Source organism: Erythrobacter aurantius (assembly GCF_023823125.1).
In the GTDB taxonomy this organism is placed as follows: domain Bacteria; phylum Pseudomonadota; class Alphaproteobacteria; order Sphingomonadales; family Sphingomonadaceae; genus Erythrobacter; species Erythrobacter aurantius.
The window spans coordinates 3120692-3236034 of record NZ_CP090949.1 but is presented as its reverse complement, the minus strand read 5'-3'; the positions used below and the strand labels follow the sequence as shown (position 1 = coordinate 3236034).

108 protein-coding genes, 4 tRNA genes and 1 pseudogene (2 of these 113 running past the window's edge) are annotated in these 115343 nt (G+C 60.7%); 68 read left to right on the top strand and 45 right to left on the bottom strand.

Annotated features, from left to right (window positions below; all coding sequences use genetic code 11):
- On the bottom strand, positions 1–304 hold the 5' end (the start) of the coding sequence (locus tag L1K66_RS15440) for a cystathionine gamma-synthase family protein (protein WP_252260530.1). 1016 nt of this gene lie to the left of the window's left edge; 304 of the gene's 1320 nt are visible here — the first part of the coding sequence; its start codon is at positions 302–304; the stop codon falls past the left edge of the window.
- A gap of 112 nt (positions 305–416) precedes the next feature.
- On the opposite strand from L1K66_RS15440, the gene L1K66_RS15435 reads away from it, so the two are divergent.
- The 4 genes from L1K66_RS15435 (at position 417) to arsB (ending at position 5186) form a co-directional block, all read left to right on the top strand.
- Entirely contained in the window at positions 417–3212 is a 2796-nt protein-coding gene (locus L1K66_RS15435) for a DEAD/DEAH box helicase family protein (RefSeq protein WP_252258670.1), read from the top strand.
- An 86-nt stretch (positions 3213–3298) separates the two neighbouring features.
- Complete coding sequence (locus L1K66_RS15430; protein ID WP_051700200.1) at positions 3299–3634, top strand: ArsR/SmtB family transcription factor; 336 nt, start codon at positions 3299–3301, stop codon at positions 3632–3634.
- Positions 3628–4116 carry an arsenate reductase ArsC gene (locus tag L1K66_RS15425; RefSeq protein WP_252258669.1) on the top strand — a complete coding sequence of 163 codons (489 nt, stop codon included), beginning with the start codon at positions 3628–3630 and terminating at the stop codon, positions 4114–4116. Before L1K66_RS15430 ends, L1K66_RS15425 begins: the two co-directional genes overlap by 7 nt.
- Positions 4113–5186: an ACR3 family arsenite efflux transporter gene (gene arsB / locus L1K66_RS15420; protein WP_252258668.1), complete on the top strand. Its 1074-nt coding sequence runs from the start codon at positions 4113–4115 to the stop codon at positions 5184–5186. Before L1K66_RS15425 ends, arsB begins: the two co-directional genes overlap by 4 nt.
- A 6-nt stretch (positions 5187–5192) precedes the next feature.
- Here the strand turns inward: arsB and L1K66_RS15415 are convergent, their stop codons facing one another.
- The 6 genes from L1K66_RS15415 to pdeM form a co-directional block, all read right to left on the bottom strand.
- Positions 5193–6650, bottom strand: a complete 1458-nt coding sequence (locus L1K66_RS15415) for an SLC13 family permease (protein WP_252260529.1) — start codon at positions 6648–6650, stop codon at positions 5193–5195.
- 70 nt (positions 6651–6720) lie between these two features.
- Positions 6721–7914 (bottom strand): DUF547 domain-containing protein, encoded by a 1194-nt coding sequence (locus L1K66_RS15410; protein WP_252258667.1) that lies wholly within the window; start codon positions 7912–7914, stop codon positions 6721–6723.
- Between the two features lie 111 nt (positions 7915–8025).
- Complete coding sequence (locus L1K66_RS15405; protein WP_252258666.1) at positions 8026–9156, bottom strand: DUF547 domain-containing protein; 1131 nt, start codon at positions 9154–9156, stop codon at positions 8026–8028.
- Between the two features lie 147 nt (positions 9157–9303).
- Complete coding sequence (locus L1K66_RS15400; RefSeq protein WP_252258665.1) at positions 9304–10440, bottom strand: DUF547 domain-containing protein; 1137 nt, start codon at positions 10438–10440, stop codon at positions 9304–9306.
- A 343-nt stretch (positions 10441–10783) separates the two neighbouring features.
- Positions 10784–11302, bottom strand: a complete 519-nt coding sequence (gene infC / locus L1K66_RS15395; RefSeq protein WP_034955316.1) for a translation initiation factor IF-3 — start codon at positions 11300–11302, stop codon at positions 10784–10786.
- A 104-nt stretch (positions 11303–11406) separates the two neighbouring features.
- Entirely contained in the window at positions 11407–12132 is a 726-nt protein-coding gene (pdeM, locus tag L1K66_RS15390) for a ligase-associated DNA damage response endonuclease PdeM (protein ID WP_252260528.1), read from the bottom strand.
- Positions 12133–12236: 104 nt separating this feature from the next.
- Between pdeM and hemF the strand changes: the two genes are divergently transcribed.
- On the top strand, positions 12237–13094 hold the full coding sequence (gene hemF / locus L1K66_RS15385; protein WP_252258664.1) for an oxygen-dependent coproporphyrinogen oxidase: 858 nt from the start codon (positions 12237–12239) through the stop codon (positions 13092–13094).
- A gap of 6 nt (positions 13095–13100) precedes the next feature.
- Here the strand turns inward: hemF and L1K66_RS15380 are convergent, their stop codons facing one another.
- Together L1K66_RS15380 and L1K66_RS15375 are read right to left on the bottom strand one after the other, a co-directional pair.
- Entirely contained in the window at positions 13101–14015 is a 915-nt protein-coding gene (locus L1K66_RS15380; RefSeq protein WP_252258663.1) for a glycoside hydrolase family 16 protein, read from the bottom strand.
- 122 nt (positions 14016–14137) lie between these two features.
- Entirely contained in the window at positions 14138–15034 is an 897-nt protein-coding gene (locus L1K66_RS15375; protein WP_252258662.1) for a glycoside hydrolase family 16 protein, read from the bottom strand.
- A 124-nt stretch (positions 15035–15158) separates the two neighbouring features.
- On the opposite strand from L1K66_RS15375, the gene L1K66_RS15370 reads away from it, so the two are divergent.
- From L1K66_RS15370 to L1K66_RS15360, 3 genes are all read left to right on the top strand, one after another.
- Positions 15159–17249: a RelA/SpoT family protein gene (locus tag L1K66_RS15370; protein ID WP_252258661.1), complete on the top strand. Its 2091-nt coding sequence runs from the start codon at positions 15159–15161 to the stop codon at positions 17247–17249.
- Positions 17250–17258: 9 nt separating this feature from the next.
- Entirely contained in the window at positions 17259–17630 is a 372-nt protein-coding gene (locus L1K66_RS15365) for a VOC family protein (RefSeq protein WP_252258660.1), read from the top strand.
- Positions 17631–17723: 93 nt separating this feature from the next.
- Positions 17724–19544: a methyl-accepting chemotaxis protein gene (locus L1K66_RS15360; protein WP_252258659.1), complete on the top strand. Its 1821-nt coding sequence runs from the start codon at positions 17724–17726 to the stop codon at positions 19542–19544.
- 2 nt (positions 19545–19546) lie between these two features.
- On the opposite strand, the gene L1K66_RS15355 is transcribed toward L1K66_RS15360, so the two are convergent.
- Together L1K66_RS15355 and L1K66_RS15350 are read right to left on the bottom strand one after the other, a co-directional pair.
- Positions 19547–19882, bottom strand: coding sequence for a DUF1905 domain-containing protein (locus tag L1K66_RS15355; protein WP_252258658.1), 336 nt, complete (start codon positions 19880–19882; stop codon positions 19547–19549).
- Positions 19879–20937: a peptidylprolyl isomerase gene (locus L1K66_RS15350; RefSeq protein WP_252258657.1), complete on the bottom strand. Its 1059-nt coding sequence runs from the start codon at positions 20935–20937 to the stop codon at positions 19879–19881. The genes L1K66_RS15355 and L1K66_RS15350 overlap by 4 nt, the downstream gene beginning before the upstream one ends.
- An 84-nt stretch (positions 20938–21021) precedes the next feature.
- Here L1K66_RS15350 and L1K66_RS15345 point away from each other — a divergent pair.
- Positions 21022–21112 (top strand) — tRNA-Ser (locus L1K66_RS15345).
- A gap of 266 nt (positions 21113–21378) precedes the next feature.
- Here the strand turns inward: L1K66_RS15345 and L1K66_RS15340 are convergent.
- The 7 genes from L1K66_RS15340 to L1K66_RS15310 all read right to left on the bottom strand — a co-directional run bounded on the left by L1K66_RS15340 (position 21379) and on the right by L1K66_RS15310 (position 26413).
- Positions 21379–21747 carry a hypothetical protein gene (locus L1K66_RS15340; protein WP_252258656.1) on the bottom strand — a complete coding sequence of 123 codons (369 nt, stop codon included), beginning with the start codon at positions 21745–21747 and terminating at the stop codon, positions 21379–21381.
- A gap of 9 nt (positions 21748–21756) precedes the next feature.
- Positions 21757–23025, bottom strand: a complete 1269-nt coding sequence (locus L1K66_RS15335) for a Y-family DNA polymerase (protein WP_252258655.1) — start codon at positions 23023–23025, stop codon at positions 21757–21759.
- A complete protein-coding gene (locus L1K66_RS15330; protein WP_252258654.1) occupies positions 23025–23444 on the bottom strand; it encodes a LexA family protein in 420 nt (139 codons plus the stop codon). The genes L1K66_RS15335 and L1K66_RS15330 overlap by 1 nt, the downstream gene beginning before the upstream one ends.
- Positions 23445–23566: 122 nt before the next feature.
- Positions 23567–24190 (bottom strand): plasmid pRiA4b ORF-3 family protein, encoded by a 624-nt coding sequence (locus L1K66_RS15325; RefSeq protein WP_252258653.1) that lies wholly within the window; start codon positions 24188–24190, stop codon positions 23567–23569.
- Between the two features lie 74 nt (positions 24191–24264).
- Positions 24265–24660, bottom strand: a complete 396-nt coding sequence (locus L1K66_RS15320; protein WP_252258652.1) for a hypothetical protein — start codon at positions 24658–24660, stop codon at positions 24265–24267.
- A complete protein-coding gene (locus tag L1K66_RS15315; protein WP_252258651.1) occupies positions 24657–25967 on the bottom strand; it encodes a recombinase family protein in 1311 nt (436 codons plus the stop codon). Before L1K66_RS15315 ends, L1K66_RS15320 begins: the two co-directional genes overlap by 4 nt.
- Positions 25964–26413 carry a DUF2924 domain-containing protein gene (locus L1K66_RS15310; protein WP_094472994.1) on the bottom strand — a complete coding sequence of 150 codons (450 nt, stop codon included), beginning with the start codon at positions 26411–26413 and terminating at the stop codon, positions 25964–25966. Before L1K66_RS15310 ends, L1K66_RS15315 begins: the two co-directional genes overlap by 4 nt.
- A 409-nt stretch (positions 26414–26822) precedes the next feature.
- Here L1K66_RS15310 and L1K66_RS15305 point away from each other — a divergent pair, with 409 nt between their 5' ends.
- The 18 genes from L1K66_RS15305 (at position 26823) to L1K66_RS15220 (ending at position 40657) form a co-directional block, all read left to right on the top strand.
- Positions 26823–29033: a hypothetical protein gene (locus L1K66_RS15305; RefSeq protein WP_252258650.1), complete on the top strand. Its 2211-nt coding sequence runs from the start codon at positions 26823–26825 to the stop codon at positions 29031–29033.
- A 90-nt stretch (positions 29034–29123) separates the two neighbouring features.
- The gene (locus tag L1K66_RS15300; RefSeq protein ID WP_252258649.1) at positions 29124–29366 is read left to right on the top strand and encodes a hypothetical protein; all 243 of its coding nucleotides are present in this window, start codon (positions 29124–29126) and stop codon (positions 29364–29366) included.
- Positions 29367–29466: 100 nt separating this feature from the next.
- The gene (locus L1K66_RS15295) at positions 29467–30189 is read left to right on the top strand and encodes an RNA polymerase sigma factor (protein ID WP_252258648.1); all 723 of its coding nucleotides are present in this window, start codon (positions 29467–29469) and stop codon (positions 30187–30189) included.
- Between the two features lie 86 nt (positions 30190–30275).
- On the top strand, positions 30276–30479 hold the full coding sequence (locus L1K66_RS15290; protein WP_252258647.1) for a hypothetical protein: 204 nt from the start codon (positions 30276–30278) through the stop codon (positions 30477–30479).
- Positions 30476–30784 carry a hypothetical protein gene (locus L1K66_RS15285; RefSeq protein WP_252258646.1) on the top strand — a complete coding sequence of 103 codons (309 nt, stop codon included), beginning with the start codon at positions 30476–30478 and terminating at the stop codon, positions 30782–30784. The genes L1K66_RS15290 and L1K66_RS15285 overlap by 4 nt, the downstream gene beginning before the upstream one ends.
- Complete coding sequence (locus tag L1K66_RS15280; protein WP_252258645.1) at positions 30784–31536, top strand: ATP-binding protein; 753 nt, start codon at positions 30784–30786, stop codon at positions 31534–31536. Before L1K66_RS15285 ends, L1K66_RS15280 begins: the two co-directional genes overlap by 1 nt.
- Before the next feature lie 19 nt (positions 31537–31555).
- The gene (locus L1K66_RS15275) at positions 31556–32047 is read left to right on the top strand and encodes a DUF669 domain-containing protein (protein WP_252258644.1); all 492 of its coding nucleotides are present in this window, start codon (positions 31556–31558) and stop codon (positions 32045–32047) included.
- 57 nt (positions 32048–32104) lie between these two features.
- Positions 32105–32467, top strand: coding sequence for a hypothetical protein (locus L1K66_RS15270; protein WP_252258643.1), 363 nt, complete (start codon positions 32105–32107; stop codon positions 32465–32467).
- A complete protein-coding gene (locus L1K66_RS15265; RefSeq protein WP_252258642.1) occupies positions 32467–33411 on the top strand; it encodes a PDDEXK family nuclease in 945 nt (314 codons plus the stop codon). Before L1K66_RS15270 ends, L1K66_RS15265 begins: the two co-directional genes overlap by 1 nt.
- Positions 33404–35149 carry a DEAD/DEAH box helicase gene (locus L1K66_RS15260; protein WP_252258641.1) on the top strand — a complete coding sequence of 582 codons (1746 nt, stop codon included), beginning with the start codon at positions 33404–33406 and terminating at the stop codon, positions 35147–35149. The genes L1K66_RS15265 and L1K66_RS15260 overlap by 8 nt, the downstream gene beginning before the upstream one ends.
- Positions 35146–35346, top strand: a complete 201-nt coding sequence (locus L1K66_RS15255; RefSeq protein WP_094472986.1) for a DUF6511 domain-containing protein — start codon at positions 35146–35148, stop codon at positions 35344–35346. The genes L1K66_RS15260 and L1K66_RS15255 overlap by 4 nt, the downstream gene beginning before the upstream one ends.
- Positions 35346–37673: a PriCT-2 domain-containing protein gene (locus L1K66_RS15250; RefSeq protein ID WP_252258640.1), complete on the top strand. Its 2328-nt coding sequence runs from the start codon at positions 35346–35348 to the stop codon at positions 37671–37673. Before L1K66_RS15255 ends, L1K66_RS15250 begins: the two co-directional genes overlap by 1 nt.
- A gap of 275 nt (positions 37674–37948) precedes the next feature.
- Entirely contained in the window at positions 37949–38617 is a 669-nt protein-coding gene (locus L1K66_RS15245) for a crossover junction endodeoxyribonuclease RuvC (RefSeq protein WP_252258639.1), read from the top strand.
- Positions 38614–38883, top strand: coding sequence for a DUF6378 domain-containing protein (locus L1K66_RS15240; protein WP_094472984.1), 270 nt, complete (start codon positions 38614–38616; stop codon positions 38881–38883). The genes L1K66_RS15245 and L1K66_RS15240 overlap by 4 nt, the downstream gene beginning before the upstream one ends.
- A complete protein-coding gene (locus tag L1K66_RS15235) occupies positions 38867–39466 on the top strand; it encodes a hypothetical protein (RefSeq protein WP_133064318.1) in 600 nt (199 codons plus the stop codon). Before L1K66_RS15240 ends, L1K66_RS15235 begins: the two co-directional genes overlap by 17 nt.
- A gap of 153 nt (positions 39467–39619) precedes the next feature.
- Complete coding sequence (locus L1K66_RS15230) at positions 39620–39886, top strand: HNH endonuclease (RefSeq protein ID WP_252258638.1); 267 nt, start codon at positions 39620–39622, stop codon at positions 39884–39886.
- A 187-nt stretch (positions 39887–40073) separates the two neighbouring features.
- Positions 40074–40436, top strand: coding sequence for a hypothetical protein (locus L1K66_RS15225; protein ID WP_252258637.1), 363 nt, complete (start codon positions 40074–40076; stop codon positions 40434–40436).
- Positions 40433–40657, top strand: a complete 225-nt coding sequence (locus L1K66_RS15220; RefSeq protein WP_252258636.1) for a hypothetical protein — start codon at positions 40433–40435, stop codon at positions 40655–40657. Before L1K66_RS15225 ends, L1K66_RS15220 begins: the two co-directional genes overlap by 4 nt.
- A 1-nt stretch (position 40658) precedes the next feature.
- On the opposite strand, the gene L1K66_RS15215 is transcribed toward L1K66_RS15220, so the two are convergent.
- Positions 40659–40735: transfer RNA gene (locus L1K66_RS15215), tRNA-Ile, on the bottom strand.
- A 93-nt stretch (positions 40736–40828) separates the two neighbouring features.
- Here L1K66_RS15215 and L1K66_RS15210 point away from each other — a divergent pair.
- Genes L1K66_RS15210 through L1K66_RS15155 form a run of 12 tightly spaced genes read left to right on the top strand, consistent with a single transcriptional unit; the run spans position 40829 to position 50099 of the window.
- A complete protein-coding gene (locus L1K66_RS15210; RefSeq protein ID WP_252258635.1) occupies positions 40829–42082 on the top strand; it encodes a site-specific DNA-methyltransferase in 1254 nt (417 codons plus the stop codon).
- Positions 42079–42561, top strand: a complete 483-nt coding sequence (locus L1K66_RS15205) for a phage terminase small subunit P27 family (protein ID WP_252258634.1) — start codon at positions 42079–42081, stop codon at positions 42559–42561. The genes L1K66_RS15210 and L1K66_RS15205 overlap by 4 nt, the downstream gene beginning before the upstream one ends.
- A gap of 25 nt (positions 42562–42586) precedes the next feature.
- Positions 42587–44311, top strand: a complete 1725-nt coding sequence (locus L1K66_RS15200) for a terminase large subunit (protein ID WP_252258633.1) — start codon at positions 42587–42589, stop codon at positions 44309–44311.
- The gene (locus tag L1K66_RS15195; RefSeq protein ID WP_252258632.1) at positions 44308–45567 is read left to right on the top strand and encodes a phage portal protein; all 1260 of its coding nucleotides are present in this window, start codon (positions 44308–44310) and stop codon (positions 45565–45567) included. Before L1K66_RS15200 ends, L1K66_RS15195 begins: the two co-directional genes overlap by 4 nt.
- On the top strand, positions 45564–46223 hold the full coding sequence (locus L1K66_RS15190) for an HK97 family phage prohead protease (RefSeq protein ID WP_252258631.1): 660 nt from the start codon (positions 45564–45566) through the stop codon (positions 46221–46223). The genes L1K66_RS15195 and L1K66_RS15190 overlap by 4 nt, the downstream gene beginning before the upstream one ends.
- 24 nt (positions 46224–46247) lie before the next feature.
- Positions 46248–47513, top strand: a complete 1266-nt coding sequence (locus L1K66_RS15185) for a phage major capsid protein (protein ID WP_252258630.1) — start codon at positions 46248–46250, stop codon at positions 47511–47513.
- 54 nt (positions 47514–47567) lie between these two features.
- Positions 47568–47768, top strand: coding sequence for a hypothetical protein (locus tag L1K66_RS15180; protein ID WP_252258629.1), 201 nt, complete (start codon positions 47568–47570; stop codon positions 47766–47768).
- Positions 47768–48310, top strand: a complete 543-nt coding sequence (locus tag L1K66_RS15175; protein WP_252258628.1) for a head-tail connector protein — start codon at positions 47768–47770, stop codon at positions 48308–48310. Before L1K66_RS15180 ends, L1K66_RS15175 begins: the two co-directional genes overlap by 1 nt.
- On the top strand, positions 48295–48648 hold the full coding sequence (locus L1K66_RS15170; RefSeq protein ID WP_252258627.1) for a head-tail adaptor protein: 354 nt from the start codon (positions 48295–48297) through the stop codon (positions 48646–48648). The genes L1K66_RS15175 and L1K66_RS15170 overlap by 16 nt, the downstream gene beginning before the upstream one ends.
- Positions 48645–49208 (top strand): HK97-gp10 family putative phage morphogenesis protein, encoded by a 564-nt coding sequence (locus tag L1K66_RS15165; protein ID WP_252258626.1) that lies wholly within the window; start codon positions 48645–48647, stop codon positions 49206–49208. Before L1K66_RS15170 ends, L1K66_RS15165 begins: the two co-directional genes overlap by 4 nt.
- Positions 49205–49609: a tail completion protein gp17 gene (gene gp17, locus L1K66_RS15160; RefSeq protein WP_252258625.1), complete on the top strand. Its 405-nt coding sequence runs from the start codon at positions 49205–49207 to the stop codon at positions 49607–49609. The genes L1K66_RS15165 and gp17 overlap by 4 nt, the downstream gene beginning before the upstream one ends.
- Positions 49610–49637: 28 nt before the next feature.
- Entirely contained in the window at positions 49638–50099 is a 462-nt protein-coding gene (locus L1K66_RS15155) for a hypothetical protein (protein ID WP_069309497.1), read from the top strand.
- Between the two features lie 8 nt (positions 50100–50107).
- On the opposite strand, the gene L1K66_RS15150 is transcribed toward L1K66_RS15155, so the two are convergent.
- Together L1K66_RS15150 and L1K66_RS15145 are read right to left on the bottom strand one after the other, a co-directional pair.
- Positions 50108–50193 (bottom strand) — tRNA-Leu (locus L1K66_RS15150).
- A gap of 15 nt (positions 50194–50208) precedes the next feature.
- Positions 50209–50293, bottom strand: a tRNA-Leu gene (locus L1K66_RS15145).
- A gap of 51 nt (positions 50294–50344) precedes the next feature.
- Here L1K66_RS15145 and L1K66_RS15140 point away from each other — a divergent pair.
- The 20 genes from L1K66_RS15140 (at position 50345) to L1K66_RS15045 (ending at position 70765) form a co-directional block, all read left to right on the top strand.
- Positions 50345–50761 carry a hypothetical protein gene (locus L1K66_RS15140; RefSeq protein ID WP_094472971.1) on the top strand — a complete coding sequence of 139 codons (417 nt, stop codon included), beginning with the start codon at positions 50345–50347 and terminating at the stop codon, positions 50759–50761.
- A gap of 107 nt (positions 50762–50868) precedes the next feature.
- Positions 50869–51216 carry a hypothetical protein gene (locus L1K66_RS15135; protein WP_252258624.1) on the top strand — a complete coding sequence of 116 codons (348 nt, stop codon included), beginning with the start codon at positions 50869–50871 and terminating at the stop codon, positions 51214–51216.
- The gene (locus tag L1K66_RS15130; protein WP_252258623.1) at positions 51213–55343 is read left to right on the top strand and encodes a phage tail length tape measure family protein; all 4131 of its coding nucleotides are present in this window, start codon (positions 51213–51215) and stop codon (positions 55341–55343) included. The genes L1K66_RS15135 and L1K66_RS15130 overlap by 4 nt, the downstream gene beginning before the upstream one ends.
- Entirely contained in the window at positions 55340–56233 is an 894-nt protein-coding gene (locus L1K66_RS15125) for a hypothetical protein (protein ID WP_252258622.1), read from the top strand. Before L1K66_RS15130 ends, L1K66_RS15125 begins: the two co-directional genes overlap by 4 nt.
- Positions 56234–56258: 25 nt before the next feature.
- The gene (locus L1K66_RS15120; RefSeq protein WP_252258621.1) at positions 56259–57395 is read left to right on the top strand and encodes a tail fiber domain-containing protein; all 1137 of its coding nucleotides are present in this window, start codon (positions 56259–56261) and stop codon (positions 57393–57395) included.
- A gap of 2 nt (positions 57396–57397) precedes the next feature.
- Entirely contained in the window at positions 57398–57613 is a 216-nt protein-coding gene (locus L1K66_RS15115; RefSeq protein WP_252258620.1) for a hypothetical protein, read from the top strand.
- 21 nt (positions 57614–57634) lie between these two features.
- Entirely contained in the window at positions 57635–58171 is a 537-nt protein-coding gene (locus L1K66_RS15110; RefSeq protein WP_252258619.1) for a TIGR02594 family protein, read from the top strand.
- Positions 58172–58254: 83 nt separating this feature from the next.
- Positions 58255–58449: a hypothetical protein gene (locus tag L1K66_RS15105; protein ID WP_109799524.1), complete on the top strand. Its 195-nt coding sequence runs from the start codon at positions 58255–58257 to the stop codon at positions 58447–58449.
- A gap of 68 nt (positions 58450–58517) precedes the next feature.
- Entirely contained in the window at positions 58518–58829 is a 312-nt protein-coding gene (locus tag L1K66_RS15100) for a hypothetical protein (RefSeq protein WP_252258618.1), read from the top strand.
- Entirely contained in the window at positions 58826–59086 is a 261-nt protein-coding gene (locus L1K66_RS15095; RefSeq protein ID WP_252258617.1) for a collagen-like protein, read from the top strand. Before L1K66_RS15100 ends, L1K66_RS15095 begins: the two co-directional genes overlap by 4 nt.
- A complete protein-coding gene (locus L1K66_RS15090; RefSeq protein WP_252258616.1) occupies positions 59086–60627 on the top strand; it encodes a hypothetical protein in 1542 nt (513 codons plus the stop codon). The genes L1K66_RS15095 and L1K66_RS15090 overlap by 1 nt, the downstream gene beginning before the upstream one ends.
- Positions 60627–61508: a tail fiber domain-containing protein gene (locus L1K66_RS15085; protein WP_252258615.1), complete on the top strand. Its 882-nt coding sequence runs from the start codon at positions 60627–60629 to the stop codon at positions 61506–61508. Before L1K66_RS15090 ends, L1K66_RS15085 begins: the two co-directional genes overlap by 1 nt.
- Positions 61505–61972 carry a hypothetical protein gene (locus tag L1K66_RS15080; protein WP_252258614.1) on the top strand — a complete coding sequence of 156 codons (468 nt, stop codon included), beginning with the start codon at positions 61505–61507 and terminating at the stop codon, positions 61970–61972. Before L1K66_RS15085 ends, L1K66_RS15080 begins: the two co-directional genes overlap by 4 nt.
- A gap of 142 nt (positions 61973–62114) precedes the next feature.
- The gene (locus L1K66_RS15075) at positions 62115–62486 is read left to right on the top strand and encodes a DUF1854 domain-containing protein (RefSeq protein ID WP_252258613.1); all 372 of its coding nucleotides are present in this window, start codon (positions 62115–62117) and stop codon (positions 62484–62486) included.
- 2 nt (positions 62487–62488) lie between these two features.
- Positions 62489–62980 carry a hypothetical protein gene (locus tag L1K66_RS15070; protein WP_252258612.1) on the top strand — a complete coding sequence of 164 codons (492 nt, stop codon included), beginning with the start codon at positions 62489–62491 and terminating at the stop codon, positions 62978–62980.
- Positions 62981–63064: 84 nt separating this feature from the next.
- Positions 63065–66943 (top strand): ankyrin repeat domain-containing protein, encoded by a 3879-nt coding sequence (locus L1K66_RS15065; RefSeq protein WP_252258611.1) that lies wholly within the window; start codon positions 63065–63067, stop codon positions 66941–66943.
- Entirely contained in the window at positions 66943–67476 is a 534-nt protein-coding gene (locus L1K66_RS15060) for a hypothetical protein (RefSeq protein WP_252258610.1), read from the top strand. The genes L1K66_RS15065 and L1K66_RS15060 overlap by 1 nt, the downstream gene beginning before the upstream one ends.
- Entirely contained in the window at positions 67473–68519 is a 1047-nt protein-coding gene (locus L1K66_RS15055) for an ATP-binding protein (RefSeq protein WP_252258609.1), read from the top strand. Before L1K66_RS15060 ends, L1K66_RS15055 begins: the two co-directional genes overlap by 4 nt.
- On the top strand, positions 68516–69646 hold the full coding sequence (locus tag L1K66_RS15050; protein ID WP_256471466.1) for a vWA domain-containing protein: 1131 nt from the start codon (positions 68516–68518) through the stop codon (positions 69644–69646). Before L1K66_RS15055 ends, L1K66_RS15050 begins: the two co-directional genes overlap by 4 nt.
- 39 nt (positions 69647–69685) lie before the next feature.
- Complete coding sequence (locus tag L1K66_RS15045) at positions 69686–70765, top strand: ATP-dependent DNA ligase (protein ID WP_252258607.1); 1080 nt, start codon at positions 69686–69688, stop codon at positions 70763–70765.
- Between the two features lie 113 nt (positions 70766–70878).
- On the opposite strand, the gene L1K66_RS15040 is transcribed toward L1K66_RS15045, so the two are convergent.
- The 9 genes from L1K66_RS15040 to L1K66_RS15000 form a co-directional block, all read right to left on the bottom strand.
- Positions 70879–71939 (bottom strand): IS630 family transposase gene (locus L1K66_RS15040; protein ID WP_252258606.1). Its coding sequence is split into 2 segments (ribosomal slippage): positions 70879–71432 and positions 71432–71939, totalling 1062 coding nucleotides; the frame shifts between segments, so codons are not numbered across the junction.
- Positions 71940–72126: 187 nt separating this feature from the next.
- Positions 72127–72852, bottom strand: coding sequence for a hypothetical protein (locus L1K66_RS15035; RefSeq protein ID WP_252258605.1), 726 nt, complete (start codon positions 72850–72852; stop codon positions 72127–72129).
- A gap of 181 nt (positions 72853–73033) precedes the next feature.
- Positions 73034–73822 carry an HNH endonuclease gene (locus L1K66_RS15030; RefSeq protein WP_252258604.1) on the bottom strand — a complete coding sequence of 263 codons (789 nt, stop codon included), beginning with the start codon at positions 73820–73822 and terminating at the stop codon, positions 73034–73036.
- Positions 73819–75762: a GmrSD restriction endonuclease domain-containing protein gene (locus L1K66_RS15025; RefSeq protein ID WP_252258603.1), complete on the bottom strand. Its 1944-nt coding sequence runs from the start codon at positions 75760–75762 to the stop codon at positions 73819–73821. The genes L1K66_RS15030 and L1K66_RS15025 overlap by 4 nt, the downstream gene beginning before the upstream one ends.
- A gap of 67 nt (positions 75763–75829) precedes the next feature.
- Positions 75830–76630, bottom strand: a complete 801-nt coding sequence (locus tag L1K66_RS15020) for a hypothetical protein (protein ID WP_252258602.1) — start codon at positions 76628–76630, stop codon at positions 75830–75832.
- A 784-nt stretch (positions 76631–77414) separates the two neighbouring features.
- Positions 77415–80642 (bottom strand): Eco57I restriction-modification methylase domain-containing protein, encoded by a 3228-nt coding sequence (locus L1K66_RS15015; protein ID WP_252258601.1) that lies wholly within the window; start codon positions 80640–80642, stop codon positions 77415–77417.
- On the bottom strand, positions 80642–83431 hold the full coding sequence (locus L1K66_RS15010) for a DEAD/DEAH box helicase (RefSeq protein ID WP_252258600.1): 2790 nt from the start codon (positions 83429–83431) through the stop codon (positions 80642–80644). The genes L1K66_RS15015 and L1K66_RS15010 overlap by 1 nt, the downstream gene beginning before the upstream one ends.
- Positions 83428–88584: a DEAD/DEAH box helicase gene (locus L1K66_RS15005; protein ID WP_252258599.1), complete on the bottom strand. Its 5157-nt coding sequence runs from the start codon at positions 88582–88584 to the stop codon at positions 83428–83430. Before L1K66_RS15005 ends, L1K66_RS15010 begins: the two co-directional genes overlap by 4 nt.
- Positions 88581–89441, bottom strand: coding sequence for a WYL domain-containing protein (locus L1K66_RS15000; protein ID WP_252258598.1), 861 nt, complete (start codon positions 89439–89441; stop codon positions 88581–88583). The genes L1K66_RS15005 and L1K66_RS15000 overlap by 4 nt, the downstream gene beginning before the upstream one ends.
- Positions 89442–89614: 173 nt before the next feature.
- On the opposite strand from L1K66_RS15000, the gene L1K66_RS14995 reads away from it, so the two are divergent.
- Both L1K66_RS14995 and L1K66_RS14990 read left to right on the top strand, forming a co-directional pair.
- Positions 89615–90070, top strand: coding sequence for a prefoldin domain-containing protein (locus L1K66_RS14995; protein ID WP_252258597.1), 456 nt, complete (start codon positions 89615–89617; stop codon positions 90068–90070).
- 45 nt (positions 90071–90115) lie between these two features.
- The gene (locus L1K66_RS14990) at positions 90116–92734 is read left to right on the top strand and encodes an ankyrin repeat domain-containing protein (RefSeq protein ID WP_252258596.1); all 2619 of its coding nucleotides are present in this window, start codon (positions 90116–90118) and stop codon (positions 92732–92734) included.
- A gap of 43 nt (positions 92735–92777) precedes the next feature.
- Here L1K66_RS14990 and L1K66_RS14985 read toward each other — a convergent pair whose 3' ends face one another.
- From L1K66_RS14985 to L1K66_RS14965, 5 genes are all read right to left on the bottom strand, one after another.
- Positions 92778–94613: an ankyrin repeat domain-containing protein gene (locus tag L1K66_RS14985; protein WP_252258595.1), complete on the bottom strand. Its 1836-nt coding sequence runs from the start codon at positions 94611–94613 to the stop codon at positions 92778–92780.
- 197 nt (positions 94614–94810) lie between these two features.
- The gene (locus tag L1K66_RS14980; RefSeq protein WP_252258594.1) at positions 94811–95212 is read right to left on the bottom strand and encodes a hypothetical protein; all 402 of its coding nucleotides are present in this window, start codon (positions 95210–95212) and stop codon (positions 94811–94813) included.
- Positions 95209–96504 (bottom strand): recombinase family protein, encoded by a 1296-nt coding sequence (locus L1K66_RS14975; RefSeq protein WP_252258593.1) that lies wholly within the window; start codon positions 96502–96504, stop codon positions 95209–95211. The genes L1K66_RS14980 and L1K66_RS14975 overlap by 4 nt, the downstream gene beginning before the upstream one ends.
- A complete protein-coding gene (locus L1K66_RS14970; RefSeq protein WP_252260527.1) occupies positions 96501–96920 on the bottom strand; it encodes a DUF2924 domain-containing protein in 420 nt (139 codons plus the stop codon). The genes L1K66_RS14975 and L1K66_RS14970 overlap by 4 nt, the downstream gene beginning before the upstream one ends.
- A complete protein-coding gene (locus L1K66_RS14965) occupies positions 96920–97162 on the bottom strand; it encodes a DUF3489 domain-containing protein (protein ID WP_252258592.1) in 243 nt (80 codons plus the stop codon). Before L1K66_RS14965 ends, L1K66_RS14970 begins: the two co-directional genes overlap by 1 nt.
- A 630-nt stretch (positions 97163–97792) precedes the next feature.
- Between L1K66_RS14965 and L1K66_RS16560 the strand changes: the two are divergent.
- Positions 97793–97948: pseudogene (locus L1K66_RS16560) on the top strand (c-type cytochrome); the annotation flags it as partial.
- A gap of 39 nt (positions 97949–97987) precedes the next feature.
- Here the strand turns inward: L1K66_RS16560 and L1K66_RS14960 are convergent.
- The 10 genes from L1K66_RS14960 to L1K66_RS14915 all read right to left on the bottom strand — a co-directional run bounded on the left by L1K66_RS14960 (position 97988) and on the right by L1K66_RS14915 (position 108159).
- The gene (locus L1K66_RS14960) at positions 97988–98857 is read right to left on the bottom strand and encodes an SDR family NAD(P)-dependent oxidoreductase (protein ID WP_252258591.1); all 870 of its coding nucleotides are present in this window, start codon (positions 98855–98857) and stop codon (positions 97988–97990) included.
- Positions 98854–99897 carry a 4-hydroxy-2-oxovalerate aldolase gene (gene dmpG / locus L1K66_RS14955; RefSeq protein WP_252258590.1) on the bottom strand — a complete coding sequence of 348 codons (1044 nt, stop codon included), beginning with the start codon at positions 99895–99897 and terminating at the stop codon, positions 98854–98856. Before dmpG ends, L1K66_RS14960 begins: the two co-directional genes overlap by 4 nt.
- A gap of 9 nt (positions 99898–99906) precedes the next feature.
- Positions 99907–100842 (bottom strand): acetaldehyde dehydrogenase (acetylating), encoded by a 936-nt coding sequence (locus L1K66_RS14950; RefSeq protein ID WP_252258589.1) that lies wholly within the window; start codon positions 100840–100842, stop codon positions 99907–99909.
- 11 nt (positions 100843–100853) lie between these two features.
- Entirely contained in the window at positions 100854–101636 is a 783-nt protein-coding gene (locus tag L1K66_RS14945; RefSeq protein ID WP_252258588.1) for a fumarylacetoacetate hydrolase family protein, read from the bottom strand.
- 1 nt (position 101637) lies between these two features.
- On the bottom strand, positions 101638–102255 hold the full coding sequence (locus L1K66_RS14940; RefSeq protein WP_252258587.1) for a TetR/AcrR family transcriptional regulator: 618 nt from the start codon (positions 102253–102255) through the stop codon (positions 101638–101640).
- A 138-nt stretch (positions 102256–102393) separates the two neighbouring features.
- Positions 102394–103281, bottom strand: coding sequence for a VOC family protein (locus tag L1K66_RS14935; protein WP_252258586.1), 888 nt, complete (start codon positions 103279–103281; stop codon positions 102394–102396).
- On the bottom strand, positions 103278–104162 hold the full coding sequence (locus L1K66_RS14930) for an alpha/beta fold hydrolase (RefSeq protein ID WP_252258585.1): 885 nt from the start codon (positions 104160–104162) through the stop codon (positions 103278–103280). The genes L1K66_RS14935 and L1K66_RS14930 overlap by 4 nt, the downstream gene beginning before the upstream one ends.
- Complete coding sequence (locus tag L1K66_RS14925) at positions 104143–105312, bottom strand: acyl-CoA dehydrogenase family protein (RefSeq protein WP_252258584.1); 1170 nt, start codon at positions 105310–105312, stop codon at positions 104143–104145. The genes L1K66_RS14930 and L1K66_RS14925 overlap by 20 nt, the downstream gene beginning before the upstream one ends.
- Positions 105313–105337: 25 nt before the next feature.
- A complete protein-coding gene (locus L1K66_RS14920; RefSeq protein WP_252258583.1) occupies positions 105338–106423 on the bottom strand; it encodes a Rieske 2Fe-2S domain-containing protein in 1086 nt (361 codons plus the stop codon).
- A gap of 23 nt (positions 106424–106446) precedes the next feature.
- On the bottom strand, positions 106447–108159 hold the full coding sequence (locus tag L1K66_RS14915) for an FAD-dependent oxidoreductase (RefSeq protein WP_252258582.1): 1713 nt from the start codon (positions 108157–108159) through the stop codon (positions 106447–106449).
- 273 nt (positions 108160–108432) lie between these two features.
- Between L1K66_RS14915 and L1K66_RS14910 the strand changes: the two genes are divergently transcribed.
- The 6 genes from L1K66_RS14910 to L1K66_RS14885 form a co-directional block, all read left to right on the top strand.
- Positions 108433–109236 carry an enoyl-CoA hydratase/isomerase family protein gene (locus L1K66_RS14910; RefSeq protein WP_252258581.1) on the top strand — a complete coding sequence of 268 codons (804 nt, stop codon included), beginning with the start codon at positions 108433–108435 and terminating at the stop codon, positions 109234–109236.
- Positions 109218–109646, top strand: a complete 429-nt coding sequence (locus L1K66_RS14905; protein ID WP_252258580.1) for a nuclear transport factor 2 family protein — start codon at positions 109218–109220, stop codon at positions 109644–109646. Before L1K66_RS14910 ends, L1K66_RS14905 begins: the two co-directional genes overlap by 19 nt.
- Entirely contained in the window at positions 109643–110083 is a 441-nt protein-coding gene (locus tag L1K66_RS14900; protein WP_252258579.1) for a Zn-ribbon domain-containing OB-fold protein, read from the top strand. The genes L1K66_RS14905 and L1K66_RS14900 overlap by 4 nt, the downstream gene beginning before the upstream one ends.
- Before the next feature lie 31 nt (positions 110084–110114).
- Positions 110115–113609 carry an indolepyruvate ferredoxin oxidoreductase family protein gene (locus L1K66_RS14895; RefSeq protein ID WP_252258578.1) on the top strand — a complete coding sequence of 1165 codons (3495 nt, stop codon included), beginning with the start codon at positions 110115–110117 and terminating at the stop codon, positions 113607–113609.
- A gap of 8 nt (positions 113610–113617) precedes the next feature.
- A complete protein-coding gene (locus L1K66_RS14890; RefSeq protein WP_252258577.1) occupies positions 113618–114763 on the top strand; it encodes a thiolase C-terminal domain-containing protein in 1146 nt (381 codons plus the stop codon).
- 98 nt (positions 114764–114861) lie between these two features.
- Positions 114862–115343: the beginning of an acyl-CoA dehydrogenase family protein gene (locus L1K66_RS14885; RefSeq protein ID WP_330221237.1), read on the top strand. It continues 718 nt past the right edge of the window; only the first 482 of its 1200 coding nucleotides appear in the window; the start codon lies at positions 114862–114864; the stop codon falls past the right edge of the window.

The window sequence follows — 115343 nt, the reverse complement described above, 5'->3', positions numbered from 1 at the left end:
GATCTTCGAGGATCTCCTGATTCGGCCCGTTGAAGCGGGAATAGACGAGGCCTTCCGCCCCGCCTTCGCGTTTGCCGGTGATCCCTTCGAAATGGCGCTTGCCCGCCGCCGCGCTTTCGAATGCGAAGGTGGAGGTAAGGAAGATTGGCGCTTTCAGCGATCCTTCGGACAGCGCCGGATCATACCCGTGGCCCATCATCAGCGTCGACGGCTTGAGCGGGCGGCCACCGATTTCGGTGCGCTCCGGCTTTGGCTTGCGGCGCGGGGTGGGGGTGTCGGTTGCGTCTACAGGGATGTCCGTCATGACGGCATGTCCTTCCATGATTGGCGCTCCCAGGAAGGCAGGAGCCGATTGGAAGCCCGAAAGGGCACCCGCTTCTAACCTCCGCAGAAGCGCCTCTCCCCTCGGCCATGCAATGCTGATCGACTATCGCGAAGTGGTTTCGTTTGCAACCGGATTGGCGCGCATGGTGGTGGATCATATGTGCCATTCGCGCAGCTTGCGCTTTGTCCCTGCGGCAAACGGCCCTAGTCAGGCGAGGATGTTTGAGCGGATGCAATTCTCAGGGATCTGGCGTGATTATCAGGCGCATGTCCTTGAAGAGATGGAAAACCATCTGGGCGATCAGCGCCTGCATGTCGTCGCCGCGCCGGGCGCGGGCAAGACGGTGCTGGGGCTTGAGATTGTCAGCCGCCTCGGCCGACCTGCGCTGGTGTTCGCGCCCAGCCTCGCGATCCGCGACCAGTGGGCGCAGCGGCTTGTCCTGCTGTTCCTGCCCGAAATGCCGGGCGAGGACGAGATTTCGCGCAGCATTGCCGATCCTGCGATGATGACGCTCGCCACCTATCAATCGCTCGACAGCTTTCGCCGGGCGGACGAACTGACGCAGATCATCGCGGCGTTGAACGGACGCGGGCCGGTGACGTTGGTGCTCGATGAAGCGCACCATTTGCGCAAGGCATGGTGGGACTGCCTCGACCGGCTGGCGAACGAGCTTGAGGACGTGCGCATTGTCGCGCTGACGGCAACCCCGCCGTATGATGCGAGCCTTGCCGAATGGAACCGTTACGAACGGCTGTGCGGCCCGATCGATCTGGAAATCGGCATCCCCGAACTGGTGCGCAACGGCGATCTGTGCCCGCATCAGGATCACGTCATCCTGTCCGAACCGACCGAGGAGGCGCTGGCGCTGCTGGACCGTCGCCGCAGGGCGATTGCGAAACTGCAGGAGGACTTGCGCGCCGATACGGAACTGCTCGACTGGTTGGCAGCGCATCCGTGGCTGGTCGCGCCGCAGGATCATATCGAGCCGATCCTCGACGCGCCCGAGATGCTGTCGGCGGCGCTGGTGCTGATCGGTTCGACCGGGCGCGAATTGCCGCGCGGGCCGCTCGATCTGCTGGGCGTACGCCCGCGCGACCTTCCGCTGCCATCGCTGTTCTGGCTTGAACGGCTGCTCGACGGGCTGGTGTTCCGGCACAAGGCGGTGTTCGACATTGGCGCGGAGCGACGCGAGGCCTTGCAGAACCGGCTGCACCGCCACGGCCTGATCGAAGGCGAAAGGGTGCGGCTGCGCCATACGCGCTCGGTCTTCCGCCTGCTCGCCTCCAGCCTCGGCAAGATCGACAGCATCCGCGCCATTGCCGCAGCGGAACAGGCCGCGCTGGGCGAAGCCTTGCGCATGGTGGTGCTGTCCGATCACATTCGCGCAGGCGAATTGCCGCGCCGCGCCAGCGACCCGTTCAAACCGGCGAAGCTGGGCGTGGTGACGATTTTCGAAAGCCTGCGCCGCGCCGGAGTGGCCGCTGATCACCTCGCGATGCTGACGGGCAGTCTGGTGATCGTGCCGCGATCGGCGATGCAGGGGATTGAGCCGGTTCTGACCGAACTCGGCCTGCCCCGCGCCGCCTTTCGCGAAGAGAAGATGGCCGCCTGTCCCGATCATCTGAAGCTGTCGTTGGCGGCAGGCGGCAGCGGTGCCGATCTCACCCGGCTGGTGACGGCGCTGTTCATGCGCGGGGCGATCCGCATTCTGGTGGGGACGCAATCGCTGCTGGGGCAGGGATGGGACGCGCCCGCGCTCAACAGCCTGATCCTTGCCAGCAACACCGCATCCTTCGTGCTGTCCAACCAGATGCGCGGGCGGGCGATCCGGATCGATCCGCAGGCTCCTGAAAAGGTCGCCAACATCTGGCATCTGGCCAGCATCGATATCGAAGGCGGCGGTTTTGCCGAGGCGCTGGCGACCTCGCTCGATTGGGGCGGTTTGGGGGATGCAGGTGACGCGGGGATCACCGATATCGGGCTGGTCGCGCGCCGCTTTCGCGCGTTCGAAGGTATCGCCAATGGCGATTGCGACCTGATCGAAAGCGGGCTGGGGCGGCTGGCGCTCGATCCCGGTCTGACGCTCGATGATCAGAACAGGGTGACAATGGCGCGCGCGCAGGACAGGCCGGCCATCGCGGCCAAGTGGCGGCAATCGCTGGGGCAGGGGCAGCAGCGTTCGCAAGTGCGCGAAGCCGCCGCGCCAACCTATGCCCCGCGTGCGCTCAGCCTGCGCGACACGCTCGGTTCGCTGGTGTGGACCGCCGGGGCAAGCGCCGGGCTGGCCGGAGCGAGCGAACTGCGCGCCGTCGCCTCGCTCGAAGGGGTCGCCGTGCTGGGCATGGCGATTGCCGGTGCGGCCACCGTCGCCAGCCTGCCCGGCCTGTTCAAGGCGGCGCGGCTGGCGTGGCGCAACGGATCATTGGAAGGGAGCCTGCATCAGGTAGCGCTGATGGTGCTGGTGAGCCTCGCCGCCACCGGCAAGATCAGCCATGACGAGGCAGCGCAGGCGGATATCGAGGTGCGCGCCGGGATGGATGGGCGCCGCGACATCATCGTCACCGGGGTTTCGCGTGCGACCGAGCGGCTGCTGATGGAGGCGATCTCCGAAATCCTCGGCCCGGTGCAGAACCCGCGCTATTTGCTGGTGCGCCATTCGTGGCTCGGCCATTTGGGACGGGTCGATTATCATGCGGTTCCTTCGGCCATCGGCGGGCGGAAGGAGGCTGCGGAAATCTTCGCGCGGGTCTGGCGCAAACGCGTGGGCGCGTCGGAACTGGTCTTCACCCGCAGCCGCGAAGGGCGGCAGACCCTGCTCAAGGCGCGGATGCAATCCTTCGCCGCCGGGTTCCAGCGCTCGGTCGATCGGCGTTCGGCCTGGCTTTGAGAATGTCGGCAGATTGAGGTTTTTGGTGGATTGACTGGCCACGTCATTTCGATATTTCGACAGATATCGAAATGAAGGAATCAGCCTTGCAATCCGAACCCGTCATCCGTGCGCTTTCGGCGCTGGCGCAGGAACATCGCCTTGCCGCCTATCGGCTGCTGGTGCAGGCCGGTGAGCAGGGCCTTGCTGCCGGGGCTCTCGCGGAAAGTCTGGGCGTTGCCCCATCCTCAATGAGCTTTCATCTCGCCCAGCTTGCCAATGCCGGGCTTGTCTCCCAGCGCCGCGAAAGCCGTTCGATCATCTATTGCGCCGACTACGCCGCAATGAATGCGCTGATGGGATACCTCACCGAAAATTGCTGCGGGGGCGAGGATTGCTCCTCTCCAGCGGATACACTGATCAAAGGCAAAGCAGCATGTTGAACGTCCTGTTTCTTTGCACGGGCAATTCTGCCCGTTCAATTCTTGGTGAAGCGATACTGGCCCATGACGGAGCAGGCCGCTTCGCCGCTTTCAGCGCCGGGAGCCAGCCGGCAGGCAAGGTCAATCCCTTCGCGCTCAAGACACTCGCGGCGCGCGGCTACTCTTATGACGGCTTCACTTCGAAAAGCTGGAATGCCTTTGCCCAAGGGCCGGAATTCGATCTGATCTTCACCGTTTGCGATAGCGCGGCAGCAGAAAGCTGCCCGGTTTGGCCCGGCCAGCCGATTTCGGCGCATTGGGGAATTCCAGATCCGGCCGCCGTCGAGGGAAGTGATGCGGAGAAAGAGGCCGCCTTTGCGCTCGCATTCGAACGGATGAAGCGTCGGATCGATCGAATGCTGGCCTTGCCTGTCGAAAGCCTTGCCGCCGATGCCTTGCGCGCTGAACTCAAAGCCATCGGAACACTGGACGATATCCAATGAATACGACTTATACCCATTCCGAACCCGCAGCCGTCGGGCTTGGCCTGTTCGAAAAATGGCTGAGCGTTTGGGTTGCCGCCGCGATCCTTGGCGGAGTGTTGCTCGGCAATGCCGTGCCGCAAGCCTTCGCCGCGCTGGCAGCGCTGGAATATGCGTCGGTCAACCTCGTCGTCGCGGTGCTGATCTGGGCGATGATCTTTCCGATGATGGTCTCGGTCGATTTCGCAGCCGTGCGGCGGGCGGGTGACAAGCCCAAGGGGCTGATCATCACGCTGGTGGTCAACTGGCTGATCAAGCCCTTCACCATGGCCGCGCTGGGCGTTCTGTTTTTCGAAGTGGTGTTCGCAGACCTGATCGAACCTGCCGATGCGCAGCAATATATCGCGGGACTCATCCTGCTGGGCGCGGCTCCGTGCACCGCGATGGTGTTCGTCTGGTCGCAGCTGACCAAGGGCGATCCGGCCTATACGCTGGTGCAGGTGGCGGCGAACGATCTGATCATGATCGTCGCATTCGCGCCTATCGTCGCGGTGCTGCTGGGCGTGACGGACATTGCCGTGCCGTGGAACACGCTGCTGCTTTCGGTGGCGCTCTATGTCGTGGTGCCCTTGCTCGCCGGGGCTTTCGTGCGCCAGCGGCTGCTAAAGAGCCACGGCGGGGACGAAAGCGCGGTGTCCGATTTTACCGGGCGGATAAAGCCGCTGTCGGTGATCGGCCTTCTGGCGACAGTGTTGCTGCTGTTCGGATTTCAGGCGGAAACGATTGTGTCGCGTCCGCTGCTGGTCGCGCTGATCGCGGTGCCGATCATTGTGCAAAGCTACGGCATTTTCTTCATCGCCTATGGCTGGGCCAAGGCATGGCGCGTGCCGCATGCGGTGGCGGCGCCTTGTGCGCTGATCGGCACTTCGAACTTCTTCGAACTGGCGGTTGCCGTTGCCATCGGGCTGTTCGGCTTGGGCAGCGGAGCCGCGCTGGCGACGGTTGTCGGCGTGCTGGTGGAAGTGCCCGTCATGTTGTCGCTGGTGGCCATCGCCAACCGCACCCGCGCCGGTTTCCCGTCTGGCAGCTGAGCCGCGTCAGCCGATCAGCGCCGCCACAAGCCAGACCGAACCGACCATCAGCACCACGCCTGCGAGATCAAGCAGGAAGCCCGCGCGCACCAGCCTGCCGATGGTCAGCCGCCCTGTGGCCCAGGCAATCGCGTTCGGCCCGGTTCCGGCAGGCAGGATAAAGCCCCAGCTGGCAGCGAGCGCGGCGGGCATGGCGATCAGGATCGCGTCCTCTCCCATGCCCAGCGCCGCGGCGAGGCTGGCGACAATCGGGATGATCGCGCTGGCGGTGGCGACATTGCTGGCGAATTCGGTAACGGCGACGATCATAGCGACAATCGCCAGCGCCATCAGCAGCAGCGGAACCGTCTCCAGCGGCAGCAGCGCCTCTCCCAGCCATTCCGCAAGGCCGCTCGCTTGCATTCCCGCGGCCAGCGCCAACCCTCCGCCGAACATCATGATGACGCCCCACGGCGCGCGGTCGGCTTCCTTCCACACCAGCAAAGGGCGGCCCGTGCCGTCGGGCAGGACGAACAGCGCGAGCGCGGCGACGATGGCGATGGTGCCATCGGTCCAGCTTCCGGCGGGCAGCAGATCGGCGACCCAGCGCTGGGTCATCCACGCGACAAAGGCGAGCGCGATGATCGGCACCAGCCGCTTTTCGGCGCTGGACCATGGCGCGTGATCGTCGATGCTGCGCCGCGCGGCGGCCACGTCGAACGGGTGCGCGGCGACATTCTGGACTTTGGCGATGATCAGCGCCGCCAGCGGCACGCCGATCAACACCACCGGCAGACCGTAGGCCATCCATGTCGCAAAGCTGATTTGCAGCCCGATCATGTCGTCCAGCAATTGCACCGCGATCCCGTTGGTCGGCGATCCGACGATGGTGCCCAGCCCGCCGATGCTGGCGGCAAAGGCAATCCCCATCGGCAGCGCGCCGTTGAGGCCGTATGTTGGGGGTTCGCCATCGGTATCTGCCGATAGCTTAGGCCCGGCCACCCGTGCCCCGGCGCCCGCAGACAATACCGCCAACGCCATCGGCATCATTATCAGCGTGGTCGAGGTGTTGGAAATCAGCATCGAAAGGATCGCGGCGGACAGCATGAAGGCCAGCAGCAGCCGTGCCTGCCCTCCGTCCGAACCGATCGCTTTCAGAATCGCAAGGCTCAGCCGCCGGTGCAGCCCGGTGCGCTCTATCGCCAGCGCGATAAAGGCTCCGCCCAGCAGCAGGAACAGGATCGGGGCGTAATAGGAACCGGCGGTGTCGCGCGCGCTCATCACTCCGCCCAGTGGCAGGATCACAAAGGGCAGCAGCGCGGTGGCAGTCAGTGGCACCGCCTCCGTCATCCACCATGCCGCCATCCAGATGACCAGCCCGGCGACCAGCCATGCCGAAGCGTCCATCCCCTCGGGCGGAGCCGTCAAAGCGGTAAGCGCGAAGACCGCGGGGCCAAGTGCCAAGCCGATCTGGCGAACATTGATCAATGAAAAGGCCCCCGAAGCGTTATGTCCAGGGGCCTATCAGGCTTTACCTTGGGCACGCAACCGGGTGTCATTCGACTTCGCGCGCAGCCTCGCCTTCGGAATACTCGCCATCGCCATAGATCACCATGCCCGTGCGGATGCCTGCGCGGCGGGCGCGGTCGAGCTTTTCGCGGCGTTCGCGCACCAGCCTTGCGATGGCCGGATTGACCCTGATCGAAGGGCCGCCCGACTGGTTGAGGCTGGCTGCCGCGCCAGCACAGCTTTCGTATTTGCAATCGGTCTGTGTCAGGAAATTGTGCTGCGGTTCGACCTCACCGCGCTGCAGATCGGCGATGTCGCGCTCCAGCGGCTTGTATGCGACAGCCTGTGTTCTCGTCACCAGATCGCGCACGTCCTCCCGCGCGAATTGCACCAGATGGGTGCGCAGCGCATCGCCGTTTGCGAAATAGAACGGCGCGGCCTCTTCGTATACGGGGCTGAGCCGCAGCCTGTTGCCCCAGCTTTCCACCCCGCGCAGCGAGTTGACGAATTCCTCGCCCGACAGCGCCAGCAGCGCATCGACATTGTCGCCGGTGTAGGCGAGCCGCTGGATCGACGGTCCGCCGATCACGCCGTGCCAGAAACCGTAGATCACCTTGGGATCGCGCCAGTTAGGATAGACGATCCGGGTGCGGATATCGCGCGGCGACAGCTCCACCCCGGCAATCGTCACCAGCTTGGCTTCGTCCAGCGCGGCGCGGTTTGATCCGAATTGCCGCTCGTGCGGTTCGGCCAGCGGATATTCCTTCGCCAGCGCCTCGATCACCGCGACATTGTGCAGGTTTAGCCAGAAGGCGAGCTGTTCGTTACGCGGCAGACGGGTGATGTCCATCTCGCTGCCGACCCGTTCCAGGTCCGCGCGATATTCGCCAAGCGCGCTGATGATCTGCGGTGTCATGTAGGAAAAGGCGACACGGTTTCCTTCGAGCCGGTAGCGCGAGTCATGACCATAGACGCGGCGCGATCCGGTGTTGACCGCAATCGGTGTAGGTTGCTGGCGCAGGGATGGGCCCATCGGCACCACAAACCATCCCAGCGCCTCGTCCCAATGGGCATAATCGATCCGGTGTTCGCGGCCGTCCGCCGCCGGGGCAAACCGGGCGAAAGGCGAGGCTTCTGCCGCACCGGCCTGAGTGGCGAAATCGATTGAAGAAGGTTCAGCCGCCAGCGGCGAGGCAAGGGCTGTGGCTGCCAGCAAGGCGGCAATCAGGCGAGGCTTCATGGCATTTCTCCCCATGCGGCATGTCCGACCAGAATAGGTCACCCGTCCATGGGACACAGTATCACGGTTTCAGAAATTCTCAATGAAAAGCGTGCCTTGCCAGCGTCAGGGTTACTCGACCGCGTTCTTGTTGGGCGGATCGCCGGGCAGGTCGATGTTGGAGAAGATCACCCTGCCGGTAGGAATGTCGCGCCGTTCCATCGTGTCGAGTTTCTGCTGGCGTTCGCTCAGCAATTGGGCTGCGCCCGGAGTCAGCCCCGGACGGCTGCTGGCGAGATAGTTCGCCCCGCGTGCCCCGCCTGACAGATCGGCAATGTCCCATTCGCGGATCGAGGCGCGGGTCAGCTGCGTCTGTTCAAGAATTTCGGCGACATCTTCATTGGCATAGGATGCGATATGCGCGCGCACGTCCGCCGCGAAATCGGGGAAGTAGAAGCGCGCGGCATCCTGATACAGGGTCGACACCTCCAGCATGTCACCATTCTTCTGCGTGCCGCGCAGCGAATTGACGAAGTCCTCCGCCGCCAGATCGAGCAATGATCCGACATTCGATCCGGTGAAGGCCTCGCGCTCCAGCGCCGGACCACCGATCTCCCCGCGCCAGAAGCCGTAGATAACCTTGGGGTTGCGCCAATTGGCGAAGACGATCTTCTCGCGGATATCCTTAAGGCTCATGCTGACGCCGCGAATGTCGAAGATTGGGGCCTCTTCGAAATGCACCCCGTCGACCATGATCTCGCGCGGCTGGCGCACCGGATATTCGCGGGCGATGAATTCCAGCATGGTGACGTTGTGGAGGTTGAACCAGAACGCCAGCTGTTCGTTGCGCGGCAGGTTGGAGATATCGAGCGAGTTGGCGATTTCCACCAATTCGCGCCGGTATTCCGCTAAGCTGTCGGTCACTTCGGTGTTGAAGAAGGAAAAGCCCACCATCGACCCTTCGAGCCGGTAGCGCGAATTGTGTCCCTGGCGCAGCCTTGTTCCGAGTGGAGCGTTGGATGAGAACGGTCGGCTGCGGGTCGATGGTCCCATCGAAACCACGAGGTTCTTGAGCGCGAAATCATAGACATCGTAATCGATCCGGTGGCGGATCGGGTCAGTCGTGGGGGTGAAGATGGCAAACGGGTTGCCCGCAGCTTCGGCGGTGTCTGCCTGCGCCTGCTGCTGTTGCTGTGCCAGCGCATTGCTTGCGGGAAGCAGAGCCAAAGCTGCCACCATCAGACATGCCGAATTGAAACGCATCGCAGGCTCCCTGCCTTCCCATTGCGCGCGGCAATATGCGCGAAACCGACAATCGCTTCAACACACTGTCCCGCGTATTGGACCCAAGAAAAAGGCCGCCCGGCTGATTGCGCCGGGCGGCCTTTTGTGTGTCGACAAGCGGGGGACTTACTCGACTTCGTCCTTGTCCTCGGGATCGCCGGGCAGCGAGATGTTGCTGAAGGTGACGGTTCCGGTGCGGCCTTCGCGAATGATGCGCTGGAACTTCTCTTCGCGCTGTTGCAGCAGCTGGGTCATGCTTTGCGGAATGCGGAAGCTGACCTGCGTGCCGTCGGCGCTCTGGATGTTCTGATAGGTCGGTTCGCGCACGCCACCGGCCAGATCGGCGATGTCGTATTCGCTTACCGAGGTCTCGATCCGGTCCGTGCCGGTGAGCAATGCCTTGGTTTCCTCATCGGCATACTCGGTGAGGTGTGCGCGCAGGTCGGCTTCGAAATTCGGGAAGTAATACGGCGCCACATCGCGGAACAGCTCTGACACTTCCAGCGTCGATCCCTGCTTTTGCGTGCCGCGCAGCGAATTCACGAAATCGCGTGCGCCGCGATCGAGCAGGCGGGCGACGTTATCGGCGTTGAAGGCTTCGCGCTGGATCGACGGGCCGCCGATCTCGCCGCGCCAGAAGCCATAGATCACCTTGGGGTTGCGCCAATTGGCGAAGACGATCTTCTCGCGGATGTCGCGCGGGCTCAGAGCGATGCCTTCGACCGTGATGAAGCGCGCTTCGTCCAGCGGCACGCCGTCGATCTTGATCTCGCGCGGCTGGCGCACGGGCCAGGCGTTGGCGATCTGTTCGATCATCGCGACATTGTGCAGGTTGATCCAGTAGGCGAGCTGTTCGTTGCGCGACAGCGACTGGATATCGACCAGATCGGCGGTGCGCTCCAGATCCTGACGATACTCGGTGAAGCTGGAGATGATGTCCGCGTCGAGGAAGCTGAACATGATCCGCGAGCCTTCGAGGCGATAACGCGAAACGTGGCCGTACTGGCGGCGGGTGCCGAAGCTCGACGGAGGGGCACCGGCGGTTTCGCGCAAGGACGGGCCCATCGAGATGACGAGGTTCTTCATCGCTTCGTCCCAGATCGAATAGTCGATCGTGTGATCGATCGGCGCGTTCGTCGGGGTGAAGGTTTCGAAACGGGGATCGGGCGCATTGCCCTGTGCGAATGCGGGGACGGTGCCAAGAGCGAGCGCCGAGGCGGCAATCGTGCTGGCAGCCAGTGCGCGGGGGGTAAGGCGGATCATTGCAAACGGTCCTTCCTGTTCGAGCGGCCCTTCTGCGATCGGGCCATTGCGGGGGGCGAGGGGAACGCCCCGCGCTGGATGAGGGTCAGTTGTGAGGCGGGGTCGGTCCAAGCGGGGATTTGCCCGACTGGAGGCGGGCGATGGCCGACCCCTTTGCCTCACACATCATTGTATAGATCACAATGGCTTGCGTTTGTTCCCGCCAATCGGACGAGTTTTGCGTTTTGTAGAAACGCCCATGTCGTTCGTCGGGGACGAATGGTGTTTCGGGCAAGAAAAAAGCGGGCGCCATGTTGCAGGCACCCGCTTTTCCAATTCCGGTTTCCGGCCCGTTACTTGCCAGTTACTTGGGTGCGAGCACCATCAGCATCTGGCGGCCTTCGAGCCGGGGGAAGGCTTCGACCTTGGCGATTTCCTCGACATCTTCCTGAACCCGCTTGAGCAGGTCCATGCCGAGATGCTGGTGCGCCATTTCGCGCCCGCGGAACCGCAGCGTGACCTTCACCTTGTCACCGTGCTGGATGAACTTGTTCACGTTCTTCATCTTCACGTCGTAATCATGCGTGTCGATGTTGGGACGCATTTTGACTTCCTTGATGTCCTGCGTCTTTTGCGTCTTGCGCGCGGCATTGGCCTTTTTCTGGGCTTCGTACCGGTATTTGCCGACATCGAGGAACTTGCACACCGGTGGGTCCGCGTTGGGGCTGACCTCAACCAGGTTCAGGCCCTTTTCATTGGCCTGCTCGACTGCTTCGCGGGTGTACATTACGCCGAGGTTCTCGCCTTCGTCGTCGATGACGCGGACTTTGGGAACCTGGATAAACTGATCGTAGCGAGGGCCGCTTTTTACGGGCGGGGCCATCGAACGCCGAGGTGGACGGGCTATGTGTGTTCTCCTGTAGTAGCCTGAGTCTTGATGCGCGCTACTTAGGGTTTTCGCGCGAGAAAAGCCAGATGAGTCTTGCCCTATGCCGCGCGATAAAGCGGAAATTGCACCAGTCTGCCCTTCGCGCTCAGCACCGCGTCGATGCGGTCTGCCGGGCTGAGGGCGCGCAGGATCTCCGGCGCGGCGGCGTCCATCCCGCCGGTGTAGGCGCCGAAAGCCGGCATGATCATGCGATCCGCACGGGCGGCACGGGCGCTGCGGCTGACCACGCCGCAAGCGCGGGCGATATGGCGGCCACGCACCTGCACCCGCATCTTGGGATGGTAATGCCCAGACAATTCGGGCCGCGTCTCACCTGCTTGCGCTTCGTGGCGCAGGATGATGCTGTTCACTTCAAGCTCCGGCACGATGGTTGCGCCGAAAGCGCGGCCCATCTCTTCGTCATGGTTGCCCGTGATCCACACCCAGTCGAGCGAACGCGTCAAAGCTTCGAGCATTCCGGCGGCATAGGGATCGAGCCGCGATGTACCCGCGCCATCGTGGAAATTGTCACCCAGCGTGATCACCCGCCGCGCATCGCATGCCTTCACCGCATCGGCGACCCGTTCCAGCGTTTCGCGGCTGTCATAGGGCGGCAGCATCTGGCCGTGCTTTGCATACCAGCTGCCCTTTTCCAGATGCAGGTCCGCCACCAGCAGCGCACGTTCACGCGGCCAGTAGAGCGCGTTGCTGCCCAGCAGCACCAGCTCTTCGCCCGCGAAGTCCAGCGGGGCGCCAGAATCAGATGGGAACGAAACGGGAACCATGCTTTGCATCTGCAGTCTTGAGCAGGGTTTGGCAAGTGTCAAAGCGGGTGGACAGTCTGTCTGTCATGGGGCAATGCTGCGGGATTGACGGGATGGGAGTTTTCATGAGCGACTGGGCAGCACACACGGGCCGCGCGAAGGAATGGTTCGAAAGTCTGCGCGATCAGATCTGCGCCGCATTCGAAGCGATCGAGCGCGAGGCGGGATCGGACGCAAGCTTCCAGTACACCCCGTGGAATCGCGAGGAAGAAGGCAATGACGATCCCGGCGGCGGGGTGCAGGGCCTGATGAAAGGCAAGGTGTTCGAGAAAGTCGGCGTCAACGTCTCGACCGTGCGCGGCAGCTTTTCCGAACAGTTCGCCAGCCAGATCAACGGGGCCAGCCCCGAACATCCCGAATTCACCGCCACCGGCATCAGCCTGGTCGCGCATATGCACAATCCGCATGTGCCTGCCGTGCATATGAACACCCGTTTCCTGACGACGCAGGCGGCGTGGTTCGGCGGGGGAGCGGACCTTAATCCGCCAATCCCTTATGAAGCGGATACGGAGGAATTCCACGCTTCGATGCGGGCGGCGTGCATGGCCCACAATCCGACCTATTACGAACGGTACAAGAAATGGGCGGACGACTATTTCTACATCCCCCACCGCGAAGTGCATCGCGGGGTTGGCGGGATTTTCTACGATCACCTCGAATGCAGCGATGACGCCGGTTTCGAGCGCAACTTCGCTTTCACGCAGGACGTGGGCAAGGCCTTTCTCGACATCTACCCCAAGCTGGTGAGGAAGCGCATGGACAGCGATTTCAACGATGCCGATGTCGCGCAACAGCTCGAATACCGGGGGCGGTATGCCGAATTCAATCTGGTCTATGACCGGGGCACGATCTTCGGCCTGAAGACCGGCGGCAATGTCGACGCAATCCTGATGAGCCTGCCGCCTAGAGCTACCTGGAACTGAGGCGCGTCAGCCAAGCGGCGTGACGCGCACCCAGTCCACCATCATCTCGATCTCGCCCGCCTGAATGCGGTCAACCGTCGATTGCGGAAGGCCGCGATAAGGCGCGGCCACCGTGTTGACGGAAAACGGGTAGTCACCGCCCAGCGCGAAGTTGAGGATGATGTGCTTGGGCGTATCGAATGCCCACGGCCCTGACCTTGCGACATCGCTGCGGGTCTGGCTGAAAAAGGCGGTGCCATCGACGGAGAAGGTGATCGCATCGGCGGTCCATTCGACCGAATAGACATGCCAGTCGGAAACGCTGATCCCGGCAGGGAAGAAATACCGCTGCGACAGGCTGCCACCGGCAGAATAGCCGGGGCCGTGGAGCGCCGCGCTGGTCCAATCGGGCGCGCCGACATATTCCATTATGTCGATTTCGCCGGTCGCGGGCCATGTGTCATTGCCCAACAGCCAGAACGCGGGCCAGACGCCCGTGTCTTCGGACATTCGTATGCGGGCTTCGGCGCGACCATAGGTGAAGTCGTACTTGCCCCGCGTGTCGATCCGTCCGGACGAGAAATCGGCGTTGCGGTCGCTGCGCGCGTCCTGTCCCGGAGTGAAGATCGGTTTCAGCACCAGAACACCGCCATCGGCGCCGCTCACGCCTTGGCGGATGGCGATCGTTTCGGGTGAATCGATATAGGCCTGCAGCTCGTTGTTGACCCAGAAATCAGGGCCTTCGGGGGTCCACAATGTCCTGTCCAGCGCCGCTGCGTTGAATTCATCGGCAAATGCGACGGTCGAGGGCGTCGGGGTCGGGGAAGGAGTGGGCGAGGGTGTCGGACTGGGCGCGCCTAGCGTCGCCGAAGGCGGCGAACCGCCTCCTCCCCCGCATCCCGCCAGAATGGCGGCAAGCATCAACATCGGCAGTCGTTTCACCGGCATCTCCCATCGCCAGTTTTCTTGTGAACGTTCACAACGCGAATACCACAACTGGCCCGGCGAATAAATCCTTTCAGTGCATGGATTTGCTGCCCCCCCAACCGGGGCCGCGTCGCACTCTAGTCGAGCGGTTCGTAGACCCGCACCCAATCGACATACATCGCCACATCGCCCGCCTTGATCATGTCGACGGTCGATTGCGGCATGCCGTTATAGGGCTGTTCGATCATGTTGGTCTTGTAAGGGTAGGCGCCGCCCAGCGCGAAGTTCAGGATCAGGAACTTGGGCGTGTCAAAGCGCCATTCGCCGTACCGTTCGATCATCGGGCGGGTCGCGCGATAGGTCAGGCGGCCGTCGACCTCGAACAGGATCGAGTCTTTGGTCCATTCGATCGCATAGACGTGCCAGTCGGTCGCATCGGTGCCTTCGTCGAAGAAGAACTTGTTTACGATCGGCGTTTCCCCCGAATAGCCGGGGCCGTGCAGGGCCACGCCGGTCCAGTCCTTTTCACCGACATATTCCATGATGTCGATTTCGCCGGTGTCGGGCCAGCGCCCGTTGCCCAGCATCCAGAACGCGGGCCAGACCCCTTCGGCATCGGGCATCCTGATCCGCGCTTCGACCCGGCCGTGGATGAAATCGGCCTTGCCGCGAGTGTTGATGCGGCCCGAGATGAAGTCGGCATTGCGGTCTTCACGCGTGTCGATGCCGGGGCGATACACCGGTCGCAGCACCAGCGCGCCGCCGTCCGCGCCTTCGACATCGTCGGAGAACTGGATCGTGTCGGGACTGTCGACATAGGCCTGCTGTTCGTTGTTGACCCAGAATTCCATGCCCACGACGTTCCACTTTTCACGGTCAAGCTCACCGGCGTCGAATTCCTCGGCAAACACCAGCTTGCGTGCCTCTGCCGTGGCGGTGATCGCGTGATTGTCTGCGCTCGCGCCTGCGGCGGCGACTAATGCGACGGCGGCGATGGTCGAAAAGCGGGCAATGCCGTTCATTTTGTTCCTCATTTTGGCTGGATTGCCCCTACGATAGCAGGCTGACCGGACAGCGCCATAGCCGCAGTCGCAATTTGATCCGCTCACCTGTCTTATTGCTTGCCCCTTTTCGCAGTGCAGCACATATTCGGATGCTATGCTGCGCCAGTACGAACTAGTTGAGCGGGTCCTGACCTACGATCCCGACGCCGACGAGGCGTTGCTCAACCGTGCCTATGTCTACACCGTGCAGAAACACGGCAGCCAGAAACGCGCCAGCGGCGATCCCTATTTCTCGCACCCGATCGAAGTTGCGGGCCTGATGACAGACCTGCAACTGGATCAGCAGACCATCATCACCGCGCTGCTGCATGACACGGTCGAGGATACGCTCGTCACGATCGAGGATATCGAGGCGCATTTCGGCAGCGATGTCGCCCGGCTTGTCGATGGCGTGACCAAGCTGTCCAAGATCGAGGCCATGCCCGAAAACGAGCGGGCGGCGGAAAACCTGCGCAAGTTCCTGCTGGCCATGTCCGAGGATATCCGCGTGCTGCTGGTGAAGCTGGCGGATCGCCTGCACAACATGCGCACGCTGCATTTCATCAAGAAGCCGGAGAAACGCCAGCGCATCGCGCGCGAGACGATGGATATCTATGCCCCGCTGGCAGAGCGGGTGGGCATGTATGAATACATGCGCGAAATGCAGGCGCTGGCGTTCAAGGAGCTTGAGCCCGAAGCCTATGCCACCATCACCAAGCGACTGGAGCAATTGCGCGGCCGCGACGGCGGGCAGGTCGATGCGATCGCGCTCAAGATCAAGCAGGCGCTGGCCGAAGCGGGTCTGAAAGTCGAAGTGACGGGCCGCGAAAAGCATCCCTATTCGATCTGGCAGAAGATGTCCGAGCGCCACGTCAGCTTCGAACAGGTGACCGACATCATGGCGTTCCGCGTGATCACCGAAAGCGAGGCCGATTGCTATGCCGCGCTGGGGGTATTGCACACCACGTGGCAATTCCTGCCGGGGAAGTTCAAGGACTATATCTCCACGCCCAAGACGAACGGTTACCGTTCGCTGCACACATCGCTGATGTATGAGAATTCGATGCGGGTGGAGGTGCAGATCCGCACTCGTGAAATGCACCGCACCAACGAATTCGGGCTGGCCGCGCACTGGGCCTACAAACAGCATGACAAGGCCGATGGGCAGGTCGGCTGGCTGCGCGACCTGATCGAAATCGTCGATGCCAGCCACGATGCCGAGGAACTGCTCGAACACACTCGGCTGGCGGTCTATCAGGATCGCATATTCGCCTTCACGCCCAAGGGTGCGCTGTTCCAGCTGCCCAAAGGGGCGACCGCGGTCGATTTCGCCTTTGCGGTGCATACCGATCTCGGTCTTGATTGTGTCGGGGCGAAGATCAACGGCCGTCACATGCCGCTGCGCACGCAGCTGGCGAATGGCGATGTGGTTGAGATCATCAAGGGCGCCAATGCCGAACCGCAGCTGTCCTGGCTCGGCTTTGTCGTCACCGGCAAGGCGCGCGCCGCGATCCGCCGTTCGGTGCGGATGAAGGAACGCGACGAGGTTGCTGAAATCGGTGCCAAGCTGTTCGATGAAATCGCCACCCGCGTCCCCGCCCGCATCGGCAAGAAGGCGATCCGCGCGGCGGTCGAACGACTGGGCATGGACGAACCCGAAGACCTGATGTTCGCCATCGGCGCGGCCAAGCTGACCGATCGCGAGGTGATGGAGGCGCTGGTTCCCGGCTGCACATCCGAATTCGAAGAGGATGAGGACTGGCACCAGCGCGAACGCCAGATTTCCATTCGCGGGCTGACGGCGGGGGTCGGTTTCGAACTGGCGCAGTGCTGCCACCCGGTGCCGGGCGACCGGATCGTCGGGCTCAGGCGCAAGGGTGAAACCGTGCTGGTTCACGCGATCGATTGTCTTGAACTGGCCGACGGTGTGGATGCCGACTGGCTCGATCTCAACTGGGGCAGTCGTTCGCATGGCGCGGTGGGGCGGCTGGCGGTGACGCTGTATGACCGGCCCGGAACGCTCGCGGAAATGGCGGGCATATTCGCCCAGAACAAGACCAATGTGACGAGCCTAGTGCAGACCCAGCTTGATCATCCTTTCACCACCTATGAAATCGATGCCGAGGTGCAGGATCTGGCGCACCTTACCCGTATCCTTTCCGCCTTGCGCGCCAGCGACGCCGTGGCTCAGGCTGACCGGATCTAGGAGGCAGGCATGGCGATCATCGGTTTGGACCACATCCAGATCGCCATTCCCGGCGGAGGAGAAGAGCAGGCGCGGCAGTTCTACGGCGATCTGCTGGGGATGCATGAAGTGCCCAAGCCGGATACGCTTTCGCCCACCGGCAGCTGGTTCGAGCGCGGCGGTGTGAGCCTGCATGTCGGAGTGGACCCGGATTTCACTCCGGCGCGAAAGGCGCATCCGGCGTTTCTGGTCGATGATCTCGGGCGGCTGCGCACCCGGCTTGAGGGTGCGGGATACGAATGCCGGGATGACAAGCCGGTGGAAGGCTATTCGCGCTTTTTCGCCTTCGATCCCTTCGGCAATCGGGTCGAATTCATGCAGGCAAACACCCACGATGGTTAAGCCCGGGTTTACCCGGATTTAATCCCGTCCCGCTATCGCCAGACGGTTGCCACTGCCCATCGGGGCCGGGCAAGCGACCGGAGAACTGGCCAAGTGAGCGCAATCGATCACGATTTCGATCTGGAGGACGCTGTCCCCCTGACCCTGTCCGACGAAGACGCGCGCGGCGTGCGCGGTGCGGCGCGTGGCGGATTTTTGGCGCGGCTTTCCGTCCCGGCAAAGCTCAATCTGGCCGTATTCGGCAACACCATCGTGCGGGCGCTCATCGCCGTCGTGATGCTCGCCGGGACATGGCAGCTGGCGCAGGGCGGGGAACGTCAGGCGATTCTTGCCTCGGTCGAGGTGCGCACCAACAACGCGGCCATCGCGCTGGTCGCGGCAACCGACGGGCTGGATGCAGCGGCAGCGGGTGACGCGGAGGGTTTGGCCAAGGCTCGCGATTCCTTCCGCACCGCCCATGATGCGCTGAAAGACCCGGTGGATTTTGCCGGTGATCGCATGCCCGCCGATCTGGTGCCGGTGATGCAGGATTTCCTCGCGACGGTTGATGATCTGCGCAGCGATGCCGATCGCCTCAACGAGAACCAGCGAGAAATCGCCGCGCTGCGTGCCGAAACGCAAGCGGCCTATGCCGATATCAGCGGGTTTGCGGTGCCATTCCACGATCGCGCCGCGCAGGGTGCGGACGAACTGTTTGCCGCCATCACTCGCTTCCTGCTGACCTTTGTCGTTCTGACCGTGGTCGGGATTGCGATTTCGCTGCTCGGCGCGCGCCGGATTATCGGCGATGTCACCGGCATGATCACCGCGATCACCGGCTCGATGCAGCGGATCGCCGCTGGCAAGACCGACAGCGAGATTCCGGGGCGCGAACGGCAGGACAAAATCGGCGCGATGGCACGCGCACTGGGCGTTTTCCGGCAAAGCTCGCTTGAACTGCGCGATCTCAACCAGACCCGCGCGCGCGATGCCGAAGCCCAGCTTGCCCGGCAGCGCGAACTGAGCGAGCAGATGCGCGCCATGCGGCTCGAAAAGAGCCAACTGCTCGACAATATGGCGAGCGGGTTCGAAGTTTCCGTGGGTGAACTCATCACCGCCGTGTCCGCCGCCTCGGAGCAGTTGAAGGCCACCTCGCGCCAGATGGTCGAGCTGGCCGAGGATTCGAGCGAACAGGCCGACAGCGCGAGCGCGGCGATGGAAGAGGCGACAGCCAATGTCACCGCCGCCGCCGCCGCGACCGACGAATTTGCCCTGTCGATCAGCGAAATCAGCCGCCAGGCCTCCGCTTCGGCCCAGCTGGCGCGCGGGGCCAGCGAGCTTGTCACCACCGCCAACACCAAGATGAGCGACCTGTCGCAGGCGGCGGTCGAAATCGGCGAGATCGCTGGACTGATCCAGACCATCGCCCAGCGCACCAATCTGCTGGCGCTCAACGCCTCGATCGAGGCGGCGCGCGGGGGCGAGGCAGGGCGTGGCTTTGCCGTGGTGGCGAGCGAGGTGAAGGAACTGGCGATGCAGACCAGTAACGCCACCAGCAGCGTGACCGAGAAGATCACCGCCATGCAGGAATCGACCCGCTCCAGCGCCAGCGACCTGTCCGTGATCGTCACCCGCATCAGCGAACTGGAACAGGCCGCAGTGATGATCGCCAGCGCGGTCGATCAGCAATCGGTTTCGGGCGAGGAACTGGCGCGCAACATCGACACTGTCGCCGCCGGATCGGCGCAGGTCGGCAAACGGCTTGAGGCGCTGCGCGGCGCGAGCGAGGAAACCGGAACCGCCGCCGACGATGTGGTGGCAAGCGCCAATGCGCTGGGCGCCCATGCGGAGGAACTGCGGGCGAAAGCCGGACGCTTCATCGCCGACGTGCGCCTGTCTGCCCGCGAACTCGAAGCGGGCGGGGTGGAACTCTAAATCTAGAGCGGGGTCACCGAGACTTCTATCTCGTCGCCGGGGGCAATGTCTTCCGCGCGCATCACCTTCTTGCTGACGAGCAGCGTCCAGGCATCTGATCGCTTCGACATCTCATCCAGTTTCATCGGGAAAACCGAGGTTTTCCAGGATGTCTTGCCGATGACGGCTGTAACTTTGATCGATCCGAACCCGCGCTGCCTGCCATATTCGAGCCGGTGCATCAGCGCGTGACCCGCCAGCGCTTCAGCTTCTTCCCCGCCAAAATTGACGAAGTGGTACACTCCGCGTTCCCCCTGCCAACGCTGGAGGGGAAGGGTGGCGGCGACGGTCTCAGTCACTCCTCAACCGCATATTCAAACGTCCTAACCGGCACGGGGATGTTGCAGATGTCCGCCCCGCCTGCGGGCACAATGAAGAACGGATCGCGGCGGTTGGCGCGGGCCTCGGCATATCTGGCGAAGGTTTCGCCTTCGGTCGAAAGGTATTCAAACAGTGGACGCTCGTCTTCGGGCAGGTCGGCAGCGACGCGCACGGACAGGATCGGGGTGCGTTTGTGTGCCTCTTCCTCGGTATAGAAGCCCAGCGCGCCCGACCCGCGCGGCAGGCTGGAGAGATGCTCCATCCCGCTGATCACCCGCCCCACCAGCGCGATGTTGCGATCAAGATGGCGCGGCGCATGGCCGATCACGGTATAAAGCTCCGCGCCCGAGCCGGTGTCGGGGGAATAGTTCCGCCCGACGCCGACTATGCCGTAGCAATGGACGGGCCAGATCGCTTGTTCCCGCGAAATCGCTAGTGGCCAGCCACGAGCCAAGATTGTCCCGTATGCGTAGCGATCCTTTAGGAACCGCTCGTCCCAATCACCTGTGCTCACAGCAAAGTCGGCCGGGGCTAGGCCACCCGCAATCATTCCGTTCAAGAGAGCGCGTTGCCAAGTTTCGAGGTCGGGCAATGCCGAACGAAAAGATGAGACATACTCATCCTCTCCCATCACCTTCAGCCCCTCGGGCAGGGGCTTTGCCTCGCCCGTCGCTTCAGGGTTGTCGTAATTGGGATCGCCCCATTGGGTGACATAATTGTCCTGCACCCGGTTTACGCTGATGCCGTCATACCAGCCGCTTCGCGCGAACAGGCGGATATTGTGGACCCAGCCTTGCGAGAACGGCGCGGGCATCAGCTGGATGACCACCGTCCGCTCGTTTCCGTCGGCATCGGGGGCGAGCGTCATCACCAGCAGATCCTCCGCCGGAATCTCGATCCACTCCTCCGGCGCAGCCATATTGACGATCTCGTTGGGAGACGGAGCGGGCGTTTCCGTCTGCGCGGATACGGGCGCGGTTACAGGCAGGGCGATGGCAAGCGCGGCGACGGCGACCAGAAGCGTGTTTTTCATGCGCGGCAATGTGCCACCCGATCGAGGCTTGCGAAAGAGCAACCTTGCGTCTATCCGCGCCGTTCTGTCCCTGCCGGGACAGATGGAGCAGTGGCCGAGTGGTCGAAGGCGCACGCCTGGAAAGTGTGTATACGGTAACACCGTATCGAGGGTTCGAATCCCTCCTGCTCCGCCATTCAACCTATTGGAATCGTTCTATTCCTTAGGTTGGGCTCGAAAATTCCCGTGTGTTTCAAGGGTTATAGGCCAAGGGCTCTCCACCGGGTTCAGCCGGATATGCCCCTACCATGCTCTCTCTCGGCCGATATTCTCCAAAGCTCTCGACTACACCGGTTTCAGTGTAGAGCTTTATCCCATTGAAAATGATTGGCCTTTTGGCCCTACTTTTTGCGGTCAGAACCGGGATTCACCTCAAAATCCGTCCCGGTTCCAACCGCCGCATTAGCTAAAAGCTTGGGCGATGATCAACGCGAGAGCCATGATCGTGATCCACGGCCAAGGCGTTGACCAGGGTGATCGCACCTTCAACTGCTCAAGCTGGGCAATCGCCATCTGAACGCTGGCCTGCTGAAAGTGCAGGTCCTTGAGGGCCGCCTTCATTACGTCGGTTTCGACGTAGGTCGATGCGTCGTCGGCCAACAGCTCGACCTCCTCAAGCAACCGAAGTACCTCCTGCAGTCGAGAAACTGCGCTCGGATCCGGTGTGCCGAGCAACGCCATGGCTTCCTGATGCTTGCTCTTGGCGAGCGTCAGCATCTGGCTGATGTGTTCGACGGCAGCGTCAGGTAGTTCGGGATCGGCAGCGTCCATTCGGCACTTCTACCCCATCTTCGCGGCAGGGATATCCCCCCATCGGGTCGTGAAGCTGGGCGACAGGTTTTCTTGCCGCATCCGCCATTCGCCGCCCTTTCGGGCCAGCCCCAGGCGGACCTTGCCGCGACCGAAACGGGAGTTGATCTCGTCCAGCGCCGCCATCAGGCCGTCAGGCTGCTCAATCACGTCAAACAGCGACGCAGGCACCGATGCAGGATCGCCGAGGTCCAGCAGCAAGACTCCGGCCTTCCTCCAGCCATACCCATCGCGCCAAATGCGATCGAAGATTCGCAGGACGGCATCGGTGATGACTCGGGTGTCGCTGGTCGGGCGCTGGAATGTAGCGGAACCCGATACTGACTTCTGCGCGGCGTTCTGGTCGAATGGGTCGGTCCGGATGAACAATTGGACCGCGCCCGCCACCTGTCCGGCATGCCGAACCTTCTCGGCCACCCGCTCCGCAAAGCTCATCACAGCATCGTGAACCTGCCCCTTGTCGCGGATCGCTTCCCCGAAGGTTCGTGAGCAGCATGTTGTCTGGCGCGGCGCTGGCTGGTCGTCGAGCGCATGGCAGGCAATCCCGCGAAGCTCGTGAACCGTTTTCAAGCCGACGATACCCATGCGCTTCCTAACCCAGCCGTCCTGGGCGCTAGCGAGGTCATGGGCCGTGAGGATGCCGCGCTCCTCCAGCATCGCGCTCCAGCGCCGCCCAATCCCCCAGACATCGCCAACGGCCGTCTTACGCAGTGCCGCCTCCGTCCATTGCGGGTGATGGCTGAGATCAAGAACGCCGCCTGCCTTGGCTGATTTCTTCGCGAGACGATTAGCAACTTTGGCCAGTGTCTTGGTCGGCCCGACGCCGATCGACACCGGGATCCCGGTCCACTGGTGCGTGCGTAGCCTCAGGTCCCGACACCAGTCGGTGAGATCGGCGACCGCCATCCGGTCGAGATCGAGGAAGCATTCATCGATGCTGTAGATTTCATGGGCCGGCGCCTGCGAGCCCAGCACGCTCATCACGCGCTCCGAGATGTCACCATAGAGGGCGTAGTTCGAGGAACGGACGATGACGCCATGCTCGTCGACCAGCTTGCGGATCTTGAACAACGGCGCGCCCATCGCGATGCCCAGAGATTTGGCCTCATTGGAGCGGGCGATCACGCAGCCATCGTTGTTGGACAAGACCACGACCGGACGGTCCCGCAAGTCCGGCTGGAACAGCCGCTCACAGGATGCGTAGAAATTGTTGCAGTCGACCAGTGCGAAGGTGGGCATCAGCGTCCACAGTGACGCCGGATGCTGTGGGTCACGACGCCCCAGATTTCACAGCCATCATCGCGGATGGGCAAGGTTGGGAAGTTCGGGTTCTCAGCCGCCAGCTGCCATGCGCCGCCGACCCTCTGGAGCCGTTTGACGGTCAGTTCGCCATGAACGACGGCAATGACGATATCGTCGGGCTGCGGGGTAATGCCGCGATCGATGACAAGCAGGTCACCATCGAAAATCCCGGCGCCGCGCATGGATTCCCCGGCCGCGCGCACAAAGAAGGTTGCGGCCGGCCGCCGCACCAGATGCTCGTTGAGATCGAGCTTGCCCTCGATGTGGTCATCGGCAGGGCTTGGGAAGCCAGCCTCTACAGGCGAGCCGAACAACGGCAGTTCGAGCGGGGTGGGACATTCGACGAAGCGCAGCACTTTTCAGGTTCCAGAATGAATGGAACATAAAAAGAACATTGTTGCCGTGATTCGTCAACGGATGCGATCCGCTCGCGCGGTAAACTCGCTACAGGGGTGGCGCTGGCCGCGCCCCACGCCTTTCAGTCGTTTGCTGGCTTCAGGATACGCTTGGCCGCCGCGTTGCGGCGTGCGGCAATCCGGCCCAGCGCCACCTCGATCGGGAAAACATCCAGTTCGTCGGGATCGTATTCGTCGAGCCACTCGCTGATCTCGGCATGATCCGGATGGGTTGGGTCGGACCTGGCTTCCAACATCTCGTAAAAACCGGGAATGCCTCCGCAATCTTCGGGCGGACAATCTCGCTCACCGCCAATGTAGCGGGGGTAGGCTTTGCCGGGATCGCCGCGACGCACATCGCTGATAACGAGCTCGTGTTCCCAGTTGTCGCCGAAGTCGTAGGTGTAATCGATCGGCGTGGTGCCCGGGCCAATGACGTCACGCAGACGGGTTCGCAAGGCGGGCTTGCGCGGCGCTGTGCCCCAGTCTTCGTCCGTGGGCAGGCCATAGGTCTGACCGCCGATGACGAACTGCCAGAGGTGATAGTCCAGCCATCCCATGGTGACCTGGACGATATCATGCAGGACCTTGAGGGTGATCGAGGTCGGAACTTCAAGCTCGCGCCAGATCGGCGGGTCAGACTCCTTGAGCGTAATGCGCAAGGTGGCGATCTCGGTGAAGCTATCGACGGCGCGGGCGTTGGTCATGGTGCCTGCGATAGCAAGCCAGGGTCGCCGCCGTCAGCAAAAAGCATCCGTGATTTTGACCGAGATGCACCCCATCAGGCGTTGATGCCGAAATGTCGCCGCTGCGCGCCCCATTCATTGGGGAAAGGCGCTGCCAGCGTAGCAAGATCGATCCCGTCGCCCTGCCGGCCGTCGAGAATGGCATCGACGATGTCTGGGGCCAGCAGTGTCATGCGCAGGACCCGGGTTAGATAGCTCAGGCCGATCTTTTCCTTCCCCGCGAGGTCAGACACCGAGGTGTAGGCCCCGGTTTCCAGCAGGCGTTTCCAGCGAAAAGCTCGCGCCAGCGCCTTGATCACCGTGTTGTCGGTGCGGGGGCGCTGAAGCTGGGCACCGGCTGGCAGAACCATCTCCTTGCGGCCGCCGCGTTTGGTGATCTGGAAGGGAATGTGGATCGACACTGTCTGTGGAATCGTCACGACCTTGTTCACGCTGCCTCCTCCAGTTCCGGCACCTGCAATTCGCGGGCCAGCGCATCGAGCCCGTCCACCCGCAGCTTCAGCTCGAGGCCGGCGCTGCCAACGATGACCCGGTCGACTAGTAGCTGCACGATCCGGGCCTGCTCGGCCGGGAACAGTTCATCCCACATTGGGTCCAGATTGATCAGAGCCTCCCGCGCTTGAGCTTCGGTCATTGCGGGCGCGTGTTTCACGGCCTCCTTCCATGCGCCGATGATGATTTCCGGCTGCCGGAAAACGGCCCGCAGCTGATTGACGACCGCACCCTCGATTTCGGCGGCAGGCACGCGCCCGACCGTTGTGGAGCCTGCTCCATGACGGAGCAGCGTCTGGCTGACGTAGTAGCGGTAGAGCTTGCCGTTCTTGCAGGAGTGGGTTGGTGAAAACGCCCCGCCATCCGAACCCCAGAGCAGTCCCTTCAGCAACGCAGGCGTATTGGCGCGCGCACGGTTGGCCCGGGTCCGAGGGCTTTCCTTCGTGATGGCGCGAACGGCATCCCAGAGCTCCTGATCGATGATCGCCTCATGTTCACCGGGATAGCTTTTGCCCTTGTGGACGGCCTCACCAATGTAGGCCTTGTTGGCGAGCAGGCGATACAGGTAGCCCTTGGTAATCGACTTGCCCTGGCGGGTCGTGATGCCTCGCTCCCGCAATTCCCGAAGCAGAAGTGTGGCCGAGCCGACATCGCGGAACCGCTGGAAAATGTAGCGGACATTGGCCGCCGCCTTTTCATTCACCACCAGTTTGCGGGACACCACGTCATAACCCAGCGGCGGGACACCGCCCATCCAGATCCCCTTGGCGCGGCTGGCCGCGAACTTGTCGCGGATGCGCTCTGCGGTCACCTCACGCTCGAACTGGGCAAATGACAGCAGGACGTTGAGGGTCAAGCGGCCCATGCTGGTCGTCGTATTGAACGCCTGCGTCACCGAGACGAATGTCACGTCGTTCCGGTCGAACACCTCGACCAGCTTGGCGAAATCCATCAGGGATCGCGAGAGTCTGTCGATCTTGTAGACCACCACCACGTCGATCAGTCCGTCCTCGATGTCCGAAAGCAGGCGCTTCAGTCCCGGACGATCAAGGGTGCCGCCGGAAATGCCGCCGTCGTCATACTGGTCGCGGACCAACACCCACCCTTCGGCGCGCTGGCTCGTGATGTAAGCCTCACAGGCCTCGCGCTGGGCATGCAGCGAGTTGAACTCCTGCTCCAGACCTTCTTCCGATGACTTGCGCGTATAGACCGCGCAGCGCAGCTTGCGGACGACCGGTTTGTTCATGCTGCCCTCCGATGATCCTTGAGGCCGAAGAATATCCAGCCATTCCAGCGCGACCCGGTAATGGCGCGGGCGATTGCGGACAGTGACTGGTAGGGACGCCCCTGCCATTCGAAACCGTCCTGGGTGACGGTCACGGTGTGCTCGACACCCTGCCACTCCCTGATCAGCCGTGTTCCGACGATCGGCTTCAGGTCAGCCCGCACGCGCCGGGTGGTAATGTTGCCGCCGTCGAGCTGCTCCCCCATCTGTTGAAGACGCCTGACTGTTTCCTGCTTGAGGCCGCCGTAGGCCAGCTCCTGGATGCGGTAGGCCAGGCGGCTTTCGAGGTAGCGCCGGTTGAATGCCGGCGGTTCCTCACTGAACAGTTCACGCCACTGCTTCTTGAGCTCGGCGACCGGTGCCGCCTTCATGGCAGCCAGGCGGGCAAGTACGGGATCGGGTTTCATTGTGCGTTGCTCCACGGAGTTGGAGGTGCACTACCGCTCTGTTCAGGCGCGAAGTGTAGCGGAAAGTTTCCATCTTCTTCAGATAGTTGACCGACATTCCGAAGGTGCAGGCGGGCGAGGCCAAGCCCGAGGATAGCGCACAGCTCAGTCCGTCGCTGGGCGGGGGACATGTCGCTCGGTGGCAGCGGATTGGGGCGTTTCACTTGTGGGTCTCCGTCTCTCGTCCGGCTGTGCCGAACGATGGTGCTGAGACGGAAAAGCCAGCTGCCTGAACTCAATGGGACACTGGGCGGCAAAACTGCTCACAGGGTGTGAACAAGTGTGGAACATCCCCCTTGCGCACCAAACCTGTGACAGCGATCATATCCCGCGAATCATAGTATCCGCATCGCTAAATTCCGGGGGACACATGGCACGAAAAGCAAGTTCTATTGGACCGTTCGCCCTCGGCATCATCGAAGATGCCAAGATCGACCTCCTCTCTGATCTTCTCGTACTTCGTGAGAACGACACAGAGCCGAACTTTGGTTTGCCTGATGAAATCCCAGCCCCCGGAAATTTCGATGCAGCCACCGATTTCAGGAAGAAGTTGATCGATGCGCTGTCACTCTTCGACAGTGACGATTTGCGTCCCATTGAGCAGCGTTGCCGAAGGGTCAAAGCCCTTGCCGACGGCAAGGGCATTTCATCACTCGACACGATTGCAGAAAAGCAGCTCGAAGACGCCGTGCTGCAGGAGTTCAAGAACCAGCCCGATCCGCTTTGCCGCAGCATATGGACGTTCATTAATCAGCGACGGGCTTTCGAAGATGCCGAGAGCTTTTATTACGCCCGTCAGTTCCGGGACTACGGAAAGATGTACGACGCCTTCGAGGTCGAGCTCGAGAAGGCGGTGGCCATCGATGCTTCCTCAATCGACGAAGCGGCGCTGGCGAAGCAAATCACAAAGGTTCTTGATCTCAAGACTGCCTGCACAGTCAAAGCTCTGGATCTCCCCGCGACAACCACGCATCTGGCATCAATTATGCTGATTGTGCGGCACGGCGGGCCATTGTCGAGCGTCTACGACCATAAAGCCGATGGACGCAGAGGTACGATCTATTTCCGCCCGCCGAACGAAGCGACCTTGATTTATACGCCATCGAGCCGACAGATCGAAGTGTGCGCCGACAGCGCCAACGTCCGACAACAAATCAGCAGCGCGTTCGCGGAGGTTGCGCTTGGACACGATGTTTCGCGCAAGCCGCTCTCATGGAAGCACTACAATCTCTCTCGGTTTCGGACAGGTTTCAGCCTGCCGATTCCTTCTATTCCCGGCTACGATATTCGCCTTGCCCGTGTGCTCGAAGCGGAGGTCCGGCTCGGATCATGGAGCCGCAAACTGTCGCTCAAGGTTGCGATTGAAGACGACATAGAGGAAGTTGCTAACCGTTATCTCAGGCCGAACAATGTCTTCAGCCGAGCCGAAGGTTTCAGCAAAATCGGGATTGCCGTTGCATACAGCAAGGAAGGTGATGCGCGTGCACGCACGCTGAACATTACGATTGCCGGCAGCAAGAGTTGCAACCTTCAAAGCAACAAGGACCCCGAAGAACGTAGCTTCGGATATGCCCTGCTGGACTCCTGGGGGATCATGACCACCTTCAGACAGATTGAAAATGGTGACTTGCGGTCGATATTCTCGCAGCTGGTGAAATTGTACGATCGCGTGGATGAGCAGGTAAGCGGTTCGCGCCTTCAGGAAATGGGGCTGGATCCAGGCCGTCTGATCGAGGGCGGCTTGCTGGAGCGTCGTAGTCGGCAGGAAATCATTCTGGATGAGGATAACGGTATCGAGGGCGAATTCCGTGTCGGGCCTTCCTCGACGCTTTCGATGCTCCAGACTGTCGGTCCCTTCGGCCAATCGGGAGGCGTCATTCCTACCCAAGATCTTCAGATGTATGTGGTCAATAAGGATTGGTTGCATGAGACGATTCTGCGTTTGTTGAAGCCACTACTGAACAAGCGTGCGTCGGAACTCCTTGACGATGACCTGACCTTGCTCGGCTCCATGCAGGTCGATGCTGCTGAAGTGCCGTTGTATTTCGCGCGGCGTCTCGATGATCTGAAAACCATTAGCCGGCTGGATGTCTCTCTCCGTGCGCGGAACAGCGCGGGCGTGGGCATCGTTCTCTGCGCGAGTCCTGAAATGCCGGCATACCTTGGTCCCAACGTCGTGGTGCCGATACTCTCCAACCTGTCGCCAGTGGGCGAAGATCTCGTAATTGCACGTGATGGCCTTGAGCTTGCCTACCGAAGTAACCTGACGCTCGCCCGCGGGGGTGCGATACCACAAGTTCTGCGGTCTGGGACGCAGTCAGCTTCGCTGCATATTCCGGGCAAGGACCCGCTCACCCTTACCGGGGCTGACCAGATTAAGATCTTCGAACGATTGGTATCAGCTCATAAAGCCGGTAGCCCTGAGGTGCAGGTGAAGGTGTTGATGGATGGTTTAGGTTCGCGCAGTCCGCAAAATGCATTCCGAAGCGAAGCCTGGAAAAGCATCGACGACATTTACATCATCAAGGGCGGTAAACGAGGATATTGGCGGTTGGCGGTCGAGACCACTCAGGCCGCATAGGGCCGTCTAACAAGCGTCGAACATACGATGCGGGACGGTCAAACAAAGTGGTGATTATTCGGTGTGCTCCCTGAAACGAGGAGCACCCCGATGACGACTCCCTACCACTCCCGCCGCGTGGCCAATCAGAGCCACATTGCTGGCACTCCCACGACCACCACTGAACGCGAATGGCGCTGCAACTGCTGCGCCAAGCTGCTCGGCGTCTGCCGTGACGGCCAGATGCACCTGCGCTTTGCGCGGGGGCACGAATATCTCGTGGGCTTCCCCGTTGTGGCCACCTGCCGCGGTTGCGGGGCGCTGAACACGGTGACCGGTCCCGCGCTGCGCTGAGGCGCGAACACTCTCCAAAATCCCAAAAACGCAGAGGCGCGCGACGCCCTGACCTGGCCGGAAGGAGGCGCTGGACGCCCGGCCGCAAGGCAGGCGTCCAATGTCCTTCACGTGGCACGATTTCCACGGGAATCTCATGCATTCTTCCTCCACCCTCAACTTCCAGCGCGGCTTCGCCATGGTGCGCAACCGCCACCACGTATTGACCCGTTTTGCGGATCCGGCGGCATTGTTGGACCACCTGCACCGCGGCGATGCGTCCTCGGACAAGAAGAACACCATCCTTACGCAGTTGATCGAGAGCGCCAAATCAGACGATCGCGCCGGGGACTGTGCTCTCACTCTGATGCTGCTGGCGCTGTGGCCTGGGCTGGATGGCGTCTTCCGGCGTTCCCGCGCCCGACACCTCGGCCAGGTCGACGAACTCGCCTCCGAAATTCTCGCCCGCGCCACCGCAGCGATCAGGGGTCTTGATCTGACCAAGGTCAGCTGGGTCGCCGCCACCATCGTCAAGAATGTCGAACGCGATGTGCTGCGTGCGCACAATCGGGAAGCCAGCCGCCAAGCTGTGCAGGACAAGTTCGACGTCGATCTGCACGGCGGCGTTTTCGAGATCGCTGACCCGGAACTGGAGCCCGGGAAACTGCTTGCCGAACTGACCCGTCTGATCGGCGTGGACGCAGATCTCGTCCTTCGTGTGGTCATTGACGGCTACACGCAGGCGGAGGCTGGCCAGCAACTGGGCCTGACAGAACCGGCCGCGCGCAAGCGGTTTCAGCGCGCGCTGAAGCGGCTTCGTGACCAAACCGAACAGAAATCCTGACTCCGTTGTCCCGCCCGGTGCGTGACGTTGGCTTTTCAAATTCGGACGCACCGAGCGTCCAGCCAAAACACAGGAAGTCCCAGTTGATGAGCAATACGACTGCCATCCCTACTGAGCCTCTGAAGCGGATCCCCGGCCTCTTCCGTCGTTGGGAGTTGCCGGAAATCTTCAAGGTTCAGTGTCGGTACCACATCGAAGAGGCCGGCACCCACGCCGACGGCACCCCGCTGTTGGCCGTCTACTCGAGCGGACCTGAGGTCCAGCCCCAGGTTAGCGATCTCCCCGAATGAAAGGTTTCGCCATGTTGTTCCCCAACCCGATCGCGCGTCTGCGCAAAGCCCATTATGCCCTTGAAGACCTGCCTGACGCAGTCACCTTCCCGAAGCACCCGGCCCGCGAGAGCGATGACCCGCTCCCGCTCGAAGATACGACCGTCGATGATATCGCCTTCGCCATCGTCGCTGCCGACCAGGAAAGCATCGCTGCTTCCAACCGCGCCTCGGCCCTGAAGCGCCTTTACAAGATGGCCCGCGAAGCCGGCGCCATCGGTATCGACCCTGCCGTGAAGTCGGCCCTCAAGGGGAGTGCGAGCTGATGGCTATCTCGCTTGCCTCCCTGCAGACGTCGAGCACGCTGCGCCCGCCCCGTATCCTCATGCACGGCGTGCACGGCGTCGGGAAGACCACCTTCGCGGCGGGTGCTGATGCCCCGGTGGTCATCATGACGGAAGACGGCCTTGGCATGCTCAAGGTGCCGCACTTTCCGCTGGCGACGAGCTATGCGGATGTCATCGAGGCGCTCGACGCCCTGCTGAGCGAAGATCACCCCTATCACACGGTGGTCATCGACAGCGTCGACTGGCTCGAACCCCTGGTCTGGGCCGAGACCTGCCGCCGCAACGGCTGGGCTTCAATCGAGGCGCCCGGTTTTGGCAAGGGCTATGCCGAGGCGCTGACGGTATGGCGCGAATATCTCGACCGCCTGAATGCCCTGCGTGACCGCCGCGGCATGGCCGTTGTCCAGATCGCCCACACCGACATCAAACGTTTCGATAGCCCTGAGCACGAGCCCTACGACCGTTACGTCATCAAGCTTCAGGCACGGGCAGCAGCCCTGCTGCAGGAGCACTGCGACGTCGTGCTTTTTGCCAACTACCGCATGTCCATCACGAAGGCGGACGTTGGCTTTAACAAGAAGGTAGCCCGTGCGCTCGGCTCCGGTGAACGCGTCCTGCACACCGCCGAGCGCCCGGCCTTCCTCGCGAAGAACCGCTACGGCCTGCCCGACACGCTTCCGCTCGATTGGAAAGCCTTCGTCGCGGCCATGCCTCAGCCCGAACAGTCCTGATCCGACGGAGATTTCCACCATGGCACGTTTTGACACCGCCTTCGATGCAACCGGCATCGAACCCACCACCGGCTACGATGTTCTTCCCGCCGGCAAGTACCGCGCCCAGATCGTCGAGAGCGAGATGCGCGTCACCCGCAACGGCATGGGCCAGTTCCTCTGGCTGATGCTCGACATCATCGAGGGCCAGTACCAGGGCCGCAAGTTGTTCGACCAGCTCAACCTTGTGAACTCGAACCCCCAGACGGTCGAGATTGCACAGCGCACGCTGTCGGCCATCTGCCACGCCACCGGCAAGCTCCAGGTCAACGACAGCGTCGATCTGCACCTGGTGCCGATGACGATCCAGGTTGGCGTGAAGCCGCCCAAGGACGGCTACTCGGAGAAGAATACGATCCGCTACCTCGTCCCGGAAAAGACCACGCCCGTGGCGCCTGCCTATCAGGCCGCGCCCACGGCCTCGCAGACTTCGGCCGCTCCGGCTGCTGCTCCCTGGAACCGTAACGGCTGACCTCTGCAGGCCGCTGCGGGAAATCGCGGCGGCCTCAGCCAGACAAAGAGAATGACCATGACTGAACCGCTCAACGCGGCCCCTGTGGCCGCGAACGCCCCCGGCTTGCCTGAAAAACAGCGCCGCCTGATCGAACTCGACGACGCCATCGCCAAGATCCGCACCCAGATCGCGACCGCCGATCTGACCCGCCAGACGCAGGGGAAACCCATCGACCCCGTCTGGTTCAATCGCGCCCGCACCGCGCAGCGCCACCTCTACCGCGAACGCGCCGAACTGCTCGCCGATGGCAGCGGCTGGCACCGCCGCAACAAGGTCAAGGACGCGCTGATCGACATCCTGCGCGCCCGCCACGATCCCGAAATCTGGACCGAGCTTCTCGCCGAAGCACGCGCCCGCAGCGAAGCGGAGGATCTGTGATGGCTGAGCTTCCCGCCCCGCCGACGCCGACCCTTACGGCGATCTACAACGCCTACGAGGCACGCCAGGGTGACGGCTTCCGCGAGCACCTTGGTGCATCTCTGATCGGCAAGCCCTGCGGCCGCGCGCTGTGGTTCGATTTCCGCTGGGTCACGTCTTCGCGCTTTTCGGGCCGCATGCTTCGCCTGTTCGAGACCGGGCAGCGCGAGGAAGACCGGATCGTCGCCAACCTGCGCTCGACCGGCGCCACCGTACTGGAGGTCGATCCCGAGACTGGCCGCCAGTTCCGCGTCGAAGCCCATGGCGGTCATTTTGGCGGCTCGCTTGATGGCGTCGCCCTTGGCCTGCTGGAGGCACCGAAGACCTGGCACGTCGTCGAGTTCAAGACCCATTCGATCAAGAGTTTCGCGGATCTCGTTGCCAAGGGCGTCGTGAAATCGAAGCCCCAGCACGCGGCCCAGATGCAGATCTACATGCACCTCACCGGGCTGACCCGGGCCATGTACGTCGCGGTCTGCAAAGACACCGACGCTTTGCACATCGAGCGGATCGAAGCCGATCCTGAGGCTGCTGCCCGGCTGCTCGACAAGGCCAAACGCACCATTGATGCCCAGCATCCGCCGGCTCGGATCAGCGAAGATCCGACCTGGTTCGAGTGCCGCATGTGTTCGCACCATGCTGCCTGCCACACCGGCGAAGCGGCTGCGGTGAACTGCCGGACCTGTCTGCATTCCACGCCCGTCGAGGGCGGTTGGCACTGCGCCCGTCATGACCGCAGGCTTGGTGCCCAGGACCAGCGCCGCGCCTGCGCCCGCCATCTCTTCATCCCTGATCTCGTCCCCGGAACCGTCACCGACGCCGGCGAGGATTTCGTCGCCTACCGCATGGCCGACGGCTCCGACTGGCTGAACGACGCGCGCCAGAAGGAGGCCGCAAATGCTTAAGCTCCGCCCCTACCAGCAGTCGGCGATCGCCGCGATCTACAGCTACTTCGAAGACAAGAACGGCAACCCCTTGGTGGTCATCCCGACCGCTGGCGGCAAAAGTCTGGTCATGGCCTCGTTCATCGACGGGGTGCTCAAGGCGTGGCCCGACCAGCGTATTCTGGTCGTGACCCATGTCCGCGAGCTTATCGCCCAGAACCATGCCGAGATGCTGGGCCTGTGGCCGCAAGCCCCTGCCGGTATCTACTCGGCCGGCCTTGGGCGCCGTGATGCCGAAGCGCGCATCCTGTTTGCAGGCATCCAGTCGATCCACCGCCGCCCTGCGGAAATCGGCCACTGCGATCTCATCCTGATCGACGAAGCCCATCTCATCCCGGGCAAAGCCAGCACGATGTACCGCAAGTTCCTTGATGCGATGAAGCGCATCAACCCGAAGCTGAAGGTGATCGGGCTGACGGCTACGCCATATCGCCTGGACTCCGGTATGCTCCACGAAGGCGAAAATGCACTGTTCACCGACATCGCTTACGAGGTGTCGGTCCGCGACCTGATCATTGCTGGCTACCTCAGTCCGCTGATGTCCAAGCAACCGCAGACCAAGCTGGATGTGACTGGCGTCGGTACGCGCGGGGGCGAGTTCATCGCCCGTGATCTCGAGAAGGCGGTCGACCAGGACGCAATCACCAAGGCCGCAGTGGGAGAGATCATCGCCCACGGTAAGGACCGGAAGTCGTGGCTGGCCTTCTGCTCCGGTGTCAGCCACGCCTCCCACGTTGCCGAGGAGTTCCGCCGGCGCGGGATCAGTTGCTCCACGATCTTCGGCGATACCCCCAAGGACGAGCGCGACCGCATCATTGCGGAGTTCAAGGCCGGCAAGATCCGCGCGTTGGCATCGATGGGGGTGCTGACCACCGGCTTCAACGCCCCGGCCGTGGACCTGATCGCCATGCTGCGCCCGACCAAGTCGGCCGGGCTTTACGTTCAGATGGCTGGGCGCGGCACACGGCTGGCGCAAGGCAAAGACAACTGCCTAGTCCTAGACTTCGCCGGAAACGTGAAACGTCACGGTCCGATCGATCTCGTGAAGCCGAAGCGGCCGGGTTCAGGCGATGGTGATGCGCCGGTCAAGGTCTGCCCCGAGTGCGAGAGCATCGTTGCTGCCGCAGCTTTGGAATGTCCGGATTGCGGATACGTTTTCCCGGCCCGCAGGGTGAAACTGGCACCAACGGCATCGACACTTGCCGTGCTGTCGTCAGGCATGCCCAAGCGTCCGGAATGGCTGCAGGTCTCCAACATCTCCTACCAGCGTCATGAAAAGCCGGGTGGCCGCCCTTCGCTCAAGGTCACCTATCAGTGCGGCCTTGGCTGGCACCACGAGTGGATCTGTCTCGAGCACACCGGCTACCCCCGCACCAAGGCCGAGGCATGGTGGCGTGAACGGGCGCCGGGCATTCCTGTACCGCGCTCGGTCTATGAGGCTCTGCAGCTGGTCCACCGCCTGCGCCGCCCCAGCCACATCGCTGTGCGCCCGTCGGGCAACTACACCGAAATCAACAGGGCAAGGTTCGACACATGCCATACGCCAACCCCGGGCTCTGCTCGGTCTGCCATCGCGAACCCCGCGGCTTCGGCTGGTTCGTCCCGCACTACCGGGTCTCCGATCCCCGCCGGGACGAAAGCCGCAAGTATCTTTGCAGCCGCGATTGCCAGGAACTCTGTCACCGGAGGCAAGGCATGATCAACACCAGCCGCAATGAACAGGCCGCCATGGTCAAAGGCGGCCAGGCCGGTGGCCGCTATCTCGAACAGATCGGCAAGACCGACCTTGTGGCACTGACTGACGCCGAGTGGTCCGCCTTCGTCGAGCATCTCATCACCGGTTACTGCGACCACCTTCGCGAGCTTGCTGCCGACCTGTCGGAGTGCCCCTTCTGATGAACACGTCCTTCATGGCGCGCCATGGTTCGCGCCTTCTCGCCAACGGCTATACCATCCTGCCCATCGCGCCCGGCGGCAAGAAGCCGGGCCGGTATCAACGCGGCGCATGGGTCGACTATCCCGAATGGAACCGTCATGCTGAGCGGTCTACGACCGAGGTCGAGGTTTCCACATGGTCTGCATGGCCGGACTGCGGCATCGGTATTGTCGGTGGTGGCGTGGCCGCCATTGACATCGACATCCTTTCGGCCCCGGACCTTGCGCTCCAGATCGAGCAACTGGCCCGCGCCCGGCTTGGAGATACCCCGGCGCTTCGCATTGGTAGAGCGCCGAAACGCCTGCTTGTCTACCGTACCAGCGCCCCTTTCCGCGGCATTCGCCGGGCTCCGCTGGAGGTCCTGTGTCTGGGCCAGCAGTTCGTCGCTTACGCCGATCACCCGGATACCGGCCAGCCCTATGCCTGGCCCGAGGAAGGCCTGTCAGAACTCGATCTGGACAGCCTGCCGGTCATCGATGCAGAGATGGCCGCGGCGTTCATGGATGAGGCACTGGCGCTGGTCCCGCCTGAACTGCGGCCATCCAGTCTGACCTCAGTCTCTGCCAGCACCCCGGCGGTTCCGGCGCATGCGCAAGCCGGCACACAGGACGCGATCCGCGCCGCGCTTCAGTATCTGCCCAACAGCGATCTCGACTACGACAGCTGGGTGCGGATTGGCATGGCGATCAAGGGCGCGCTCGGCGATGACGGGAAGGACCTGTTCACGGGCTGGTCTGATCAGGCTGTGAAAAACGTCGCCGCTACGACCGAGAAGGCATGGGGCAGTTTCCGCCCGGACCGCATTGGTGCTGGCTCGATCTACCACCTTGCCATGGAACGGGGCTGGAAGCCGGATCCAGGCCTGGTCCTCGACGGCAGCCAGCCTGGGGATGAAATTCACCCGGCATCTGGCCTGCTAGCCCGGCTCGATACCACGGCCCCGGCTACTGAGGATGCGCCGCCGCCCAAATTTGCGCTGACGATCCCGGGCGGACTGGTCGGTAAGCTGACTGATTACATGCTATCGACCGCTCGCCGGCCTCAGCCGCTGCTCTCGCTTGGCGCCAGCCTCTGCGCAATCGGCGCACTGATGGGGCGGCTCTACCGTACCGAAAGCAACCTGAGGTCGAACCTCTACGTGGTGGGCATTGCGGACAGTGGCTCGGGCAAGAACCACTCCCGCGAAATCATCAACGAGGTGCTTTTCGAGGCCGGGCTCGCCAATCATCTGGGCGGCAACAAGATCGCGTCCGGCGCGGGGCTGCTGACCGCGTTGCATCGCCAGCCCGCGATCCTGTTCCAGATTGACGAGTTCGGCATGTTTCTCTCGGCAGCGGCAGACCGCAAACGCAGCCCGCGCCATATCACCGAGATCCTCGACAACATGACCGAGCTTTACACCTCGGCCGGTGGGATCTTCCTGGGTGCGGAATATGCCAATCGCGACGGCACCAATGAGCGGCGCGACATCGTCCAGCCTTGCCTCTGCGTTTATGGCACGACGACCCCCATGCACTTCTGGGGCGCGCTGCAAGGGGCCAATGTGGTAGACGGCTCGCTCGCCCGCTTCCTGATCCTGCCCAGTGACGAGGACTACCCCGACGAAAACGTCGCTGTCGGGCTCCGCACCCCGCCACCGGACCTGATCGCGGGCCTGCAACTGCTGGCGTCTGGTCCCGGCCAGCAACGCGGCAATCTTGCTGGCACGACCTCGGGGCCGCAGACCGCTGTGGTGTTGGCCACTGTGCCGATGACCGATGATGCGCGTGCCCGTTTCAAGTCGCTGAGCGGGGAGCTGACCGACGAATTGCGGGCGGCTGCAGGCACCGCCTTTACAGCCATCCTTGCGCGCATCGGTGAGATCTCGCTGAAGCTCGCGCTGATCGTGGCAGTGGGCAATGATCCGGTGGCTCCCGTCATCACGATCGATGACGCGGACTGGGCCATTGCCTTCGTGCGTTACTACGCCCAGCGGGCAATGGATGCGGTGGACCGCCATGTCGCAGATACCGAGACCGAGGCTCACCTGAAACGGCTGCGTGAACTGATCCGGGCAGCCGGCGCCAAGGGCATCACCAAGTCTGAACTGACCCGCAGCTCCCAGTGGCTCAAATCCCGGGACCGCGACGATATCATCCAGACCTTGATCGAGAGCGGAGACGTGACGACGGGCATGCGCAGTTCGGCCACCAGGCAGGCCATGGTCTACAGACTGGCGCGCTGGTCGGGTAATTGGCGGGACGCGAGTGGCCAAAAGGTCGCCACACACCACCAAGGGCCATCGTGATGCATCCATCCCCTCTGGATGGTCCTTCAATGGCCCAATATCCGTCAAAAGCAGCTTTATGGCATCCAAGCGCATGGATTTACGAAATAAAATCGGATTTCGGAGAAAGCTCAATCTTTCAAGGGGTGCCTTATATATCCCCTCGCGTACGCGCGCGTTTTAAAGATAGAGAGGCGTACCCCTATAAAAATAATAATAATTGAAATATTATATATTCCCCAGCCTACTCAAGGGGTTGGTCGCTCCAATGTTTCAATCGGCCCAGCTGAAACCCCATGAAGATTTCCGGCGGCAGTGTCCGCCCGAATGACGACCTGACCAGACCCGCTTCGGGTCCGGGCGAGCTGCCAGCCTTCACCGGCCCAGTCCTCGCCCCGACCGCCCCACACGAAGAGGAGGTCGTCATGACCCTGCCTGAAATGCAGGCCGTTGCCTGCCCCAATCCGGCTCAAGCCAACGTCGGCGGAACGATCCGCCGCGGAGCCATCCTTGCCCTCGACCTTGGCACCAGCGCCGGCTGGGCGCTCCAGTTGTCCGATGGCCACATCAGCACCGGGACTGTGTCGCTGAAACACACCCGCTACGACGGTGGTGGGATGCGCTACCTGCGCTTCCGGCGCTGGCTCGAGCAGCTGGATCTCGATGCAGGGCCGATCGAAGCGGTCTACTTCGAGGAAGTCCGTCGGCACGCCGGCACCGACGCCGCCCATGTCTATGGCGGACTACTGGGCATGTTGACCGCCTGGTGCGAGGAAATGCTGGTTGCCTATCAGGGCGTGCCGGTCGGCACGATCAAGCGGTTCATCACCGGCAAGGGCAATGCCGACAAGGCGGCCGTCATCGCGGCCGTCCAGGCAAAGGGCTTTGCCCCGGCCGACGACAACGAGGCTGATGCCATCGCGATCCTGCTCTGGGCCATCGAGACCCGGGGAGGTGTCCGGTGAGCGCGGCCGGTTTCCTGAAGCGCGTGGCGCAAGTGCTCGAGGATCGCAGTGCGGCCTACGGCGATCCCAAGACCCAGATGGATGCGATCGCTCGGCGCTGGTCGATAACCCTCGGCACGCCTGTCACCGCCCAGCAGGTGGCGCTGTGCATGATTGACCTGAAACTTGCCCGCTTGGCGCACGACCCCAGCTACGCAGACGGGCCCATCGATGTGATCGGCTATGCGGCGCTCATCCCGGAGATCATCCGTGGCACGCGGTCGTAAGCGCAAGGGGGGCCGCCGCCATCCCTGCGGCAAGCTGGTGCAACCGGGCAAAGCCGAGACCATGCGGGAAGTCACGGCGACCGTTCTGGATGCCCGCCAGCGTCAGTACGGCGTCACCGCAAGGCAGGCCAAGGACGAGCGTCTGGGCTCGGCGATCGGCCGGCTGGCATTCGCTGGCAAGATCACGGCTGAGCAATTGGCAGCTGCGGAGCTCTATGGTGACCTCATGGCTCGCAACCGGGCGGTCATGGGACTGCCGCCGATCCACCCGCATTCCGCTACCGGCTTGCTTCTCGATGAAGGGATCTTCGGCCGCAGTCTCACGGAGTACGATCCGGACTACGTCGAGAAGATCCGCAAGCGGGCAGCGGCGGCCATCCTGATGCTGCGGACTGCTGACCACGATGCCATCGCCGCGACCGGTCGGCGACCGAGCATGCTTGTCCACGCGGTGGTCTGCTACGAGGTGGATGCCGCAGGCTGGGGAGACGCGGACCTGCGTAATCTGGCGCACGGGCTCGAAGGTCTGGTCACCCTGTTCGGTATCAACAGGGACAGTTCGCTGCCAGTATCGTCCGCCTAGCGGTTGACCTAACAAACTGTGATTCAACGATAAAAATACAATTCAGCATTGACGGGAGCATTGCTCTACTGTAGATGTTTCCGAAATGTAGTGATGCGAGTTGCGCCCGGGGCTTACCAGCTTCCGGGCGTTTCTCGTTGCAGGCGTTGCGCAATGGCTGAACGACTTCGGGGACGCCAAGGCATGGTGCAGCGCCTGCGTCGATTAAGGGCGGAACCCCTCTGCCGTGATTGCGCTTCTGTCGGGATTGTCCGCGAGGCGACCGTCCCTGACCACATCGTGCCGCTGGCTCATGGCGGATCGGACGAGGACAGCAACATCCGCTGTCTTTGCGCCGAATGCCATATCAGACGGACTGCGGAACAGTTCGGGCTGCGCCGAAAGGTGCGGATCGGACCCGACGGGTGGCCGATCGGGTGACCGCCCCATGGGGGGTATCGCAAAGTCTGGCGGTTTCAGGCGGGACACCGCGCTTGGCCCAAACTTTACGCAACCGCGAAACTCGGACCGGGGGTCAGATCCCATAAAGTCGATGTTTTCCATCGAATTGACTGGATAGTCGCCGCGATAAGAGCGGTAGTCGCTTCACGAACACGGAGCGACGCAGATGACCAACTCGACCTTGCCAACCGCCAACGAGGCCTGGGGCTTCTACGGCACCAGCAGCGCATTCGCCGATGCCGATGCAGCCTGGGCCATTGCCTTCCCGGCGATTACCAAGGTGACGGTGGGCAGCGCGGAAGGGGTGCGGGATTTCCTCGACAGCCGCCACGGCCGACACTTCGCCGACGATGTGCACAACGGCATTCACACCGGGCTTGGCCTTGAAAGGGCCATCGACGCCGCCATCACCCGCTGGATGGGCTGGAAGATCGACCGCAACACTGCGCGGGAACATGGCATTCCAAAGGGCCTGCCATACCTGACCGGCTTTGTCGGCCTTTACGAGATCATGGCAGACGCAGAATGAGCGCGGGCATCACCAGCACCATCCGCCTTGCGATCCGCACGCTGCCCGAGAACTTCGACCGCAGCCGGATCATCGCGGTGATCGAGACGATCGAACAGGAACTCTACGAGGGCGGCGTTTACGCCAGCGCGACCGCAGACAGCATGACGATCGAGATCACGGTCCAGACCGACCAGTTGCTCGACGCAGCGAAGGTGCTGAGCGAGCTCGAACTTATTTGATTGGTGGGCCCGGCAGGACTTGAACCCGCGACCTAGCCGTTATGAGCGGCCAGCTCTAACCAACTGAGCTACAGGCCCAACCTCCAACGCCCATAGCGGCTTTCCAACATCGCAAACAAGTGCCGCAAGCCCTTCCGGGCCCCTGCGGCCGAACCCGTTTCAAGGACATCTATGGATCAGAACTGGCCGGCCCAGAGCAGCGAGCTCTGGCCGATAGAGAAGATCACGCCCTATGCGCGCAACTCCCGCACGCACTCGGACGAACAGGTCGCCCAGATTGCCGCCTCCATCCGCGAGTGGGGCTGGACCAACCCGATCCTCGTCGATGAGGACGGTGGCCTGATAGCTGGCCATGGCCGTCTTCTGGCCGCGCGTAAGCTGGGCCTGACCCAGATCCCGACGATGGTCGCCAAGGGTTGGAGCGAAGCTCAGAAGAAGGCCTATGTGATCGCCGACAACAAGCTGGCGCTGAACGCAGGGTGGGATCTCGAACTCCTGGCCGTCGAACTCGGCGACCTGCAGAGCTTCGATTTCGACCTGATGCTGACCGGTTTTTCGGACGACGAACTGTCGAAGCTGCTGGCCGAAAAGACCGAGGGCAACACTGACCCCGACGAAATCCCCGAAGCGCCCATCGACCCCATCGCCAAACCCGGCGACGTCTGGCTGCTCGGCAAGCATCGGCTGGTCTGCGGCGACTGCACCGATGCCGACACGGTGGCTAAGGCCCTGAACGGCGTTTCGCCCCACCTGATGGTCACTGATCCACCTTACGGCGTGGAGTATGATCCCGCCTGGCGTGAGAAGGCCGGCGTTGCCGCTTCAGGCACTGCCAAGGGCAAGGTTCTGAACGACGACAAGGCCGACTGGCGCGAGGCGTGGGCACTGTTCCCGGGCGATGTAGCCTACGTCTGGCACGCTGGTCTTTATGCCGGTGTAGTCGGCGACAGCCTCGCGGCCTGCGACCTAATGCTCCGCTCCCAGATCATCTGGGACAAAGGCCAGCTCGTCCTCTCGCGCGGCGATTATCACTGGGAGCATGAGCCCTGCTGGTATGCCGTGAAGAAGGGCGCGAAGGGCCACTGGGCCGGGGACCGCAAGCAGACCACTGTCTGGCACATCGCCAAGCCCAAGAAGAACGAGACGGGTCACGGTACCCAGAAGCCGGTCGAGTGCATGAAGCGCCCGATCGAGAACAATTCCAGCCCGGGACAAGCGGTCTATGAGCCGTTTGCTGGTTCGGGCACTACCATCATTGCTGGTGAGATGACCGGCCGCGTTGTCCACGCCATCGAGCTGAATCCCGCTTACATCGATGTTGCCGTGAAGCGCTGGCAGGATTTTACGGGCAAAGCTGCGACCCTCGAGGGTGACGGCCGGACCTTTGACGAGATTGCAGGCGGGAGAATAGCTGAGGCTGCATGATTACCGGCAGAAAGCCGAAGCCCACGCAGCTGAAGCTTGTGACCTCCAACCCCGGCAAACGGCAGGTCAACCGCAAGGAGGCAAAGGCCAAAGCAGCCATCCCGGCACCGCCAGCCCATCTCAATACAGACGCGGTTGAGGAATGGAACCGGGTGGCGACCGAGCTCTACAATCTTGGAATCCTCTCCGAGATCGATCGGGCCGCGCTTGCTGCCTACGCCATGGCCTATGGCCGCTGGGTCCAGGCCGAACGCGCGATCGCGAAGATGGCCGAGAAGGATCAGCTGACCGGCGGCCTCATGATTAAGACATCGAACGGCAACGCGGTCCAGAACCCGCTGGTCGGCACCGCCAACAAGGCGGCGGCGGACATGATGCGTTACGCCGCAGAATTCGGGATGACGCCGAGTGCCAGGAGCAGGATCGCGGCCCAGCCGCCAGAAGAAGGCACGGACCCCGCCGACCGCTTCTTCGCCTGACCGGACGTTAGCTTATGCGACTGCGGTGGTCGCGGGCGAGATCGTGGCCGGACCGCATGTCCGCAATGCCTGCAAACGGCACATTGCGGATCTGAAGCGCAAGGACGGCATCTGGTTCGACCAGGATGCGGCGGGGCACGCCTTCGCTTTCTTCGAGGAGGTGCTGAAGCTGTCCGAGGGCCAGTTCGAAGGAGAACCCTTCCGGCTTGAGCCGAGCCAGGCGTTCATCGTCGGCTCGCTGTTCGGCTGGAAGCGCAAGGACGGCCGTCGCCGGTTCCGCCGCGCCTACATCGAACAAGGCAAGGGCAACGGGAAGTCACCGGTCGCGGGCGGCATCGGCATTTACGGGATGACCGCCTGCCAGGAAGCTGGCGCCCAGATCTATGCGGCCGCAGCCAAGAAGGAGCAGGCCAACATCCTGTTCCGTGACGCGGTACGGATGGTCCGGCAATCGCCAGCCCTTGCACGGCGGCTGGAGTTCTCGGGCGGCCCGGGACGCGAGTTCAACATCGCACATCTGTCCTCGGGCAGCTTCTTTCGCCCGGTCTCGCGCGACACGGGCAAGACCGGCTCTGGCCCGCGGCCATACTTTGTACTGGCGGATGAGGTCCACGAGCTTCCCGACCGCTCGATCATCGAGATGCTGGAGCGTGGCTTCAAGTTCCGCCGCGATCCGCTGCTGTTCATGATTACAAACTCGGGCTCGGATCGCAATTCGGTCGCATGGGAGGAACACGAACACGCGATCCGGGTGGCGGCTGGCAATCCCGATGCGGTGACCGATCCGACCTTTCTGGGCCAGGTCATCGACGACACGACGTTTAGCTACGTCTGCGCGCTCGACGAGGGCGACGACCCGCTGACCGACCCCAGTTGCTGGATCAAGGCGAACCCGCTGCTAGGCGTCACGATCACCGAGCAATACCTCTCGGAAGTCGTAGCGCAGGCGAAAGCCATCCCGGGGCAGTTGAACGGCATCCTGCGTCTCCACTTTTGTGTGTGGACCGATGCTGAGACCGCCTGGATGGCCCGGGCAACGCTCGAGCCGCTGCTGGCAGAGTTCGAACCCAAGGCCGGACAATCTGTCTGGCTTGGCCTCGACCTCAGCCAGAACCGCGATTTGACCGCTCTGGCCGCCGTCCAGCGCAATGGCGAGAAGGACGGCAAGCCCTGCTTTGACGCCTGGGTCGAAGTCTGGACGCCGGGCGATACGCTCGCCGCCCGTAGCTTGCGCGACAAGCAGCCCTACGACCTCTGGGTGGCCGACGGATTTCTGAATGCGCCTGCCGGTGAGAACATCAGCTTTCGCCATGTGGCGCAGGCCTTGGCCGAAATGGCCTCGGACTACCGCGTCGAGGCGGTCGCCTATGACCGCTACGCCTTCCGGCGCTTCGAAGAGGAGGTCGCCGAACTCGGCCTCGACCTTGCCTTTGTCGAGCACCCGCAGGGCGGCACCAAACGGGCGAAGCCTGCGGGCGAGATGACCGAAGGGCTCTGGATGCCGGGCTCGCTCCGACACCTGGAAGAACTGATCCTCGAGGGCCGCATTCGCTTGAAGCGCAATCCGGTGCTCATCTCGGCAATGATGTCAGCGGTCACCGAGACCGACCGCTGGGACAACAAGTGGCTCTCCAAACAGCGGGCCATCAACAAGATCGACGCAGCCGTGGCGCTGTGCATGGCAGTGGGGGCAGCAATGGCAGGCGATACCTCCGGCACCATCGATGACTGGCTGAAAAGCCTCGCATGAACCTTCTGCAAAAGGCGCTCGGCTACATTGCGCGCTCGATCGGCCTTACCGACCCCCGGCTGGTGCAGGCGGTCGGCGGCCGCACGACAACAACCGGTGAAGTGGTATCGACCAACTCAGTGCTCGGGCTCGCCTCAGCCTGGGCCTGCGTCAATCTGCTGGCCGGTACGATCGCTTCGCTGCCGCTCATGGTTTACCGGACCCGGGGCGGCGCAAGGACGGTCGCGAGCGATCATCCGCTCTACCGGATCTTGCATGACAGCCCGAATGCCGACCAGACCGCAGTCGACTTCTGGGAGTTCATCTGCGCCTCGATCGAACTCAGCGGTAACGCCTATGCCGAGATCATCCGTGGCAGCAATGGCCGGGTGGTCGCGCTGAGTGTCCCGATTGCGCCTGAGCTCATGACGGTGCGCCGTCTGCGCGACGGCAGCCTCGAATACGAGTGGTCGGACAATGGCGTCCGGTCGATCGTCAGCCAGGACAACATGCTCCACATCCGTGGCTTCGGGGGCAACCCGCTGGGCGGCCTCTCGACCCTCAGCTTCGGCCGGCAAACCTTCGGATTGGCGCAGGCCATCGAGCGGGCCTCCGGCGACACCTTCCGCAACGGGGTGCGGCCCTCGGGGCTTTTGAAGACTGCCGACAGCCTGACCCTCGAACAGCGCAAGCAGGCCGAGGAATTGCTGCAGGAGAAGTTTGCCGGCGCGATCAACGCGGGGCGGCCGATGCTGCTCGACCGGGGCATGGACTGGGTCCAACTCTCGATTAGCCCGGAAGATGCACAGATGCTTCAGAGCCGGGCCTTCTCGGTCGAGGAGGTTTGCCGCTTCTTCGGCGTGCCGCCGTTCATGGTCGGCCACACCGAGAAAACCACTAGCTGGGGCACTGGTCTCGAACAGCAGACGCTGGGGTTTCAGAAGTTCACGCTGCGTCGGCGTTTGAAGCGCATCGAACAGGCGCTGGCCAAACAGTTGCTCTCGCCCGCCGACCGGCAAGCGGGGCTCGTCATTGAGTTCAACCTCGAAGGCCTGCTGCGCGGCGACAGCGCGGCACGCGCCTCCTTTTACCAGTCGATGTTGGGGAGCGGCGTCATGACCATCAACGAGGTCCGCGCGCTTGAAAACCTGCCGCCGGTCGAAGGCGGCGATGTCCCCCGCATGCAGATGCAGAACGTGCCCATCACGCAGGCCGGTGCTCCTGCCGGAATCCTGCCGCCAACCGGAGCGAATGCCCCATCGGAGCCCCCTAAATGAAACATCTCACCCTGACCCTCAAATCCAGTGACCTTCAGGACACCGGGCAGTTCGAGGGCTACGCCTCGACCTTCGGCAATGTCGACCAGGGCGGCGATCTCATCGAACCGGGCGCTTTCCGGGAGAGCGTCGCCAAGGCCCGCGCCGAAGGCTGGGGCATCCCGATGCTCTGGCAGCACGACCAGCGCGAGCCGATCGGCGTCTGGCGCGACATCTTCGAAGATGACCGCGGCCTGTTCGTACGCGGACAGCTGATCCTCGACGGCGATCCGGTTGCCCAGCGCGCCTATGGCAAGTTGAAGCATGGCGCACTTGGCGGCCTCTCGATCGGCTACACCATCCCGAAGGGCGGTGCCGCTCCCGACCCCTACAAGGCCGGCGTCCTTCGCCTCAAAAAGATCGATCTTCGCGAAATCAGCCTCGTCACCATGCCGATGAATTCCGAGGCGAAGGTGACGGCGGTCAAGACCGTGACGGACGGGCAGATCCTGCCGTCGCTCCCAGATTTTGAGAATTTCCTGCGCGAGGCAGGGTTCTCGAAAAGCCAGGCCACCGCAATCGCGGGCAAAGGCCTCAAATCACTGCTCCGGAGCGAGTCCGGCAGTGAGACCTCCACCGACTTCCTGTCGGCACTCGCCGCGCAAATTCGCGGCTGAACCTCACTTGCACGGAGTTACCCCATGACTGACACCAAGAGCGCCGAGCAGCTTGCCGGCGAAGTGAAGGCTGCGTTCGAAGCGCAGCAGCAGGCCGTAAAGAAAGACTTTGATACCCGCCATGACGAGGTCAAGGCGCTCGCCGAAGAAGCCCTCGGCAAGGCCGCAAAGGGCGAAGAGCTCTCTGCTTCCACCAAGCAGCTGGCCGATGAGGCGCTGACCGCGCTCAATGAAGCCAAGGCCCGTCTCGACGAAGTCGAGCAGAAGCTCGCCCGCAAGAAGCAGGACGACGAACGCATCGAAGCCCGCACGCTCGGCGAACGGGTCGTGACCAACGAGGCGATCCAGCCTTTCCTCAACAGCAAGACCGCACGCGGCCGCGCCAGTGTCGAGGTCAAGGCGATTGTCTCTGCCCTCACGACCGATGCCAATGGCTCGGCAGGCGACCTGATCGTTCCTGACCGCCAGCCCGGTATCGTCACCCCTGGCCAGCGTCGCCTGACGGTTCGCGACCTGCTAACCCCGGGCCGGACCGCCAGCAACGCGGTGCAGTATGTGAAGGAAACCGGCTTCACCAATGCGGCCGCAACCGTCTCGGAATCGGCCGGCGCCACCAAGCCGCAGACGGACATCAAGTTCGATGTCGTGACCAGCAGCGTTACCACGATAGCCCACTGGGTTCTGGCAACGCGCCAGATCCTTGACGATGTGCCGATGCTGCAGTCCTATATCGACGGCCGCCTAACCTATGGCCTGGCGCTCGTTGAGGAGAACCAGCTGCTGAACGGCGGCGGTACCGGCACCGATCTGCACGGCGTCTACACCCAGGCGACCGCCTTTGCGCCGCCGATCGCCATCCCGGCGCCTGTCACTCGCATCGATGTCCTGCGCCTCGCCATGCTGCAGACGGCTCTTTCCGAGCTGATGTCGACGGGCGTCGTGCTGCATCCGTCCGACTGGGCGGCGATCGAGCTGCTCAAGGACACCACCGGCCAGTTCATCATCGGCAATCCGCAGGGCAACCTGTCGCCGACGCTGTGGGGGCAGCCTGTGGTGGCAACGCAGTCGATGGCGACGGGCAAGTTCCTGACCGGCGCCTTCCAGCTCGGTGCGCAGATCTTCGACCGCATGGACGCCATGGTCGAGATCTCGACCGAGGACGACCAGAACTTCCGCAAGAACCTGGTGACGGTCCTGGCCGAAGAGCGCCTCGCGCTCGCGGTCTACCGCCCGGAGGCTTTCGTGAAGGGCGACTTCGCTGCTGCTGCTACCGCGGCAACGGCTGCTTGATGATGCAGGGGCCGGCTCGTTCCGGCCCCTCTCATCCAACGGAAGGGATAACCCATGATCCTGAAAGCCCTTGATACCCTGCACATCAGCTCGGTCAGTTCCAACAACATCCTGGCCGGCCAGAGCTTTGAGCTCGACGATCATTTTGGCCGACAGCTGATCGAACGCGGGCTTGCGGTCGAGGTCGGCGAGAATGAACCGGCCCCTGCTGTCACGCGCAAATCCGGCTCCACGCACCGCACCAAGGCGGAATAATGTCCGAGATCGTCACGATCGAGCCACCTCAGGACCGTGCCGTGACGCTGGAAGAAGCGCGCCAGCAGCTGCGCCTTGATGGCCGCGCTGAGGACCTGCTGCTTGGCGCAAAATTGGACGCCGCCCAAGCCGAGCTCGAACAGCAGACGGGCCTTAAGCTGTGCGCACAGACCCTCGAATTGCAGCTGGAAAGCTGGGAAGACGAATTCACCGTGCCCATCCGGCCCTGCACGGTGGCCGAGATCCGCTACACTGCCCTGGGCGGTTCAACGGTGCCCCTCCCAGAGACGGACTATGTCGTCCGCCGACGGCACGGGGTCACCCGCATCCGCCCGGCATCCGGGCAATCTTGGCCCGAGCTGGGTGAAGACGGCCTGATCCGGATCACACTGTCGGCCGGATTGGATGAGAACGACCCTGATCTGGCGATCGCCCGCGCTGCAATCCTGGTCAAAACCGCATCCCTGTTCGAAAACCGCGAAGGTGCAGCCTGTCTCGCCTTCGACACGTTGGTGGGTCAGCTCAAATGTCGCTGGATCTAGCCTCGAAGCTCGACACAAGGATCCGGATTGAGTGCAAGGTTGTCACGCACGACCCGCACTATGGCACCGAACAGGTCAATTGGACCGAGTTCGCCTGCGTTTGGGCCGAGGTGAAGGACATTCTGCCGTCCAAGGCTGAGCGCCTGGCCGACAGCATCCAGATTGGTCGCCGTCCTGCCCGGATCCGCATTCGGTATCTGGCGGGGCTCGCCGCAGATATGCGGGTCATCATCGATTCATGCGTCCACCAAATCATTTCCGGCCCTGCAACGCTGGGGCGGCGGGAGGCCATGGAGTTTATGGTCGAGGAACATTCGAGCGAAGGAGCTGCACCATGACGATACGGCTCAAGGGCGGCCCTGAACTGCTGCGTTTGCTCGACGAACTGCCCAAGAACCTGGAGCGCAACGTGATCCGTGGCGGACTTCGGGCCGGTGCCAAGGTGATCCAGCAGCAGGCCAATGCCAATGTGCCGGTGAGGACCGGGCAATTGAAGCGCGCAATCGGGATTGGCACCCGGACCGAGGGCGCCAAGCTTTCGTCTTACGTCAAACTGCGTGGGAAAGGCTCCTATCTTGGCCTGTTCATTGAATATGGCGTCGCACCTCACCTGATCTCGGTGTCAGACGCCGACAAGCCGGTGCGTGAAACCCGGCGCGGCCCGCGCAAAGTCGGTATCGGCACAATCAATAAGATGGTGAAGCGCGGTAGTCTCAAAATTGGCAAGAACTTCGTCGGGCCGACGGTCATGCACCCCGGTCACGCCGCAAAACCCTTCCTGCGCCCAGCGCTTGACCAAAAAGCCGAGGAAGCGGTGAACGCCATGGGGTCCTACATCGCCCACCGCGTCCAGATCGGGAACCTGAAGGCGCCGACCCTGGAGGTCGATGACGAATGAATGGTGTTATTGCGGTCCGCTCGCTCCTGGTGGCTGACACCGGGGTGACGTCGCTTGTCCCCGTTGCGCGGATCGCCGCTGGGATGCTGGCACAGGGCACGGACTTGCCGGCGATATCGCTGATGTCGGTCAGCAGTGTCGACCGCAACGTTCCGGCTCCGGGCGCGAAACGCCGCGTCACCGAGCGCGTGCAGGTAACCGTTCTGGCCCGGACCTACCCTGAAGTGAAAGCCATTATCGCGGCAGTCCGCCAGGCGGCGGCCGACCAGATGCCCACCATCGATGGGCTCTTTGCCGTGACCGTCCACACAGATTCCGCCGGTCCTGATTTCCTCGACGAGGAGACCGGCATCCACATGCAGACGCAGGACTTCCGCGTCTCATTCAACGAGGCGCGTTGAAGCCTCACCTTCATAAGGACCCATTGCCATGACCGTTCGGACTTCCGCCGGCACCACCTTGAAGGTGTCGGCCTCTACCCCTGCGACTTTTGACGCCACCGGCTACAATGCGCTCACCATGACCGTGGTCGGCGAGGTTTCCGATCTCGGCGAGTTCGGCCGCGAGTTCAATCTCGTCACCTTCAATCCCGTAGGCAGCCGCGGCGTCGTTAAAAAGAAGGGCAGCTTCAACCAGGGCACGATGCAGATCCAACTCGGCCTCGACACTGATGATGCCGGCCAGATCCTGCTGAAATCCGCCTCGCTCTCGGACGCTGATCACAGCTTCCTGGTTACAACCCAGAACGGCGACAAGTACTATTTCCAGGCGCAAGTCATGAGCTTCAAGGTCAATGTCGGTTCGGTCGATCAGATCACCACCGCCACGGTGACCCTCGAACTCACCACCAACTCCGCTGGTGTGGGCATTGTCGAGGTGCTGGCGCCATAATGATGCTGTGGTGCGGATGGCGGGACTCGAACCCGCACGAGGATACCCTCACAAGATTTTAAGTCTCGGGCGTCTACCATTCCGCCACATCCGCGCAGCCATATCGGCATGGTGCGGGCGAAGGGACTCGAACCCCCACGCTGTTAGGCGCCAGAACCTAAATCTGGTGCGTCTACCAATTCCGCCACGCCCGCACTCGGGCGGGCATTTCCCAGAACATTGCGATATTGCCAAGGAGAACATTGATGTTCGACATCACGACGCTCGCCGCCACCGATACCTCGACCCTCGAACTGGTGGGCGGCGACGATGCCCCGCTCTTCGACGAGAAGGGCAAGCGCCTCTCGATCACGGTCTACGGCCCAGGCTCCAAGGTCTATCAGCGCGCCCAGGCGCGCCAGCAGAACCAGCTGATGGACAAGATCAAGAAGCGCGGGAAGATGGACCAGTCGGCCGAGGAGAAGCTCGCCGAACAGGCTGATTTTCTGGCTGCCTGCACGGTCAGCTTCAACGGCTTCACCTATCCGCCCGCCGACGGGCTCGAAGGCCAGGAACTGTTTCGCAAGGCCTATGCCGATCCATCGATCGGGTTCATCGCCACGCAGGTCGCCGCTCACATCAATGACTGGGCAAATTTTACGAAGAGCTCGGCCGAGAGCTGAGCCTTTACGTCCGGCAACTGGCGTGGCTGGGCACGGCGCCCAAGCCGCGCACTACCAAACAAATCAAACCCGACACCGATGCTGAACCGCTGACCAGGCTGCAGCGAATGGCCATCGACGACCTTACTCCGGACTTTCCACCCATCCGCACCCCTTGGGTGATCGACTGGCTCATGGAAGTCGGCCCCACCGATCCCGGCGCGATGGGAGCAGTCCCCATCTCCTGGGCCACGATTGGCGAGTGGCAGCACTGCATGGGGCTCGATCTGCCTCCGTGGCTGGTCCGCCTCTTGCGACGGCTTTCGGGTGAATTCGTCGCCGAAACCGTCCGCGCCCGCGAGCCTGATTGCCCGCCGCCATGGACAGCCACGTCCGTCCTCAACCGTAATGAAGTCTCCCGGAAAGTGACCAACGCCTTCCGGGCGCTGATGATGTCGAAGGAGCCCAGCACGTGAAAGCAGGCACCCTCGAAATCGAAATGATCACCAACGTTGCCCGGCTCCAGAAAGAGATGGCTGACATGAAGCGCACGGTGGCAGGCGCGATGGGCGACATGGCAGACAGCGCCTCGCGTGCAGACCGGGCGCTCAATGCGGTCGGGGGCGGCGGTGTCACGCGCATGGGTGGTTCGGCGAAGCTTGCCGGGCACCATGTCCAAAACCTCGTCTTTCAGCTCAACGACATGGTGGTTGGCTTGTTCTCTGGCCAGAAACCCATGACCGTGTTCATGCAGCAGGGCTCGCAGATCGGGCAGATCGCCATGCAGGCCGGTGTCGGCATCGGCGGCATGGCCCGGGCGCTGCTGGGGCTCGCGGCCAGTGCCGCTGCGGCAGCGCTGACAAACCCCTATCTTCTCGCAGCCGCTGCTGCCGCTGGCATCGCGTTCGGCGCATTCAAGCTGTTCCAGTCGAGCGTCAAACAGACGGGCGAGCTCGACCGCTATGCGCAAAGCCTCGGCCTCACCAAGAAGGAAATGGAAAAGCTGGGTCCCGTCGGGATCACCATCGGCGACACCATGAAGGGACTGTGGAAGACAGTCTCGGATGGACTCAACCTGGGCTCGGTATTCTCGACCCTTAAGGATTGGGCGGTCACGGCCTTCGAAGCGGTGCTGACTGCTGGCAAATATGCGGTCGCCATTCTCTATGCAGGCTGGGTCGGCGGGTTCAATGCGATCCGTGTCACCTGGGCCGCACTGCCCGGTGTGGTCGGCGAAGCTGCTGTTGGCGCCGCCAATCTGGCAATCAGCGGGATCGAATACCTCGCCAACAAAGCGATCGCAGCGCTCAACTGGCTCGCCGAATGGGTGAACCCGGTGCTTGACCGAGTGGGCCTTGCCACCATCACCCGGATCGAGAGCGTGGCTCTACCGCGGATGGAAAACAGCTTTGCCGGTTCGACCGCGCGTATGGGCGCCCAGGTCCGCGACGAGTTTGCATCTGCTTTTGGCGATGCGATGAGCATGATGGATGCCTTTTCAGCGCGTTGGCGGGAAAACAGCATCGCTGCTGCAAAGGCCCGGCTTGCCGCCAAGGCGGAAGAGATCCGAGGTGACAGCACCGACCGTGCCAGCAGCGCCAAAGGCCCGAAGGAAACTGAAGCTGAACGTGCGCTTCAGGCCGCCCGCGACTTTGCCGCCAATCTTGCGCTTGAGACCGCCAAGATCGGCAAGACCCCGATCGAGATCAAGCGGATGGAAGTCGCCATGGCAGCGCTCAAGGCGCCGACCGACGAAGCGCGCGTTGCAATTCTACAAGCCGGCGAAGCCTGGGAACAGGCCACCCGCGCTTTTGCAACCTCGGAGTTCCTGCGCCAGACGGTCGGCCCGCTTGAACAGCAGGTCGCTTTGCTCGGCCAGTCGGCCCGGGCGCAGGCACTCGCCAATCTCGAGGCCGAACGCGAACAGATCGTGCTGGAACGCGGGGTCGAGGCCTGGGAGCGGTATCGGGCCGCGCGCATTCGGCTGATGGAAGCAGACTTTGCGCAAAGCGGTCAGGAGCAGTTCCTCCAAAGCCTGGTAGACATGGTCTCGGCTACGGAAGCAGCGGCACAAAACATGGCTGATGCCTTCGGTTCCGTCGGCGGGGCGATTGGCGCGATTACGGTCGAGATTACCCGTTTTGCCTCGGCGCAGGTGGCTGCAGCCCAGCGCGTGGCTGAGGCCGAGCGCGAATATGGACGCACCTCGTTTCAGTATGCCGACGCGCGTGCGGCGCAGGCATCGGCCGAGATCAATCACTATGGCAATCTCGCCTCGGCCGCGAAGGGCTTCTTCAAGGGGGGCTCGGACGGTTACAAGGCGCTGCTGGCGGCCGAGAAGGTGTTCCGCGCCTTTGAGTTGGCCATCGCGATCAAAAATGCGGCGGTGAAGATCGGCCTCATTGGCGCGCAGACAGCAGCCAAGGTCACCAGCGACACTGCCATGGCCGCCTCAGACACTGCACGTGCCGGCGTCGAACAGGGCAACTCGATTATCACAACCGGCATCAAGGCGGTGGAGGCCGTGGTGAACGCCATCCGCTCGCTGCCTTTTCCGCTCAACATTGCGGCAGGGGCCATCACGGCCGGTGTCATTGCATCTCTCGGTGTCGCGATCAGCGGCGCCTTTGGCGGGTCTCCAAAACTGCCGGCTGCCAATGATGGCACGGGCACAGTGTTTGGGGACAGCACGGCCAAGTCGGAGAGTATTGCCAAAGCCATCGATCACCTGCGCGAGGTCGACACGCTGACCATGCGCTACTCCGCCGCCATGCTTGCTTCCTTGCGCAACATCGAAGCCAATATCGGCGGGCTTACCAACCTCATCATTCGCACCAATGGCGCTGAAGCCTCGGCTGCAGGCGTGAACACTGGCTATCAGCCCACGGGCGTGACCGGCCTCATCGGCAAGGGTCTTGAAGGCGTGGGGGCCGTTCTCAACAAGATCCCCATCATCGGCGGCATTCTGGGCGGTCTGGTCGGGCTCGTCGGCAAGGCGTTCGGCGCACTGTTCGGCACCAAGACTACGATCACCGGCCAGGGCATCTTCGGTCGCGGCCAGTCGCTGGCAGAGATCCTATCCGGCGGTTTTGACGCGAGCTATTACAGCGACGTCAAGAAGACCAAGAAGTTCCTCGGGATCAGCATGGGCTCGAGTTACTCGACCCGCTATTCCGCGGCCGATGCCGAGCTCGAACGCCAGTTCGCGCTGATCTTTTCCGGCTTCTATGATGCGATCTCGGCCGCAGCCGGGCCGCTTGGCTTGTCGCTGAGCGACGTTCAATCCCGCTTGCAGGGTTTTGTCATCAACATCGGCAAGATCGATCTGAAGGGTCTGACCGGGGCCGAGATTCAGGAAAAGCTAACCGCTGTCTTTGGCGCAGCGGCCGACAATCTGGCTCGCTATGCCGTGCCAGGGCTCGAGCAGTTCCAGAAGGTTGGCGAAGGCTATTTCGAGACGCTGATCCGCGTTGCCTCGAGCGTCGAGGCGGTGAGTTCCTCGCTCAGCCTGCTTGGCACCTCGGTCGAGGATCTGAGCCTTGCGGCGAAGATGAACCTGTTGGACCTGTTCGGTTCGGCCAGCGACATGACCTCGGCGACGGGCGATTATTTTGCGCTCTACTACAGCAAGGCTGAGCAGGCCTCGGTCCAGACCGCGCAGATGGCCCGGGTGTTCGAGAGCCTTGGGCTTGGGCTTCCTCAAAGCATCGCAGGCTTCCGGGCGCTCGTCGAAGCGCAAGACCTGACCACCGAGGCTGGCCGCGCGGCCTATGTCACCTTGATCCAGCTGGCACCCGCCTTTGCCGAGCTCATTGGCGCCGCCCAGGACGCAGCCAGTGCGGCCGCCATTGCCGACGAGCGTCTGTCGCTCGAACGTCAGCTGCTGGAGGTTCAAGGTAATACCGCGGCGCTTCGGGCGCTCGATCTTGCCCAGCTCGATGAAAGCAACCGCGCGCTGCAGCAGCAGATCTGGGCCCTTGAAGACCAGAAGAAGGCAGCCGAAGCCGCCGCCAATGCCGCTGAAAAGCTTCGCTCGGCCTGGGCGGCGATCACCGATGCCTTGATTGCCGAGATCGAACGGATCCGGGGCGTTATAGGCACCAGATCAGGCAGCTATGCTGAAGCGCTGGCCAAGTTCAACAATGCCTCCATGCTGGCGCGAGGCGGGGACCAGGAGGCCGCCAGGGCGCTGCCGGCTCTCAGCCAGGCACTGCTGTCGGTTGCCGCCAATACCGCACGGTCGGCAGAAGATCTGGCGCGCCTGCAGGGTCTGACGGCCGCCAGCCTCGAGCAGACGCTGGCGATCATAACCGAGGCTGCCGGCACCAATGCCGATGCAGAAACGGCTGCGACCGGCAATCTGGATCCAAGCTGGTGGGAGCAGTTCGCCGCCAACCAGATGGGCACGGCGACCATTCCGGCCAATGACGGCCAGTCGGCGCTGCTCGATGAATTGCGCGCGGTGCGTCAGGAAATGGCAGATCTGCGCGATGAACAGCGGATTGCCTCGGCAACGATCGCGTCCGGCACCAGCAAGACGGCCCGCATCCTCGAACGGGTAACGCCAGACGGCGATACCCTAGCCGTGAGGGCGGCGGCATGAAGCTGATCCGGCCGACCACGCTGACGGACGCGATGCTAACCAGCAGCACGGCCCCGGAGAACGACCACCTGGTCTGGGCGTCGGGGACAGCCTATGCGGTAGGCGCCAAGGTGATCCTGACTTCAACCCACCGGCGCTATGAGGCACTGGCAGCATCGACCGGCGTGAACCCGGCGAGTGATCCGACCAAGTGGCTTGATCTGGGGCCGACCAATCGCTGGGCCATGTTCGATGACCGGGTGGGCACTGCCACAACCCGGGCTGGCAGCTTGCAGGTTGTGCTGGCTCCAGGCGCAACCGACGGCGTCGCGCTCATCGATACCGATGCGGAGAGCGCTACAGTGTCGCTCACGGTGTCGGGCACGCAGCTCTATTCGAAGACCCAGAGCTTCAATGCGGGCGGGAATGCGATTGATAGCTGGTTCGCCTGGTTCTTCGAACCGCTGGGCAAGAAAAGCAGCATGCTGTTCCTCGATATCCCGGTCTACGAGACGGGTGTCCTGACTGTCAGCATGACTCGCGATAACCCGGCTGACCTGGTCTCCTGCGGCACATTGCTCGTCGGGCGTCAGTTCGACATTGGAGATACCGAGCACGGGGTCGATCTCGGGATCATCGACTATTCGCGCAAGGAAACCGACCAGTTCGGAGTGACCTCGGTGGTCGAACGCGCCTTTGCCAAACGGATGACGGCGCGCGTGGTCATGCAGACTTCTGCAATCGACGATGTGCACCGCACCCTTGCCGCAATTCGTGCAACACCCGTCCTTTGGATCGGCTCGGAGAGCTTCGAGAGCCTGACCGTATTCGGCTTTTACAAAGAGTTCTCGATCGACCTTGCCTATCCGACGGTCAGCTACTGCAGCCTGACCATTGAAGGCCTGACTTAACCTTACCCTCAGCGCAGGAACTGCCATGCCCATCACGGCCTTGCCCGCGCCGCCCACCCGGTCGGACGCGACGAACTTCAACGCGCGCGCTGACGCCTTTCTGTCGGCGCTGCCGAACTTCGCCACCCAGGCTAATGCCCTTGCCAGCGAAGTGAATGGCTATGCCAGCAACGCCGCGGCAAGCGCTGCGACCGCCACCAACGCGCCAGGGACCAGCGCCACCAGCACAACCTCGCTGACGATTGGTACTGGATCCAAATCGCTCACTGTCCAGACGGCAAAGGCCTTCGTGGTTGGGCAATGGGTGACGATTACCAACACGGCCACACCTGCAAACTGGATGCATGGTCAGATTACCGCCTATACCAGCGGCACCGGCGCGCTTGTCGTCAACGTCTCGGCGATCGGCGGCAGCGGAACCTATGCGGCCTGGACGATTGGCCTGAGCGCCCCGGCCCAATCCAGCGCAGCGCTGCTTTCTACATCGAGCTATGCCGATCCTACCTGGCTGACGTCGCTCGCCGCCTCCAAGCTCACCGGCACGGTGCTCGTCGCAGGCGGCGGCACCGGCGGGACCACCGGAGTTGAAGCCCGCGCCAATCTTGATGTGCCCTCACGAAGCGGTGTGGGCGCAACCGGCACATGGGGCATTTCCATCAGCGGGAGCGCGGCAAGCGCCAGCACGGCAACGACGGCAACCGTTGCCGGGACGGCCAATGCCCTTAACACGGCGGGCAATTATCAAGTTGGCTCCCTTGGCATTGGAACACCAGCCTCCGGGATTGCCGGCGAGATCCGCGCGACCGGAGACATCACCGCATATTTTGCGTCGGATGCGCGCCTAAAAGAGAAAGTCCGCCCCATTGGCGGTGCGCTGCGCGCCGTTGGCGAGATTGGCGGCAAGTATTTTGACTGGCGCGACGATCACCTTGCAGCCCGGGGCGGCGAAGATGATCTCTTTGTGCGCAAGGCCGACTTCGGCGTGATCGCCCAAGACGTCGAGCAGGCCTTTCCCCTCGCTGTCCGCACCCGGCCAGATGGGTTCATGGCCGTTGATTACGCCAAACTGACCGCGCTCGCGTTTCAGGCCATTGTCGAGCTTAAGGCCGAGCTTGATGCGTTGCGAGCGCAGGTCTCCGCTTCAAACATCACGCGGGAGTGACCATGGCTGAGCAAGACCCCGCCGTCGAAATGGCGCTGATCCGTGCTGACCTTGAAGCCGTCCAGGCCGAACTCAAGGCCGTGCGCAAGGAGCTCAAAGATCTGCTCGACGCCTGGAACACAGCCACTGGCGTCGTCCGCTTCGTCAAATGGCTCTCGACCCTGGTTGCCGCGATCGCGGTGATCACGGCAGCCTTCAAGGGCTTTTCCGGCCGCTAACCTCCCACAGGAGAAACTCCCATGAACTCTTTGCCGCCGGCCTATGGCTGGCTCGATGAACTGCGCCCATTGCCCCGGATGCTGGAAGAAGCGCGCAAGCTCTATGGCACCTTCGAAGTGGCTGGCCCGGCTAGCAATCCGCTTATTCTCGACTGGGCCAAGGAGGTCGGGCTTGCCCGGACCTATTTGGAAGACGGCATCCCGTGGTGCGGTCTGTTCATGGCTGTGGTCGCCAAACGCGGCGGCAAGCCGATCGTCGAAGGTCCGCTCTGGGCACGCAACTGGGCAAAGTTCGGCAAGGCCGCTGACAAGGCCCAGCTAGGCGATGTGCTGGTGTTCCGCCGCGGCCAGGGATCCGGCCATGTCGGGCTCTATGTCGGCGAAGATTACGGCGCCTATCATGTGCTCGGCGGTAACCAGTCTGATGGCGTGACCATCACCCGGATCGCGAAGGACCGCTGCATTGCCGTGCGCCGGCCCGCCTATCGCAAGGCGCCTGCGACCGTGAAGCCCGTGCAGCTTGCTGCCACCGGCACTCTCTCGACCAACGAGGCCTGAGCAGGCTCGAGCCCTATCCGCTGCCGCCTTTGCGCAGGCGGACAACCACCCGCCTCTGGCGGGTTTTCTTTTGGAGAACTGACATGGAAGACTTGAAGCCGTGGTGGACCTCGAAGGCCATCTGGACCGGGATCATAGGCAGCATCTGGGGTGTCGCTGGCGCGATCGGCATTTTGCCGGAAGGCCTCAGCCAGACGGACGTCCTGACCGTGGTCCTCGCGCTCACCGGCATTGGCGGCGTCCTGTTCCGTAAGACGGCAACCACCCGGATCGGCTGATCCCGAGACATTCACCTAGCAGGCGGAGGTTTTGGCCTCCGCTCGCCCTTTTACGAACAGGTGCAGGCATGACCAGGCTGACTATCCGCCGCGGCGGCACCAGGCGGCTGCGCGCGACGCTCTATGCCGATCTCGCTGCGGGCGACCGCCGAGATCTGACCGGTCTTTCCGCGCTGGTCGTCGACCAGAGCCCCAATATCGAGGTTCCAGCGGTCACCATTCGCTCGCCGCCCAATTTGGGCGAAATCGAAGTGCTTTGGACTGACGAGCAGACGGCCCACCTCAAACCAGGAGCTGGCCGGGTCTGGCTGAGTATCGGCCTCGAAAATGGCGAAGGGGAGCGTGAGGTCCTGCCGGTCTTCACGTTCGATGTCGTATGACGGGTACCATCCAGATCCTGGAGACGGTGCAGACCATCGTCATAGAACCGCAGGGCATTGCCGGCCCGCGCGGCGAAACCGGTGCGACCGGCGCCCAGGGTCCTCAGGGGCCACCTGGACCGCTGAGTGCGCTCAACGACCTTTCTGACGTGGACCTCACGCAGCCCGAAGGCGGCGATGTCCTGATTTTCTCATCCCCCGACAACCGGTGGACCAACACGAATTCGGCCAGGCTGGTCGATGGAGGTAATTTCTGATGGCCAACACCTTGCGTATCAAACGTCGGGCTGCCGGCGGTGCCGCTGGCGCTCCAGCATCGCTCGCTAATGCCGAGCTCGCATTCAACGAGCAGGACAACACACTCTACTACGGCACTGGCACCGGGGGTGCTGGCGGCACGGCCACATCGGTCATCGCCATCGGTGGCCCGGGTGCATTCGTCGGGCTTTCGGGCGACCAGACCATCGCCGGGGCGAAGACCTTCTCAAGCACGATTGCGGGTTCGATCTCGGGCAATGCCGGTACTGCAACCGCGCTGGCAACGGCGCGTTCGCTTGGCCTGTCCGGCGACGTGACCGGCACGGCCACGTTCAATGGTACCGCCAATGTGACCATTGCCGCGACCCTTGCAAACAGCGGCGTCACCGCTGGCTCCTATGGCTCTGCCACGCAAGTCGGTCAGGTTACAGTCGACGCCAAAGGGCGCGTAACGGCTGCCAGCAACGTAGCGATCACGTTTCCGGTCACCTCGGTAGCTGGCCGCACCGGCGCAATTACGCTGACCACAACGGATGTCTCAGAAGGCACCAACCTTTACTACACTGACGTTCGGGTACGTGCGAACCGTCTCGACCAGATGGCGGCTCCGACGGCTGCGGTGGACTTCAACAGCCAGCGCATCACAGGCCTTGCTGACCCGACAGCTGCCCAAGACGCAGCCACCAAGAACTACGTCGATCTGACTGTTCAGGGGCTCGATCCCAAGGCTTCAGTGAAAGCCGCATCGACTGCCAATATTGCCTCGCTGTCAGGCACAATGACCATCGACGGCGTGGCGCTTGCCGCGGGCGACCGCGTGCTGGTGAAGGACCAGACTACGCCGTCCCAGAATGGCGTCTATGTCGTTGCCTCTGGCGCCTGGGTGCGCGCGCTCGATCTCTCGACCTGGGACGAGCATGTCTCGGCTTACCTGTTTGTCGAACAGGGCACAGTGAACGCCGACGTGGGCTACCTCTGCACGGTGGATGCCGGTGGGACGCTAGGCACCACGGCTATCACCTTCGTCCAGTTCAATGGCGCAGGCCAGATCGTTGCCGGCAATGGCCTCACCAAGACCGGCAACACGATCGACGTTGGGGCCGGCACAGGCATTGCTGTGGCCGCTGATGCTGTCGCACTGACCGGTCAGGCGCTGGCGCTCCACAACCTTGGCACCAACGGGATAATCGCCCGCACGGCCGCTGGAAGTGTCGCAGCGCGCACGCTGACGGCTGGCTCAACCAAGATCGCAGTCACCAATGGCGATGGTGTGGCGGGCAACCCAACTATCGATGTCAACGAAGCCAACCTCACGCTGGGCAATATCGGCGGTACGCTCGGCGTGGCCAAAGGCGGCTCGGGTGCCACCACGCTCACCGGCTACCTCAAGGGCAACGGCACGGCGGCGTTCACGGCGTCCGCGACCATTCCCAATACTGACATTTCTGGCCTCGGCACCATGTCGACGCAGGCAGCGAGCAACGTCGCCATCACCGGTGGCTCGATTGATGGCGTGACGCTGGATGGTGGAACTTTCTGATGCCGAGCACCATCCTGCTCAAACGATCGTCGACCGCCTCCAGCGTGCCTGCGGCGGCATCGCTGCAAGCGGGCGAACTCGCCGTCAATCTGGCTGACCAGAAGCTCTATTCAAAGACTGCGGGCGGGTCTGTGGTGCAGGTGGGCTTTGGCAATCTGACATCTGGCATGGTCACCACCGCGCTCGGCTTCACGCCCTACAATTCGACCAACCCGAGCGGATACATAACCAGCAGCGGGTCGATTACTGGCTCGTCGGGATCCTGCACCGGCAATGCCGCGACAGCGACTAGGTGGGTGACTGGGCGCACCATTGCACTGACCGGCGATGTGACCGGGACCAGCGGCAGCTTTAATGGCTCCGGCAATCTCTCGTTCGCCGCTACGCTTGCTAACAGCGGCGTGGCGGCCGGGACCTATCTCAAGGTCACCGTAGACGCCAAAGGCCGGGTGACGGCAGGTTCCTCAATGACGTTAGGCGATGTGACCGGTGCGCTGGGCTTCACGCCCGCCAACAAAGCGGGCGAAAGCTTTACGGGTAGTATCTCGGTCTCGGGAACCATCACCGCTACTGGCGACGTGACGGCGTTTTCCGATGCGCGGCTCAAGACCGACGTGGAGACGGTCTCTGATGGCCTGGATCGCGTCCGCAAGCTTCGCGGAGTGACCTTTTCCCGGCGTGACACGGGCAGTCGCGGTATCGGTCTCGTTGCCCAGGAATTGGCGCCCATTGTGCCCGAAGCAGTTATGACCCATGAGGATGGGCTCATGTCTGTTGCCTACGGCAACCTGGTCGGCCTGCTCATCGAAGCGGTCAAAGATCTCGCTGAACACATCGACGTCCAAGCGCGTCTCATTGCCAAGCTGGAGGCTCGGCAATGACCCTGCAAACAACCGGCCCGATTTCTCTGGGCAATGTCGGCACAGAGCTCGGCCGCGCGGCCGGCACCAGCACTTCACTGGGCGAAACCGCTGTCCGCAATTTGGCTGGGATTGCTTCGGGGGCGATCAAATTGTCCAACCTCTACGGCAAATCGTCTGTCGCATTCACGCCCGCGGGCGGGCTGTCGAGTGGATCGCCGGTCGTACTTAGCGACTGGGCTGCTGGCGGTGGAAATGCGACGGTTACAATCCAGTGCACCCAATCTGCGGTCTGGACCTGGTCTGGTTCGGGGGGAGCTGGATCATTTGTGAGCGTCGCGTCCGGCGGATCATCAACAGCGATCACCTTCAGCCTGTCCAATACAGGCTACACCATCCGGCAAAGTTTCTGGACGGTCAGTGCGACCGCTGGAGGTATCACCCGATACTGGCAGGTTGATCTGATCAATGAAGGGTATGTGTGATCCGGTTTTGGTTGGAGAAACGGGGCGTCGATTGACATCCTGCATATCAACGCAGCGGCGGGCTTATTGCCCGTGCTGAGCATCTCGGAGGCCGAATTGGTTCGGGCCTACTACCGGGAAGATTTGCCGCTATAGTGCACCGATGAACCGGGACGACGAAAAGCGCATTGCCGCCAAGATGGCGAAAACGCTCGCGATGATGTGCGTCCGCAACACCTGCCTCGAAACGCTGCATGCGGGCATAGTCCCGGTTACCCATGCAGGGGACTACTCGGACGTCCGCGTGATTGATGCTGATGGGCGCGAAATCGCCTGGAATGATGTCTCCCACATCGACGATGAGCAAATGCGCGCGCTGATGAAAGAGATCGTGAACCGTGTCTTCACATTCTACATTTCAATCGATGATCAGGAATTCCGGGATCGGGTCGATCACTGGGCACGGCTTGCCAGCCGTTGGGACGAGCCCGAGGAAGACAACGCCTTTCTTCAGAGATTGCCAATGAGGGATTGATCGTGAAGCTCTCTGGTCATGAGGGCTCTTCGCCAAACCGTTTGTCGGAACAAAAAGAGGTCGCCGAAAATGAGTTGGGACAAGGGTTGCTCTCACCGGTTACGCTCAGTTCTCGAATCAAACGATTAAATGGCAAGGGGACCAACGTGCGCTTTTCAGGTTATTGGGTTTCAAGCGATCAAGGCAAAGTCGAGGTTTCGGCAGGTGAATTTGACGAAACAGACCTGTCAGCCCACTCGGACTGGCAGGAAGCTTGGCAAAATGAAGATCCTGAAATTGCGCATGGCTTTATCGATCCTCTCAGCATGCTTCATGACGTCAGCAAGAGGGTTGTGGGCGAAATCGAGGCAGCTGAGCTTGCAAAGGCTGTTGCACACTTCCGGTCGGGGGCACCCTTTCCGGTGAACGATCTGCAAGATCTGGCCATGTTGATTCAGTTGCTAATGCCCAAGGCTTTGCCCAAGCCACCCAAGAACACGCCGTCTCCGGCCTAGACTGACGGTGCAGGGGGTGAATTGCCAATTTGAGTCATGTGACACTTCAATCATGGCATATTGGGAGCAATATAGGGGGCGCTTGTGGACATTAGAAAATTCAAGGAATCTACATTTGAGGCGGCCAAGGAACATGTCCTAAGCCACGGCCTTAGATCTCTGAAAAAAGACGATGATGATTTCTTTTGCGAAATCCTTATGTCAGGATGTCTGGATCTGAACGAGAAAGTCGGTCTTCTTGTTTCCTCTGGTGTTGATGTTAACGCGCAAACGGCTGGCTTTCCCAGTGAGTTTACTGCGCTGGCAAGAATCGTAAAAAAGGAAAAACATCCGCACGAACTCATTGACCTTCTGCTCACTAACGGCGCAGATATAGAAGCGCCATCGACGCTCAGCCTTACTCCGCTGCATTGCGCGATTATCCTCCAGAATTTGGAATTGGTGAAATACCTTATTTCAAAGGGTGCGGACCCGAATGCTATCTGCGACAATGGTTTCTCGTGCCTTATGCTGGCGTTGTCGTCGAATGATGAATATGAAAACAGACGATTTTACTGGCCGTTTTATGACATATCAGGGGGTACTAAAAGGGCGGTCAATATCGAAATTCTCGATGAACTTGTGCTATCCGGGGCGAAGTTAGATTACCAAGCCGGATGGCGTGGAAGTGTTCTGGAGGTGGCCGTCAGAACTGGGAAAACCGAGGTCATTGACTGGTTGCTCAAGCATGGAGTTAAACCCAATGACACGGTTTCGTCGGGTTCCTCTAAAACACTGTTGATGTCCGCCTGCGAGAGCGGGGCACTGCCAGTCATAAACCACCTCCTGGAACGGGGGGCGGATGTGGATGCCGTGGATAATGACGGTCAAACTGCCTTGTTCTACGCAAGTGATAAAAAGGTCGCAAAGGCCTTGCTTGATGCCGGTGCGAGCCTGACCCACTTGGACAAGAATGGGCGCTCTCTCTTTCAAAGGCCCTATTGCAGCGTCGAAATTTTTCAAAATTATGGGAAAGAGTTCGTCCGCCTGGGAGGGGATGTCAATGCGAGGGCTGCTGATGGCCGAAGTGTACTGCATCTACTGGCAGATAGCTACTATAGCGAGGGGGCAATCAAGCTAGCGATATCCCTCGGTTGCGACGTGAATGCGCAAGACCAGAATGGGACTACGCCTCTAATGCTGGCCCGCTCGGAATATTGGCAGGAATTGGTTGCTGCCGGCGCACGGGTAAACGATGCGGATGCTAACGGCGACCACGCGCTCAACCTGCATCTTTCCTCAGATCTTCTTGAATTCGGCGCAGATGTTAACTGGGCCAACGGGCGGGGGCAGACCCCGCTTATGCTGGCCGCTCAAAAAGGCGATGTGTCGCTGGTCAAGGCGCTGCTGAAGGCAGGGGCGGGCGTTGATGCCATTGATCAGGAAGGAAAAATGGCCACCGACTATGCGGACGTCAAAGCTCTTCGGACGCTTGTTGAGGCTGGCGCACCTCTCAACCCGGAGAGCACGTCTGCGCTGGCCACCGCAATTACCGGGAAAAATGCCAGCCTGTCTAGGGTTCTGTTAAGAGCCGGTTTGAAAGCTCGCCTGTCTGATGTGCAGGTGAAGGGCCATTTGGCCTTGTTGGAGAACATTGCCCAAGAAGATTTGGACCTCTTCAGGGAAGGCATTGTTGGTGATGGCGAAAAGGCAGATAAGCTAATTGCCAAAATTATTACGGCCCGGAATCAGGTTCTCGAGGCAGCAAAGGCCCTGCCTGTTTGTGGGGACGAGGACCTGCCCGAGGTGCTGCGACCGGGTGTTTGGCCTCGGAAGGCGGAGGCCCCAAAGTTACATCTAAAGGTTGCAATGCCATCAAATGATGGCCGACTTCCTATTTTCAGTCCTCCGGAAGTGTTTGATGAGCGGATGAGTTCTCTCCACGATGATATTCTCACAGATATATCAAGCTGGGAGCCAGCTGAACAGAAAAGCCACAGAAAAGAAAAAGAGAAAGAAATTTTAAAGTTATGCAAAAGACATAAAACTCGCAAGTCGGGACTATCCAGTTGGGATATCTATGAAAATAGATTGGACGTAGATGACTTTCTGTTTTGTTCAGATGGCGTAATATTGCAATTATGGAACGATTGCTTTGATATATTATCAGATATGATTTGTTCTTACAGCCGGAAAATATCTGATAAAAGTAAGTACGAATTTGCACTCTATCGTTTGAGAGGAGAAGCTTTCGAGGGCATCAGAAAAGATCATTGTGTCGCAATCCAGTGCCTATCATATTTCGATGCTATCGAGGTTGCACCAGTTATGGCGCAGGCCCTTGGGAGATTGTCAGCGCAAACATGGCTAAAACGCTTTCCTGACACCGCAATTACGGGTTTGTTAGCTTGCGCATTTGGTGAGTTTGAGAGCGACCGAAGTGATGCCCAGCAGGCGTTGCGCTGGCTCTCAACTCAAGGCTTCAGGGGGAAAATTGAAGAGACTGCAAAACGCTATGGAACGGAAGCCCTTGCTGCTGCCCTGGCTTTTCTTGACCGCAGCGATGAGGCCGACTTTCTCCCCAAAAAGCTCACGAAGCTTCCCTCCTATTTTGTTGCGTCTGCACATCCGGCCCCCATTCTGAAAGAGAGCGGCAAAGCGCTGCCAGTACATGCAGTCGAGACGATTGGCCGCATGATGCTTGCATCGACTTGCCATTTGCAGACGCCAGCGCTGATTAAGGTGATGGAGGTTTGCGATCGAGAGTCACTCGCTGATTTCGCCCTAAGCGCATACGATAGCTGGGTCAAAAATGGTGCGAAGAAGGACGGGATCGGTTTCCTCCATGCGTTAGGTTATATGGGCGATGCGCGAGCTGCTGCGCTGCTGGTAAAAAATTACCGGAATGCCCCCTTCTATCCTGCAACAGCTGCGGCCATTGATGTCTTGGGCGCATTGGGCACAAACACCGCTATATCCGGCCTCCAGACAATCATGCGCTTCAGCAAATATGACAAAGCACAAGCCTACGCCCAGGAGGTAATTGAAAATATTGCGGAAGCACGCGGTCTGGCACCGGAGATGCTGGAGGACCTTGCGGTTCCCGATCTTGGCCTAGAACACAACAGCCAGATGACCCTCGACTTTGGTCCTCGGCGTTTTTCGGTAACTCTCGATTCCAATCTGGATGCTGTTCTCACTGACGAGAATGGCAATATCCTCAAGGCATTGCCCAAGGCCACCAAGAGCGACAACGCTCTGTTGGCCAAAGCAGCAACTGCCCAGTGGAAAGAATTCAAGTCTGCGCTCAAGGGGCAAGCATCGGACCAGAAAAAAAGGTTCGAGAAAGGCATGCTCAGTCGCCGCGAATGGCTTGGGGCCACCTTTAAAGAGGTTATTGCAGTCCATCCGCTGCTCTCGAAGATGGTTCGTAGCCTTGTGTGGGCAACCCTCAGAGATCAGGCTCTTGAGACGACGTTCCGGATCGATGCCGAAGGGCGATACGTGGCTGCTGATGGGAAGGAACTGTCTCTCGACAATGAGGCAAGAGTCACTCTGCCGCACCCGTGTCTGTTCGGCGACAATGTCGAGGCCTGGCTTCAGATCTTTGCGGATAACAAACTCACCCAGCCGTTCCCTCAACTGGCAAGGAAGTGGTTCCTCCAAGGCCCTCAAACCGAGAACCTTATCAGCAAGAAAGATGGCACCAAGGTGCCGCTTGGCGCGCTGCGGGGGCTCAAGGCCAAAGGCTGGGAGTTCGAGGAAGGTGGCGCTGGGATGGTATGGAGCGTCTACAAATCCGATGAGGGCGCCCGGGCATCTATCGACGTCGAGCCGGGCTGGTCGCTATCTGGGTTCGATTACGAAGATTTCGGCGGCGATCAAACTGTCAAGCTGGATGTCAGCGGAAGCGACCCCATCGCCTACAGCGAACTGGTCAGGGACTTCCTATCGTTGCCGGTTGCGACGGGTGAGGAGCCTTGATGAGTGATCAGGTGGATTCCAGTCCTGACCTGACCAACCTGTCGGCAACCGAGTTGGACAGGCTGGTTGGGACATCTGACAAGCTGGACGTAAAAGTCGCGCAACATGAGCAGGCAGCCGGTCCAACACTGGAGAAACTTACCCAGTCGCGCTCGCCATCGGTGCTGCGCAGTGTAGCTATGAACCCAGCCTGTCCGAAAGAGGTCCTGCTAAAGCTAGCGCCGAAATTTCCCAATGAGTTTTTTGCCAATCCCGCCATTCTCATTCAATTGCTGATCGATCCAGATCTTTTTTCACGACTGCCGATAACTGCTATCAAAGCGATACTGAGATCCCCAGAATGCCCACAATCGATCATCGACTGGGCAATGCGCTCTGGCAACAGTTCACATGCCCTTGCCCTGGCAGGACGGGGGGACGTACCAGCGCCCTTGCTACGGCAGATTGCAAACGGTCCCCACATCAAGGCTGCGGAACTCGCAACATCTCGGTTAATGGGCATGGGAGAGCCACTTAAAGAGAAGCTCGAATGACTGTGAAAGCCACAAAGCAAGCCAAAAGCTCAGTCGGTTTGGTTCATACGCCTGAGGCCTTGGCCAGTTCACTGGCGGCAATAATTTCCAATGACGTCAAGCTGAGCCTGATGATCTGGGGGCCACCGGGGGTGGGAAAGTCGAGCATCGTTGCGCAATGTGCCAGCGAGAACGCGCTGGATCTGATTGATCTCAGGCTTAGCCAACTCGCTCCGACCGATCTGCGCGGCCTTCCAGTGCCGGTAGGCAACGTATGCACTTGGTACCCGCCAGAATTTTTGCCGCGCGATGGTCGGGGCATTCTGTTTCTTGATGAAATCAACATGGCTCCGCCGGCCATGCAAGGCATCGCACAGCAGCTAATCCTCGATCGGAAAGTGGGCAGCTACGAGGTCCCTGATGGCTGGTTCGTCTGGGCAGCAGGCAACCGGAAAGAAGACAAGGCCTCGGTGTTCGATATGCCGGCGCCGCTCTCCAATCGTTTTGTCCACCTAGAGGTGCAGCCTGACTTCGACAGCTTCAAATTCCATGCTCTGAAGACATGTGTCGACGAGAGAATTCTGGCGTTTCTGGCCTACAGGACCAACCTGCTGCATCAACTCGATCAGCGGAATCCAGCTTGGCCATCGCCACGCACCTGGATGATGGCCAGTAGATTACGAGCAATCGGACTGCCGATCTCATCGGCTGTAGGCAATGCCGCAGCAGTCGAGTTTGACGCGTTTGAATCCGTCTACCGCAAGCTGCCGGATCTCGATGCCATTGCCGCCGGCAAGAGGGGCATCAAATTTCCGGATGAGCCATCTGTCCGCTATGCAGTCACTATCGGCCTGACCATCAGAGCCGTAGATTTTGAGCGGGCAAACCACATCGTCGAATGGGCCAGTAAGGAGGCACCTTCAGAGTGGCTCCAGGTTCTTGCCTCTGACATTCTCAGGCACAGTCGCGAAGCGGGATTTGAAGACGATCTCGTTCGAACGTTGGTCAGCAACCGGGAAATCAAGGAGCGCCTGCTCGCCTTCAGGGATCTGCTGTTTGGATGAGCGAGGATCCAGTTCTCCAAAGGGCTATTCTGGGGCTGCGAATGTCAGCCCCCTTCTTTGCTGGGTTGTTGCTATTTGCGGACCTGCAACCTCGCGTGGGTCTCGGAACAGCAGCAACAGATGGCTCAAAAATCTACTACGACCCGGCCTACCTTGCCACGCTGACCGTCAAGCAGACTCAAGGGCTGCTGATGCACGAAGTGCTGCATTGCGCCCTGCAGCATGTTCCGAGGCGCAAACATCGCAACCATGAGCTCTGGAACTTTGCCGCGGACATTGTCGTAAATGGAATGATTGCCCCCCTCGAAGCTTATGATTTGCCGCTTGGAGCAATCCGCCGGCCAGCAATCGAGCATTTCAGCGTCGAGGAGGTCTATGCTATCCTTGAGAGAGAATGCATCGTCATCCCGCCAATTCTCGTGATGGACCTGGCGGGAGGGGACGGCTGCCCGGTCCCTCTCAACGGTTCCGACATCTCCACAGCGGCAGGCGAAAACGAGGCCTATTGGCAGCATGCAATCAGATCAGCCCAGATCATGGCCGAAACAAGCGAAAGGGGCCGTGGCTCAATCCCTGCCCAGTTTGACCGGGAAATGCGGATTGCTGATGCACCTCAGATAGACTGGAAAACGTCCCTTTGGAGATTCCTGGTCCGCACACCGTGTGACTTCGGTGGTTTCGACCGCAGGTTCATTCACAGCGGATTGTATATCGATGACATGGCTGGAGAAAGCCTGAAAGTTCACATCGCGATAGACACCAGCGCATCTGTCAGTAACCAGGAGCTTTCGCAATTTCTGGCCGAGGTGCAGTCAATTGTCGGGGCTTATCCGCACATCGACTGCGATCTTTATTATGCTGATGCCGATCTTCACGGTCCGTATAAGCTCGGCCGATCTTCGGATATGCCGCCTCCCAAGGGCGGAGGCGGAACATCCTTCAAGCCGTTTTTTCATGCTATATCGGACGCAGCGTCATCGCATGAAGAGGGCCTCTGCATCTACCTCACGGATGGTTACGGCGACTTTCCAGCAAAGGCACCCGATTGCCCTGTAATGTGGGTCCTCGTCCCCGGCGGGGCCAATGACGAGCACTTCCCGTTCGGGGAAGTGCTCCGAATGATTTAGGCCGCAAGGCTGCAACAATTGCTTGGATCTACAAACCCTATGGAAGACGAAATCATATTCTATCCGCCGATTTTCAAACGGGACACCATGGGCCGAATTCGTGTGTGGCGGATGGAGCGTCAGGGTGCGGCGCACAGAGTGCTATCTGGACTACGCGACGGGGCACAGGTCGCAACAGGCTGGACAATGTGCGAAGGAAAGCAGGGGCGAACCGACCTCCAGCAGGCTGAATTCGAGATTAAATCGGCCTATGCTTATCACCTGAAGCGGGAATATTTTGAAAACGTCGATGATGTGGATACGCCTCGGTTTTTCAAACCGATGCTTGCCAAGAGTTACGAGGCCTTTGCACCGGGCTTTGCTCAGCCAAAGCTCGACGGGATCCGCTGTGTCGCGCGTCAGGATGGCCTCTTCACCCGCGAAGGGCAGCCAATTTTGGGCGCCCCACACGTGCATGAAGGCCTTCTGCCGCTGTTTTCAAACAACCCTGATCTGATCCTCGACGGGGAACTCTACAACCACGAGTTGAAGGACGATTTCAATTCCATCGTCAGTCTGGTTCGCCGCAAGGAGCCCGACCCTGAGCACCTAAGGCGTTCGAAAGATTTGGTGCAATATCACGTCTACGACCTACCCTCGTCGGAAGCGATGTTCGCTCAGAGGTGGGAACTTCTGCAGGAAACGATCGATCGCGTATCAGCGGATATAATCAAACTGGTTTCCACTAACCGGGTGGTCGATGAAGATCACTACGATACCCTTCATGGGGAGTGGCTCGAAGCCGGATATGAAGGTTCGATGTGGCGGGCCGATGCTCAATATGAGCAGAAGCGCTCAAAAGGCCTGCTCAAGCGCAAAGAGTTCCAGGACGCTGAATTTGAATGTGTCTCTATCGAGGAGGGTGTCGGGAACTGGTCCGGGATGGCCAAGAGCGTGATCTGTCGTCTGCCAGACGGCCGAACATTCGGGGCCGGCATCAAGGGGAGCCAGCAAAGGGCTGTTGAGCTTCTGTCAGAAAATCACCGCGTCGTGACTGTTCAGTTTTTCCACCTGACCCCTGACGGGATACCGAGGTTCCCTGTCGTCACCAAGTTCTGGGGTGATGAACGAACCATGTAGTGCTGTTGGCTTGCACGGGAACTGAGGCATGAACGACAAAGATCTATGGCCTATCCATATAATATTCTTCGGATTTTTGATTGCCTTGGTGATTTTATACCAAGACTCGCTGATCACGACCCATGCGCCCACTGCCGCATGCCGATGGACATGATGCGCCATGGCTGATTGACGAGGTTGTTCCAGGCGAAGCAGCAGTGGTCGACGATGTCGTCGTAGGACTTGAAGATCCTGTTGGAGAGCCAGTTATCGCGCATAAATTGCCAGACGTTCTCAACCGGGTTGAGCTCGGGGCATCGTGGCGGCAGCGGCAACAGAGTGATGTTGGACGGCACGACCAGTTCGGCAGAACCGTGCCATCCAGCCTGATCGAGGATGACGACGGCATGGGCGCCGGGTGCCACGTGGAACGCGATCTCTTCCAGATGCATGGTCATCGCTTCACTGTTGCAGCGGGGCATGACGATACCGGCAGCCTTACCTTCCGCAGGGCAGATCGCGCCAAAGATCCAGGCCGAGGAGCGCCGTTGATCGCGAGGAGCCGAAGGGCGCGTGCCGCGCTTGGCCCAGCGCCGGGTGAGCTTGGTCTGCTGGCCGATCCGGGCTTCATCCTGCCACCACAACTCTATGGGAGTTCCTTGTGGGAGGCGTTCCCGGATTTGCGCCAGACGGGTGGCGAACTCTTTTTAAAAATGGCGATGTCCTCGCTCTTCTGCCCGCGGTGACGCGGACGCGCGGAGAGCTTGCGATAGCCCATCGCGCGCAGTTCATGGCCAAGCGCTTGTTTGCTGATCGACACCTGGAACTCATCCCATAGCCATTGCACCAGATCGATGATCCGCCAGCGCACCACACCGTGAACAGCAGGGATCGGCCCTGCCTCGATAATCTCTGCCAGCGCATGAAGATGATGGTCATCAAGAATGGTGCTGGGCCCTGGGGCCTTGCGTGTCGCCAAGCCGGCGACCCCGGCCTCGTTGAAGCGAAGCACCCAGTCCCGCACGATCTGCAGCGTCACGCCAGCAATCCTGGCGGCCTCGCTCCGGCTGCTGCCATCAAGGATCGCCGCCAATGCCAAAAGGCGCCGGACTTGCCCAGCATCCTTGCTACTCCGCGCAACGCCACGAAGCTCGTCAGAACTCAAATCTTGTCGGACCTTGACCGGTGCCGCCATCGCAAACCTCCAACAGTTTGCGATGCTGAATCACGCTCAAGCCCTCAAGAACACCCCCAATGAGTCAGATTCCACAAGTTTTGGTATTAGCTGTCAAAATGATGCTCGAAGAAATTTTGAATACCCCACTTTTGCTCGTTTTCATACTGGTGGGAATTCTGTAACTTTGGCTGTTTCGCAAAGGCAATTAGAATTTGTTGCGGGGCACTGATGCCATGAGAAGTAACGGATCAAAGCGCAAAGCTTCGGGCTCGACAGCTCCTTTTAAAAAATCAGAGATTTCATCGATAGATGCATTTTTGCTGCGTCGGTCAACATATTGAAAAAATGCGTACGGCTTATCGGTTGTCATCGCTACCCATTCCGGCTTGTCATCGGCATGAAGAAATGTCCTGACATCCAGAATCTTCGTATCGACAACTTCATTCCCGGCTATGACCTCGCGTACAGTTCCCGTCAGAAAGCCCCCCAGAAACCGAAGGGCAAAGGCATTTTCGCTTCCTTCGGGGTCTCCAATCGAGTGAAGTTCAAGGACAGTGTCGATAAACTGACTGTTCACGATAGCCTTGGCCACCTCATCGGGGGGGCGCAAATCTCGTTCAAAGATCCGACCAAATGCATGGTGCGGGATGTTCATGAACGGAGTGATTTGGGTGACTATCCCGGATTTCTGGACTTTGTAGGCGATCCTTGAAATCATCACATTGCGTTCAACTTCCTCTCCGTCGGAGACGTAGGCAGTGCCAAGACAAGGGGCAATGAATTCTCGCTTGCCTGTGATCAGGAGGCGGCTCTCCTTCTCCATGCCAAGGAGGTAGGTTTTCAATTTAATCTCAGCCGCGGCTTTCTTGAGCTGTTGGCCGGCCTTGGGCATCACCTTGTACAGGGATACATAGGCAGGCGTGCCATCCATCAAGTCGACCGCCTTCCTCGCATTATTCCTGGCCCAAAGCGGGGGTCTTGAAGCGTTATTCACGTCAATGCCGATCTATACTTCGTTAATGATCAGAAGATTGAAAACTCATCTTGCTGTTCGAAATCAGATGGTTAAATTTTATGCAGGCCTAGATATTGGGATCATAATGCTTTTCGATTCAAAGCTCATGTGCCATCCAGATGTTCTCGCGGTGCCACTTTAGGCGTTCCCGATGCTGGTCTGAAAGAGGCAGTGGCGGCACGTTTTCCAGTCTCAGAGCTTCACGGGCATCCAGTCCCAGCTTTGGGGAAGCTATCGACCGTCCCAGATCATCAAAAGTCACAAGACCGGCATCAAAGGCCGCGTCCCACAAGGCTGAGAGCAGCAGGCCATTGTGGACGTTCAACCGCTCTTGGTCGCTGCTACACGCCGCCCACGGAACAATGTGTGATGCCCGCAAGAGTTCGGGTTCCCTCACACCCGTTAGGGGGCAGGTCGCATTCCAATAGTCCATCAGTGCCGAGCGAAAACGGTTCTGGCCGATGCGAACTTTTTGCTCTCGTTCGGCCTCGGTATCGCCCAGATGCGCGGTATCGTTGAGGAAGTCCTCGTAAGGCAGTGTCGGCAAGCACATCGACAATCGGTAGACCGCACTGACTGCTTCGAAGAGGCCATCTCTATCCTGGAATGCGAAGGCTCCCGCGTGCCCTTTTGCGCAAGGTCCGGCCAGCTCAGCCTTCAGCTCCCGTGCCGCCCCGGGATGGGCGACGGACAGGAAGAAAGGTCCGGCCATCCCATTTGTTGATGCCGCGACTGCGATTTCACCGGGCGCTGACGCCGACGAGAAAAACAACCAGCCCGCTGCCTGTCCTTGCGGGATCCGATAGCCATGCTCGTTGGCAGCGTCGCGCAGTTCGGATTCCAGCGCGAACGGATATTCAGATAGCCGATCTCTGGTATCGATCATGCGACAGGCTCACCCTCGACTTCATGGTTCACATATTGGCGGAAAGCCTCTGCAGTCGTGAAGCACCTGAAACCGGCTGAGTTGGCCAGCGACATCAGCTCTGCGCTTTCGTCGATCAGCACTGCCACCGCTTCCGTCAATTCCTGCCTGACACCATTGGGCCAAGCGATGTCGAGCACAGCCTGCTGTCCGCCGGTAGCTTCATCTACCAACTCAAACGCCAGAACGCCTTCCGCCAGCCCGCGGTCTTGCGCCCAGGCATTGAGTTCGACCAATTCGTTCTCTTCTTCCTCGGTGGCGAACCCGCCAATCACTGCGGGGGCTGCCAGAATAGGTGCGGCACTTGCCAGCCAACGATCCGCCTCTGTACCAAGCAAGCTCGCCAACTGTTTATTGGCCTCGGCCGCCAGAAGCTCACGCCGCGCGGCGAGGAAGTCCTGATAGTTTTCGATCCGCCACAAGTTGCGATCGATCGGCACCCACTGGGATGCCAAGGCCCCGGGATGGTTGGCCTCGATCTCCTCGAAATAAACCTCTGGGCGCTCATCGGAAATATTGAGGTTCGTGCCCTTCGTCAGGAAGCAGAAATTGGCGATCGCGTTGACATCGGCCCGGCTGAAATTCGCCTTGTAGAGTTGGGCCTTGGGGAAGATGTGGTGGACTTCCAGCTTGCTCAGCTTGCCCAGCATGTCGGCTTTGAGCGGCAGGCCAGACCCCCAGTCGCGTGCTTCGGCCATGCGGGTCAGCATGTAGAGCACCGGGTAGAAACGGGATCCCATGTTCCAACCGGTGAAATGGCCCGGTTCCACGCGCAGGCCACCATGCCACAGACGCAGGGCATCCAGCATGCGGTCGAGCCCACCGGCAGACAGAGCTTCGAGGTCCGCGTCGATGAAGCTTTCGGTCGAACCTGAAAAACGCCCCCACATGGCTGCCTGCGCATACCAGAACAGCAGCTTGTCCCGTTCCTGCTGGCTCATCGGCCCTGAATGCTGATCCAGATACCGAGCCATGACGGGCACAGCCCCGCGGCCAAAGAACACCCGATCGTGATCAAGGCCAAGGCGCCCGGCAATCAGGTTCAGCGCTGTCTCCACATGCTTGCCGGCCCGTGAAAGCGCACCCTGCACCTCTTCAGCGGAGCGTTCATGCAGGTGCAGGAACTTGGCTTCACCAGTCAGCACGGTGTTGACCGACCGCAGCAGCCAATCGAGCGAGAAGTCGTATCCCGCCTGCTTCCATGTCGAGAGGCGCGTCTTCATTTCGGCACGCGCTTCAGGCCAGTCGGCGCATATCTTGGCCAGTGCCAGATCGCCCTTCGACAGCTTGGTGCCGCCGCTGTTCACCTTGTTGAAGATGTCGACCACCACATCGAGCGTCATGTCCGCTCCGGTGATCTCCTCGATATGCAGATCAATATCCCGAATGCCGAGGAGCTTGTTCAGGCGGCCGGCATATTCGCCGATCTGCGGGGCGTGTTCGGGTTTCGCGGCTAGCGCAGCGATCATAGTGCCCAGACCATCATTGCCGCCCTTGAACAGGGCGCTGACGTCGATCCACAGCGGATCGTCTTTCATCGCAATCGGCTGGTAGAACTGGAATTCCTCGCGTCCGATATGGAAATGCAGGTTGGTGAAGGCCTTTTCATTCCCGTCGAAGAACTTGGGCGGCATACCCCGGATCACGCCATAGAGCGACGTCATCCGCTGCTGGCCATCGAGCAAGAGCTTGACGACACCCGGCGCAAGTTCCTGATCGCCACGATATTGCGCGCCCTCGGATTGCGTGGCCCACACCAGCAGACCGCCGACCGGGTGCCTGCGATAGAGCGACCCGAACAATCCACGCACCTGATCGCCGCCCCAGACATACCCGCGCTGGAACTCCGGCAGGGCCATATGACCGTTGTCGATGTAGTTGAGGATGGTGGAAATTTGCATCAACGGTGGCCTTTGGATTGGGTGTGCATTTTGTGTGCGGGCGCTGCCGAAGGTAGCCCGGGAGAACTCATGCCTGAGCTTCCCGTTCTAATTTCTTAAGCCGCTCATATACATGGCTGCAGTGTTCAGATTGGCCATTGGCCCAGCTGCGATTGGCTGCCTTGCGGGCTTCCGCCAGGAATTCCGGTGTTCTCGTTTGCTCGTAACGGTCAGCCAGCAGGGCTGCTCGTTCGGTGAAAAGCACGCGCTCTTCGCTGGGGGAGAGACCCAATCCCGACGATCTTAGAATTTCGCTGCGTGCCAAGGCTTCCGAACTGCGGCCAGAATGGCGCAGCGCCGGCAAGAGGGTGATCAGAACGTCAGGCAGTACCTTGGCAGGATCGGCATCAACGCAGGCTGAGGCCAGTTTCGCAACCACCCGTTCAGCGCCATACTTTTCGGCCAGACGAAGAGCGTGCCTTCGCTCGTCGATCGGAGGAATCACGCCTTCCTGGGCGCTGCGGATTGCACTGAGGAGCGGGTTAATATCCTGCTGTTCGATCGCGCCGGTAAAACCATATGCGGCAATAAACGCGCGCGCTTTCTTTTCCGCACGTTGGGCGGGCGTGATCGCGGCTTCCAGTGCGGAGCGCAAGGTAGGGGTGAGAAGCACGTAGCCAGAGGCAAGGCCGGCAACGCGTGTCGCACCCGCGGGAGACTGCAAGGACAGACGGCCCGAGCCGCGATCGCATTGGGTAATCGTCGCAAGGTCATCAGGATCATCGCGGTAGAAGCTGCAACCGATGAGGGCCTCGGCAACAGGCGCACCATTTGCCCCCCGGATTACCGAGGCCAGCTCTTCGCCCGGGATATCCTCCTCATCGCCCATTACTTGTAGCCCTCGATCCGCGGGCGCATGCCGCCGGCCACCAGTGCGTCATAGGCGGCGAGGACGAGGCGCTGGGTGCGGTATTCGCCGTATTTGGCGATCTCGTTCTTCTGAAGGACGCGGAAGGTTTCGGATGGGTAGTCTTCGCCCATTACGTCCTTGGGATCGAGCACATAGCGCAGCTCGTCGCGGGTCAGGCCGTAGGCGAGCGCATACCAGGCGTCGAGCTCCGCCCGCAGTTGCGCGCGGCGGTCTTCGTTCCAGGCGAACGGTGGTCCTTCATAGCCCATATCGCGGGCGAATGGGGCCATAGAGTGGCTGGTGAAGACCAGTTCCAGCACGCGCGGGGCGATGTATGCGAGATCAGCGTCGGAATATGCGCTGGGAGGAAGAATAGGAAATTGTTGAACATAAAAGAAGTTCATGTTGGCGCCGCCGACCTTTTGGCGCACGATCCAATCTGTAACTAGAGCATTTATGTTCGCCAATAACGGTACCGCATCCTGGTGTCGTGCGACAGGTTGCTTCCAAACAGCAGCCGAATTACCAACCCCGGAGTCCGGTATCATCGAAGCAATGAAGGTACGCTCGTCGGTCAGACGGGCGATCATTCGACTGGCTAAAAGCCAGCCACCCCCCCGGCGAGCATCTTGAGCGGCGTTTCGCTGCTCTTTGGCATTAATCCAGTATCTCGGATTAGGTTCGGACGTGCCATCTCGCGAAAGCGTCTCCCCACCGTCTTCGCTGTCGGCGCCATTGGCCCAGCGGTGATCGAACTGGTGGATCATCTTAGCTTCATAGAGCGGAACGTAGCGCTGTCCGTCGGCCTGCGCCCAATTCGTGCCGTCGCGCTGCCAGCCGTCATCCCGCAACTGTTCGGCGGTGCGGAACAGGCCGCTGTCGTTCGACATGTGGAACATGGCCATGAACGACAAACCCACGGGTTGCCCGATGCCCCCTTTGCTTCCTCGATCAGCACTGGCACGCGATTATAGATGGCGGCGGTCAGTTCTGCATCGCGGCGAGAGCGAAAGACAGGCGCGGTCTTGGTGTTGGGGTTGATGGCCGCGATCTGTGCGGGCGACAGGGTGAAGCAGCGGCGGCTGTCCTCCAACTGGGTGGGGTCTGTCAGGAAAAATGCGAATTCCGCTTCGGCCACGCCGCTGCCCAGTGTTAGCAGGGCGAATTTGAAGCTGCGATGGACACCGGGGAACAGCGGCTGGCTATTCTCAAAATCAACCAGCCCAGCCAGCCGCTGGCTCGATACCAGATGTCCAAAGAATGGCGCGGTGGTGGCATCGGTGGCGATACCAGTGGGCACAATAATGCCTGCACCACCGCTGGCATTTGCGAGATTCAGGAAATGCTCGGCGAACAGGGCGTAGGTGTTCACATCTCCGCGCCCGGTCCACGGATAGCGCCGCGCCTTGGATACCTTAGCCAGCGCAATCTTGGTCGGGTCTTCATCCTTGGGAGAGCTGAAGAAAACTGATGACGCCTCCGCCGTGCGCTTGGCCGCTTCGAAAGCGGCATGAAGCTGGCGGCGCGGCATGTCCGGTGATCCATCCGCCAGCACGGCGGTGGGCAGCGCCTTGATCAATTTCGTGCGTGCCGCAGCATTGGGTGCATTGGCAATATCGGCATCGCGGCTGGCGAAGAACTCCTGCTCCTGCAGCTTGATCCGCTCCCAAGGCGGATTGCCGAGCACTACATCGAACCCGCCCTTGCCGATCATCACCTCGGGGAAGGCCAGTGGCCAGTGAAAGGCACGGGCATCACCCGCCGCATCGACTGCGGCGGCTTCCAACGGGCCGTAAATCTGCCCGCCGCCGAGCCTTTGACGCAGGTGCGAGGTAGTCGGCACCGTCACGCTGTTCGCGTTGGCCGGTGCGCCGCCCGTCTTGGGCAGAAGGAAGGCGGCGATATAGAGATCGCAGGCCACCTTGGTGGCGTAGCGTTTTGGGTCAGCCTCCCACGCGGCGAAGCGACGGCGCTTTTCCGCAACCTGGGCAACCGTATCTTCCGGCAGATGGCGCAGATCGTCCATCGTCGCAGCGAGTTTGGCCGGGGGCAGCCCGGTGCCGCCGCCCGCGCTGAAATCGAAAGCGGCCTGGCCCTTCTTCTCGTCCTTGTTGCGCTTGGCGTAGTACTTGGCGGTGTCCTTGTCGTCGCCGGTCAGCGGCTTGTAGGCATCATCCGGAATGCCTTCTTCCAGCGCCTGCAGATCGAACACGCCCAGCAGGCTGTCTCCGCACTGGATGTTGGCATCGAGGAATCCGAGCGGCTTGCCCGGTTCCACCGATTCAATCCACAGCGCCACCTTGGCCAGTTCGATCGCCATCGGGTTGCGATCCACCCCGTGGATGCAGCCGCGCACAACATCGCGCATCGCTGCGTTATAATCGGGCGCATCGGGGTTGCGGATCTGCGCCACCCGCGTCGCCATGCGCCGCGCCGCGCCCAGCAGGAAGTGGCCCGATCCGCAGGCAGGGTCGATCACGTTCAGTTCAAGGATGGCATCCGCGCCGCCCTCTGCTTCGGCCCGGTCCAGCACCGGATCGAGAGCGCTGTCGAGCAGGCACTGCACCAGACTGTCCGGCGTGTAATAGCTGCCTGATACCTTACGCGCATTGCCGCGTGCTTCCGCACCGCCTGCGAAGCCGAAGGTGCGCCCGCCATCCTCGCGCACGGGCACGAGTTCGAGCAGGCCTTCATAAACGCTGCCCAGTTCCTCGGTCGCCATATCGCGCCAGTTGATCCGAACCCGGCGGCCATCCTCGATCAGCCAGCCCAGCTTGAACGCGGCTGCAAGCATTCCCCGATTGGGGATTTGCGCGGCATCTAGATCAGGCGTGAGGGCCCGGTCGAACAGGCCGCCAAGCGCGGGCAAGCCCAGCAGCTTTTCCCCACGCTCCAGCGCGCGGAACACCACCTTCACGCCTTCCCAGGCATCATGGTGATGATCGTGCGCGTTGCGGCGCGTCGACCGGTCTCGCAGCCAGGCAAAACCATAGTTGTTGCTGTAAAGATCGCGCACGGCCTTGGGCGTCGCGGGTGGATGCAGCAGATCGCGATCCTCGGCCACGCCCAGGAAGATCAGCCGGTAAACCACGCGCAGCATCTGTTCGAACAGATGCGGCATGGTCAGATCATTGGTATCGAGCCGTTCCCGGATGGTGGGGTTAGCATCAAGGATGCCCTGGCCCAGTGCCATCAGCGCATCCTCGACGTTGACCCGCAGCCGCTCTCGAGCAGAGGTGCCGGCCCGCATCCCAGCCTCGCGCCAGCGCTCCAGCGCGCAATCGCTGGCGCCTGCGCCTTCCGCACCGAAACGGCTGGCGTGGATCAGCAGCCACAGGGCCGCAAAATCAGCGAACATCTCATCGCGGAAGATCGCGCCAAGGTCTGCCTCGATCCAGGCCGGACGGGTCAGGCTGGCATTGTCGCGCATCAGCCGTACCCGGTCGCCTGCAAAGACGAGGCCCCAATAGAAGTCCGGGTTGGCATTGAGCCATTCTTGCAACAGCACGGTAGGCGAACGGCGTGCAATGCGACCGCTTGCTCCATCTCCGAACTCCGGCAATGCCCGGGCGAACCCATCGCCTGCCTTGCCCTTTTCTGCTGGTGCTGGCGGTGCGACGACTACCGGGACGCGCCCACCCTTAGCTTCCCATGCGATGGTGTAGCGCCGATCTTCGCGGGTATGATGATGCGGCCCAGTGAGCTCGAAGCCGAACGCTTGTTCCAGCAGGCTCCGCGCAAAATCAGCGGTCTGCTGCATGGTGGGCTGATCTAGCCGGGTATAGGCCTGCCAATGGGCCTGACCGATGCGGAAATAGCGCGTAATCTCATCGCGCAGGCCGGTGCCCTTCGGACAACCATAGTCGGCCGCCATCTTTTGATCGGGCGCAGCGGAGGCAATCGCCTGCACTTGGGCGGGGGCGATCAGCCCACCTTCAATTGTGATCGCGGCAAAGCCGATGTCGGCAGCGCGCTTTATGGCACGGGACATCAGTTCACCTCCGGCAGCAGGACATAAAGGCCGATGATATCGGCTGGCAGAACGGGACTGACCTTGACGGTGGCACCGCCGCCAGCGGCCTCGGTCAGGCGGAGGTGATCGAACGAAAGTGCTTCACCGCGCTGATGAGCGAACGCCTCAAGAGCGGGCGTGTAGGAAGCCAAGCGGTCGCGGGCAGCGTCGATCTGCCGGATGCGTGCACTTTCATCGATATTGCTTGAAGCTTCGGCTTCAAGCAGGGCCAGCGCGTCTTCAGCGCTCAGCGATACGTCCTGGCCAAGCCCTGAGAAGGCCAGCCCGGTGGCTTCTTCCGCTAGCAGGAGACGGTTCATACGGCCGCTGGTCACCAGCTTGTAGCGCAGGCGCAGCAGCAGCAGCGTTGTCATCTGGCTCACCGCACGGGTCCGCCAGACGCCAGCGCGACCGAGGGCGCGCCCTTCTGCAGCTTCTGGGTCTAGTGCGCCCTCAGCCAAAGTCTCGGCCAAGACGGCTACTACCGGGTGGACGCGGCCAACATGGGTTACACCGGGAGACGGGTCGTCTTCAAAGCTGACCCGCTTCGTGCCATGCAAACCTCGCTGCCCCAACCGCTCACGCATCATCTCGGGCAGGAAGTCGAGGTGAAGCAGCGAATGGCCGAGCAGAGGTTCCAATGGGGCTTGGAGGCGCTTTAGGGCCCGCTCCGTGAAGCGGGCTACTTCCTTGGGGCCACCATTAAGCGCCCGCATCTTGCGCCACTCGGGGAGAACTTCGTCAGGCTTCAATGATCCCTGGGCATAGCGGGCGCGGCTTGCCTTTGCCCCCTCAGCCGTATCGCGCCATTGCCGCTCGAACAGGTCGGCACCAGGGCCGAAGTCAAACGTCATCTGGCTTTTTGCGCTGCCGCCACGGTGCAGCAAGACCGCCTGCATCAGAGCTGAGGTCACGCTTTCCTGGTCTTCCGGCATCGGAACGCTGACGCCCGTCGCCTTCTGGATTTCTTCGGCCTTTCGCAGGATCACGTTGAGCACAGCCCCGTCGATTGGGCTGTTTTCGCCATACATCATGAGCGAGCGGACAACGGGCGCCTGTTGTCCGAAACGGTCGACGCGGCCCTCGCGCTGTTGATGCCGGGTCGGGTTCCAGCTCAGGTCGTAGTGGACGACCGTGTCGAACAGGCTCTGGAGGTTGATACCTTCCGACAAGCAGTCGGTCGCAACGAGGATCCGGTTTTCGAAGGGCTCAAGCGCATCGACCCGGCTGCGTCGTTCATCAGGCGGAAGAGTACCCGTGACCACGGCTATGGCTGCCTTCGGGAAGATGGCTCGCAGGGTTTCTCCCAGTGCCTCAGCCGTAGCTATGAAACGGCAGAAGATGACAGGCTTGGCGCCCTCCTTCAGAATGGGACGCAACTCCGCAACGAGCTTCTTGACCTTGGGGTCCTCATCCCGCCGGGCGTCGAGGGATTGGGCCAGTTCGATGAGGCTGCTAAGTGCTGCTGCCTCCTCCTGGTCTTCAATGGCAGTGGCGGGCTCCACGTCGCTCTCATTGAGAACGCCATCTTCGGCATCGAACACGACCGGTTCGATCGCTTCTTCCTCTGCCATGCCACCAAGGCGGTTTCGAAGAGCACTGACCGCTGCGGCAGGGGACGAGCCCACACAGCGCATGAGTGCAAGCGTCCCCCAGAAGGCGAGACGGCGATGCCTCTGATCTGATCCTGCACGCTCAGTAACGTTCAGGCAGTAATCGAGGACTGCCTCCTGGAAGGTGGCAAAATCACCTGCGAGCGTGAATGGCGATTCCTTGGTCTCATGCCGGGCAAAGGCACGTTTCTCGTCCCAGCCATCCTGGATGTCAGGGCGACGGCGCTGGATGAAGTGCTGAGCCAACCGGCGGGCATAGCGCTCACGGGCATTGGCATCCCCTGATTCCGGGCCGCCGGCCAGATCTGGATGGACCAGACCCAGCAGGCGGTCATAAGCCACAATGTCGCCGCTGTGCGGCGTCGCAGTCAGAAGGAGCATGTGTCGGTCGGCGTCTGCAGACAGTGTTTGCAGAAGATCGAAGCGCTGGTGCTTCCCCCTCTCATTACCGACACACGCATGCGCTTCATCGACAATGACGAATTGCGGGCACGCCCGTGCAAACTCATCACGCCTACTGTCTGCCTTGATATAGTCGAGGCTGACGACGGTGTACGGGTAAGCCTCGAACAGACTTTGCGAGGTAGGCAAGCCCCGCTCGAGCCCGCGAGCCCGTGCTGCCGTGACGGCTACGGCATCAATATCAAACTTCTCGGCAAGTTCGCTGACCCATTGATCAACGAGATGCGGCGGGCACAGGACGGTGAACCTGTCTGTAAGGCCGCGATCCAGCCACTCGCGAAGGATCATGCCTGCTTCGATGGTCTTGCCGATACCAACATCGTCAGCAATCAACAGCCGTGCAACGGATTGCTTAAGCGCCATCATCAGTGGGACAAGCTGATAGGCACGGGGTTCGACGCCCAAGTGAGCAGCGCTTCGGAATGGTCCAGCGCCGCGACGAAGCGAGAGGCGAAGGGCATCGGCCAACAAACGGCCCCCGTCCTGCGTGTCGAGACGGTCGGCAGTGGGGGCCGCGAAGCTGGCAGCGCTGACAGGTGTTGCCTCAAGGGCGGGCGCAATCAGCTGCGCATCATCGTCGGTTCCCGACAGTGGCCGGATATTGAGCAGTTCCTCGGAGGGCGATGGCAGAACAATCCATTCACGCCCGCGAGCACGGACCATGTCACCAGGAGAAAATACGACCGCGTTCATCGGGAAACTCCAAGTGCAATAAGTAGTTCGGCTGGCGCGTGCTCAGCCGGACGATCAGGCAGATCGATTACGTCGAGGATACCGAGAGCAGCGGCCTCGTTGACGAGTCCAGGTGATGCCCCGCCGGGCACAGCGAGTACCCCCTTGGCTGGCCAGAACAGGGGCAGTTGTATCCCCGCCATGCTGAGTCCTGACGGGTTAGGAAGCCCCCACTGCCGAACAGCCTCACCCCAAGGGTCGCCTGCACTGGCGGTTTCGGCCTCGCTTTCGTTAGCGGTTGTAAGCTCGCAAAGCAGGCTGATCACGTTGTCGTTTCGGCGGTCGATCAGTTCATGATCGGGCTGATTAAAATAGGACAAGATGCAGCGATAGCAGCCAGCGACGCAGGCATCTTCAGTCTCAATCATGTCACCAGGCTCGAATGGCTCCTTGAAGTGCATTAGCTTGAGGCTCTCGCGCGCCACTTCGGCAACCTTGGCTGGATCGGCAACCAGTCGGTTGAGAACGCCCGCGCCACCTTCAGTCGCTTCATAAAGCAGAATGGTGTGACGAATGTCCCGGGTCGGCAGAGGTTCGCCAAGGATTTCTCCCTCTTCGAGTTCGAAGACCAGCTGGATGCCGCGGATAAACGCATGCTGGAAGGTCGCCATCTCCTCGGTGCTCAATGAGACCTTGGGCTGCAGCAGGAGGGCATTTTTATGGTCTTCGACCATCGGCACGATTCGCTGCGGCTTTGCCTGGGTAGGATCTCCCATGCCATCGTCATCATCGCCGTTTTCTGGATCTTTGAGCCATCGCCCTGAGTTAGGGTCTATGAAGAAGCCGCAGATGGATTTCGACTTTCGCCGCCTGAGCCCCTTGTTGATCCGGGAGAGCTTGGTGGCTGCACCATAGTCGAGCCTGAGCAGCTCCGTGTCGTCGGCGCATAGGGTCGTCGATCGAATGTCTGGCGAGCCGTTGTGGACGGGCCACTGGAACACGGTCTGGATCTCAAAACCGCGCCGCTGACGATCCTCGTCATTCGCAGTGATCCGCTCTGAGGGCGCAGTTTCGACATTGTCGATACGGAAAACTGTGTCGAGGCGCTCGGCACCGCCCAAAGGCGCGGCACAGGCGTGGCAACGTTCTTGGAGTTCATCGGTGTGAGCAGCCCCACATTCAGGGCAAAGGATAAGCGTCGTGGTTGATAGCTGCCCATTGTCCAACCGCCCCTGTGCGGGCAGCTTGGCCTTGGTCACACGGAAAGCTCGCCCTTCATGATAAATCATGCTGTTGGGGCCGAACTCAGCAATGGCTAGGAAACGAGGCCTCTGCAAGATGGCGCTCTTCGAAGCCGGAATGAACGCGTAAAGTGGGAGCCTCGGGAAGTTGTAGCCCGGCAGGAAACCTTCAGTAGCGAGATATCTGTAGATATAAAAATCCGACCCACTGGAAGCTTTACCGTGCTCTAATATCTCCAGTTCGCGAGAGGCATTCCAATAACGCGAGGCTGCGGCCTTTCGTTCACCGAACGGCAGCCCGGGCTTACTCTGAATTGAGTGTGCTAACTCCTGTTCTTCCCGAGCACTGTTATGGAGGTGACGCCAACGATCGAATGCTTGGTTGAACGCGAAAAAGGCATCTCGGTCAGCATCTTCAACGAACGCATCAACATCGGAGAGCCAAGGGGCATCCCGCAATGTTACTGCCGGTAGCATTGATTCAATCAATTTGCGCATGATTGGCTTTGCTGCGCCTGACTTTGCCAACTGCTTGAGGCCCTCGGCAATCTCAGGGGCGATCGGCATATTCTCGCCGCTCATGTCGAGATTTTCCGGGATGGCAGAATTGAGAGACACAGAAGCCGCAGCCAACCACTCAGCGTGTAAATGGCTCTTCAACAGATCCTGGTTGGCTAAATCCAAGGCTGGAGGGCGCACCGCGCCTGCCACCAAAGCGGGTTGATCCGCAAAATAATACTGATCGTGCGGCGATTGAGCCGCACAATAGACGACTACCAGCGCAGCCTGACCGCTACGCCCTGCACGTCCTGAGCGCTGTGCGTAGTTAGCCGGAGTTGGCGGTACATTGCGAAGGTAGACCGCATTGAGGGCGCTGATGTCCACGCCCAGTTCCATGGTTGGGGAGCAGAACACTGCAGGGAGAAAGCTGTCCGGTTCGTTTTGCTCGCGCATTTGATCAAGGTTTCCCTTGATCCTGTCCTGATCCGCCTGTTCGAAGCGGAAACGATCTTCGCGCCACGCACGCACGTCCTGATCGACCTGTGCAGTGTGTTCACGAGCCTCGAAACTGTAAGGAAGGTTGCCTTCATGGGCGAGCATGTCAGCAACCTGTTCGTACAGTTCGCGGAAAAACAGGTTCTGGCGCTTTCCGTCACGACGCTCTTTAGCTGGCAGCAAACGGATCGCCGTGGGGGCCATACGCCATGCAGGCGCGTCGTAGCCTACGTCTACCCGCCGAACGAACTGGTGCGCCTCAGCTGCTTTCAGCAGGGTCTCAATCAGCTCATCATATTCTTTGGATGGGACTTGTTGATTGTCCCAAAGCGCGGCTTGTCGAAGGGCTTTCCCGAGCTTGCTCTGCCGGCCGGCCCTCAGAATTAGGACAGCCTCGGTTGCCCTGACCTTATTGTTACGAGGCGGATTGATCATCAGGAAGCCGCACTCACGAAGGGTGTTCTCTTCCTCGCGATCTATCGCCCATGGAAGTCGGAGCCTGTTGCGCGACACTTCCGCTGCCTGTCGAACTTTACCTCGATCAAGAGCATCCGTTGCAACTGCCAGCCCTTGGCGCATGTTATCGAACAGAATTTCGTATAGCTTGCGCCGCTGCTCCGGAGACGCTTTAGCAAGGCGCTCGTTGCCCAAAAATTCTTCTTCGTCTTGCACCAGATCATCCAGCCCAGGGAAGCTGGCGGCGACTAACCCGACCTCTTCAAGGTTTGGATTAGTGTAACGCCAGCCTCGCCGCAGGTCGGCCCAGAGGCGGTGGGCCAGAATGTCAGAGAGGATCTCCTGGGCTTCCTGCCTGTTCTGATATCCTTTGGCGTTCGGATCGAGCATCCATTCACCGAGCCGGCCCTTCTCTTCGAGGTCGAAACCTAGTGCCTGCCTTACAGCCTCACCAAACTTGTCTGGCTTTAGCCCTTGGGGGCCTGCAGTTCTAACGGCTCGTAGAATCGCTCCTCGCAGCAGAGTGACGAAGATGAAGTCGTTGAAGTGGCCAGCTTGTAATGCGGCGTCCTGGCGATTGTCGGTGAAGCCGAGAAGCTTACGGGTGTGAGGATCAAGCGTGCCGTCACGCTCCATCCAAGCTAGGATTGTCGACACAATCAGGGTGGTCGCTGAACTTCGCCCTTCAGCGGACAGACCTGCCAGCTTATTGATCTCGCGCGCGCCGGATGCCGGCTGATGACCGCATTCAGGGCAAAAGCGATACTTGCCAGCAAAGAACCATGCGGGGATCCCGTCATCCCCAAAACTGCCATCGGGGCGCACCCTCATCAGGCGTCCTTCGTGTTTACCCCGATGCGACGGCTTCAGGCGCTCTTGGCCGTTTGCTGCGACCTCTACCCAATCATCAGGATAGTCGCTGACTTCGCCTGAGAAACGGAAGTCTTCATTTACCGCGGGGACCAGATAGCCGGTTTCGGTTCCATCGGGTTCAGCCTCATCGCGTGCTGGTTCATCAATTGGCCGGGCAATCACTCTTTGTGCGCCATCAGCAAAAGTGACGGATACGCTATGATGCTCTTGCCCGCACTCACGGCAAAAGAAGAGAGGGTAAAGACGAGCTTTCTCATCCTCGGGATGATACTTCTGGCCCTCGAGGCTTACCCTCCGTTTTCCGGCTGGCTCGAGTGTCGCGTAGGCCTGACCAGCACCAGAAATGAATCGATGCAGCTTGAAAGCAAGAAAAGCCCGTGACGATGTGCCGCCGCGCTGATCTTCCCGCTTACCCATCATGGCCAGCATCTCGGCAATAGCCCGAGTGCAATCAGCCTGCGCTAGACCTGTTTGTTCAGCTAGCTTCGCTGCGGCGTCAGGAAGCGTCATAGGTCTACGTCGACGGAGTTTTTCGCCGTCTTCGAGACCGATCTGCGTTTCAATCCAGCAGGCAAGAGGATGAACTCGCAGTTCCGTATCTGACAACTTCGGCGCTAGCGGCTGCAAGACTGCCCGACGCAAAGGCTCGCCAAGTGTCTCCGCTTTGATCTCATGGGAGGTGGCCCGGTCGAGCGTTTCATCAATGATGCCGCCCGAAGAGATTGGCTGACCAAAAAGCTTCGTCGCGACCTCTGCCACCGCTGCGGCGCGCTCCAGCTCATCTGGCGAGCTGGACATGGTTGCTGACGTTCCGATGCAGATCAGATCCTTGGACGGCGTCAAACGCTGCTTGACACGTCTTACCAACATGGCGACGTCAGCGCCTTGGCGCCCTCGATATGTGTGCAGCTCGTCTAGCACCAGAAAGTCGAGGCCCTGAGCGTTTTCGATCACCGCGCGATCGAGCTTTTCCTGCCTTGTCATCAGGAGCTCGAGCATCATGAAGTTCGTCAGCAGGATGTCCGGCTTGTCGTGGGAGATCTGCTGTCGCTCAGTGGGTGTCTCTTGACCCGTGTAGCGGGCAACCGTCGGGCGCAAGTGCTCAGGGATGTCGGCCTCAGCGATAAATTTTCTAATTTCCCCGAGCTGCGAGTTTGCCAGAGCATTCATCGGGTAAATGATGATTGCCCGAGTGCGGGGAGCTTCACCCGACTTCTTTGCTCGGATGATGGCATCCACGATCGGAACGAAGAAGCAAAGTGACTTGCCTGATCCAGTGCCGGTTGTGACCACGAAGCTCTCGCGATTTCTCGCCTTGGCAACGGCACGCTCCTGATGCCGGTGAAGGCGGATCGGCGTTCGCTCTGCACCTACCGCAAAAACTGATGCCAGCTCCGGAGTGACATCACCTGATGCAGCAAGCTCCTCTATCGACTTTCCAGGCAAGAACCGCGGGTTGATTGTGATCAGTGGAGCTGGCCAGAACTTTCCTTGCTCATAAACGTCACGGATCTGGTGATCGATCTCCGGCGCACGGATCGAAGAGAATGAACGAGCGAACGAAGCGTAACGGTCAACAAGAGCCTTATCGAGGTCGAAGATGTTCATGCCGATGCCCCTGGAACGTCATTGGTATTTAGTAAAATGATCTGCTGATCCTGCGGCTTGCGGGCCGAAGGATCCGTGTCGAGGCCCAGCCGCTTCAGCGCATAGTAGAGCAGCGCTCTGCGGACCGGGATCGTCACACTCCCATTCTCCATCCCATAATCCAGCTCGATTACGCGCCTCTGGTTAGGGCTGAGATCAGGGTGAGGTCCAACCTCAAGCTCGACCACCTCCTCCCAAGCGGCATCTGACACTGCCTGCTTCTTGGCGGCTCTTGTTTGACGCGTCTCAAGGATGCGAGAGATTACGAAGTCGCGGTACTCATCGCTCTTCTCGCAGAAGGATCTGGCGTGCCATCTGAACCCATCGAATGCGAGGGCGTGCGGTGCAATCCAACGCCACTCTGGGTCCGTTGCTGACATGGATTGATAGAGGACTTCGATAGCCTCATGCCGCCTGATGGCGATGACAATCGATCGCAGCACAACCGGATCAATCCCGCGGACCGGCGCAGGCGTCGCGTCAAAGGCTGGCAGGTTTCCGATCCAGGCGTCCTCAGGAGTAATAACCCTCTCAGCAATCGAGCGGACCTGAGAGAGAAATTGAGTTGCGTCCGGCTTCAGAAACAGCGGTTTGAAAGCGGATGAGCGGACATAGGTCTTGCCGCTCTTATCGTAGACCATGTTGTCCGGGGCTAAGGCGATATAACGGTTGAGGTCGCCTGAGGCCTGGTTGGGCGACACTCCAAATTTGTCGATCAGATCGCTCCGGTTGACGTGGCCTTCCCAGAACAAGCGGAATTCGATGAACTGGAGCTTCTGCTCCACTCCCCATCGCAAACTTGGCTTGCTGTCGCCCACGGCCACCCCCGAATCACTTTTCGGAACCTTCCAAAAAGTTGACAGATTGGAGCCTAAGCCACTCCAGATCGATTGAGCAAGGAAAACTGGTCGGACTGGTCCGGGGCTCACGGGGCTTGTATTCGCCGCTTTCCACAGCCAATCATCGTCATGTTCACACGAGGGATTACAGAATGGGCTTCAGATTGCGGGGTGGTCGACCCAAAAATATGGGTCAAGGCATATACTGGGTCCAACGTCACCTCGCCGATTCTCGCGCAGCAGAGCGGCGTCGTGTTGCAGAGCAACGCAGAGTCGAAAAACAAAATGAGGCTGCCAGAAAGTTCAACGAAAAATGGCACCGCATCTCAAGCAATGTCACCGGGTATTTCACAAAATATGCCGATGTAGATGCAAAGGCTAGCGAAGCTAAACGCGACAAAATTGTCGAAAAGATTAACGAATACAACAATCTGAAAGACTTCATTCAAAATAACATTGAATCTGCGTCTATGGGTGATTTGTCTAAGCTAGCCACAGCCGGAAGGGCATGTGTACTTCTGTGCGCCAAGGCCCGCGGTCAAAAAGCTGCTTACGACGCAGGGAGTAAAATTTTGATGGTCGAGGGAGTGGCCTACGACTTTTCGTAATCAAAACTGTGGGCTCAGGTAGGTAAATCAGGAGGGGGTAACTCAATGTTGTTTGGTCTGTTTGATAGCAAAGCCAAGAGAGCCAAAAAACTTCGAGAGGCTGCGTCGAACGGGTCTTTCAGTGAAATCTCCACCCTAATCAAGCGGGGGGTCGACATCGATGAGCCCGATGGTGACAGCGGCGAAAATGCTCTCACGATCGCCATTATGGGCGGACATAATGATGCCGTCGAACTGTTGATATCAAGTGGCGCAAATGTAAATTTCGTCGCATCTCAGGGAAACACGCCATTATTGTCTGCCGCTTATCAGGGCGACAAGAATATTGCGCTGTGCCGTCGCCTGCTAGATGCAGGGGCAAGCGTCAATCTCAGTCCTTCCAGCGGTCAATATGCTGGGGTTACGGCACTATATCTGGCCGCATCAAAAGGCGCAGAAAAAGTTAGCAGGTTGCTCCTTGATGCAGGAGCGGACGTCTCTGTACGGCTGCCAGGCGGGCAATCACTCATGTATGCAGCCGCCATGGGCGGAAATCCCAATATCATCAAAGAATTCAAGGGTCGCGGCGTTGAGGCCAACGGCAAAGAAAATGGCGGGAGGCGGCCTATCCATATCGCCACTGCAGCTGACCAGCCCAAAGCAGTCCAGTGCCTTATCGAACTTGGTGTTCCCGTTGATCAGCTATCCGATGACAAGGAAACACCTCTGCTTGTAGCGGCCATGAACGACAACGTAGCCTCGGCCAAGGTGCTCATCGAAAACCGGGCTGACGTGTCATATGCAATCACACCTGCGGATGACAGGATCAGCCCGTTGCTTCTTGCTGTGACAAACGGCTTCGACAATCTGGCGAAGCTTCTGTTGGATGCGGGTGCAGATCCAGAGGCCCCTGTACGAGGGGATAAGACCATCTTGGACTATGCGAAAGCATCTAAGCGCAAGTCCACGATCAAGCTGCTTGAGGCACGTGTGGCGCCAACGAGCAGCCCCGCGAAGGCCAAAGCAAAGCCAAAGGAAACGACCAAGAAGCCCGAGACGGCTGCGGTCAGCTCGACGGGGTCGATTGCTGTTCCGAGCTTCACTGTCGAAGAGCCCGCGCCCAGCACGCCTAAAGTGGCGCCCGCAAAGACAGGCTCGCGAACCGGGAGTGCGTCAACAACGCTTGAGTTGGGTGTCTACTGTACCGACCTCAGGTATGATGAGGAAGATCATGGCGACAGCCTCCCCTCTGCATTCCAGAAGGCTCGTGCAGCGTGGATAAAATCTAAAAATGATCCGGAAAGTCCTCATTACGCCGAAGCCTGCCGGCTCCTGAGTAATTGGTTCGAATGTAGGTTCACCGGGGCACCGGACTTTGCACTTGAATTTAATGTCGATGCGAAAACCAACAAGGTGAGCCGAGGCAAAACTCGTGAGAAGGAGTATTTTCAGGCGGTCGAGTACGCATTTGATGGCGAGCCCAAATTGAAGCGTTTTGAGGTAGCAAGTGTAGATTTCAGAGAAGAAACTTCCAACGATGTGCTCGAGAAGGGACAGCCCATCCTCCAGTCACCTGAAGTCGGACTGGTGGCCATATATGAAACAAAAACAAAGGAATCCTTCAAAGGTGCCAAGGCGCTGAGTGAGTGGATTAAGGAAAATGACGAACTTGTTTCTCGCAGGTTCGAGTTTCGAATCAAGGAGGAGGCCATAACAACCGTTGAGGTTGATGAGGATGGGGATGAGTACACATCTTCCAGCGCTTCCTGGTCTGGTGGGGACCCCTGTTTTCTCGTGAATTTCGGCAACGAAGATGCCGAATTTTTGGCCAAAATTAAAAACAAGTTGGCTCAGTCAAAGGCCGATGTTTACCTGCTTGATTATAATGAATCTCCTCTAAAAAAGGCGATCATTCTCGCGGATCTATCGGAGTTGAGCGGCATCATTAAAAGCGGCGCCGATATCGTTTCGCCGATTGATGGGCTGACGCCAATCCAAACATGCCTCATGGCTATCTATCAGCACCAGAACTACTTTGACTATGATGATGCCCATGATGCCTTGGGAGCGCGCTTCAAAACCGCAGAAAAATATCGTGAAGCTTTGGTCACTGGGTTGAAGGAGCTCCTGAAGGCAGGGGCTGACGTGAATGTCAACGTTAAGGAAATGCCTGTTGTTGGCTTGATTGAGTTGCTCAATGATGCTGACCTCAGCGCCCTTTGCCGGGCTGGCATTAAGTCCTCAAAGACCATTGATGATGCCGTTCTTGTTTCACTGGCTGAACGTGCTGATATTGATGGCATCAAGGAATATGTCAGGCTTGGCGCCTCGGTCGATCCGAAGGACCGTTCGGCGCACACCCCTCTGATGTATGCTAGCCAAGGGCCTGGCGGTGAAGATGAGCCTCCGCTTACCGGTGAGGCGCTTGCTCGACACGAAAATGCGGTGAAACTGCTGCTGTCATTGGGAGCGAATGTGAATGCCAAAACAGATGAAGGGGACACTGCAATCGGAGACGCTGTGCGGCGAGGCAATGCCACGATCGTCCAACTGCTGCTTGATGCCGGTGCTAAAACTGCAGGGGCGCTTCCTGGCAAGCAGACTTTGTTGTCTTTGGCAAAGCGCAGGAATCACACCGATGTGATACGCGTTTTGGAACAAGCGGCGAAAACCACTAATCGCTAGAGTAACTTAACAGCCCGAGTGGTGAAACCGCTCGGGCTGCTTCTCATGACAACTGCTTGATAATAACCTTCAACACCTTTTGGGCCTTGGGATCTTCCTCTAGATTCAGAGTGTCCCGGGCAACCTGAAAAGCAGCTTTGCCATCGTCATTTTCCATCGTCTTATGAGCGCCAGCAGCGATCAAGGCTTTCACAATTTTCCCATGAGGCAGCGCTTCCTCAGGCTTAACGCCGATTTCCAAAAGGGATTCCATGACATGATCGCGTGCAAGTTCGCAGGCTGCGATCAACGGCGTTAAACCGAGACCGTCTGTGGTTCTTGCGTTCGGATCGGCGCCAGCAGACAAAAGCGCTTCTACGACGTCGATGCGACCACGGTATGCTGCGCTTATAAGTGGATTCCAGCCCTCTTTGTCTGCAGCCTCAATGTCGGCCCCTCTTGCAATGATCAGTTTGACCAAATCTGTCTGACCATGTTTCGAGAACATTTTCAGTGGCGTATTGCCATTGCCATCAGAGACCGAAACGTTTGCCCCACGCTCGATTAGAAGCTCCGCGACACGTGGGCTGTTTTCGAGTGCTGCGACGGTAAGGGGCGTTCCTGGCGTCCACCCCTTGAGTGAAACACTTGGAACATCAGGATCGACCTCTGCCCCCTCCTCAAGTAGGAGGTGCGCGCACTCAAGCGCATCGTTTTGAGCGGCGGTCATCAACGGCGTATGTCCGTTTGACAGTCGCTCATTCACCTTCGCTCCGGCTTTGATCAGTGCCTTGGCCACTTCTGAGGAATTCGCTTGCGCGGCAAGGTGGAGTGGCTTGAATTCCCATTCCAAGGGCTGGCCATCTAAGTCAGTTCCAACCTTTAGGACGCCCATCTCTGGGTCTGCTCCAGCGGCTAGCAGTAGTTCGGTTATGGCCAAATTTCCCCGCGAAACTGCCAAAGCCAGGGGAGAGGCACCGTTGGGCTCCCTCACATTTACGTGGGAACCATTTTTGACCAGAAACTGAGCTATGCCGCCTTCCTCTCCGCTAATGGCGCGGAAGAGGAGAGGCACACCGTCGAAGGTGTCGTTGGCGTTCTTGTCGGTTTCTTCCCATACAGCTCTGAAGTCTTCTTCTGGGCCTAGAAAGGCTAGCTGATGTATCTCTGGCAAGCTGTCGAGGTCTGTGTCAGCGATCGTGTTTTCGTCGCTGGGGTCCTCCTCTGTCGATTGTAACTCTTTGAGCTTCTCGAGAGACTGCAGGATTTCGGAAAGTTCGGCCTTTGCCTCATCGTCGATGTCGTCAGGAAGCGTCGCGATACTCTCTTTGAATTCGTCAAGGAGGCTCCCGAGTTCACTGTTTTGCTCGCCTTCGGTTGGCTCACCGGTGAGAATGGGCTTCGCCACCGAATTGTACCAATCGATGGTCTCCTCGAGATCGAGCCCCCATTCCACGGCCATTGTCTCGAGAGTGTGAAGCTCTCCGGGTGACAAACCATCCACTGCTGCGACTTCCAAGCAGACAATCAGCGCAACCTTGCGGAGGAACACGGACCTCAGTTTTTTCGCCGTCTTGCGCTCGAGTTTGGTTAGGTTCTCGACTGTCTTCACGTCCTGGCGTTGGGTTATCAGGTCGTGCAAATAAGGCGAAGGCGCTCCCCACAGACTGACCATCATGTGATGCTCAAAGGGGGTGTATGGGCTGAACATTTTCCGCGATGAGGCTATATCACCTGTCTCAGAAAAATGCTCGATGGCTTTCTGGGCCTTAATTATCCGCCTTACTACGCCGTAATACTCTTCAATTTTTAGGCTTTCAGGATCTGAAACCTCAGCGTCTCCCGCGCAAACGAGATATACGCACTCCATCACATTGTTGATTTGTTGCTCACGAGACATCGGATTTCCTAGCCATGCGCGCGTTCTGACGTTCCGGTTAGCTTGTTAGTCCTTGTGCTTCATGATCGATGGATACCGACAAGGCAACGCGGTCGCGAACGAACAGGGACTTCCCGGACAGCTTGAGGGTGAGCGACGCCAAAAACCTATCAATCTGTGATCCCACGCCAATGAAAGGTTGGAACAACTACCCCAGCCTAGCAGTCAGTCTTATAAAATCCAAAATGCCGCCGCTGAGCTCCCCATTCCGTCGGGAATGGGGCGGCTAGAACGGTCAGATCAATCCCGTCCCCTTGGCGCCCATCAAGGATCGCATTGATGATGTCGGGTGCAAGCAGTGTCATACGCATCACGCGTGTGAGGTAGCTCATTCCGATCTTCTCCCGCTCGGCGAGCTCGGTGATTGAGGCATATGAGCCCTCTTCGAGCATCCGCTTCCAGCGGAATGCCCGGGCCAGAGCCTTTAGCACGGTGTTGTCATGCCGCGGCCTGCTTTGCTCGTTTGCCGGAGGAAGAATCATTTCCTTGCGTCCGCCACGCTTCGTGAGCTTGAAGGGTACGAAGACGGAGACAATTTTCGGCTCCTGGGGCGTTTTCATGCCGCTTCCTTCATTGCAGGTGCACACAACTCTCGGGCTAGGGCACCAATGCCTTCAGTGCGAAGCCGGACATCAAGCCCTTCGCTGCCGACAATGACTTTATCGACGATGAGCTGAACAATTCGAGCCTGCTCCGCCGGAAACAGCTCATCCCACATCGGGTCCAGATCTCTCAGAGCCTGACGCGCTTGTGCTTCGGTCAAAGCCGGTGTGCTGCGCGTAGCCTTCTTCCATGCGCCAATGATGATTTCAGGTTGACGAAATGCTGCCCGCAGTTGTTCGACAACGGCGGCTTCAACCTCTGCAGCTGGGACCCTGCCAACCTCACAAGCTCCTGCGCCGTTACGGAGCAATGTCTGGCTCACATAGTAGCGGTAGAGCTTCCCGTTCTTCAGCGTGTGCGTGGGAGAAAATGCCGCGCCATCCTGTCCCCAGATTAGCCCCTTCAGCATGGCAGGAGTGTTGGCGCGTGTGCGGCCGCCACGAACCCGAGGGCTCTCTTTCAGGATAGAATGAACGGCATCCCAAAGCTCGGTGCTGATGATTGCCTCGTGCTCGCCGGGGTACCGGGTTCCCTTGTGGACTACGTCGCCGATGTAGATCCGGTTGTTGAGCACACGATAAAGGAAACCCTTGGTGATGCGCTTGCCGTTTCGGGTCGTGATCCCTCGCTCGGCGAGCTCACGCAGCAAATGCGTGCCCGAACCGATTTCCCGGAACCGCTCGAAAATGTATTGGATTTTGGCCGCGCCAGACTTGTTGATGACAAGCTTGCGAGCCTTCACGTCATAACCCAGCGGCGGTACACCGCCCATGTACATGCCCTTTGCGCGGCTAGCCCGGAATTTGTCGCGGATCCGCTCTGCCGTCACCTCGCGCTCAAATTGAGCGAAGGACAGAAGCACATTCAGCGTCAGCCGCCCCATACTGGTGGTCGTGTTGAACGACTGGGTCACCGACACAAAGCTGACCTCGGCTGCATCGAAGGCTTCGACCAGCTTGGCAAAGTCGAGCAGCGAGCGGGTCAGCCGGTCAACCTTGTAGACTACGATGATATCGATCGTTCCCGACCTTACGTCGTCAAGAAGACGTTGAAGGGCAGGGCGCTCTAGCGACCCGCCCGATAGCCCGCCGTCATCATAGTGTTCGGGCAAGAGCTTCCAGCCCTCGCTTGCCTGGCTGAGCACATAGGCGGCACACGACTCGCGCTGGGCGTCGAGCGAGTTGAAATCCTGTTCCAGACCCTCCTCGCTCGACTTGCGGGTGTAGATCGCACAGCGCACGGTCCTCATGCCGCTGCTTTCGTCTTGAGGCCGAAGAAGGCAGGACCTGACCAGCGTGTGCCCGTGATTGCGCGGGCAACCGCGCTCAAGGATTTCCATTCCTTGCCGTTCCAGCGAATGACTCCGTCCTCATCGATCGACACCGTCTGGAGGACACCATGCCATTCTCGCGAAAGCCGCATTCCGGCTTGCACTTGGCCAGTACGGGTCTTGCCGCGCGCGATCTGCTCCAGCTTCTGCAAGGTCTGGCGCGAATGACCGCCGTGGATTGCAGCCTGCAGTTCCCAGGCAATGGCGAGGCGAAGAAGTGCGGCACTCACTTTCGGCAGGGGCTTGTCTGCCACCATTGGCCATCGTTCGCGCAGCTGCGCCAGAGACATTTTCGCCAGCGCAGCCAGTTCGGCATCGAGATCGGCGGGTCGCATCACGCGGCCTCCGTGATGCGATAGCAGGTTGCATCATCGCGCTTCGTTTTCTCGATCGTGTGTCCCTTCTTTTTGAGGCCAGTCAGGGCGGCGCGCGCAGAGTGCGATTGCAAGCTTGTCGCCGCGACGATCTCGTCCAGCGTTGCGCCTTGCTTGCGCAAGAGCAGGTCGATGACGGCCGCGATCTTGGTCGACTTTGCTGCGCCAGTTGTATCGGCGGCGGGGGTCTTCTTGTTTGCCATGGGTGGTTCTCCTTTTTTCGGAGCGGCGACATGCCGCCCCTACCACCCAGAGCCCCATATCGCCTCGGGCGAGGGGGCGGCGGCCAGCTAAGGACCGCGTTTCAGTGGGAACATCAATGCTTGCCGAGCCGAGGAAGTCGAGCGGAATCGCGGTTGATGCCGCAGGAAAAGCGACAGTACTCGATAAAACTTGGTTGGGTGCCAATCACTAGTTGGCTGCCGGACCGCCAACCGTATCGAGGCGGCGTTGGTTCGGGAGGATCTGACTTGGCAATCCAGGGCACTGGTCTTTGAGGCACTGTCAGAGCAAACGCACCTGATGGACGGGTGACGTTGGAGGGTAGTGCACTGGGATGCGCATTCGATGCGCAGGCGGGCATAGTCGGTCAACCGATCACATACCGAGCCAATGGCAGGTAATACACTATTATTCTGGTCGGAGCATCCAACGCGCCCACGCTCTACGGCGGAATTGCGTCGCAGTTCGGCTGGAAATACCGCGCGCAGCAAAGACGTGTGCTGACGTTTGTTCTGGACAGACAGGCAAGCTTGCCCGCGCGCAGGCAGACAAAAGATCAGCAATCCGGATTGCAGCGCGCCGACCCAAACCCGGAGCTGTTTGACACAGGCATGGGAGTCTACAACGCGAAGTGCTTTGGATGCCACGGCGCGGGCGTGGTCGCGGCGGTCTCTGCGCAAGATTTGAGGTCGTCCCAAGCCGTCGCATCTCCCGAGGCTTTCCGACAAATCTTGCTCGAAGGCATATTGGAGGATAATGGGATGCCGCGCTGCGGCACTACATCGAAGCGAAGCGCTAGCCGCTGTTCAATAGACGGCAGCAGGGTTCTTTGGGTGCGGTGCGCCGAGCTTCTCCCGAAAACTTTGCCGTTCTTCGCCGCGATCCAGAATCCCAAGCTCTTTCGCAATCTCCGCGCCGTAATACGTGCCGCCAGACAGCTCATCGCAATTGTCCGAGCGGGCAATCGCATCGAAAATATGCGCACTGAATTCGGGGTTCTCTGCGGAATCCCACAGCTGCTGAAACTGGTCTGAAAGCACAGCGACACGCGCCGCGCGCTCGGTCTTCTGCAATCCTAGCCAGAGCGACACCGCGACGACGCCCGTTCCGCGCAGGTCATGCTCCATGTCGTGTGCTAGCTTGTCGACACCGGCCTTCTGCGCGCCATAGGCAGGTCCGTGCATGTAGCAGGACCCGCCCGGCGATGAGGTGAAGCCAATGAGGCCAGACCCTTGCGCGACCATGATCTGCGCCGCGTGCCAGCTCGCGACATAGGCCGACCGCAGGCCCACATCGAGAATCTTCTGCGCATCGAGGCCCTTCTCCCAAAATGGCTTGGGTTGAAACAATTGCGCGTGCATGTAGGAGGCATTGTTGATCAGCATGTCGAGCCTTCCGGCTTCGGACCGGATCCGCGCAAATAGCGCTGCGACCTGACTGTCGTCGGCATGATCGCAGGCAATGGCTACGCCTTCGCCACCCGCCTTGGTCACAGCTTGGGAGGTTTCGACGACGGTGCCGGAGAGCGAGGACCCGTCGAACGCGACGCCTTGGCTGACCTTGTCGGAGCGGCCAGTGACAAAGACCTTGTAGCCCAATTCGCCCAGACCCTTGGCGATCCCGGCTCCGACACCCCTACTGGCTCCGGTGACTAGGGCGACGCGAAGCGCACTCATGCCTCGCGCTCGCGCACCATGTCGAGCGCGACATCGACGATCATATCTTCTTGTCCACCGACCATCTTGCGCCTGCCAAGCTCGACAAGGATGTCGCGCGAGTCGATCCCGTATGTCTCGCTCGCCTTCTCCGCGTGGCGCAGGAAGCTCGAATAGACCCCCGCATAGCCAAGGCTGAGCGTTTCGCGATCAACGCGGACCGGGCGATCCTGCAAGGGCCGAACGAGTTCTTCGGCTGCGTCCATCAGGGCCATGACGTCGCAGCCATGGTGCCAGCCCTTGCGGTCGGCTGCGGCGATGAACACCTCAAGCGGCGCATTGCCTGCGCCCGCTCCCATTCCGGCGAGGCTAGCATCGATCCGCAGCGCGCCTTCCTGTGCCGCGACGATCGAATTGGCGACCCCAAGCGAGAGATTGTGGTGCGCGTGGATGCCGCGCTGGGTCTCGGGCTTCAGCACGCGCTCGTATGCAGCGAGGCGTTCGCGCACCCCGTCCATGTCGAGCGCGCCTCCGCTATCGGTGACATAGACGCACTGCGCGCCATAGCTTTCCATCAGTGCAGCCTGACCCGCGAGCATCTCCGCATCGATCATGTGGCTCATCATCAGAAAGCCCGAGACGTCCATACCGAGATCGCGCGCGATACCAATGTGCTGCTGCGACACGTCGGCTTCGGTGCAGTGGGTCGCGACCCTGACCGAGCGCACGCCCAGATCATAGGCACGCCGCAGTTCCTCGGCGGTGCCGACGCCGGGCAGGATCAACGTGGTGAGCGTGGCGCTGGTCAGCACCTCGGCAACCGCTTCGAGCCATTCCCAGTCGGTATGCGCGCCAAAGCCGTAGTTGAAGCTCATCCCGTTGAGCCCGTCGCCATGCGCGACCTCAATCGCATCGACACCGGCCCGGTCGAGCGCTGCGGCGATCTCGCGGACATGATCGATCCCATACATGTGGCGAATGGCGTGCATGCCGTCGCGCAGCGTTACATCCTGAATATAGAGCTTGTCGCCTGCTTCGACGTCGAATTTCGTAGGTCCCATGCTCGCCTCCTATCCTGCACGCGCCATGCGCCGCTCGGCGATCAACTCGCCAGTGGCCTTGGCTGCGGCGGTCATGATGTCGAGATTGCCAGCGTATTCCGGCAGGTAGTCCCCGGCGCCTGCGACTTCGAGGAAGATGCTGGTCTTGATCCCGGTGAACTCGCCGAGACCAGGGATTTTCAGGCGATTGTTGTCACCGAAATGTTCGAACTGCACCGCCTGCTTGAGGCGATAGCCAGGGACATATTTCTGCACCTCGGCGACCATATCCTCGACCGATTGCCGGATAGCGTCCTCGTCCGCGCCTTCGGAGAGGGTGAACACGGTATCGCGCATGATCATCGGCGGATCGGCGGGGTTGAGGATAATGATCGCCTTACCCTTGGCCGCGCCGCCGACCGCCTCGATCGCGTTCGCCGTCGTGCGGGTAAACTCGTCGATATTCGCGCGCGTGCCGGGGCCGGCCGACCGCGACGACACCGACGCGACGATTTCGGCATAGTGGACCTTGGACACACGACTGACGGCGGCGACCATAGGGACCGTCGCCTGTCCGCCACAGGTCACCATATTGACGTTGTGTGCCTCGACATTGGCGTTGAGGTTGACGGGGGGCACGGTGAAGGGGCCGATAGCAGCCGGAGTCAAATCAACGACCTGAATGCCGTCGGCGCGCAGCACCGCATCATGTTCACGGTGCGCATAGGCGCTGGTCGCGTCGAAGGCGATCGCGAGTTCGGGATAGCAAGGGAGGGCGCGCAGCCCCTCAATCCCTTCATGCGTGGTCGCGATGCCGTGATCCCGCGCCATCGCCAACCCCTCGGATGCCGGATCGATCCCGACCACCGCGGCCAGTTCCAGATTGTTGGGATTTTTGATCATCTTCATCATCAGGTCGGTTCCGATATTGCCCGATCCGATGATCGCCGCTTTGAGCTTTTGCATGGGGCCTTCCCTCACACGAATTCGATGGAGCACGAGCCGATTTGCTGATCGGCGGCGGATAGCTGCATATGGAAGCGGTCACCGGGGCACGCGGGTTCGAGCGGGACGAGCGAACCTGACAGGATCACCTCTCCAGCCTCGAGCTTCACGCCATAGGCACCGAGTGTGTTCGCCAGCCACGCGACCGCCATGGCGGGATCGCCCTGAACCGCATGGCCATATCCTTCGGACAAGGGCTCGCCGTTCTTCGTGACCGAAACGTGCAGTTGGGGAAGGTCGAAACCGGCGGGGTCCAGTCGCTCGGCGCCAAGCGCGAATACCCCGCATGAGGCATTGTCGGCGACCGTGTCGACGATACCAATTTTCCAGTCCTCGATCCGGCTGTCGACAATTTCGAAACATGGCACGATCGCACTGGTCGCGGCGAGCACGTCGGCAGGGGTAACGCCCGGCCCCGCGAGTGTGTCACGCAGGATAAAGGCGATCTCTGCCTCGGCGCGCGGCTGGATCAGGCCGAGTTTTGCGCAGTCAATTGCGCCTTCGACGAACATCGCGTCGGTCAGAAAGCCGAAGTCGGGTTGATGCACACCCAGCATGTCCTGCACTGCCTTGCTGGTCACGCCGATCTTCTTGCCGACGACCTTCTCGCCCTCGGCAGTCCGGCGCGCCAATATGTCGAGACTGATGGCATAGGCATCGTCAATCGTGAGCGCCGGCTCGCTCACGCTCAAAGGCGCAGTCGTCCTCCCGCTTCGCAGTGCTGCGAAGAGCGTTTGTCCCCAATTTTCGGCCATGTCAGGCCTGCGGATTGTATTTGAGGAAAGCGGTTGATAGCCGCGACATCAGATCGATGAACTCCTCATCCGACTGGGCGACATGTTCGCCCAGAATATATTTGCGGATATTGGCGAGGATGCTGATCTCTAGCGTGACCAAAGCCGATTCCAGATCGGGCACCACAATCACATCGCGATGCTGTTCGAGCAGGGCGAGGTTGGTCTGGTGCGTGAATTTCTCGACCGAAAGGTTCTGCGTCATTTCGATCAGTTCGGGTGAGCGCTTGGGGAGCGAGTAGAACAGCTCTTTCTTCTTGCGGAAATTGTGGAGCAAATAGGTGAAGGCCGCCCGGCTTGCCTGCTCCAGCGGGAGCTCCATCGATTCGCGCAGCACGTTGCGAATGCCGTTTGCGACCTTCGAGACTTCCTGCTCGATCAGCGCAGAAATGATCGCGTCCTTGTTGGGGAAATATTGATAGAGCGAACCAATGCTCACGCCTGCACGCTCGGCGATGTAGTTGGTGGTTGCCTTTTCGTAGCCTTCGCCCACGAGGATGAGCTCTGCTGCCTCAAGAATGGAATCCGAGGTGACTTTCGCACGGTCTTGAATGGGTTCCTTGCGCCGCAATTTCCTCACCTCTGTCGTTTTTGCCCCCGCAGCATCAGAACTTGCCGACCTGCGGGGAAATTGCAATCGCGCTTCGACTGTGACGCTCCGCTTGGGCGGGCTATTTTCAATCGGCTTTTTGGCTTGCTGTCCCATCGTCGCTATCCTCTAGGTCGCTACTTGATATTGGTGGCCCCAGTAATCGGGCACAGTGCTGACGGTCGGCTCGGTGGTCGACCAGTCTACCTGAAGACCGCCGTGCCCGATCTCGAACGGAACCCCGCCGGGGCCGATGACGTAGAATGAAAACATGTCGTCATTGCAGTGGCGACCAAGGCTCGCCATCAGGCTCCAACCCTGCGCGTTGACCCGGTCGAGACAGCGCCCGACGTCGTCCATTTCGGTCATTTCGAACATCAGATGCACGACGCCGGTTGGGCTCGGCAGGTTGAACAGCGCGAGGCTGTGGTGGCGTGGATTGTCGACATGCAAGAACCGAACGCGCATTTCGGGCGCACCTTCGGCTGGTGGCGGCAAGGTCAGGTCGTCGCTATCGCCAAGGCCGAGAACCCGCGTGTAAAACGCATGGGTCTCGTCGAACACACCGGCGGCCGAGATGACGAGATGCCCCAGACCCATTTCGCCGGTGACGAAGCCCCCGACACAGATGGGTGAGGTGAATGGCTCGCCGCATCCGGTGCGCCCGTGGTAGAACTCCACCCTGTTGCCGGCGGGATCGCTCACCCAGAAGAAGTTGGTGACGCAGCGGGCATCAGCCTCGTCTGCGGTCCCTTCGCAAATGGGAAGTCCGGCATCCGCGCATTTTAACCGCATGGCATCGAGCTGGTCGGACGAAACCATTTCCCACCCGATGGCAGCCAGCCTGTCGGCATCTCCACTCAGGATCAGGACGCGAAAAGGATGTTCGTCAATCTTGAGAGCAACCCGGTCGTCAGTCTCTGACGCGTTCATCGCGCCGATCGTTTCTGTGCCGAAGCGACGCCATTGGGCGAGGTCCGCAGACGAGAGGACAACATATCCCAGATTCGCAATCATGACGTGAGCTCCGGCTGCGACGCCGAGGCCCAAACCTGTTCACGGCCAAGCCGGGCGAGAAACTCTCCGAGCTGCGCATCAAACATTTCGCGCCTCTCGACCATCACCCAGTGGCCGCAATTCGCGACGATGGTGAATGCGCAATCGGGGCAGGCGTCGATGAGCTTCTGGTAACCGGATACCGGAGTGAACTGGTCGTCCTGACCCCAGAAACCAAGGATCGGGCAATCAAGCTTGCCAAGCTCGCTCTCCATATTCGCAACCCGCAAACGCCCTAGCACCTCGACCGGCTGGGTCTGCAGGATCGCGTGGCGTTCGGTCACCAGCGCGTCGGTCACGACTGCGGGGTCCTTCACCAGCATTGTCAGGAGCGCGCCAAGGCTGTCAAAATCGAGCGCGCCGCTGGTGAAGCTTGCGATCATCTTCTTGATGCCGGGCATGTTGTAATAGACCGCATCGCTCTCGATCCCGCCAGGTGCCATTAGGACAAGGCCCTTGACCAGTTCGGGATTGTCGAGCGTCAGGCGGATACTCACCGCACCGCCGAGTGAATTGCCGACGAGCACGCATTCGGAAATACCAATGGCATCAAGCGCGTCCTTGATCGTCTGCGCGAACAATTCGGTTGTGTAGTCGCGGTCGGTTGGCTTCGACGAATAGCCAAAGCCAAGCAGATCGAACACGATCGCGCGATGACCGTTCGCGACCACAGCATCGAGGTTCTGCTTGAAGTTGCTGTAGCCACTTGCCCCGGGGCCACTGCCGTGGAGGAATACGACCGCTGGTCCTTCGCCGTAGCTTAGATAGTGGATGCGGTGTTCGCCGAGGTCGACCTCGTTTCCGCGCGGCGGTGCGCCTGCTTCAGATGAAGAAGTCGACATTGTCACCTCCCAGCAGCATGTTTCCATAGTTGCGGCCAAGCGGCACCGGATTGTTGGCGACATGCGCGCGGGTGATGTGGATGTCGTGCCAGATGTTCTGCAATTCAGCGCCGTTGAAGACGCTGCGACCGCCGCCGATGTCGAACAGCAGGTCTACCGCCTGCATCATCTGCGTCGCGATCGATCCGGTTTCGAACCGGAAACGCGCGCGCTCGACCAATGGGATGGGTTCGCCTCGATTGATGCGGTCCATCATCATGTCGAAATTCGCCAGCATGGTCGTTTCGGCCCGGTTGATGAGCGTCTGCGCCTCGGAAATGCGGCGTAGCACGTCCGGGTCACCTTGCAGCTTGGTGGGATCGGTGCTGCTTGTGCCCGCCTTCTGCGTAAACAGCTTGAGGGCATGGCGCGCCGCGCCGATCGTTGGCACCGCTACCGTCGCTGCAAAAATCTGAGCCCAGGGAAGGGCGTAAATCGGCTCGGGGCGATTACGCAGCGAATTGTAGCCGTCCATTTGCGAATGAATGTGGTGATCGGGCACAAATACGGGCTTGTCGATGACGACGTCCTTGGAGCCGGTCCCCTGCAAGCCCATGACATGCCAAGTATCTTCGATTTCATAGTCGGAGCGCGGCACCAGCATCGTCTGGAGCATCGGGCGTCCCTCAACGATCGATCCGAGCAGCGCCCAGCTGCAATGGTCGCAGCCCGAGCTCCAACCCCAGCGTCCCGAAAGCATGACGCCGCCTTCGACCGGCTCGGTTCGCGCGCCGAACGGGTTGTATGAACTGCTGACCCGCGTTTCCGGGTCATCGCCGTAGACTTCTTCCTGCGTCTGCTTCGGCATCAACGAGATCTGGAAGGCGTGCACCGAAATGATGCCGCCGATCCACGCGGTGCTCATGTCGCGCTCTGCGATCTTGATGAGGGTGCGGATCCATTGCTGCGGGGTTGCGCCAATCCCTCCCAAATCCGGGGGGACAAAGGCGCGGAACAGGCCGGTTTCACGCAGCGCTTCGACCGACTCCGCTGGCACCATCCGGTCTTCGCGACCCTTGGGACCGTTTTTCTCGATCAGGTCGAGCACGGCATCGATCTCGATACCGCCCGCGTCTGATCGCGGTGCTATGGTGAGAACGTCAGCTTCCATTTTTCCTACTCCTCGTCCGATGCGCTCAGCGCGTCGCTGGCTCGAGTTCACGAGCGATTTCGTATGGGGGCTTCTTGTGGCTGGGCACGTGCTTGCCCGTCGCAATCTTGCGGATCTGCGCCTCTTCGCTGCGCGGATTGTAGAATTGCCGATACCAAGCCCGGCCAAGCGTGAAGTTGCGCTCGGTCGGCACGCCCATGATGGTGAAGGCGGGCTGTTTGTTCGACCAGATTTCAAAGTCCTGCGCGAAAGCTGCCAGAACTTCGCTCTGCATGTGCTTGGCCGCTGCGACCTCCTCCGGACCGGGATTGTCTGTGCCCACGCGGAAAAGATTGTTGTGCCACACCCGCGTGGTGCCATCGTCGACTGGCGTATGGAAGATGAACTCAACCCCGCGAATATCGCCGATGGCCTGCCGCGAGAGGAGCAGGCCGGGGCCGGTATACCAGGTATAGGTGCTCAGAAAGGCGTTGTATTCGCGCCGGAAACCGCCCTGCCGCTGGATATACACATGCTCGTCGAACTCGTTTTCGAAATACTCTGGCGGAGACCCGTGGGTCGGGCCGAGGTGGTTCGAATCCGCCATGTTATCGAGGATTTCCTGCGGGTGGACCTCAAGCACGCCCAGATGATCGTAGGCGCCGTTGACATAGTCGCGCACGGTCCATTCTGGGATCTCGGGCGGTTCATAATGCGGCGGCTCGCCTTCGGGATCGTGCCACATCATGATCGCGCCCATGACCTCGCGCACGATGTAGGTGTCGAGTTTGGCCGCCTTCGGGCAAGGCCCATCGAAGCCCGGAATGTCGTCTACCTGACCTTCGGCGTTGTAGCGCCAGCCGTGGTATGGGCAGCGGATCGCATCGCCATCAATCTGCTCGCCATGCGCTGCAATCGAAGCTGAGCGACCGCCTGCCAGATGCGCCCCCATATGCTTGCAGAACGCATCCATGCAGATCACCCGCCCGCTTTCGCCGCGGAAAAGGGCAAAGTCCTTGCCGAAAAAACGCAGCGGCAGAGGGCCTGCATCAAGTTCGCTCGCTTCAGCGATCATGAACCAGCCGCGCGGGAAGGTGAACTTCCCCAGATTGTAGTCACTCGTCGTCGCCATCGCGCTGTCCTCTCAGATCATCTCTATGCGGCGTTGGTCTGCATCAGCCGGTTGCTGCCCCGGAACGCCATGGTCAGCGCGGGGCCGAGCGTGCAGCCGGCTCCCGGATATTTGTCCCCCATGATCGATGCGGTGGTGTTGCCTGCGGCAAACAGGCCTGGGATCGGGGTGCCCGTGTCGTCGAGCACCTGGCCGTTGTTATCGATCACCAGCCCGCCTTTGGTGCCGATGTCGCCGGGATAGACCGCAGCGCCGTAGAAGGGCGGCTTCACGATCGGGCCAAGGCAGGGATTAGGCGACACGTCTGCGTCGCCATATTGCTGGTCGTGTTCGTCCGAGCCCCTGCCGAAGTCTTCGTCGACGCCGGTTCGGGCAAATTCGCCCATACGCGCGGCGGAAGCTTCAAGCCCATCGGCGTCGATGCCGAGCTTCGCGGCGAGTGCGCGCAAGGTAGGGGCCTTGTGCAACATGCCGCCACGACCAAACGCGCCTGCGTTCATCCAGTCGGGTGACATCGAGGCCTGCAGCAGGCCGCCGAACATATAGTTCTCACGGTAAGTCCGGTCGAAGATAATGAAGGCGGGCACGCGGTCCTTGATGTCGTAGCCCTCGCCATAGAGGCACTTGCCGTAGCTGTTGTAGGTGATCGCCTCGTTCATGAAGCGTTGGCCAGCACGGTTGACCATCACCATGCCGGGCTTCGATTTCTCGAAGAACAGTACCACCGGCCGATCACCCCACATGACGACAGGGGCCCACCATGCTTCGTGCATCAGCCCGGTCGCCACGCCAACTTCGCGACCTGCTTCGATCAAGTCGCCGGTGTTGCCGGGGCTCCCGGCAGACCACTCGGGCTTGGTCGGGTTGGCGAGGCTGTCGCGGCGCAAGTTGTTGCTTTTCTCAAACCCACCTGAGGCAACGATCACGCCCCGGCGCGCAGTGAGCTTGTGCCGCCGTCCGCCACCGCCATCGACGATCACCCCAGTGACACGGTCAGCATCGCGGATGAGTCCGGCGACGGGCATGTTGGTTTGCAGGTTGATCCCGCGCTCCTTGACGGCAAGCAGAAGCCTTCCGATCAAGGCCTCGCCCATGCACAGCCGACGGTCGCGCTTGCCTTTCAATCGTCCGGCGATGTCAGCGGCATAGCGGACAAGAGCCTTGCCAGCGATCTTCTGCCAGCCCGGCGCAACCGCCTGAACCTTCGACACCTCGGTGATCGAGAGATTGATGCGACCAAAGGCCTTCGAGGCATGTGGCATCTGGCGCAGACGATGGAGATCATCGCCCAGCTTGCGCCCGTCGAGCGGCGCGCAGTCCATTGTGCGCCCGCCCGGCTTCCATCCGGGTATCGATGGATAATAGTCGGGATAGTGCTGAACCGGCTCATAGGGCACGCCGATTTCTCGGAGATATTCGATCATCTTGGGGGCGGAGTCGATATAGGTGCGGATCGTCTCGTCGCTGATCTGCTCGCGCGGAATGACCGTGCGCAGATAGCTGAAAGCATCGTCTTCGCTGTCTTCGATCCCGGCGGCAGCGAGGCGCTCGTTATTGGGCACCCAGATGCCCCCGCCCGAGGTCGCGGAATTGCCGCCGATCATGTCGGTCTTCTCGAGGATTCGCACCGATGCGCCGAGGTCGTGCACGCGGCATGCCGCCGCCAACGCCGCAGCGCCCGACCCGACGACGATAACGTCGACGTCGCTTGTTGAAGTCTCGTTCGCGTGCGTCATCAGCGGATCAATGCGATCCTGCTGCAAGCTGTGCACGGCATTGCCCGCCGGCGGTATTCATGGCGAAGTTTCTCCTCAATCCCAGTGCCCAAGAGACTAGGTCTGTCGAGAATTCACCTCAAACTCGCTTTTTAGTCGCCACCCCGTCGCTGGCGCATCGTCAAACGGTGAAAGCGAGTTTCTGCTGAGGGGAAATGGCCGATATTTCACACCGCAAGCTCCCGCCGCAGTTCGAAGCAGAGGGCCATAGGTCCGGGCCGGCGAAGGGGAGCATTGCGGAGATGGTCGATCAGGTTCGAAACCCTAACATACGACGTTGAGGACGGGATTGCGCTGATCAGGCTCAACCGGCCCGAGCGGCTCAATGCGGTCAACAGCGTGATGAGCAGAGAACTTCCGCAAGTCTGGAAGGCTTTTCGCGAAGACCGTTCTGCTGTCGTCGCAATCGTCACGGCAGCGGGTTCGCCTGCCTTTTGCACCGGCGCCGATGTCGCCGATCTGCCTGAAATGATCACCGATGCCGAAGGTAACGCGCAGCCGGAGTCTGTGCGCTGGACCGCGATGCAGAACGATGTGTGGAAGCCGGTCATATGCGCAGTCAGCGGGGATGTAATGGGCGGCGGGCTGCACTTCATTGCCGAGAGCGATGTCGTGATAGCGAGTGACATGGCGATGATATCCGACCCGCATGTCAGCATCGGGCTGACTTCGGCGATCGAGACGATTGCACTGGCGCGTCGCATTCCGATTGGCGCAGTGCTGCGTCTCGCGCTGGGTGGCCGCGGTGTCACTTTGTCCGCTGACCGCGCGCATGAGCTGGGCATGTTCGACGAGATTTGCCCAGCTGAACAGGTGCTGGGCCGAGCAATGGCTTTGGCGGGCGAGATACGGCGCAATTCGCCTTCCGCCATGGAGCATACCAAGCGCGCGATCTGGAGTTCCAAGAGCAAGGGACTCGACGAGGCGCTGGTGCGTGCGTGGGATGCGATCAACGCGCAGGCACGCAGCCCTGACTTCAAGGAAGGCGTTGCCGCCTTCAACGAACGGCGTGCGCCGCAATGGACGCCTTTGTCGTGACAGCTCAGCAACCCGAAATGGAGACACACATGGTCGCTCCTCAAAACCCCACCGTTGTGGTCGAGCACTATTTTGCCGCTTTCAATGCAGGCAACGCGGCAGCAATCGGCGCTTTATTCGCGGACGACGCGAGCGTTCAGGACCCGATCGGGACGCCGAGCCACATCGGTCGTGAGGCGATCACCCAATTCTATCAGGCTGCGATCAATACCGGAGCGCGGCTGACGCCAACCGGGGCGATCCGTGTTGCCGGCAAGCATGTGGCCTTCCCTTTCTGTGTTCAGCTCGAAGTCGGCGGGTCTGAGATGATCATCGAGGTGATCGATACGATGCGCTTCGATGACGAAGGCCAGATCGAAGAAATGCGCGCCTACTTCAACACAACAGGTGTACGGGATTTTCTGGTATGATCGAAGGACTGCCCCTGCCGAGCGTCGACGATCCGCTCGATCAGCCATTCTGGGCGGCTGCGATCAAGGGCAGGCTGGTGGTGCAGCTTTGCGACCAATGCGGCGAAACGCGGTTTCCGCCGCGACCCATGTGCCCTTCGTGCCAGTCGGAGGTGTCAGAATGGGTGGAAGATGGAGGAGAGGCGCAAGTCTGGTCCTTTGCCGCTCCCCAGCCACCCTTGCTTCCGGCATTTGAGGCAATGTTGCCATACGTCACCGTGTTGGGCGCGCTCGACAGCCATCCGCACATCCGCATCGCAGGCATGGCGGTGGGAGCGGATGGCGAGACATCGACCGGCATTACCGCAGCCGACATCCAGATCGGTCAACCAGTGCAGCTGCGCTTCCGCCGCGCAACCGACGAGAGTGCCCTGCCGGTCTGGCAGATCGCGCCGTGAGCTGTCGTGAGGAACCCATGGAGCTCTCCCTGTGACTACGCCAACCGACGCGCTGCTTTCTCCGCTGGCGGACTACAAGCTCGAAGATCGCTACACCAAGGCATCGGGGCGGGTGTATCTGTCTGGCTCACAGGCGCTCGTCCGATTGCCGATGATGCAGCGCCAACGCGACTTGGCCGCAGGGCTCAATACTGCCGGTTTCATCTCTGGCTATACCGGCTCGCCGCTGGGCGGATACGACACCACATTGAAGGCCGCGCAAAGCTACCTCGATCAGAACCATATCGTCTTTCGCCCCGGCCTGAATGAAGAGATGGGGGCTACTGCGGTGTGGGGATCACAGCAGTCTGACCTCGTCGGTGAGCAACGCTATGACGGGGTGTTTGCGCTGTGGTATGGCAAGGGGCCGGGGGTAGATCGCGCGGGCGATGCGCTCAAGCACGGGAGCTATTCGGGCTCTTCTAAAAGCGGTGGCGTTATCGTCCTCGTCGGCGACGATCACGGGGCAAAGTCCTCGACCGTGGCGCATCAGAGCGACCATGCGCTGATCCATTTCGGTATGCCCTATTTCAATCCCGCCTCGGTGCAGGACTATCTCGATTTCGGCCTCCATGGCTTTGCGCTTTCGCGCTGGTCGGGGTGCTGGATCGGGATGAAATGCGTTACCGACACGATCGAAAGCTCGGCCTCGGTTGCGGTCGATCCGGATGCGCTTTCGATTGAACTTCCCGAAGGGGGAGAGGGCGCAGATCTCAACGCCAAATGGGGCATCCATCCGGCCATCGCCGAGCAGCGCCACTACGCGCAGCGTATCCCGCGAGTGAAGGCCTATGTAAAAGCCAACCGTTTGAACCGGGCAGTGATCGATCCTGAGCACAAGCGCTTGGGGATTGTGACGACCGGCAAGGCGCATCTCGACGTGATGCAGGCACTCGAGGAACTCGGGCTCGATCCTGCGGCCTGCAAGGCGAGCGGTGTGGGGGTGTTCAAGGTGGCGATGCCCTGGCCGCTCGAGCCCGACCTCATCGGTGAATTCGTGCAGGGGTTTGAGCGGGTGCTCGTGGTCGAGGAGAAGCGGTCGGTCATCGAGCAACAGCTGGCAGCACTGCTGGTCAACGACGCCTCAGCGCCGATTCTGTTGGGTAAGCAGGACGAGGGCGGTGCGCCGCTGATTCCCTCCGAGGCGGAACTGAATGCTGACCTTCTGGTTCCGCTCCTAGGGGGACTGCTGGCGCGGCTGGGGGTCGAGGGATGGACCACGCCTTCGGGTCAAACCAAGGCGAACGGGGCTCCGGGCAGCGGGCTGATGCGGATGCCGAGCTTTTGCGCAGGCTGTCCGCACAACACCTCGACCAAGCTCCCCGATGGCAGCATGGCATTCGGCGGGATCGGGTGTCACGGCATGGCGACCTTCCTTCCGCAGCGGAACACGCCGACGCTGTTCCAGATGGGCGGCGAGGGTGTGCCGTGGATTGGGCTGTCGCCCTTCACCCGCAAGGGGCACATTTTTCAGAACCTTGGCGATGGGACCTATTACCACTCGGGCATGATGGCGATCCGCGCAGCGATCGCTGCAGACGTCAACATCACCTACAAGATCCTCGTCAACGATGCGATTGCGATGACCGGCGGGCAGGCGATAGAAGGCAGCGTCAAGGTCGATGAGATGACGCGCCAGCTCCACGCAGAAGGCGTGCGGCGCATCGCGCTCGTCAGCGACAATATCGACAAATATCGCTCTGGCTACGACTTCGCGCCGGGTGTGACGATCCACCACCGCGACGATCTCGATGCGGTGCAGCGCGACATACGTGAAGTCTCTGGCGTCACTGCTATTGTCTATGAACAGTTCTGTGCGACCGAACTTCGCCGCCGCCGCAAGCGCGGCCTCGCGGTTGATCCGGCGCGGCGCATTTTCATCAACCCGCGCGTGTGCGAAGGCTGCGGCGATTGCGGGGTGCAGTCGAACTGCATTGCCATCGAACCAGTAGAGACCGAATTCGGTCGCAAGCGACGGATCAACCAGTCCGCCTGCAACAAGGATTTTTCTTGCACCAAGGGCTACTGCCCCAGCTTCGTGACGGTGCACAATGGCACTCCGCGCAAGCGCAGCGCGAGCAAGGGCGCAATGCTCTCGGATGAGGCCCTGCGCCTGCTCGATGAGCTGCCTGCGCCCGAGGCCCTGGCTGTCGATGCGCCTTTCAGCCTGCTTGTTACCGGGATTGGCGGGGCAGGCGTGGTGACGGTGGGTGCACTGCTCGGCATGGCGGCACATCTAGAGGGCAAAGGCTGTTCGGTGCTCGACGTGGCAGGTCTCGCCCAGCGCAACGGCCCGGTCAGCAGCCATGTTCGCGTAGCCGCCTCACCCGACCGGCTTCACGCGACGCGGATCGTAGCGGCCGACCTGATTCTCGGCTGCGACGTGGTGGTCACATCGGGCATGGAGCCGATGAGCAAGATTAGGCAGGGCCGCACGCGCGCGGTGGTGAACACGCGGGTGACACCGACCTCGGCCTTCGCAAGCAACCCCGATCTCGACCTCGACGCGAAGGGCATGATCGCCGCCATCGAAGAGGCGACGGGCAGCGCCAACAGCGCCTTCGTCGATGCCGGAACCCTCGCCACTACGCTGCTCGGGAACGAGATCGGCGCAAACCTTTTCCTGGTCGGATATGCTTTGCAGAAGGGCTGGATGCCAATCAGGCTTGAAGCGCTCGACCGCGCGCTCGAACTCAACGATGTCGGCCTCGCGATGAACCGCGCGGCACTAGCTTGGGGGCGGCTTGCGGCGGCGCATCCCGAATTCGTTGAGGGCGTTGCCTTTGCCGACAAGCAAGACGTTGCAGGTAAAACTGAAAGCGTCGATGCGCTTGTCTCTCGGCTTGAAGACGATCTCGTCGCCTATCAGGATCAGGCCTATGCCAACCGGTTCCGCGATCTTGTTGAACACGCACAGGAAGCCGACGCGGTGCTCGCCCAAAAGGGCAAGGAACTAACTGCTACGACCGCGCGCTATCTGCACAAGCTGATGGCCTATAAGGACGAGTACGAGGTCGCGCGGCTCTACGTCGACGGAAGCTTCAAACGCGCGCTGGAAGCCGAGTTTGAGGGCGACCTCAAGCTCGAGTTCCACATGGCGCCGCCAATTTTCGGCCGCAAGGACCCCGCCACTGGCCGCTATCGCAAGCGCCGATTTGGCGGGTGGATGACGAGGGGCTATGCGCTGTTCGCGCGCCTCAAGTTCCTGCGCGGTACCGCACTCGACCCCTTCGGCTACGATCCTCATCGCCGCATCGAGCGAGAACTTATCAACGAATATTTTGCCACCATGCGGCGTGTCTTTGTCGACATCGACGCGGCGCGTTATGGCACCGCAGTCGCCATCGCGGCATGGCCCGAGGGCATTCGCGGCTATGGCGTCGTCAAGGAAGAGCACCTAAAAAGGGCCCGCGCGCATCTCGACGCGCTCATGGCAGAATATTTCGATCCCGGACCAGAGCCGCAGATGCTCGAAGCGGCGGAATAGCGCCCGCCATGTTCAAGGATGCGACCGCCATCGTAGGGATCGGGGAAACCGAATTTGCCCGCAACCTGCCGGAGAGCGAGTTCCAGCTCGGTTGCAGAGCGATCAAGGCGGCGCTCGATGATGCGGGCATAGCGCCAAGCGAAGTCGATGCTCTCACTTGCTATACCTACGAAGAGACGCCCGAGTTTGAATTCGCCCGCGCAGTGGGGATGGGCGATGTGCACTTCCTCTCGCAGTCACCGCACGGCGGTGGGGCGGGCTGCGGCGCGGTGGGGCAACTGGCGCTGGCGATTGCCGCTGGCGTGGCCAATGTCGGCGTGATCTGGCGCTCGCGCAAACGCGGCGACCCTTCGAAGCGACTGTGGGCGGGGGTCAATCCGGTGGTCACCGACCACTGGAAATGGAGCCGCCCGCAAGGCATCGTCCGTCCGGTCGACGAAGTGGCGGTGCTGACCCGGCGCTACATGCACGAATATGGCCTCACGCGTGAGCAGCTCGCCCATGTGGCGCTCTCGATGCGCGAATTTGCCCATGCGAACCCGCGTGCGCTGATGCACGGCCGTGAGCTGACCATGCAGCAATATCTCGGCGCGCGGATGATCTCCGACCCGCTCTGCCTGTTCGACAATTGCCTTGAAAGCGACGGCGCGATCGCACTTGTGCTCACCCGTGCGGAGCGGGCGGCGGATTGCCCCCATGCACCAATCCTCATCCACGCTTTCTCGCAAGGAATGGCCGCTCAGCATCAGCTGATGACCGACTTCCACGGCCTCGATCCGCTGCGCAGTTCATCGTGGCCTTGCGCCAGCAACCTGTGGCGCCAATCCGATATCGGCCCTTCCGAAATCGACGTCGCGCAAATCTATGACGCCTTTGCGCCCCTCGTATTGTTCACGCTGGAGGCCTATGGTTTCTGCGGCAGAGGAGAAGCAGGAAACTTCGCTGCGGACGGCCATTTGCGCGCCGGAGGGCGGTTGCCGATCAACACATCGGGAGGCAGCCTTTCCGAAGTCTATCTCCACGGCATGAACCTTTTCACCGAAGCGGTGAAGCAATTGCGCGGCGATGCGCTCAGCCAGATTGCCGATTGCGAAACCTGCCTTGTCACCTCCTGCGACAGCACGCCCAACGGCGCGCTGGTGCTCAGGCGCTAGCGATCGCTGATCGGACCTAAAACGAGTTCATAGTGAGCCAACCTCGCCGCTAGCACTGTCAGCAATGGAAGCGCTTCTGTTCGCGCACGATCACTCTCGTGCCTTTCACGGGGCGACATTCCGGCATTTGGGGGAACCGAGTGACAAACGGAAATCTACTACCGATCAACCGCACGCTGTTTAGCGATGAGCATGAGATATTTCGCCAAACTGTGCGGCGTTTCATGCGCGACGAGGTTATTCCGAACCTCGAAACGTGGAACCGGCAGGGTCACCCAGGACGCGAGGTGTGGCGGGCTGCCGGGCGTCAGGGCCTCCTTTGCGTTACGACGCCTCAGGAATATGGCGGTGGCGGGGTCGACCGCAAATTCAGTGCAATCCTGATTGAAGAGCAGCAACGCGCCAATGCGGCGGGGCCAGGCTTTGTCATGCACTCCGAGATTGTCGCAGGCTATCTCACCCGTTTCGGCACCGAAGAGCAAAAGCGCAAATGGCTGCCCGCCATGGCGGTTGGAGACGTCATCGGATCGCTCGCCATGACCGAACCTCGCGGAGGATCGGACCTGCGCGCGATCGCAAC

What these genes read in the sequence shown, in the direction of transcription:
- L1K66_RS15435 (WP_252258670.1), top strand. Translation starts at nt 417, where the DNA reads ATGCTGATCGACTATCGCGAAGTGGTTTCGTTTGCAACCGGATTGGCG.
- L1K66_RS15425 (WP_252258669.1), top strand. Translation starts at nt 3,628, where the DNA reads ATGTTGAACGTCCTGTTTCTTTGCACGGGCAATTCTGCCCGTTCAATT.
- arsB (WP_252258668.1), top strand. Translation starts at nt 4,113, where the DNA reads ATGAATACGACTTATACCCATTCCGAACCCGCAGCCGTCGGGCTTGGC.
- L1K66_RS15410 (WP_252258667.1), bottom strand. Translation starts at nt 7,914, where the DNA reads ATGAAGCCTCGCCTGATTGCCGCCTTGCTGGCAGCCACAGCCCTTGCC.
- L1K66_RS15405 (WP_252258666.1), bottom strand. Translation starts at nt 9,156, where the DNA reads ATGCGTTTCAATTCGGCATGTCTGATGGTGGCAGCTTTGGCTCTGCTT.
- L1K66_RS15400 (WP_252258665.1), bottom strand. Translation starts at nt 10,440, where the DNA reads ATGATCCGCCTTACCCCCCGCGCACTGGCTGCCAGCACGATTGCCGCC.
- infC (WP_034955316.1), bottom strand. Translation starts at nt 11,302, where the DNA reads ATGGCCCCGCCCGTAAAAAGCGGCCCTCGCTACGATCAGTTTATCCAG.
- pdeM (WP_252260528.1), bottom strand. Translation starts at nt 12,132, where the DNA reads ATGGTTCCCGTTTCGTTCCCATCTGATTCTGGCGCCCCGCTGGACTTC.
- hemF (WP_252258664.1), top strand. Translation starts at nt 12,237, where the DNA reads ATGAGCGACTGGGCAGCACACACGGGCCGCGCGAAGGAATGGTTCGAA.
- L1K66_RS15375 (WP_252258662.1), bottom strand. Translation starts at nt 15,034, where the DNA reads ATGAGGAACAAAATGAACGGCATTGCCCGCTTTTCGACCATCGCCGCC.
- L1K66_RS15370 (WP_252258661.1), top strand. Translation starts at nt 15,159, where the DNA reads ATGCTGCGCCAGTACGAACTAGTTGAGCGGGTCCTGACCTACGATCCC.
- L1K66_RS15365 (WP_252258660.1), top strand. Translation starts at nt 17,259, where the DNA reads ATGGCGATCATCGGTTTGGACCACATCCAGATCGCCATTCCCGGCGGA.
- L1K66_RS15350 (WP_252258657.1), bottom strand. Translation starts at nt 20,937, where the DNA reads ATGAAAAACACGCTTCTGGTCGCCGTCGCCGCGCTTGCCATCGCCCTG.
- L1K66_RS15340 (WP_252258656.1), bottom strand. Translation starts at nt 21,747, where the DNA reads ATGGACGCTGCCGATCCCGAACTACCTGACGCTGCCGTCGAACACATC.
- L1K66_RS15335 (WP_252258655.1), bottom strand. Translation starts at nt 23,025, where the DNA reads ATGCCCACCTTCGCACTGGTCGACTGCAACAATTTCTACGCATCCTGT.
- L1K66_RS15325 (WP_252258653.1), bottom strand. Translation starts at nt 24,190, where the DNA reads ATGACCAACGCCCGCGCCGTCGATAGCTTCACCGAGATCGCCACCTTG.
- L1K66_RS15315 (WP_252258651.1), bottom strand. Translation starts at nt 25,967, where the DNA reads ATGAACAAACCGGTCGTCCGCAAGCTGCGCTGCGCGGTCTATACGCGC.
- L1K66_RS15310 (WP_094472994.1), bottom strand. Translation starts at nt 26,413, where the DNA reads ATGAAACCCGATCCCGTACTTGCCCGCCTGGCTGCCATGAAGGCGGCA.
- L1K66_RS15305 (WP_252258650.1), top strand. Translation starts at nt 26,823, where the DNA reads ATGGCACGAAAAGCAAGTTCTATTGGACCGTTCGCCCTCGGCATCATC.
- L1K66_RS15300 (WP_252258649.1), top strand. Translation starts at nt 29,124, where the DNA reads ATGACGACTCCCTACCACTCCCGCCGCGTGGCCAATCAGAGCCACATT.
- L1K66_RS15295 (WP_252258648.1), top strand. Translation starts at nt 29,467, where the DNA reads ATGTCCTTCACGTGGCACGATTTCCACGGGAATCTCATGCATTCTTCC.
- L1K66_RS15290 (WP_252258647.1), top strand. Translation starts at nt 30,276, where the DNA reads ATGAGCAATACGACTGCCATCCCTACTGAGCCTCTGAAGCGGATCCCC.
- L1K66_RS15285 (WP_252258646.1), top strand. Translation starts at nt 30,476, where the DNA reads ATGAAAGGTTTCGCCATGTTGTTCCCCAACCCGATCGCGCGTCTGCGC.
- L1K66_RS15280 (WP_252258645.1), top strand. Translation starts at nt 30,784, where the DNA reads ATGGCTATCTCGCTTGCCTCCCTGCAGACGTCGAGCACGCTGCGCCCG.
- L1K66_RS15275 (WP_252258644.1), top strand. Translation starts at nt 31,556, where the DNA reads ATGGCACGTTTTGACACCGCCTTCGATGCAACCGGCATCGAACCCACC.
- L1K66_RS15270 (WP_252258643.1), top strand. Translation starts at nt 32,105, where the DNA reads ATGACTGAACCGCTCAACGCGGCCCCTGTGGCCGCGAACGCCCCCGGC.
- L1K66_RS15265 (WP_252258642.1), top strand. Translation starts at nt 32,467, where the DNA reads ATGGCTGAGCTTCCCGCCCCGCCGACGCCGACCCTTACGGCGATCTAC.
- L1K66_RS15260 (WP_252258641.1), top strand. Translation starts at nt 33,404, where the DNA reads ATGCTTAAGCTCCGCCCCTACCAGCAGTCGGCGATCGCCGCGATCTAC.
- L1K66_RS15255 (WP_094472986.1), top strand. Translation starts at nt 35,146, where the DNA reads ATGATCAACACCAGCCGCAATGAACAGGCCGCCATGGTCAAAGGCGGC.
- L1K66_RS15250 (WP_252258640.1), top strand. Translation starts at nt 35,346, where the DNA reads ATGAACACGTCCTTCATGGCGCGCCATGGTTCGCGCCTTCTCGCCAAC.
- L1K66_RS15245 (WP_252258639.1), top strand. Translation starts at nt 37,949, where the DNA reads ATGAAGATTTCCGGCGGCAGTGTCCGCCCGAATGACGACCTGACCAGA.
- L1K66_RS15230 (WP_252258638.1), top strand. Translation starts at nt 39,620, where the DNA reads ATGGCTGAACGACTTCGGGGACGCCAAGGCATGGTGCAGCGCCTGCGT.
- L1K66_RS15225 (WP_252258637.1), top strand. Translation starts at nt 40,074, where the DNA reads ATGACCAACTCGACCTTGCCAACCGCCAACGAGGCCTGGGGCTTCTAC.
- L1K66_RS15220 (WP_252258636.1), top strand. Translation starts at nt 40,433, where the DNA reads ATGAGCGCGGGCATCACCAGCACCATCCGCCTTGCGATCCGCACGCTG.
- L1K66_RS15210 (WP_252258635.1), top strand. Translation starts at nt 40,829, where the DNA reads ATGGATCAGAACTGGCCGGCCCAGAGCAGCGAGCTCTGGCCGATAGAG.
- L1K66_RS15205 (WP_252258634.1), top strand. Translation starts at nt 42,079, where the DNA reads ATGATTACCGGCAGAAAGCCGAAGCCCACGCAGCTGAAGCTTGTGACC.
- L1K66_RS15195 (WP_252258632.1), top strand. Translation starts at nt 44,308, where the DNA reads ATGAACCTTCTGCAAAAGGCGCTCGGCTACATTGCGCGCTCGATCGGC.
- L1K66_RS15190 (WP_252258631.1), top strand. Translation starts at nt 45,564, where the DNA reads ATGAAACATCTCACCCTGACCCTCAAATCCAGTGACCTTCAGGACACC.
- L1K66_RS15185 (WP_252258630.1), top strand. Translation starts at nt 46,248, where the DNA reads ATGACTGACACCAAGAGCGCCGAGCAGCTTGCCGGCGAAGTGAAGGCT.
- L1K66_RS15180 (WP_252258629.1), top strand. Translation starts at nt 47,568, where the DNA reads ATGATCCTGAAAGCCCTTGATACCCTGCACATCAGCTCGGTCAGTTCC.
- L1K66_RS15175 (WP_252258628.1), top strand. Translation starts at nt 47,768, where the DNA reads ATGTCCGAGATCGTCACGATCGAGCCACCTCAGGACCGTGCCGTGACG.
- L1K66_RS15170 (WP_252258627.1), top strand. Translation starts at nt 48,295, where the DNA reads ATGTCGCTGGATCTAGCCTCGAAGCTCGACACAAGGATCCGGATTGAG.
- L1K66_RS15165 (WP_252258626.1), top strand. Translation starts at nt 48,645, where the DNA reads ATGACGATACGGCTCAAGGGCGGCCCTGAACTGCTGCGTTTGCTCGAC.
- gp17 (WP_252258625.1), top strand. Translation starts at nt 49,205, where the DNA reads ATGAATGGTGTTATTGCGGTCCGCTCGCTCCTGGTGGCTGACACCGGG.
- L1K66_RS15155 (WP_069309497.1), top strand. Translation starts at nt 49,638, where the DNA reads ATGACCGTTCGGACTTCCGCCGGCACCACCTTGAAGGTGTCGGCCTCT.
- L1K66_RS15140 (WP_094472971.1), top strand. Translation starts at nt 50,345, where the DNA reads ATGTTCGACATCACGACGCTCGCCGCCACCGATACCTCGACCCTCGAA.
- L1K66_RS15135 (WP_252258624.1), top strand. Translation starts at nt 50,869, where the DNA reads ATGGCCATCGACGACCTTACTCCGGACTTTCCACCCATCCGCACCCCT.
- L1K66_RS15125 (WP_252258622.1), top strand. Translation starts at nt 55,340, where the DNA reads ATGAAGCTGATCCGGCCGACCACGCTGACGGACGCGATGCTAACCAGC.
- L1K66_RS15120 (WP_252258621.1), top strand. Translation starts at nt 56,259, where the DNA reads ATGCCCATCACGGCCTTGCCCGCGCCGCCCACCCGGTCGGACGCGACG.
- L1K66_RS15115 (WP_252258620.1), top strand. Translation starts at nt 57,398, where the DNA reads ATGGCTGAGCAAGACCCCGCCGTCGAAATGGCGCTGATCCGTGCTGAC.
- L1K66_RS15110 (WP_252258619.1), top strand. Translation starts at nt 57,635, where the DNA reads ATGAACTCTTTGCCGCCGGCCTATGGCTGGCTCGATGAACTGCGCCCA.
- L1K66_RS15105 (WP_109799524.1), top strand. Translation starts at nt 58,255, where the DNA reads ATGGAAGACTTGAAGCCGTGGTGGACCTCGAAGGCCATCTGGACCGGG.
- L1K66_RS15100 (WP_252258618.1), top strand. Translation starts at nt 58,518, where the DNA reads ATGACCAGGCTGACTATCCGCCGCGGCGGCACCAGGCGGCTGCGCGCG.
- L1K66_RS15095 (WP_252258617.1), top strand. Translation starts at nt 58,826, where the DNA reads ATGACGGGTACCATCCAGATCCTGGAGACGGTGCAGACCATCGTCATA.
- L1K66_RS15090 (WP_252258616.1), top strand. Translation starts at nt 59,086, where the DNA reads ATGGCCAACACCTTGCGTATCAAACGTCGGGCTGCCGGCGGTGCCGCT.
- L1K66_RS15085 (WP_252258615.1), top strand. Translation starts at nt 60,627, where the DNA reads ATGCCGAGCACCATCCTGCTCAAACGATCGTCGACCGCCTCCAGCGTG.
- L1K66_RS15080 (WP_252258614.1), top strand. Translation starts at nt 61,505, where the DNA reads ATGACCCTGCAAACAACCGGCCCGATTTCTCTGGGCAATGTCGGCACA.
- L1K66_RS15075 (WP_252258613.1), top strand. Translation starts at nt 62,115, where the DNA reads ATGAACCGGGACGACGAAAAGCGCATTGCCGCCAAGATGGCGAAAACG.
- L1K66_RS15060 (WP_252258610.1), top strand. Translation starts at nt 66,943, where the DNA reads ATGAGTGATCAGGTGGATTCCAGTCCTGACCTGACCAACCTGTCGGCA.
- L1K66_RS15055 (WP_252258609.1), top strand. Translation starts at nt 67,473, where the DNA reads ATGACTGTGAAAGCCACAAAGCAAGCCAAAAGCTCAGTCGGTTTGGTT.
- L1K66_RS15050 (WP_256471466.1), top strand. Translation starts at nt 68,516, where the DNA reads ATGAGCGAGGATCCAGTTCTCCAAAGGGCTATTCTGGGGCTGCGAATG.
- L1K66_RS15045 (WP_252258607.1), top strand. Translation starts at nt 69,686, where the DNA reads ATGGAAGACGAAATCATATTCTATCCGCCGATTTTCAAACGGGACACC.
- L1K66_RS15035 (WP_252258605.1), bottom strand. Translation starts at nt 72,852, where the DNA reads ATGGATGGCACGCCTGCCTATGTATCCCTGTACAAGGTGATGCCCAAG.
- L1K66_RS15030 (WP_252258604.1), bottom strand. Translation starts at nt 73,822, where the DNA reads ATGATCGATACCAGAGATCGGCTATCTGAATATCCGTTCGCGCTGGAA.
- L1K66_RS15025 (WP_252258603.1), bottom strand. Translation starts at nt 75,762, where the DNA reads ATGCAAATTTCCACCATCCTCAACTACATCGACAACGGTCATATGGCC.
- L1K66_RS15020 (WP_252258602.1), bottom strand. Translation starts at nt 76,630, where the DNA reads ATGGGCGATGAGGAGGATATCCCGGGCGAAGAGCTGGCCTCGGTAATC.
- L1K66_RS15015 (WP_252258601.1), bottom strand. Translation starts at nt 80,642, where the DNA reads ATGTCCCGTGCCATAAAGCGCGCTGCCGACATCGGCTTTGCCGCGATC.
- L1K66_RS15010 (WP_252258600.1), bottom strand. Translation starts at nt 83,431, where the DNA reads ATGAACGCGGTCGTATTTTCTCCTGGTGACATGGTCCGTGCTCGCGGG.
- L1K66_RS15005 (WP_252258599.1), bottom strand. Translation starts at nt 88,584, where the DNA reads ATGAACATCTTCGACCTCGATAAGGCTCTTGTTGACCGTTACGCTTCG.
- L1K66_RS14995 (WP_252258597.1), top strand. Translation starts at nt 89,615, where the DNA reads ATGGGCTTCAGATTGCGGGGTGGTCGACCCAAAAATATGGGTCAAGGC.
- L1K66_RS14990 (WP_252258596.1), top strand. Translation starts at nt 90,116, where the DNA reads ATGTTGTTTGGTCTGTTTGATAGCAAAGCCAAGAGAGCCAAAAAACTT.
- L1K66_RS14985 (WP_252258595.1), bottom strand. Translation starts at nt 94,613, where the DNA reads ATGTCTCGTGAGCAACAAATCAACAATGTGATGGAGTGCGTATATCTC.
- L1K66_RS14980 (WP_252258594.1), bottom strand. Translation starts at nt 95,212, where the DNA reads ATGAAAACGCCCCAGGAGCCGAAAATTGTCTCCGTCTTCGTACCCTTC.
- L1K66_RS14975 (WP_252258593.1), bottom strand. Translation starts at nt 96,504, where the DNA reads ATGAGGACCGTGCGCTGTGCGATCTACACCCGCAAGTCGAGCGAGGAG.
- L1K66_RS14970 (WP_252260527.1), bottom strand. Translation starts at nt 96,920, where the DNA reads ATGCGACCCGCCGATCTCGATGCCGAACTGGCTGCGCTGGCGAAAATG.
- L1K66_RS14965 (WP_252258592.1), bottom strand. Translation starts at nt 97,162, where the DNA reads ATGGCAAACAAGAAGACCCCCGCCGCCGATACAACTGGCGCAGCAAAG.
- L1K66_RS14960 (WP_252258591.1), bottom strand. Translation starts at nt 98,857, where the DNA reads ATGAGTGCGCTTCGCGTCGCCCTAGTCACCGGAGCCAGTAGGGGTGTC.
- dmpG (WP_252258590.1), bottom strand. Translation starts at nt 99,897, where the DNA reads ATGGGACCTACGAAATTCGACGTCGAAGCAGGCGACAAGCTCTATATT.
- L1K66_RS14950 (WP_252258589.1), bottom strand. Translation starts at nt 100,842, where the DNA reads ATGCAAAAGCTCAAAGCGGCGATCATCGGATCGGGCAATATCGGAACC.
- L1K66_RS14945 (WP_252258588.1), bottom strand. Translation starts at nt 101,636, where the DNA reads ATGGCCGAAAATTGGGGACAAACGCTCTTCGCAGCACTGCGAAGCGGG.
- L1K66_RS14935 (WP_252258586.1), bottom strand. Translation starts at nt 103,281, where the DNA reads ATGATTGCGAATCTGGGATATGTTGTCCTCTCGTCTGCGGACCTCGCC.
- L1K66_RS14930 (WP_252258585.1), bottom strand. Translation starts at nt 104,162, where the DNA reads ATGTCGACTTCTTCATCTGAAGCAGGCGCACCGCCGCGCGGAAACGAG.
- L1K66_RS14925 (WP_252258584.1), bottom strand. Translation starts at nt 105,312, where the DNA reads ATGGAAGCTGACGTTCTCACCATAGCACCGCGATCAGACGCGGGCGGT.
- L1K66_RS14920 (WP_252258583.1), bottom strand. Translation starts at nt 106,423, where the DNA reads ATGGCGACGACGAGTGACTACAATCTGGGGAAGTTCACCTTCCCGCGC.
- L1K66_RS14915 (WP_252258582.1), bottom strand. Translation starts at nt 108,159, where the DNA reads ATGACGCACGCGAACGAGACTTCAACAAGCGACGTCGACGTTATCGTC.
- L1K66_RS14905 (WP_252258580.1), top strand. Translation starts at nt 109,218, where the DNA reads ATGGACGCCTTTGTCGTGACAGCTCAGCAACCCGAAATGGAGACACAC.
- L1K66_RS14900 (WP_252258579.1), top strand. Translation starts at nt 109,643, where the DNA reads ATGATCGAAGGACTGCCCCTGCCGAGCGTCGACGATCCGCTCGATCAG.
- L1K66_RS14890 (WP_252258577.1), top strand. Translation starts at nt 113,618, where the DNA reads ATGTTCAAGGATGCGACCGCCATCGTAGGGATCGGGGAAACCGAATTT.